The 115343-nt window shown below is 34.5% G+C and carries 116 protein-coding genes, 1 pseudogene, 1 riboswitch and 1 other annotated feature (1 of these 119 cut by a window edge); of the genes and pseudogenes, 17 read left to right on the top strand and 100 right to left on the bottom strand.

All coding sequences use genetic code 11. The features are described 5' to 3' along the window. Positions 1 to 345: 345 nt before the first annotated feature. Complete coding sequence (locus tag JRC48_RS11060; RefSeq protein ID WP_235069559.1) at positions 346 to 900, top strand: thermonuclease family protein; 555 nt, start codon at positions 346 to 348, stop codon at positions 898 to 900. Between the two features lie 32 nt (positions 901 to 932). Here the strand turns inward: JRC48_RS11060 and JRC48_RS11055 are convergent, their stop codons facing one another. Continuing rightward, a complete protein-coding gene (locus JRC48_RS11055; protein WP_235069558.1) occupies positions 933 to 1886 on the bottom strand; it encodes a patatin-like phospholipase family protein in 954 nt (317 codons plus the stop codon). A 109-nt stretch (positions 1887 to 1995) separates the two neighbouring features. Further along, positions 1996 to 2655, bottom strand: coding sequence for a TIGR01906 family membrane protein (locus tag JRC48_RS11050; protein ID WP_235069557.1), 660 nt, complete (start codon positions 2653 to 2655; stop codon positions 1996 to 1998). A 523-nt stretch (positions 2656 to 3178) separates the two neighbouring features. Here JRC48_RS11050 and JRC48_RS11045 point away from each other — a divergent pair. Both JRC48_RS11045 and JRC48_RS11040 read left to right on the top strand, forming a co-directional pair. After that, the gene (locus JRC48_RS11045; RefSeq protein WP_235069556.1) at positions 3179 to 3784 is read left to right on the top strand and encodes a class I SAM-dependent methyltransferase; all 606 of its coding nucleotides are present in this window, start codon (positions 3179 to 3181) and stop codon (positions 3782 to 3784) included. A 153-nt stretch (positions 3785 to 3937) separates the two neighbouring features. After that, complete coding sequence (locus JRC48_RS11040) at positions 3938 to 5224, top strand: ISL3 family transposase (protein ID WP_235069555.1); 1287 nt, start codon at positions 3938 to 3940, stop codon at positions 5222 to 5224. Between the two features lie 93 nt (positions 5225 to 5317). Here JRC48_RS11040 and JRC48_RS11035 read toward each other — a convergent pair whose 3' ends face one another. The 6 genes and pseudogenes from JRC48_RS11035 to JRC48_RS11010 all read right to left on the bottom strand — a co-directional run bounded on the left by JRC48_RS11035 (position 5318) and on the right by JRC48_RS11010 (position 11724). Next, positions 5318 to 6091 (bottom strand): carboxylesterase, encoded by a 774-nt coding sequence (locus tag JRC48_RS11035; protein ID WP_235069554.1) that lies wholly within the window; start codon positions 6089 to 6091, stop codon positions 5318 to 5320. A 223-nt stretch (positions 6092 to 6314) separates the two neighbouring features. Continuing rightward, complete coding sequence (locus JRC48_RS11030) at positions 6315 to 7283, bottom strand: D-alanyl-D-alanine carboxypeptidase family protein (RefSeq protein WP_235069553.1); 969 nt, start codon at positions 7281 to 7283, stop codon at positions 6315 to 6317. 99 nt (positions 7284 to 7382) lie between these two features. Further along, positions 7383 to 7829 carry a MarR family winged helix-turn-helix transcriptional regulator gene (locus JRC48_RS11025; protein WP_235069552.1) on the bottom strand — a complete coding sequence of 149 codons (447 nt, stop codon included), beginning with the start codon at positions 7827 to 7829 and terminating at the stop codon, positions 7383 to 7385. A gap of 168 nt (positions 7830 to 7997) precedes the next feature. Further along, the gene (acpP, locus tag JRC48_RS11020) at positions 7998 to 8222 is read right to left on the bottom strand and encodes an acyl carrier protein (protein WP_370630370.1); all 225 of its coding nucleotides are present in this window, start codon (positions 8220 to 8222) and stop codon (positions 7998 to 8000) included. Between the two features lie 225 nt (positions 8223 to 8447). Next, positions 8448 to 8720: pseudogene (locus JRC48_RS11015) on the bottom strand (peptidylprolyl isomerase); the annotation flags it as partial. Positions 8721 to 9534: 814 nt separating this feature from the next. Next, entirely contained in the window at positions 9535 to 11724 is a 2190-nt protein-coding gene (locus JRC48_RS11010) for a Tex family protein (protein ID WP_304941320.1), read from the bottom strand. A gap of 339 nt (positions 11725 to 12063) precedes the next feature. On the opposite strand from JRC48_RS11010, the gene JRC48_RS11005 reads away from it, so the two are divergent. Beyond that, positions 12064 to 12705, top strand: a complete 642-nt coding sequence (locus JRC48_RS11005) for an HAD family phosphatase (RefSeq protein ID WP_235069550.1) — start codon at positions 12064 to 12066, stop codon at positions 12703 to 12705. A 256-nt stretch (positions 12706 to 12961) separates the two neighbouring features. Here the strand turns inward: JRC48_RS11005 and JRC48_RS11000 are convergent, their stop codons facing one another. Further along, complete coding sequence (locus tag JRC48_RS11000; RefSeq protein ID WP_235069549.1) at positions 12962 to 13762, bottom strand: Cof-type HAD-IIB family hydrolase; 801 nt, start codon at positions 13760 to 13762, stop codon at positions 12962 to 12964. 208 nt (positions 13763 to 13970) lie between these two features. On the opposite strand from JRC48_RS11000, the gene JRC48_RS10995 reads away from it, so the two are divergent. Continuing rightward, the gene (locus tag JRC48_RS10995; protein ID WP_235069548.1) at positions 13971 to 14117 is read left to right on the top strand and encodes a hypothetical protein; all 147 of its coding nucleotides are present in this window, start codon (positions 13971 to 13973) and stop codon (positions 14115 to 14117) included. Between the two features lie 70 nt (positions 14118 to 14187). Here JRC48_RS10995 and JRC48_RS10990 read toward each other — a convergent pair whose 3' ends face one another. The 7 genes from JRC48_RS10990 to JRC48_RS10960 form a co-directional block, all read right to left on the bottom strand. Continuing rightward, positions 14188 to 14538 carry an SdpI family protein gene (locus JRC48_RS10990; RefSeq protein ID WP_235069547.1) on the bottom strand — a complete coding sequence of 117 codons (351 nt, stop codon included), beginning with the start codon at positions 14536 to 14538 and terminating at the stop codon, positions 14188 to 14190. A gap of 120 nt (positions 14539 to 14658) precedes the next feature. Then, a complete protein-coding gene (gene thiT / locus JRC48_RS10985; protein WP_235069546.1) occupies positions 14659 to 15246 on the bottom strand; it encodes an energy-coupled thiamine transporter ThiT in 588 nt (195 codons plus the stop codon). Between the two features lie 75 nt (positions 15247 to 15321). Further along, positions 15322 to 15421, bottom strand: a riboswitch (TPP riboswitch). 43 nt (positions 15422 to 15464) lie between these two features. After that, the gene (gene mutY, locus JRC48_RS10980; RefSeq protein WP_235069545.1) at positions 15465 to 16544 is read right to left on the bottom strand and encodes an A/G-specific adenine glycosylase; all 1080 of its coding nucleotides are present in this window, start codon (positions 16542 to 16544) and stop codon (positions 15465 to 15467) included. A gap of 243 nt (positions 16545 to 16787) precedes the next feature. Then, positions 16788 to 17162: a PH domain-containing protein gene (locus JRC48_RS10975; RefSeq protein WP_235069544.1), complete on the bottom strand. Its 375-nt coding sequence runs from the start codon at positions 17160 to 17162 to the stop codon at positions 16788 to 16790. Positions 17163 to 17267: 105 nt separating this feature from the next. Then, on the bottom strand, positions 17268 to 17795 hold the full coding sequence (pyrR, locus tag JRC48_RS10970) for a bifunctional pyr operon transcriptional regulator/uracil phosphoribosyltransferase PyrR (RefSeq protein WP_235069543.1): 528 nt from the start codon (positions 17793 to 17795) through the stop codon (positions 17268 to 17270). Positions 17796 to 17943: 148 nt separating this feature from the next. Further along, complete coding sequence (locus tag JRC48_RS10965) at positions 17944 to 20298, bottom strand: FtsX-like permease family protein (RefSeq protein ID WP_235069542.1); 2355 nt, start codon at positions 20296 to 20298, stop codon at positions 17944 to 17946. Then, positions 20298 to 20999, bottom strand: coding sequence for an ABC transporter ATP-binding protein (locus JRC48_RS10960; protein ID WP_235069541.1), 702 nt, complete (start codon positions 20997 to 20999; stop codon positions 20298 to 20300). The genes JRC48_RS10965 and JRC48_RS10960 overlap by 1 nt, the downstream gene beginning before the upstream one ends. Positions 21000 to 21199: 200 nt before the next feature. Here JRC48_RS10960 and JRC48_RS10955 point away from each other — a divergent pair, with 200 nt between their 5' ends. The 4 genes from JRC48_RS10955 to JRC48_RS10940 all read left to right on the top strand — a co-directional run bounded on the left by JRC48_RS10955 (position 21200) and on the right by JRC48_RS10940 (position 27450). After that, the gene (locus tag JRC48_RS10955) at positions 21200 to 22927 is read left to right on the top strand and encodes a B12-binding domain-containing radical SAM protein (protein ID WP_235069540.1); all 1728 of its coding nucleotides are present in this window, start codon (positions 21200 to 21202) and stop codon (positions 22925 to 22927) included. A gap of 133 nt (positions 22928 to 23060) precedes the next feature. Beyond that, complete coding sequence (locus JRC48_RS10950; RefSeq protein WP_235069539.1) at positions 23061 to 24425, top strand: TrkH family potassium uptake protein; 1365 nt, start codon at positions 23061 to 23063, stop codon at positions 24423 to 24425. Between the two features lie 429 nt (positions 24426 to 24854). After that, entirely contained in the window at positions 24855 to 25583 is a 729-nt protein-coding gene (locus JRC48_RS10945; RefSeq protein WP_235069538.1) for a GntR family transcriptional regulator, read from the top strand. Between the two features lie 193 nt (positions 25584 to 25776). Continuing rightward, positions 25777 to 27450 carry a ribonuclease J gene (locus JRC48_RS10940; protein WP_370630369.1) on the top strand — a complete coding sequence of 558 codons (1674 nt, stop codon included), beginning with the start codon at positions 25777 to 25779 and terminating at the stop codon, positions 27448 to 27450. A 23-nt stretch (positions 27451 to 27473) separates the two neighbouring features. On the opposite strand, the gene JRC48_RS10935 is transcribed toward JRC48_RS10940, so the two are convergent. Continuing rightward, complete coding sequence (locus JRC48_RS10935) at positions 27474 to 28265, bottom strand: hypothetical protein (RefSeq protein ID WP_235069536.1); 792 nt, start codon at positions 28263 to 28265, stop codon at positions 27474 to 27476. Between the two features lie 228 nt (positions 28266 to 28493). On the opposite strand from JRC48_RS10935, the gene JRC48_RS10930 reads away from it, so the two are divergent. Then, positions 28494 to 30200, top strand: a complete 1707-nt coding sequence (locus JRC48_RS10930) for an IS1182 family transposase (RefSeq protein WP_235069535.1) — start codon at positions 28494 to 28496, stop codon at positions 30198 to 30200. On the opposite strand, the gene JRC48_RS10925 is transcribed toward JRC48_RS10930, so the two are convergent. From JRC48_RS10925 to gap, 5 genes are all read right to left on the bottom strand, one after another. Next, positions 30092 to 32926 (bottom strand): hypothetical protein, encoded by a 2835-nt coding sequence (locus JRC48_RS10925; RefSeq protein ID WP_235069534.1) that lies wholly within the window; start codon positions 32924 to 32926, stop codon positions 30092 to 30094. The genes JRC48_RS10930 and JRC48_RS10925 overlap by 109 nt on opposite strands. Positions 32927 to 33123: 197 nt before the next feature. Beyond that, a complete protein-coding gene (gene tpiA / locus JRC48_RS10920; protein WP_235069533.1) occupies positions 33124 to 33870 on the bottom strand; it encodes a triose-phosphate isomerase in 747 nt (248 codons plus the stop codon). 104 nt (positions 33871 to 33974) lie between these two features. Continuing rightward, positions 33975 to 35186, bottom strand: a complete 1212-nt coding sequence (gene pgk, locus JRC48_RS10915; RefSeq protein WP_235069532.1) for a phosphoglycerate kinase — start codon at positions 35184 to 35186, stop codon at positions 33975 to 33977. A gap of 78 nt (positions 35187 to 35264) precedes the next feature. After that, complete coding sequence (locus tag JRC48_RS10910; protein WP_235069531.1) at positions 35265 to 36488, bottom strand: competence/damage-inducible protein A; 1224 nt, start codon at positions 36486 to 36488, stop codon at positions 35265 to 35267. Between the two features lie 133 nt (positions 36489 to 36621). Then, positions 36622 to 37629: a type I glyceraldehyde-3-phosphate dehydrogenase gene (gap, locus tag JRC48_RS10905; protein ID WP_235069530.1), complete on the bottom strand. Its 1008-nt coding sequence runs from the start codon at positions 37627 to 37629 to the stop codon at positions 36622 to 36624. Between the two features lie 311 nt (positions 37630 to 37940). Between gap and clpP the strand changes: the two genes are divergently transcribed. Beyond that, positions 37941 to 38555 (top strand): ATP-dependent Clp endopeptidase proteolytic subunit ClpP, encoded by a 615-nt coding sequence (gene clpP, locus JRC48_RS10900; protein ID WP_235069529.1) that lies wholly within the window; start codon positions 37941 to 37943, stop codon positions 38553 to 38555. A 195-nt stretch (positions 38556 to 38750) separates the two neighbouring features. Here clpP and JRC48_RS10895 read toward each other — a convergent pair whose 3' ends face one another. From JRC48_RS10895 to JRC48_RS10870, 6 genes are all read right to left on the bottom strand, one after another. Beyond that, positions 38751 to 39962 carry a D-alanine--D-alanine ligase family protein gene (locus JRC48_RS10895; RefSeq protein ID WP_235069528.1) on the bottom strand — a complete coding sequence of 404 codons (1212 nt, stop codon included), beginning with the start codon at positions 39960 to 39962 and terminating at the stop codon, positions 38751 to 38753. A gap of 119 nt (positions 39963 to 40081) precedes the next feature. Then, positions 40082 to 40684, bottom strand: a complete 603-nt coding sequence (locus JRC48_RS10890; RefSeq protein WP_235069527.1) for an NUDIX hydrolase — start codon at positions 40682 to 40684, stop codon at positions 40082 to 40084. 52 nt (positions 40685 to 40736) lie between these two features. Beyond that, positions 40737 to 42371: a Mur ligase family protein gene (locus tag JRC48_RS10885; RefSeq protein WP_235069526.1), complete on the bottom strand. Its 1635-nt coding sequence runs from the start codon at positions 42369 to 42371 to the stop codon at positions 40737 to 40739. 3 nt (positions 42372 to 42374) lie between these two features. Then, a complete protein-coding gene (locus JRC48_RS10880; RefSeq protein WP_235069525.1) occupies positions 42375 to 43133 on the bottom strand; it encodes an alpha/beta fold hydrolase in 759 nt (252 codons plus the stop codon). A gap of 205 nt (positions 43134 to 43338) precedes the next feature. Then, entirely contained in the window at positions 43339 to 43998 is a 660-nt protein-coding gene (locus JRC48_RS10875) for a hypothetical protein (protein ID WP_235069524.1), read from the bottom strand. A gap of 64 nt (positions 43999 to 44062) precedes the next feature. Next, positions 44063 to 46432 carry a YfhO family protein gene (locus tag JRC48_RS10870; RefSeq protein WP_235069523.1) on the bottom strand — a complete coding sequence of 790 codons (2370 nt, stop codon included), beginning with the start codon at positions 46430 to 46432 and terminating at the stop codon, positions 44063 to 44065. 139 nt (positions 46433 to 46571) lie between these two features. On the opposite strand from JRC48_RS10870, the gene JRC48_RS10865 reads away from it, so the two are divergent. Then, the gene (locus tag JRC48_RS10865) at positions 46572 to 47261 is read left to right on the top strand and encodes a radical SAM protein (protein WP_235069522.1); all 690 of its coding nucleotides are present in this window, start codon (positions 46572 to 46574) and stop codon (positions 47259 to 47261) included. Positions 47262 to 47654: 393 nt separating this feature from the next. Here JRC48_RS10865 and JRC48_RS10860 read toward each other — a convergent pair whose 3' ends face one another. The 3 genes from JRC48_RS10860 to JRC48_RS10850 form a co-directional block, all read right to left on the bottom strand. Beyond that, positions 47655 to 48341: a queuosine precursor transporter gene (locus JRC48_RS10860; protein ID WP_235069521.1), complete on the bottom strand. Its 687-nt coding sequence runs from the start codon at positions 48339 to 48341 to the stop codon at positions 47655 to 47657. A gap of 316 nt (positions 48342 to 48657) precedes the next feature. Continuing rightward, positions 48658 to 49857, bottom strand: coding sequence for an IS66 family transposase (locus tag JRC48_RS10855; RefSeq protein ID WP_235069520.1), 1200 nt, complete (start codon positions 49855 to 49857; stop codon positions 48658 to 48660). A gap of 64 nt (positions 49858 to 49921) precedes the next feature. Continuing rightward, a complete protein-coding gene (locus JRC48_RS10850; RefSeq protein ID WP_235069519.1) occupies positions 49922 to 50134 on the bottom strand; it encodes a hypothetical protein in 213 nt (70 codons plus the stop codon). Between the two features lie 245 nt (positions 50135 to 50379). Between JRC48_RS10850 and JRC48_RS10845 the strand changes: the two genes are divergently transcribed. Further along, complete coding sequence (locus tag JRC48_RS10845; RefSeq protein WP_235069518.1) at positions 50380 to 51357, top strand: helix-turn-helix domain-containing protein; 978 nt, start codon at positions 50380 to 50382, stop codon at positions 51355 to 51357. A gap of 131 nt (positions 51358 to 51488) precedes the next feature. Here the strand turns inward: JRC48_RS10845 and JRC48_RS10840 are convergent, their stop codons facing one another. The 56 genes from JRC48_RS10840 to ilvA all read right to left on the bottom strand — a co-directional run bounded on the left by JRC48_RS10840 (position 51489) and on the right by ilvA (position 96036). After that, a complete protein-coding gene (locus JRC48_RS10840) occupies positions 51489 to 51698 on the bottom strand; it encodes a copper ion binding protein (RefSeq protein WP_235069517.1) in 210 nt (69 codons plus the stop codon). Between the two features lie 17 nt (positions 51699 to 51715). Then, positions 51716 to 53113 carry an MATE family efflux transporter gene (locus tag JRC48_RS10835; RefSeq protein ID WP_235069516.1) on the bottom strand — a complete coding sequence of 466 codons (1398 nt, stop codon included), beginning with the start codon at positions 53111 to 53113 and terminating at the stop codon, positions 51716 to 51718. Positions 53114 to 53183: 70 nt separating this feature from the next. Then, the gene (locus tag JRC48_RS10830; RefSeq protein WP_235069515.1) at positions 53184 to 53627 is read right to left on the bottom strand and encodes a MarR family winged helix-turn-helix transcriptional regulator; all 444 of its coding nucleotides are present in this window, start codon (positions 53625 to 53627) and stop codon (positions 53184 to 53186) included. A 115-nt stretch (positions 53628 to 53742) separates the two neighbouring features. Further along, positions 53743 to 55560 carry a glutamine--fructose-6-phosphate transaminase (isomerizing) gene (glmS, locus tag JRC48_RS10825; RefSeq protein ID WP_235069514.1) on the bottom strand — a complete coding sequence of 606 codons (1818 nt, stop codon included), beginning with the start codon at positions 55558 to 55560 and terminating at the stop codon, positions 53743 to 53745. 342 nt (positions 55561 to 55902) lie between these two features. Then, a complete protein-coding gene (glmM, locus tag JRC48_RS10820) occupies positions 55903 to 57240 on the bottom strand; it encodes a phosphoglucosamine mutase (RefSeq protein ID WP_235069513.1) in 1338 nt (445 codons plus the stop codon). Between the two features lie 17 nt (positions 57241 to 57257). Then, entirely contained in the window at positions 57258 to 58664 is a 1407-nt protein-coding gene (locus tag JRC48_RS10815; protein ID WP_235069512.1) for a YbbR-like domain-containing protein, read from the bottom strand. Positions 58665 to 58694: 30 nt separating this feature from the next. Next, complete coding sequence (cdaA, locus tag JRC48_RS10810; RefSeq protein ID WP_235069511.1) at positions 58695 to 59474, bottom strand: diadenylate cyclase CdaA; 780 nt, start codon at positions 59472 to 59474, stop codon at positions 58695 to 58697. A 383-nt stretch (positions 59475 to 59857) separates the two neighbouring features. After that, complete coding sequence (gene rplQ / locus JRC48_RS10805; RefSeq protein WP_055242982.1) at positions 59858 to 60220, bottom strand: 50S ribosomal protein L17; 363 nt, start codon at positions 60218 to 60220, stop codon at positions 59858 to 59860. Positions 60221 to 60270: 50 nt separating this feature from the next. After that, entirely contained in the window at positions 60271 to 61215 is a 945-nt protein-coding gene (locus JRC48_RS10800; RefSeq protein WP_055242984.1) for a DNA-directed RNA polymerase subunit alpha, read from the bottom strand. Positions 61216 to 61273: 58 nt separating this feature from the next. Continuing rightward, the gene (rpsK, locus tag JRC48_RS10795; protein WP_055242986.1) at positions 61274 to 61663 is read right to left on the bottom strand and encodes a 30S ribosomal protein S11; all 390 of its coding nucleotides are present in this window, start codon (positions 61661 to 61663) and stop codon (positions 61274 to 61276) included. A gap of 16 nt (positions 61664 to 61679) precedes the next feature. Further along, positions 61680 to 62045: a 30S ribosomal protein S13 gene (gene rpsM, locus JRC48_RS10790; protein ID WP_055242988.1), complete on the bottom strand. Its 366-nt coding sequence runs from the start codon at positions 62043 to 62045 to the stop codon at positions 61680 to 61682. Positions 62046 to 62064: 19 nt separating this feature from the next. Further along, on the bottom strand, positions 62065 to 62178 hold the full coding sequence (gene rpmJ, locus JRC48_RS10785) for a 50S ribosomal protein L36 (RefSeq protein ID WP_006784454.1): 114 nt from the start codon (positions 62176 to 62178) through the stop codon (positions 62065 to 62067). 36 nt (positions 62179 to 62214) lie between these two features. Then, complete coding sequence (gene infA / locus JRC48_RS10780; RefSeq protein WP_006784453.1) at positions 62215 to 62433, bottom strand: translation initiation factor IF-1; 219 nt, start codon at positions 62431 to 62433, stop codon at positions 62215 to 62217. 19 nt (positions 62434 to 62452) lie between these two features. Next, entirely contained in the window at positions 62453 to 63199 is a 747-nt protein-coding gene (gene map, locus JRC48_RS10775) for a type I methionyl aminopeptidase (protein WP_235069510.1), read from the bottom strand. Then, positions 63199 to 63849 (bottom strand): adenylate kinase, encoded by a 651-nt coding sequence (locus JRC48_RS10770; protein WP_235069509.1) that lies wholly within the window; start codon positions 63847 to 63849, stop codon positions 63199 to 63201. The genes map and JRC48_RS10770 overlap by 1 nt, the downstream gene beginning before the upstream one ends. Positions 63850 to 63862: 13 nt before the next feature. After that, positions 63863 to 65143, bottom strand: a complete 1281-nt coding sequence (gene secY, locus JRC48_RS10765) for a preprotein translocase subunit SecY (protein ID WP_235069508.1) — start codon at positions 65141 to 65143, stop codon at positions 63863 to 63865. Continuing rightward, positions 65143 to 65583 carry a 50S ribosomal protein L15 gene (gene rplO / locus JRC48_RS10760; protein WP_055242995.1) on the bottom strand — a complete coding sequence of 147 codons (441 nt, stop codon included), beginning with the start codon at positions 65581 to 65583 and terminating at the stop codon, positions 65143 to 65145. Before rplO ends, secY begins: the two co-directional genes overlap by 1 nt. Before the next feature lie 19 nt (positions 65584 to 65602). Then, complete coding sequence (gene rpmD / locus JRC48_RS10755; protein ID WP_235069507.1) at positions 65603 to 65785, bottom strand: 50S ribosomal protein L30; 183 nt, start codon at positions 65783 to 65785, stop codon at positions 65603 to 65605. Between the two features lie 13 nt (positions 65786 to 65798). Then, entirely contained in the window at positions 65799 to 66302 is a 504-nt protein-coding gene (gene rpsE, locus JRC48_RS10750; RefSeq protein WP_161831746.1) for a 30S ribosomal protein S5, read from the bottom strand. Between the two features lie 20 nt (positions 66303 to 66322). Then, positions 66323 to 66685 (bottom strand): 50S ribosomal protein L18, encoded by a 363-nt coding sequence (rplR, locus tag JRC48_RS10745; protein ID WP_212724568.1) that lies wholly within the window; start codon positions 66683 to 66685, stop codon positions 66323 to 66325. 19 nt (positions 66686 to 66704) lie between these two features. Continuing rightward, positions 66705 to 67247 carry a 50S ribosomal protein L6 gene (gene rplF, locus JRC48_RS10740; protein ID WP_235069506.1) on the bottom strand — a complete coding sequence of 181 codons (543 nt, stop codon included), beginning with the start codon at positions 67245 to 67247 and terminating at the stop codon, positions 66705 to 66707. A 27-nt stretch (positions 67248 to 67274) separates the two neighbouring features. After that, positions 67275 to 67673 carry a 30S ribosomal protein S8 gene (gene rpsH, locus JRC48_RS10735; RefSeq protein WP_055243004.1) on the bottom strand — a complete coding sequence of 133 codons (399 nt, stop codon included), beginning with the start codon at positions 67671 to 67673 and terminating at the stop codon, positions 67275 to 67277. 39 nt (positions 67674 to 67712) lie between these two features. Beyond that, complete coding sequence (locus JRC48_RS10730) at positions 67713 to 67898, bottom strand: type Z 30S ribosomal protein S14 (protein WP_055243006.1); 186 nt, start codon at positions 67896 to 67898, stop codon at positions 67713 to 67715. Positions 67899 to 67920: 22 nt separating this feature from the next. Beyond that, positions 67921 to 68460, bottom strand: coding sequence for a 50S ribosomal protein L5 (gene rplE, locus JRC48_RS10725; RefSeq protein ID WP_055275538.1), 540 nt, complete (start codon positions 68458 to 68460; stop codon positions 67921 to 67923). Between the two features lie 32 nt (positions 68461 to 68492). Further along, positions 68493 to 68798 (bottom strand): 50S ribosomal protein L24, encoded by a 306-nt coding sequence (gene rplX / locus JRC48_RS10720; RefSeq protein WP_235069505.1) that lies wholly within the window; start codon positions 68796 to 68798, stop codon positions 68493 to 68495. Between the two features lie 36 nt (positions 68799 to 68834). Continuing rightward, on the bottom strand, positions 68835 to 69203 hold the full coding sequence (gene rplN / locus JRC48_RS10715) for a 50S ribosomal protein L14 (protein ID WP_055243011.1): 369 nt from the start codon (positions 69201 to 69203) through the stop codon (positions 68835 to 68837). A 43-nt stretch (positions 69204 to 69246) separates the two neighbouring features. Beyond that, on the bottom strand, positions 69247 to 69504 hold the full coding sequence (rpsQ, locus tag JRC48_RS10710) for a 30S ribosomal protein S17 (protein WP_068759272.1): 258 nt from the start codon (positions 69502 to 69504) through the stop codon (positions 69247 to 69249). A 23-nt stretch (positions 69505 to 69527) separates the two neighbouring features. Next, the gene (gene rpmC, locus JRC48_RS10705; RefSeq protein WP_055243015.1) at positions 69528 to 69722 is read right to left on the bottom strand and encodes a 50S ribosomal protein L29; all 195 of its coding nucleotides are present in this window, start codon (positions 69720 to 69722) and stop codon (positions 69528 to 69530) included. After that, on the bottom strand, positions 69712 to 70143 hold the full coding sequence (gene rplP / locus JRC48_RS10700) for a 50S ribosomal protein L16 (RefSeq protein WP_055243016.1): 432 nt from the start codon (positions 70141 to 70143) through the stop codon (positions 69712 to 69714). Before rplP ends, rpmC begins: the two co-directional genes overlap by 11 nt. 1 nt (position 70144) lies before the next feature. Further along, a complete protein-coding gene (gene rpsC / locus JRC48_RS10695) occupies positions 70145 to 70804 on the bottom strand; it encodes a 30S ribosomal protein S3 (RefSeq protein WP_235069504.1) in 660 nt (219 codons plus the stop codon). 18 nt (positions 70805 to 70822) lie between these two features. Next, positions 70823 to 71158, bottom strand: a complete 336-nt coding sequence (rplV, locus tag JRC48_RS10690) for a 50S ribosomal protein L22 (protein WP_235069503.1) — start codon at positions 71156 to 71158, stop codon at positions 70823 to 70825. A 21-nt stretch (positions 71159 to 71179) separates the two neighbouring features. Further along, positions 71180 to 71458, bottom strand: a complete 279-nt coding sequence (gene rpsS, locus JRC48_RS10685; RefSeq protein ID WP_055243022.1) for a 30S ribosomal protein S19 — start codon at positions 71456 to 71458, stop codon at positions 71180 to 71182. 40 nt (positions 71459 to 71498) lie between these two features. Continuing rightward, positions 71499 to 72329 (bottom strand): 50S ribosomal protein L2, encoded by an 831-nt coding sequence (rplB, locus tag JRC48_RS10680; RefSeq protein ID WP_235069502.1) that lies wholly within the window; start codon positions 72327 to 72329, stop codon positions 71499 to 71501. Positions 72330 to 72357: 28 nt separating this feature from the next. After that, positions 72358 to 72642, bottom strand: a complete 285-nt coding sequence (gene rplW, locus JRC48_RS10675) for a 50S ribosomal protein L23 (protein WP_235069501.1) — start codon at positions 72640 to 72642, stop codon at positions 72358 to 72360. Then, positions 72642 to 73265: a 50S ribosomal protein L4 gene (gene rplD / locus JRC48_RS10670; protein ID WP_235069500.1), complete on the bottom strand. Its 624-nt coding sequence runs from the start codon at positions 73263 to 73265 to the stop codon at positions 72642 to 72644. Before rplD ends, rplW begins: the two co-directional genes overlap by 1 nt. A 29-nt stretch (positions 73266 to 73294) precedes the next feature. Continuing rightward, positions 73295 to 73924 carry a 50S ribosomal protein L3 gene (rplC, locus tag JRC48_RS10665; RefSeq protein ID WP_235069499.1) on the bottom strand — a complete coding sequence of 210 codons (630 nt, stop codon included), beginning with the start codon at positions 73922 to 73924 and terminating at the stop codon, positions 73295 to 73297. Between the two features lie 26 nt (positions 73925 to 73950). Then, entirely contained in the window at positions 73951 to 74259 is a 309-nt protein-coding gene (rpsJ, locus tag JRC48_RS10660) for a 30S ribosomal protein S10 (RefSeq protein WP_055243029.1), read from the bottom strand. Between the two features lie 713 nt (positions 74260 to 74972). Continuing rightward, positions 74973 to 76157: an elongation factor Tu gene (gene tuf / locus JRC48_RS10655; protein ID WP_235069498.1), complete on the bottom strand. Its 1185-nt coding sequence runs from the start codon at positions 76155 to 76157 to the stop codon at positions 74973 to 74975. A 125-nt stretch (positions 76158 to 76282) separates the two neighbouring features. Then, positions 76283 to 78355, bottom strand: coding sequence for an elongation factor G (fusA, locus tag JRC48_RS10650; RefSeq protein WP_235069497.1), 2073 nt, complete (start codon positions 78353 to 78355; stop codon positions 76283 to 76285). A gap of 80 nt (positions 78356 to 78435) precedes the next feature. Continuing rightward, positions 78436 to 78906 carry a 30S ribosomal protein S7 gene (rpsG, locus tag JRC48_RS10645; protein ID WP_235069496.1) on the bottom strand — a complete coding sequence of 157 codons (471 nt, stop codon included), beginning with the start codon at positions 78904 to 78906 and terminating at the stop codon, positions 78436 to 78438. A gap of 37 nt (positions 78907 to 78943) precedes the next feature. Further along, a complete protein-coding gene (gene rpsL / locus JRC48_RS10640; RefSeq protein ID WP_055243034.1) occupies positions 78944 to 79366 on the bottom strand; it encodes a 30S ribosomal protein S12 in 423 nt (140 codons plus the stop codon). A 198-nt stretch (positions 79367 to 79564) separates the two neighbouring features. Beyond that, positions 79565 to 83293: a DNA-directed RNA polymerase subunit beta' gene (gene rpoC, locus JRC48_RS10635; protein WP_235069495.1), complete on the bottom strand. Its 3729-nt coding sequence runs from the start codon at positions 83291 to 83293 to the stop codon at positions 79565 to 79567. Positions 83294 to 83316: 23 nt separating this feature from the next. Further along, a complete protein-coding gene (rpoB, locus tag JRC48_RS10630; RefSeq protein WP_255703597.1) occupies positions 83317 to 86859 on the bottom strand; it encodes a DNA-directed RNA polymerase subunit beta in 3543 nt (1180 codons plus the stop codon). A 126-nt stretch (positions 86860 to 86985) separates the two neighbouring features. Then, the gene (locus tag JRC48_RS10625; RefSeq protein ID WP_235069493.1) at positions 86986 to 87579 is read right to left on the bottom strand and encodes a class I SAM-dependent methyltransferase; all 594 of its coding nucleotides are present in this window, start codon (positions 87577 to 87579) and stop codon (positions 86986 to 86988) included. Between the two features lie 174 nt (positions 87580 to 87753). Continuing rightward, on the bottom strand, positions 87754 to 88119 hold the full coding sequence (gene rplL, locus JRC48_RS10620) for a 50S ribosomal protein L7/L12 (RefSeq protein WP_055243042.1): 366 nt from the start codon (positions 88117 to 88119) through the stop codon (positions 87754 to 87756). A gap of 59 nt (positions 88120 to 88178) precedes the next feature. After that, positions 88179 to 88742, bottom strand: a complete 564-nt coding sequence (rplJ, locus tag JRC48_RS10615; RefSeq protein WP_235069492.1) for a 50S ribosomal protein L10 — start codon at positions 88740 to 88742, stop codon at positions 88179 to 88181. A gap of 25 nt (positions 88743 to 88767) precedes the next feature. Further along, positions 88768 to 88922: a sequence feature (ribosomal protein L10 leader region), on the bottom strand. A 10-nt stretch (positions 88923 to 88932) separates the two neighbouring features. Continuing rightward, on the bottom strand, positions 88933 to 89628 hold the full coding sequence (gene rplA, locus JRC48_RS10610; protein ID WP_235069491.1) for a 50S ribosomal protein L1: 696 nt from the start codon (positions 89626 to 89628) through the stop codon (positions 88933 to 88935). Positions 89629 to 89707: 79 nt separating this feature from the next. Next, positions 89708 to 90133, bottom strand: coding sequence for a 50S ribosomal protein L11 (gene rplK, locus JRC48_RS10605; protein ID WP_235069490.1), 426 nt, complete (start codon positions 90131 to 90133; stop codon positions 89708 to 89710). Between the two features lie 122 nt (positions 90134 to 90255). Continuing rightward, positions 90256 to 90792: a transcription termination/antitermination protein NusG gene (gene nusG, locus JRC48_RS10600; RefSeq protein WP_304941318.1), complete on the bottom strand. Its 537-nt coding sequence runs from the start codon at positions 90790 to 90792 to the stop codon at positions 90256 to 90258. A 12-nt stretch (positions 90793 to 90804) separates the two neighbouring features. Continuing rightward, positions 90805 to 90984: a preprotein translocase subunit SecE gene (secE, locus tag JRC48_RS10595; protein ID WP_235069488.1), complete on the bottom strand. Its 180-nt coding sequence runs from the start codon at positions 90982 to 90984 to the stop codon at positions 90805 to 90807. A gap of 20 nt (positions 90985 to 91004) precedes the next feature. Continuing rightward, positions 91005 to 91154 carry a 50S ribosomal protein L33 gene (gene rpmG / locus JRC48_RS10590; protein ID WP_081448230.1) on the bottom strand — a complete coding sequence of 50 codons (150 nt, stop codon included), beginning with the start codon at positions 91152 to 91154 and terminating at the stop codon, positions 91005 to 91007. A gap of 72 nt (positions 91155 to 91226) precedes the next feature. Further along, positions 91227 to 91829 (bottom strand): sigma-70 family RNA polymerase sigma factor, encoded by a 603-nt coding sequence (locus JRC48_RS10585; protein WP_235069487.1) that lies wholly within the window; start codon positions 91827 to 91829, stop codon positions 91227 to 91229. Positions 91830 to 91846: 17 nt separating this feature from the next. Further along, positions 91847 to 92701, bottom strand: a complete 855-nt coding sequence (rlmB, locus tag JRC48_RS10580; RefSeq protein WP_235069486.1) for a 23S rRNA (guanosine(2251)-2'-O)-methyltransferase RlmB — start codon at positions 92699 to 92701, stop codon at positions 91847 to 91849. Beyond that, a complete protein-coding gene (locus tag JRC48_RS10575) occupies positions 92701 to 93123 on the bottom strand; it encodes a Mini-ribonuclease 3 (protein ID WP_235069485.1) in 423 nt (140 codons plus the stop codon). The genes rlmB and JRC48_RS10575 overlap by 1 nt, the downstream gene beginning before the upstream one ends. A gap of 190 nt (positions 93124 to 93313) precedes the next feature. Further along, complete coding sequence (cysS, locus tag JRC48_RS10570; protein ID WP_235069484.1) at positions 93314 to 94654, bottom strand: cysteine--tRNA ligase; 1341 nt, start codon at positions 94652 to 94654, stop codon at positions 93314 to 93316. Positions 94655 to 94821: 167 nt separating this feature from the next. Beyond that, a complete protein-coding gene (ilvA, locus tag JRC48_RS10565) occupies positions 94822 to 96036 on the bottom strand; it encodes a threonine ammonia-lyase (protein WP_235069483.1) in 1215 nt (404 codons plus the stop codon). 307 nt (positions 96037 to 96343) lie between these two features. Here ilvA and JRC48_RS10560 point away from each other — a divergent pair, with 307 nt between their 5' ends. After that, entirely contained in the window at positions 96344 to 96721 is a 378-nt protein-coding gene (locus tag JRC48_RS10560) for a RidA family protein (protein WP_235069482.1), read from the top strand. Positions 96722 to 97065: 344 nt separating this feature from the next. Then, complete coding sequence (locus tag JRC48_RS10555) at positions 97066 to 98253, top strand: MFS transporter (protein ID WP_235069481.1); 1188 nt, start codon at positions 97066 to 97068, stop codon at positions 98251 to 98253. Positions 98254 to 98270: 17 nt separating this feature from the next. Here the strand turns inward: JRC48_RS10555 and gltX are convergent, their stop codons facing one another. From gltX to JRC48_RS10530, 5 genes are all read right to left on the bottom strand, one after another. Then, positions 98271 to 99707, bottom strand: coding sequence for a glutamate--tRNA ligase (gene gltX / locus JRC48_RS10550; RefSeq protein WP_235069480.1), 1437 nt, complete (start codon positions 99705 to 99707; stop codon positions 98271 to 98273). A 177-nt stretch (positions 99708 to 99884) separates the two neighbouring features. Beyond that, complete coding sequence (gene ispF, locus JRC48_RS10545; protein WP_235069479.1) at positions 99885 to 100367, bottom strand: 2-C-methyl-D-erythritol 2,4-cyclodiphosphate synthase; 483 nt, start codon at positions 100365 to 100367, stop codon at positions 99885 to 99887. Between the two features lie 62 nt (positions 100368 to 100429). Further along, positions 100430 to 101110 carry a 2-C-methyl-D-erythritol 4-phosphate cytidylyltransferase gene (ispD, locus tag JRC48_RS10540; RefSeq protein WP_235069478.1) on the bottom strand — a complete coding sequence of 227 codons (681 nt, stop codon included), beginning with the start codon at positions 101108 to 101110 and terminating at the stop codon, positions 100430 to 100432. Between the two features lie 60 nt (positions 101111 to 101170). Further along, a complete protein-coding gene (gene glpX, locus JRC48_RS10535) occupies positions 101171 to 102181 on the bottom strand; it encodes a class II fructose-bisphosphatase (protein ID WP_055243076.1) in 1011 nt (336 codons plus the stop codon). A gap of 470 nt (positions 102182 to 102651) precedes the next feature. Further along, on the bottom strand, positions 102652 to 104232 hold the full coding sequence (locus JRC48_RS10530) for an FUSC family protein (RefSeq protein WP_055275515.1): 1581 nt from the start codon (positions 104230 to 104232) through the stop codon (positions 102652 to 102654). 280 nt (positions 104233 to 104512) lie between these two features. On the opposite strand from JRC48_RS10530, the gene JRC48_RS10525 reads away from it, so the two are divergent. Next, positions 104513 to 105733, top strand: a complete 1221-nt coding sequence (locus tag JRC48_RS10525) for a cation:proton antiporter (RefSeq protein ID WP_055275513.1) — start codon at positions 104513 to 104515, stop codon at positions 105731 to 105733. 17 nt (positions 105734 to 105750) lie between these two features. On the opposite strand, the gene JRC48_RS10520 is transcribed toward JRC48_RS10525, so the two are convergent. The 4 genes from JRC48_RS10520 to radA all read right to left on the bottom strand — a co-directional run bounded on the left by JRC48_RS10520 (position 105751) and on the right by radA (position 110755). Further along, positions 105751 to 107331 carry an IS1182 family transposase gene (locus JRC48_RS10520; RefSeq protein WP_235069477.1) on the bottom strand — a complete coding sequence of 527 codons (1581 nt, stop codon included), beginning with the start codon at positions 107329 to 107331 and terminating at the stop codon, positions 105751 to 105753. 135 nt (positions 107332 to 107466) lie between these two features. Beyond that, on the bottom strand, positions 107467 to 108486 hold the full coding sequence (locus JRC48_RS10515) for a YobA family protein (RefSeq protein ID WP_235069476.1): 1020 nt from the start codon (positions 108484 to 108486) through the stop codon (positions 107467 to 107469). A 14-nt stretch (positions 108487 to 108500) separates the two neighbouring features. After that, positions 108501 to 109334: a DUF4349 domain-containing protein gene (locus tag JRC48_RS10510; protein WP_235069475.1), complete on the bottom strand. Its 834-nt coding sequence runs from the start codon at positions 109332 to 109334 to the stop codon at positions 108501 to 108503. Between the two features lie 32 nt (positions 109335 to 109366). Further along, positions 109367 to 110755, bottom strand: a complete 1389-nt coding sequence (gene radA, locus JRC48_RS10505) for a DNA repair protein RadA (RefSeq protein WP_068759265.1) — start codon at positions 110753 to 110755, stop codon at positions 109367 to 109369. A gap of 232 nt (positions 110756 to 110987) precedes the next feature. Here radA and hflX point away from each other — a divergent pair, with 232 nt between their 5' ends. Then, entirely contained in the window at positions 110988 to 112253 is a 1266-nt protein-coding gene (gene hflX / locus JRC48_RS10500; RefSeq protein WP_235069474.1) for a GTPase HflX, read from the top strand. A gap of 33 nt (positions 112254 to 112286) precedes the next feature. Here hflX and JRC48_RS10495 read toward each other — a convergent pair whose 3' ends face one another. From JRC48_RS10495 to JRC48_RS10480, 4 genes are all read right to left on the bottom strand, one after another. Beyond that, positions 112287 to 112841, bottom strand: a complete 555-nt coding sequence (locus JRC48_RS10495) for a hypothetical protein (protein WP_235069473.1) — start codon at positions 112839 to 112841, stop codon at positions 112287 to 112289. Positions 112842 to 112845: 4 nt separating this feature from the next. Next, a complete protein-coding gene (locus tag JRC48_RS10490) occupies positions 112846 to 113367 on the bottom strand; it encodes an RNA polymerase sigma factor (RefSeq protein ID WP_235069472.1) in 522 nt (173 codons plus the stop codon). A 156-nt stretch (positions 113368 to 113523) separates the two neighbouring features. Next, positions 113524 to 113853, bottom strand: a complete 330-nt coding sequence (locus JRC48_RS10485) for a hypothetical protein (RefSeq protein ID WP_235069471.1) — start codon at positions 113851 to 113853, stop codon at positions 113524 to 113526. A gap of 95 nt (positions 113854 to 113948) precedes the next feature. Beyond that, positions 113949 to 115343: the 3' portion of an EAL domain-containing protein gene (locus tag JRC48_RS10480; RefSeq protein WP_235069470.1), read on the bottom strand. The gene runs 837 nt beyond the window's last position; the window shows 1395 of its 2232 coding nt (coding positions 838-2232); its start codon lies off the right edge, out of view; its stop codon occupies positions 113949 to 113951.

Below are 115343 nucleotides of genomic sequence, written 5' to 3'. Positions count from 1 at the left end.
AATAACAACAATAAAAAATGAAAGTTTAAAAACAAAAACTAAAAACATAATAAAGCTAATAACTAAGCTAATTAAAGCACTCATCATTGAGCCCTCCCATAGTGATTTTACATCCTATCTATCATATGCAACGACTTATCTTTTTAGCATCTTTTTATCTAAATGATCATAAACTTTTTATCTCATAAACCTATCTCCTCATGATAAAACTAAAACCGACATAAACTACCAAAATTCACGTGTTTATATTAAATAAAAACTAGCCGTTTCAACTGTTCTCCTGTTAAAATAGTCATTAGATTTATTTAGATACTAATCGACAAATTGATGTTATAAGGAGGATTCATGAAACGAAATACATTTAATCAATGGTTAAAAAAGCAACCTAAATTTATTAAATTTCTCGTTACCATTTTATTAATCGGTGGATGTATCTTTTTTGGAGAAGACTTCTATGATTTTTTAATTTCCAATACAAACAATATCTCAACTGAACAGGTTACTTTAAAACGAGTTGTGGATGGAGATACCATTATTGTGACGACTCAAACCAATGAAGACATTCGAGTTCGACTAATTGGAATTGATGCGCCTGAAAGTGTTCATCCAGATACTGATAAAAATACTGTTGAAGGTGAAATCGCTAGTAACTATACAAAACAACAATTAAAAAAAGGACAAACACTGTATCTAGAGTTTGATGAAGAACGTCAAGATCAGTATGGTCGAACACTTGCTTATGTTTGGTTAACTAATGACTTTGATTCGACTTCTGTAGAAGATATTTCTAATCACATGTATAATGCTAAACTCATTGTTAATGGATATGCTATCGCTAAAAGATTTCCACCTAACACGAAGTATGCAGACATCTTTGACGAACTTGAACAAAATGAATAGTAAATAAAACCTGCTAAACAATTAAGCGGGTTTTATTTTTTAGTTTTTTTCAAAAACTGTTCATTCCATCGATAATGACTTTTAATATATGGCATCATACTTTTTCCTTTTAAATGGGCCATTAACATAGGAGTCAGAGCAACTAAAGCATCTCGATATCCCATTTGAATTTTTTCAATAATCGCTGACTGATTAAAATTGATGGTCCCCGATCCATTAATTAATTCTAATGAAGCGGATGGATAAATTTCAATAATATTAGATTGTGGATAAAGTTTTCGATCAATTTTATCTGAGTAATTTAAATGAACCACGATAATTAAATCACAATCATGCTTCATTAAAGGATAAATAGGAACGTTATCTGCATTAGGTTTTGGATATAATGGATTATTAATTCCACCATCTGCATATTGTTTGCCTTTAAATGAAACAGGAGAAAAGAGATAAGGAACTGCACAAGAAGCGACTGTAATATCGATAATTTCTTCTTTTGAATAATTATTTAATCTAAAATACTGAGGATATCCTTCTGTTACATTATAGACGCAACTATAAACATGAGTGCTAATATCGTTTAAAACAGAAACATCAACAAATTGTTGAATATAATCTCGAATTCCTTTTTGAGAAATAACGCCTAGTGTACTAAAGTCAATATTGTCAGTCATTGACTGCCCCTTATGTAGCGTGAAATTTTTAATTAGTTCCCCAATCTCACTAATTTTGATGCCTTCTCCTTTTGTCATAATTTTAGAATAAGATAATGACTTCCAACCTTTCTCAATTAAATCTCGGTCTTTCATACATAAACATAGTGCATTAAGTGTTCCAATCGAAACACCTGATACAACTTTTACATTATCGATTAAATCTAAATCCCATAGTGCACGAATGACTCCCGCCTGATAGGCTCCTTTTGCTCCCCCACCAGCTAAAACTAATCCCACATTAAAATCAAAAAGTTGCCGTCCTCTAAAAATCATAACTTCACCTCTTCTGTTGTTTTATTATAGTGTATGTGAGTTTTTAAAAGTAATCGATAAATTTAACAAAAAAAGCCTAGATTAAATCACTAGGCTTCTGTTACAATCATTATTTTTTTCGATTTGACTTGTAGTAAGTAAACTTAATAATGAAACAAGCAATAAATAATAAACCAATAATCAGTACACTTAAAATCATAAATAACTCTTCAGGTAAGGCTAAAATGACAGGATCTGTTCGGTAATCAAACATCCAGTAATCGTTTCTAAAAAAAAGTTTATGAAACATCGTAAAGGTGTTTGAAAAATTAAATGTAATCATCGCGATTAAAGCAGTAAAAACAATAAATACCAAATTAGCTCCTTTATTAAAAATGGATAAAATACATTTATCCTTATCACGATGCTTAATGACTAAATAAATGATCATCGCGATAATAAATAATAAAATAATTGTATATAAAACCATAAAGATACTTTTAACATCTTTAAAATGAATGATTCCCGCTTCACTCATGATAAAATCAGGTAGTTTTAGTGGTTCTTTCCTTGGTCTTTGTAAATAAGAAATCATTGTTTTATAATTTACCATTAATTCATGTTCAGATAATCCAGTGATCATTGTTAAACCGTATTTATGAATAACGTAGTTATAAACGGATGTACAATTTAAGACGATTAATACACTAGTTGCGACCAGTGTCAGGAAAAACCAAATAGCACCTATTCCTTCAATCATCCATTGTTTAATATTCATCTTTTTTAACATATTTTATATCTCCCTTTTCCTAACGTCTCATCATCCACTAAGTCGTTATCATTAATAAATGCCCTGTTCATTCTATTGCAACACCAATAACCCAATCGTATAGTATGACAATAGATTATAAATAATAAAAATGATAAATCACTTCAACTCGTCATATAATGAATTGATGAGCTATCATTCTTTTCTTATTATAAAATCATATGAAGGAGATGACAATAACTAATAGGAAAATATACCCTATTATCGTCATCATAAGTCATTAAACGGTGACTTGAAATTCTTAAGTATTTTTTAATAGTTAACTTAACTCGTGTTAAAATTCTCCGACTTTCTAAATCAATTGATCAACGATAAGGATATTCTATTTGTCTTCATAACCAGTTTCAAAGTAGTTCAATTCCAAAAATATTGTCATTTAATGTAGATTGGTATTACACGATAAAAACTGAAAAATCATTTAAAATATGATAGAATAATAATATTATTAATAAATTCTAAATGCTTTTGAAAGGGAGTGATGAGTTTGGATTTCAACCAATTAATCTTAACAGAGGATGAAGACATCCGTGTAAAACGCGCTCATGCGGTAAGTATTGAAATTGAAAGTTACATGGGTCATGGTCCACTTGAAGTGATGGAATTTGGATGCAAAACGGGTCTAATCTCCTTAAACCTAAAGAACAAAATATCAGAAGGATTACTTGTGGATAGCTCCGCAGAGAATATTAAAGAGCTTGAACAAAAACTTCGTGATCGCCATCTCTCTCATCTTCAAACGTATACGGGTGATATTTTAGAGTCAGATATTGATCGTCAATTTGATGTCATTTACAGTTCAATGGTCATGCATCATATTAAGGACTTCAAAGCAGTCATCAAAAAACTAGTTAGCTATTTAAAAAATAATGGGAAACTAATCATTGTTGATTTATTACCTGATAGTGGAGAATTTCATCGTCATCATTTAGAATTTGATGGACACCATGGATTTACAATTAACGAAATGGTAGCAGCCTTAAAGGAAGCCGGTTTAAAAGAAGTGACTGGTCGTAAGTTTTACTCAAGTTATAAACCAATCGAAAATAAAAACCATCCTTATAGCTTATTTAGCGTAATAGGAATGAAATAAAAACGTAGTCTAACCGACTACGTTTTTTTGGTTCTATAATATTTGGTGTTGCTGATGAAACAACGCCTCTTTTTATGGCATAAAAAAAGAGACATCCCGTCTCCGTCCTGTTACAATGTTATCGGCTAAAAAACAATAGAAAGGATGGATTGGATGTCTCACTCCTATTTTACTAGAAAACTCTTAAATATTAAAGACAAACAGATCACCTTTGAAGAAGATTATTTTGAAGAGGTGAAGATTCATGGTGTGACTAGCTTCATTTTTAAAGGCATTTTATCTTATCAACCCACTCATTGCGAACACTGTGGGACACTATTTGATTCAAAGTTCAAAAAACATGGGTTTAAAACCTCTCGAATTGTCATTCCTAAAGTTTCACTCCATGATACTTATTTAGATTTAAAGAAACAACGTTACTACTGTGGGCATTGCCAATCTACCTTCACTCTAAAAACATCGATTGTTGAAAAGAACTGCTTCATTTCTTACAACACCAAACATGCCATTGCGTTAGAAGCACAAAATAAAATCTCGGAGTCAGATATTGCCCGTCGTCATCAAGTCTCTCATTCAACTGTGAATCGCATCATCCATAGCTTTTATGAGTCACAAAACTTAAACTTTAATTTTTTGCCTGAAAACCTTTGTTTTGATGAGTTTAAATCCGTTAAATCTGCCCAGGGGCATATGTCCTTTATCTTTTGCGATGCCGATACGAAACAAATCATTGATATCATTGAAGATCGACGTTTAAGTTCCCTTCAAACCTATTTTAAACGATATACCCAAGAAGCACGTTCTCGTGTCAAACATATTGTCATTGATATGTACGCCCCTTATATCAGCTTAATTAAGGAGCTTTTTCCTCAGGCCAAAATTGTCCTCGATCCATTCCATCTCGTTCAACATATTTCTCGTGCGTTAAATAAAACAAGAATTCGATTCATGAAACAGTTTAAGAAACACAGTCGCAAATTTAAACGTTACTGGCGATTATTTTTAAAGTCTCACACCTTACTTAACACCACGACTTATCGTTCCGTTTACTGTTTTAAACAACCGATGCGTGAGATCGATATCCTAAACTTTTTACTTAATTTATCTCCTGAATTAAAAGCAACCTATGATCTCTATCAAGACTTACTTTTCGCTCTTCAAACCAAAAACTTAGAGCGATTCCATCACTTACTTCAAGCCAAACACCCTCTGATTTCTCCTGAATTCCAAACCGCTTTTCAAACCTTTAAAACGTATCAATCTTATATTGAAAACACACTGACCACTTCGTACACCAATGGTCCCATTGAAGGCATTAACAATAAAATTAAAGTCATTAAACGAATCGCCTTTGGCTATCGAAGCTTTTACCATTTTAAATCAAGAATTCTTATCACTCAAAACCTAACCAAACCCAAAGTAAAAATCCTAGCATCATAACCACTAGGATTTCAATTTAAGTCACTCATTGTAATAGATAAAAAGTTAATCAGCAACACTATTTGACAAAGAGCCGTTTTTTTCATAAAGATTTTATTTTTGAAACTGATCAATAAAAGATAGAATCGTTTGTTCAACCTTTTGTTGCTCATCCCCACGATAATAGAAATGACCAGACTCACAAAGCTCTACCACTTCAAAATCAGCTCCTGATAAACTATTTTTTAAAATCTTAACAGTTTTATATCTAACAAACTCATCACATCCACCATGAATAAACAATAACTTCTTCTTCAGATGAGGCAGTCTTTTTTTAGTTTGATTCATCAAATAAAACAAATCTAAATATCTTGGAATCCAGTGAAGATAATTTCTCCATGTTCCTTTTGTAATACTCCAAGCTCGATAGCTTGCTAATACATACTCATCATTTGGACTATAGCGACCTGTCATGACTTTCAATGAACAAATAAATCCCTTCAAACTAACTTTCACTGCTAACGGGGTGGCCATCGCAACTACGCCTACGACACTGTCATGTTTCTCACTCGCTAACAATGATAATAAAGATCCCATCGAATGTCCGACTAAAATAATAGTTAAATATTTCTTAGATAATTGTTCAATTTTTTCATCTAAGAAACTCACCCACTGATCACGATTACTTTTTGAAAATCCTTCGGCAGTTGTTCCATGACCTGGAAGTAAAATTCCAAAAGCGGACATTCCGTGATCTAACACCTTAGCTGCCAATCCATGAAATTGAAATGGACCTTCTAAAATACCGTGAACAAAAATAACTGCTGTGTTTGCCCCAGCTAACTCACAGGAAAATGGCTCATGTGCAGCATGTTTTTTTATATTCATTTTATCATCCCCTGTTCACAATCTTTCTCAATCATTAGTTTTAATGCTACTTTGTTATTCAATACATCCCAATCAAAAATATCACGAGTTTAAACTATTACTTTCTAACTCACTAATTAGCCTGTTTTTATTTATCATTAAAAAGACACTCTACTTTATATTGAGCATCATGCAAAAAAGAATACCATAACTACTTATAATAGTCATGATATTCTTGTTTTAACTAATTTAAGAAATAATCATAGGCACTTAAAGCATCTAAGACATGGTACTGTGGTGTATACGGACTTCCCTTTGCATGAGTTGTTATTAACAAGTATTCATTATCACCATCTGTCGCATAACTTGCTAAACAAAGTGCAGCTTCTTCTGTATAGCCTGTTTTTCCACCTAACACCTCACCCCCATCAAAAATAGGAGACGCCATTCGATCAAACATACGACTTGTAAATGTTAAGTCATTCGCACTATCTGTCGTGTAAGACTTAGCTGAAAATATTTCTCTAAACATTTCGTTATGTAAGGCAGCTTTTTCTAACATGGCTAAATCCCAAGCCGTTGAATAATGCTCATCATCATGAAGTCCGACTACATTAGTAAAATGAGTATCTTTCATTCCTAACTGTTTTGCTTTTTCATTCATGAGCGCCACAAATCCTTCTTCAGAACCAGCCACTACTTTAGCTAACATTAAAGCTGCATCAGCACCCGATGGTAGCATCGTTCCATACAATAGATCTTTGTAAGAGACGACTTCTCCATTAGAGAACCCTGCAATCGCAGCCCCCTCTGCTGCCAATGCCTGATAATCTACATCGATAATAATCTCTTCATCTTTCATATGTTCTATTCCAACTAATACGGTCATCATTTTAGTTAATGAAGCAGGATAAGTTCGTTCATACGCATTCTTTTCATAAATGACTTCATTTGTTGTTAAATTAACTAAAAGCGCATAATCACTCATCAGATCTAAATCAACATCAGATTCAGTTAACACTTGATTCGTTTTAAAACCATAACCGTAAAAAAGAGTAAATGATAATTCTTCACGATGACAACTATAAAATTGATCGTAATGATTAGAAAATGATTCATTATTGACAGTCGCTTGTACGTTTATAGGCATTAAAAAACTTAGCATTAATAAAGCACTCATCATTACTTGTTTTGATGTTTTTAATTTAAACATAAAAAAATCAACTCCTCTTATATGAATATTAAACCATATAATTGAAATTGATTCTTTATTAATTTTATGTAATTATTTACCTTAAACTGACTTTTATGTTTATTGATGCTTTTCTTGTAACTTTTTAAAGAAACGACAAATACTCTCTAACGCTAGAACTAGATCTTCACGAAACTCTAAATCTTTAAGAGCAGCGTTGACTAATTCTTCATGGAATTGCTCATGGATTTCAAAAACTTTTTGTCCTTTTTCTGTTAAATCAAGTAGAACGACACGTCGATCGTTAACATCTCGTTTACGAGTCACATATCCCTTCTCAACTAAACGATTCACAGAAGTTGTTAATGTTCCCATTGTAATCATTAAACGTTTAGATACCGTCCCCATCGTTGCGGGCTCACATTTGCGAATTGCCTCAATCACATGAATTTCTGTCATTGTCACATCCACAGCATCATTTTCTGTTAAATTACGTTCTTCTAAAATCAAAATTTGATTAAAAACATCTGTTAATAAATCATTAATCACTTTTCTCGAACGATCCATCCACACTTCACCTCCGAATTTTAATTTCTCTATTCCATTAATAGGTTGTTAATCTCGCACCTAATTATAACATTTATCCACAGGAATTTAAATTTTTTATGACCGCATTCTAAAAGATTAAAAAAACTAGGAGAACGATATGATCACTCTCCTAGTTAATAGCTCAAATTATTGTTGGGCTTCAATATATTCAACGATATTTTTTACGCTTTTCATTGATTTTGCATCTTCTTCAGCGATTTCTAAATCGTATTCTTCCTCTAATGCCATGATTAATTCTACAGCGTCTAATGAGTCAGCTCCTAAATCTTCTAACGTTGATTCAATTGTTACTTTTTCCTCATCTACACCTAATTCATCTACAATAATTTCTTTAACGCGATCAAATACCATTTTGACTTCCTCCTTCATCTAACTATACTATTATTATAAATACTTTGAATAGCAAAGTAAACAGTTTTTTGTCTTTTTCATTTGAAAAGCAAACTATTTTTATTAAGCTTTTTCGACAGTATATTTAGACTTTAACCCTTGTGTGAAGTTAGAGTACATTTCGTTTTGTTTTTTAGATGTTAAGTATTGTTGAATTTGTCCTTTTACATCTGCAAATGGAAGAACATCTTTTTTATCTAATAACTTAATTAAGTGATATCCGAATTGTGTTTTAACAACTCCTGAAATTTCACCGATATTTAAAGCAAATGCTGCTTGTTCGAATTCAGGAACCATTTGTCCACGACCGAAATCTCCTAAATCTCCACCACGTGATCCAGATGGACATTTTGAATTAACACTTGCTAACTCGTGGAAGTCTGCTCCATTTTCAATCGCTGCTAATAACTCTTTAGCTTGCTCTTCTTCATCTACTAAAATGTGTGCCGCACGAATCATTTCTTCTTTGAATTGATCTTTATTTTCATTGTAATACGCTTCACACTCTTCATCTGTTACAGTAATTGTTTTAAACATTTGTCCGATACTGTGTTGGAAAACAAATTCGCGATATAATTTTTGGAATTCTTCTGTTTGTGTTAATCCTGATTCAATCGCATCTTCAACGACTAATTGGCGTGCAATTAACTCATCTAATAAATCTTGTTTTTGCTCATCTGTTGTAATATTGATATGTTGTTGAGTACGTAATGCTTCAACTGTTTCATTTAACATTTCTTCAGTGATAGCATAATCTTTAACTTTTGCTAATACTTTTGACATGATCGTAACATCCTTTCGGGTTCTTTTTATAGACCTATTGTATTATTTATTTCAATTTTAGTAAATATATATACCAAATTATTCATCGGTATTTCTGTATTATCCACATCTGGCATTTCATAATCTGAAGCAATGAAGTTAAAATAACTCATCAAACTCTCCTCTCATGATTAAAAAATACCTTACCGCTACATCGATATTATAACATTTTTTACCATTTACATGATATACTATCACTAAAGAAAGGAGAAGGATAACATGGAACTATTAGGTGAAACAAACGTTGTGGTAAGCTTTTTTTCTTACATCTTATTTAGATTACCTAATCTATTAAACTTGATGATTTACTTCTTAGTTATTTACTCACTCATTCTATTAATTAAATGTTTAAAAATTTATATCAAAACTCATTCGAATGAATCTAAAACTAAGGTGCAGTAAATAAACAAAGAGGGATTACGTCTAGTTAGACATAGTCCCTCTTTGTTTGTTATTTTGCTTCTGGAGCAATCATAGTTAGAGCTAATCGTTTACGTTGTAAATCAACTGAGTCTACCCACACTTTAACGATATCCCCAACTGAGACAACATCCATTGGATGTTTAACGAATTGCTTGCGCATTTTTGATAAGTGAACAAGTCCATCTTCTTTCACTCCACAGTCAACAAAGACTCCAAAGTCTACAACGTTACGAACTGTTCCTTGTAATTCCATTCCTGGTTTTAAATCTTCTAGTTTTAAAACATCTGAACGTAAAAGGGGGGCTTCAATATCATCACGAGGATCGCGATTTGGAGCAATGAAGGCATCTAAAATATCATTTAACGTATGTTCCCCTACTCCTAAACTTTGAACTAAATTCTCACGATTTACTTTTTCAATCGCGGACTTTAATTCAGGTGTTCCTAAATCATCTTTATTAAATCCTAGTGTTTCAAGCACTTGTTCTGCAACTTGATAACTTTCTGGGTGAATCCCTGTTTTATCAAGTGGATTCACTCCATCAATGATACGTAAGAACCCAATTGCTTGCTCATATGTTTTAGCTCCTAAACGAGCTACTTTCTTTAATTCTTCACGTTTAGTAAACTTTCCAACTTCATCACGATGTTTAACAATGTTATTCGCAATGGTTGTTGAAAGTCCCGCTACATACTTTAATAACGCAGGTGATGCCGTATTAACATTAACCCCTACCTGGTTCACCGTTGTTTCAACAACAAAGTTTAATGAATCATTTAACTTAGATTGCGTCACATCATGCTGATACTGCCCAACTCCAATCGACTTTGGATCAATCTTAACTAATTCAGCTAATGGATCTTGTAAGCGACGTGCGATAGATACTGCTGAGCGTTCTTCTACTTGTAAATCAGGAAATTCTTTTCGAGCTAATTCTGAAGCAGAATAAACGGATGCCCCTGCCTCATTTGTAATAATATAATAAATCGGATGTTTAATTTCTTTTAAAACATCAACGATAAAGCTTTCTGTCTCGCGTGAAGCCGTTCCATTTCCGATAGAAACAATCTCAACTTGATACTGATTAATTTTATCAATCACCTTTGCACGAGCTGCCGCCACTAACTTAGGATCAGCCGTTGAACCTTTAGATTTTTCATGTGGATAGATTACATCGATATCTAAAACTTTCCCTGTTTCATCAACAACAGCTAACTTACATCCCGTACGAAACGCTGGGTCTACCCCTAATACTACTTTTCCTTTCATCGGTGGCTGTAATAATAACTGACGCACATTTTCTGAGAAAATATGAATGGCTTGATTTTCAGCGATTTCTTTTAAATGAGCACGAATTTCACGTTCAATCGATGGTTTAATTAAACGTTTATAAGCATCTTCAATCGCTAATTTCACTTGTTTTGTCGCTTCTGTTACTTCATGAACACAAATTACCTGTTTAATTAAGTAACGATGCACCCCTTCTGCATCATCTAAAATAGAAATACGTAAAATTTTCTCTGATTCTCCACGATTCATCGCAAGCACTCGGTGAGGAACAATGCGTGAAATAGGTTCACTATATTCATAATACTGTTCATAAACTTTACGCTCATCTAATGATTCATCACGAACTTTAGATTGAATCTCACCTTTTTTCGTCATATATTCACGAATCCATTTACGATAATCAGCGTTATCGGCAATCGTTTCAGCGATAATATCACGCGCCCCTTGTAAAGCCTCATCAACACTTAAAACTTCATCATTGATATATTTAGAAACTTCGCTTTCAAGGCTTTCAGTTGGATATGTCAATAAATACTGCGCTAACGGTTCTAACCCCTTCGCCTTTGCCATGGTGGCACGTGTTTTCTTCTTCTCTTTGAATGGACGGTATAAATCTTCAATCTCTGTTAATTTTTCAGCTTTTAAAATTTGATTTTTTAACTCAGGTGTTAACATTCCCTTTTCATCAATTAAACGAATAACATCGTCTTTACGTTGTTGTAAGTTTACACCATACTCATACGTTTTCGAGATCTCTCGAATTTGTTCTTCGTCTAATGCTCCTGTTACCTCTTTACGATAACGAGCAATGAATGGAACTGTTGATCCTTCTTCAAGTAACTTTAAAACCGCATTAATTTGATTAGTCGTAATATTTAATTGCTTAGCAATCTGTTGGTATAACTTATTCATAAATTGTTGTTCCATCAAAAGGTCCTCCTCATGTATGCAAGCATCAGTAACTTTTTGTAAAAAACTACTGACTTGATTATCTGTCACTCATCATTAATCTTATAAAACGTATATTGTTCATTTGTTTCGCTAAACAACGACGTAAAATATTGTATCACAAATCAAAAAATAAATAAGCAAATATCTAAAATTTCCCACAAACTGTTGATTTAAGGTCTTTTAGAAATTTATTTAGAGCAAATTTAAAAATAAGCTATTCATAGATGAAAATAACATGATTGCCTAGATCATTGCATACTATCAGTTAGGTTGTTATAATGCAAACATAACTTAGATAAAAAAAGAGGGATGAGAATGAAAAAAGCTATAATTTTTGACATGGATGGATTATTAATTGATAGTGAACGCGTCACATTTGAAGAATACTGCCTTAAATTGAAGCAATTAAATTATGAATTTAATGAAGATATTTACCGTCGTTGTCTTGGAAAAAATAAAACTGGGATTTATCAAGTATTGTTAGATCATTTTGGAGACAGCTTTCCAATCGATTCTGTTTGGGATGACGTTCATGTTTCTTTAGATCATCGACTGCAACAAGAAGTTCCGTTAAAAAAAGGAATCATCGAACTACTAACTTTCTTAAAGGAACGTGGGTATAAAACAATTGTTGCTACAAGTAGTTCTCGTCAGCGAGCAGATATGATTTTAAAAGCTGCTAATCTTCATCACTACTTTGATGATACGATTTGTGGTGATGAAGTGACTTGTGGAAAACCTAATCCAGAAATTTTCTTAACGGCTTGCGAGAAATTAGGGGTTGATCCTTGTGAGGCTTTAGTTTTAGAAGATAGTGAAGCTGGAATTATGGCTGCACATGCTGGAAATATCGATGTCATTTGTGTTCCTGATATGAAATATCCAGAAGAAGAATTTGTTTTAAAAACAACTAAAGTCGTGGATTCATTACTTGATGTCATCGACCATTTAAAATAAAAAAGAAAAAACTGTTATCTGATTAGATAACAGTTTTTTAGTGATGGTTTTAAACATACTCTCCCAATATAAATAAAGGCAACGAGTTCTTGCCTATTCTTAAACTTAATCCTTATCTATCATACAGCAATAATATGTAGAATTCATGGGGATACCGTCAAATTATTGTAGAAACTTCTTTAAAAGTTAGGATGACTTGATTCTTTATCTAATTGTAAAATGATCTTAATCAGTTATCTACATTAGCATTCATTCGCTAAATTAATCCTAATTCTTTGCATGCTTTATAAATTCCATCTTCATAAACTGGCTTAGCTACATAATTGGCATGTTTTTTTAATTCTTCATGAGCATTTCCCATCGCAACGCCACATCCTACTTTTTGTAACATTTCAATGTCATTTAAGCCATCTCCAAAAGCAATCGCATTTTCCGGTTTTAATCCTAGTTTGTTTAAAATAACCTCAATTGCCGTTGCTTTTGATCCGACTTTAGGTAATAAGTCAATTCCATTGGGTTGCCAACGAACCACTCGTACCTCTTCAATAGACTCAAAAATATGCTCCTCTTCTTTTGTTACTCCCGCTACCATTTGATAAATTTTATAGTCTGGTTTTTCTAAATCTGTTTCAATGATTGGATAAGGAAGATTCATATTATCAAGAGCCTCTAATAAAACCTCTTGATTTTCTCCTGATAACACATAATGATGAGTAGGCATCCATAACAGGGGAACATGATACTTTTTAGCTACCGTCACAATTTTATCAAGCAATTCACTACTATAAGGTGCTTCATACATCACTTCACGATTCATTACTGCATATTGTCCATTCGTACAAATATAACTGTCAATTCCAAGCCCATCTAATAGATCTTCAATCATAAAAGGTGAACGTCCTGTCGCAATAAAGGGTGTAATCCCATTTTCTTTTAATAAACGAATCGCCTCAATTGTTGAAGCTGGAACTAAATCCATATCGGATAGCTGATCACGTGTTGAATGATTATCCACAATCGTCCCATCGACATCAAAAAACGCAACCTTAATCTCCATTTTCAAACCTCCTGCTTATAAAAAAAATCAAAACTCAATATTCATAGAATACTACAAAAACATATTGAAATCTACCAAATCAAATAGAGAAACAACATAATTCTTTCTAATTTTTAGGATATTTGAGGCTAAAAAATCAAAATCATCTATCAAAAATGTATGAATAATCATCTGTTTACTTATACTGAATTATAAAGGAGGAGACGATATGCCAGTAGAATCAATAACTACACCTATTCAAGCAATGACTTATATTGCTAGCAATCTTGTACTCTTACTTGCGGTAATCTCAGTTTTAACTTATCTCTTCTTAAAAGGTTATGATTTCGTCATGAAAAACAATTTACCTAAATAGAGAAAGGGCCTACGTTTAATTAAACACTAATTAAGCGTAGGCCTTATATTTTTTATTTTTGCATTCATGATTACTTACGATTACCCTCTTTATCAAATGAAATCTTAACACGCCATTCAGTTAGACCAACCACTAATAATCCCATGATCACAATTTCAACGAGATTAATAATAACTAACTCCCAAGTAGCTAACATTCTAAAATAAGAATTTAAAAACACGCCAACTACTAATAAAATTCCACCTACAATTAATAATAATTTAGCCGCAAACTTGTTAGCCACTTTCCACGTTTCGATCGTTTGTTTCACAGATAACAGGTGATACCCTAATCTTCGATGCGGTAAGTCTGATTCTAAATAAGTTACAATCCCTAAAAACATAAATAATAAAGGTGCAATAAATATACTAAATTCCTGCATCTTTTAATTCCTCCCTTTTATATCCATCTACTATATTGTATATTATACCATATTTATGGTGCGTTTAAAAAAAGCAACAAAATACACAAAAAGCCGACAAAGTTGTCGGCCTTTTATTTGTTAAGTTATCTTTAATACTTTTTTATTCGACTCTTTTAAAATCAAATGTGTAGAATACCTTTGATATAAGATCGTTAAAACTATCGTACTTATTATATATGAAGCAATAACATAAGGAGCGTTATACACAAGGGAGTAAATCCATGGATTTTGAGCACCTGCATACTCCGAGAAAAAAACAACTCCTGAAATGACATGACATAAAAGTCGAAAACTTGAAGCGATTGCGGTAGCTATCCAAAGATAAATCATACGTTTTGTTCCCGTTGTAGTATTTACTTTTGTAGCCAAAATTCCAGCTAAACCAAGGACGGCAAATGGTAAGGGATAGTCAAATAACAATTGTACAGGATGAATAATATAAGCACCTGTTAACAACTGCATTAATCCCATGACAAATCCTCCAATAAATCCAGAGATCAGACCGTAACGAAACGTAAGAATCGCTAATGGGACTAACGATAAAGAGATCGATCCACCAAATGGCCAAAACCACCCCGAATAAATACTAGCCACATAGTCTAAAACAAAAGCTAACGCAACTAAAATACTAATTTCTACTAACTTCTTTGTTTTGGAATTGTTCATAAAAAATCCTCCCCATCATTAGGAGGCTTTACGGCATTATGTAAAGTATAAGAATTTCCTTTTATCAATAAGATAAAAAAGGCTCGTCTACTTCCCTCCGCTAGTCCTAACTAGTTCAGGTTCAAAGGGTTATGCAATATGCACTCTCAGCCGTAAGGCACCCCTAGTACTATCTTTCATACTTAACTTAACACATTTTTCCTAAACAATCAAATCAATTACTGATTAAATTCTTTTAAAATCTTTTGATGTGCTGCTACTAGCGGATAATCTTTTAGTTGCTCGTTGTTAATCCACATCGTTGAATCCTCTGCAACCTCATCCGTATATCTAGTTTTTACATCGATAAAATAACTTTCCATCTCCCAAATACGATGCGAAAAGACATGTGTAAACATTCCAACTAACTCAATATTTTTAACTTCTTCACAAATTGGGGATAACTTTTCGATCAATAATTCTTTTGGTTCTTTTTCACCTGCGTATTCAAAACTTAAAAATTCATAAAAGTTTGCTAATAAGCCTGTTTCAGGACGTTTGTTAACTAAATATTCACCGTATTGATTTTTAACCATGGCAACGACGAGCTTCGTTTTCACTTGATTATTCGCCTTTGTTTTAACCGGTAATAAATCATCAATTCCTTCCTTAAACGCTTGGCAATGTTTTTGAACCGGGCATTCTAAGCACTTAGGCGATTTAGGTGTACAAATTGTTGCACCTAGTTCCATTAATCCTTGATTAAAAGCACTTGGATCCTCATGAGAGATAACTTCTGAAACAACCGCCTCAAATACTTTTCTTGTTTTGGCTTTTGCGATGTCTTCAAAAATACAACAAACGCGACTCATCACTCGAAAAACATTTCCATCCACTGCTGGTGCTGGAATGCCAAAAGCAATACTACTGACAGCTCCTGCAGTATACGGACCTACCCCTTTTAATTTCAAAATTTCTTCATGTGTTGTTGGAAATCCTCCCATCTCTTCAATCATTCGTGCACTTTCACGTAGATTGCGAGCTCGAGAATAATAACCAAGCCCTTCCCAAGCTTTCAGTAATGTTTGATCATCAGCTTCTGCTAATTCCTTTGTCGTTGGAAATAGCTTCATAAAACGCTCATAGTATGGGATGACTGTAACGACCTGGGTTTGTTGTAACATAATTTCCGATACTAAAATACGATAAGGATCTCGATTAATTCGCCAAGGTAAATCACGTTTAACTTCGTAATACCATTTAATCAGATCATTTTGAAATGCTTGTATATCTAAATGCTCCGTATAGTTTTGTGTCAACTTCTTCACCTACTTTTTATTCATACTATTAGTCTATCAGAACTAAACTTTAATTAAACGCAAGATACTACATTTTTTTACATGAACTAAAAATAAAAAGCACCTGCAGGACATATAGTACATTACGGTGCTTTTTATTCAAAACTAACGTTTATTCGGTGAGATTATAGTTTTTAAACCCCTTCTATAATCTCATCTTACTATGATTATACTCATCTTTTTTGAAAAATACTAGTGGTATTATCACCCACACAAATGTTCGTTTAAAATTTTAACAAGTGGACGAATATCTGTTCCTTTCAAGAATTGAAATTCCATTTGATTAATAGCTGAACCCCATACTTTTAATTCAGCATCTAAATCAAATGTTCCAGAACTTTCACATGAAAAAGCAGTTAATTTAGATAGTGGTAAAATCATATACTCTTTTTTGCGGCCAGTAATCCCTTGAACATCAATAACCAATAACTTTTTATTCGTAACGATTAGACGATCTCGAACTGATTTATAAGATAGTAAAACCTCTTCTTGATTGCTGATTAAAAAGTCAAATAAATCTCGACCATCTTCAAGATTGGTATTCATTAAACCAATGATTTTAGGTTGTATTTCAGCCATTTATTCATCTCCTTATTCAACGTAAACTCAACTCATTATACGAAATTTTATTAAAATTTATTCACAGGAGTAAGAAAAATTAAAAAAGGTGCCTAAGGCACCTTTTTATTTAGATAAGACAACTGCATCCTGTTTATCTAATTCTGTTAAATAAACCTTTACTACCTCTTTGTGTGAAGTCGGAATATTTTTCCCAACATAATCGGCACGAATAGGTAGTTCTCGATGTCCACGATCGATTAATGTCGCTAATTGAATGTTTTTAGGACGACCATACTCAAGTACAGCCTCTAATGCCGCACGAACCGTACGCCCTGTGTATAAAACATCATCTACTAAAATCACAGTTTTTCCATTTAAAGTCATCGGAACAGTACTTTGGTTTACAATGATTTCTTTCATTTCGCGTGTTAGATCATCGCGATATTTTGTAATATCTAACTCTCCTAATGGAACAGTAACACCTTCAAAAACTTCAATTAAACGGACTAAACGCTCAGCTAAATAAGAACCGCGTGTTCGAATACCGATAATAACAACATCATTTAAGTTATCATTTTTTTCTAAAATCTCATGTGCAATTCTTTTTAATGAACGCGTAATTGTGTCCTGGTCAAATAATACTTTCTCCATTAAATTAAGAGACCCCTTTCCTTTTAGCATAGGTTGATTTTAGAATATCATAAAAAGTCTTAATTTTGAATATAAAACGAAGCCTTTCATCAGTGAAAATAAATTCAAAAGCTATACTGAAGAAAATTCTCTTATCTACAGATCAAACTTAATATTTCAAAATTTCATTCAATGAAATTTTATCAAGCCTTATCTTTGAACACTTCATTGCCACTTGATAAGTCACTAAAACAATCATAATTCCAACCATTGCTTGAACGAATGTAAAATCTGTTGGGATTGCCATCGGTAACTCAGAAGCAATTAACACCATGATGTAGTTCACTAATTCCTTTGTGACAGGAATACTTAATAAATAAGCAAAAATAACAAAAGGAAAATAAATAGTTAGAACCATTTTTGAAATTTCTTTTTCTTTATAGCCCATCACTTTTAAAATTGAAATCTGTTTTTGATTTTCATCAATAATAAACATCGTAATTAAAATCATCATCAAACTACCTAAAATTGAAGCAATCACAACCATCATCATTAAAGAAAGCCGAATCATCTCCATCCCAACTTCAATGTTTTTTTGTAAATCATCAACAGAAAAGATATAGGAGATATTTTTATCGCTTGTCGGACGTTCATGACTCCATTTACCATTATAAGCAGTTGGTTCAACACCTAATCTTTGACCTAAAGAAGCTAAACTTGTATAAGCCATTGGGCCGTTATAATGATCAACAATCCCCACAATAGGAAACGATAAAGTTTTTCCTTTAACTTCAAGCGTCAGTTCATCTCCAACAGATAGCGAGTAGGCAGTTGCGATAAATTGATTAATAATTAATCCCTCTGCCGTTAGTGACGTAATATCTGTTCCATTTGCATCATAAAGAGGATTCATGAAATTATATGGTTCAATTCCATAAAGACAAAAAACAGTACTCTTTCCATCTAAAAGTGGCTGTACAGTATATTCTAAAAAAGGAGTTTCAAAATTATCTAAAGGCTCTTGGATTAACTTATTATATTTGACTTGATAACTATAATTCACATATCTAAAAGCTTTATCCACAATATTTTCCACTGATTTAAAGGCGATAGATGCAAATACAAGAAAAATACTTGCGATAAAAACGACACTAAACAATGATAAAATCTTTCCGATATTTCGAAAAGCTAATGAATATTTAAAACGAGTCTCAAATTTAAATGGTTTTAAGCCCTTCATTAGCCACTTTGAAAAAGGTGAGATCTTTAAATGACTATTTTCTTTCATTAACTTTAACGGCTCATCTCTTAATAAAACGAATAAAATCATTAAACTCGATACCCCTACAATAATGATTGGATAAACAATTCCACCAAGAATTAGATCTTTTGTAAAATAAAACTGAATCATCGGAACAATGTAGTTTGTCATATAGGTATTAGCCATCATAGCAGCTGCCCCTATCCCTAATAAAAAACCAACGAGACTACCAATTATGGAAGCTAATAAGGGGTACGACACATAACTAATGGCGATTTGATATCGATGATATCCCATCGATTTTAATATTCCAATTTGTACGCGTTCAGCGTTAATTCTTTTTTTCACAATCAAGACAATGACAACAAGCGACATGAATAATAAAAGTCCCGTAAACGTCATCGACAAAACTTGATTGCTATTTAAATGTGCGTGTACCGTGCTGATACGAACATTAATATCTTTACTCATCGCATACGCAACACCATCTGTCGCTGAAATTTGTGATATTTTTGACTCTAGATGATCAACTTCATGATTAAAAGACCCACTATATAAAACCCACTGCTTTTGGTTAAATTGTTGATAAGCCGTATCTGTGACAATAGCTATGGTCTCAGTCGCTGGTTCATATAACGGACGGTCGTAATTAAAAATAGGATAGATATAATCCGGTACCGCAATAAAAGCTGAAATAATAAATGTTTTATCATCTAGTAAAATCGAATCACCGATGGTTAGTCCATTAGCCTCCGCGTACGTTTTAAATACAGCGACCTCATAATCTTCAACGGGAAGGGAACCATCAATAACATAAGTTAAGTTTACAGATTCCGTTTGTTTAATAAGACGGTAGTTATACGTCTTTCCACTTATTTCAGTGATAACATCTCGATAAAATCGCCCCTCAAAGGTCGCATCATATTCTTCACTTAAAACATCAATTTGATCATTGTAGTAATCAATTAACGTATATTCATATTCTTGCATTAACTGGGTTTTAGATTGATTAGCAAGCGCAGAAATACTCACACCTTTTCTTGCAATCATTTGACGAATATCATCTGTGCTTGGAACGGAGAGAACAACAAAGAAATCTTCTTGATTCGTAGCTTGTGTATAATCTGTTAAAAAGTAACTAACGGAAGCAATCGCTCCCTGTAGGGAGACATAAATAAACGATGCCATTGTCACTAAAATGACAATCGATAAAAATTGAAATGGTTTTTGGCGAATTGTTCGTAATATATTTTTTGATAACATTAGGTCCAGCTCACTTCATGTGCACGTTTTTTATATAAATTTTGCTTCACTTCAATAATTTCTCCTGATTTCATTCGAACAACTTTATCGGCCATCTCTGCAATTCCTAAATTATGTGTAATTAAAAAAATGGTTGTTTGAAACTCTTCGTTAATTCGTTGCAAAATATCTAGTACCGTTTTGCCTGTGTCTTCATCTAAAGCACCTGTTGGTTCATCACAAAATAAGATGGATGGATTTTTAACTATCGCTCTTGCGATTGCAACACGCTGCTGCTGACCTCCTGATAATTGATACGGAAATTGATTAAATAAATTTTCTAACATCACTTCTTTTAAAACGTTAGTGACATCTAATGGACGATCACTCAAACGGGCTCCTACTTCTACATTTTCAAATACCGTCATATTAGGCATAAGGTTATATTGTTGAAAAATAAATCCTAATTCTTTTCGACGAAAATCAGTTAGTTGAGATGATCTCATTTTTGTAATTTCTTGACCACTAACTAAAATCGTTCCATCATTGACTTCATCTAATCCACCACTCACATGAAGTAAGGTTGATTTCCCAGAACCTGAAGGACCCAAAACAACAACAAACTCCCCTTTTTTTACTTCTAAATTTACATCTTTTAAAGCAGTCGTCTTTATATCGCCGGATACATATTGCTTATGTACATTTTGAATTGAAATAACCATTGTCTCACCTACCTCCTAAAAATATCCTAATTTCAGTATTAACAAAAAATGTATTTTTATGCTTTATACAGAATGAAATGTAATATTTTTGAAATTACTTAAGTTTATGTTTAGCGAATGTCTGAATGTCTATAAAAAGATATAGGTATATAAAGTCGTATTATGCTAAAATGAAAAGATAAAAAGATGAGGTGTTCATAATGTCCATTATATTAGCTACACTAAATTCGAAATATATTCATACTAACTTAGCCATTCGTTATTTAAAAGCAAATGCTCCGGAATTTGATATTACGTTAAGAGAATATACACTAAAAGATACACTTGAAAATATGTTAGATGACTTATTATCATATCATCCAAAAATCATTGGATTTAGTGTTTATATTTGGAACGTGGAAAAGACATTACAATTAATTAATCTTTTAAAAGAAAAAGATCCAACCCTAACTATCTTTATGGGTGGACCCGAAGTTTCTTATGACTTTGATGTTTGGTTTTCAAGAAGCCCTATCGATTACATTATTTATGGTGAAGGTGAGCTTGCCTTTAAAGAATTAATGGAAGCCTTACATGGAATGCGTGAAATATCTGATGTTCGAGGGATTGTTTATCGTCATTTAATGACGAATGAACCGGTACAAAACCCTCCTGCACCTATTCTTGATCCTAAAACAATCCAATCACCTTTTTACTTTGAAGAAGATATTCCACATTTTAAAAATAGAATTCAATACATTGAAACATCTCGCGGATGTCCTTATTCGTGCCAATACTGTTTAGCTTCGGTCGATAATAAAGTCCGTTATTTTGATATTGAAAAAGTAAAAGATGAAATTAGATACTTAATGAAACACGGTGCAACAACGTTTAAATTCCTTGATCGTACGTTTAATATTAATAAAAAATATGCATTAGATATGTTTAACTTCATTATTAAAGAACACTTACCAGGAACGCAATTTCAATTTGAAATTACAGCAGATATTATGCCGACAGAATTAATTGACTATCTAAATGAACATGCTCCTGCTGGATTATTTAGATTTGAAATTGGGATTCAATCAACTTATGAATTAACCAATCAACTCGTGAAACGTCGTCAAAACTTTGATAAGTTAACAACGAATATTTTCCGTATTAAAGAAGGTGGAAAAATTATTCTTCACCTTGATTTAATTGCTGGATTACCTGAAGAACCTTATGATCGATTTGAACAATCATTTAATGATGTTTTCAGCCTTCGTCCTGAGGAATTACAACTTGGCTTTTTAAAACTGCTTCGTGGAACTGGCCTTCGTCAACAGGCTGATGAATTTGGATATGAATACGACGAATTTGCTCCTTATGAAATGAAGCGAAATAATACTTTATCCGAAGAAGATGTGCATAACATCCATTTAGCAGAAGAGATTTTAGAACGTTATTGGAATGCCCATCGAATGGATTATACAATGAACTACCTAGTCGATCAAAACTTCAGTCAGTCACCTTTTGCTTTTATGCAACAATTTGGCGCGTACTGGGAAAAGCGTTATTCTTGGATTAAGTATCAATTAAGCGATTTATTTACTCGATTATATGATTACTTAGAAACTCTTTCATTAGATAATCTCTCAATCATTCTTTCATACATGAAGCTAGATTATCTAACACAAAGCAAAATTAAGCCTAAAATTTGGTGGGAAGATCGCCTAGATAAAAAAGAACGTCGTCTAATTATTAACGAATTAACTTTAAAATCTGAAAAACTAATGGACATTTTAGCACATCATCAAATTCCGTTAACAGATGTTTTTAAATATGGCATTCTTGAACCGATCTATCTCGATTCAGACTACCAACCGACTCATAAATTACATTATCTCCTTGTCATTTATTTACCTAATCAACCAACACAACATTACATTCTTGAAGGATTAGATTAATTTATAAACTTTAATCTACAATATTTTACAAATCTTGTATCTCTTCAAACATATAAATGTTATAATCATTTTTGAATAATGATGTAGATACTAACTATCAGTATGCTTTTTAGCTATCAAAGGAAGTGCAACTATGTTTATCTTTAAGAAGATTAGAAGTTTTCTCCATTCCACCCCAACTCGTTTAATTGCGGGGTATTATTTCTTATTTACCGTCGGATTTGCTATTTTGCTTTGGCTACCATTTAGTCTTCAAGAAGGCGTATCACTATCATTTCTTGACGCCCTTTTTGTTTCAACAAGTGGATTAAGTAACACGGGACTATCGCCTATCTCTACAGTGGAGACATTCAGTATTACCGGAATAGTAATTTTAGCCTTGAATTTGCAAATTGGAGGGCTAGGACTAATGATGCTTTCAACAGCCATTTGGTTACTTGCAGGTCATAAAATTTCTACTCGAGAGCGAGCTCTTATCATGACTGATCAAAATCAAATCAATTTAAGTGGTGTGGTCAAGCTCGTTAAATCGGTTTTAATTTCATTTTTAATCATTGAGCTAAGCTTTATGCTTATTCTTGGAAATTACTATTATTTCATGGGGTATTATTCTAATTATTGGACAGCCATGCTTCAAGGATTTTTTACAACCGTATCTGCTATTACAAACTCAGGGTTTGATATTACGGGAGCCTCTTTAATCCCTTTCCAAAATGATTACTTTGTCCAAACCTTACATATGTTCTTAATGTTCTTCGGCGCAATGGGATTCCCTGTTATTCTAGATATTCAACGCTATGTCCAATGTAAGAAAGCAAATAAACGTTTCAAATTTTCAATCTATACTAAGTTAACGATGATCACAACAATTATTTTGTGGATTGTCGGTATTATTGGATTCTATATTTTTGAATATCATCATTTCTTAGTAGATAAAGGACCCATCGAAGGATTTTTCTATGCTACATTTAACTCATTAACAACACGTAATGCTGGATTTGCAACAGTTGATATGAATGCTTTCACAACCGCTACTCTTACGATGTTTTGTGGTTTAATGTTTGTAGGTTCATCTCCAAACTCATCAGGTGGAGGGATTCGTACAACAACATTTGCAATCATAGTATTAGCCATTTTATCATTCGCTCGTGGAAAAGAATATGTTAATATTTACGGACGCGAAATTGAAACCAATACCGTCTATAAATCATTTATGATTTTTATTGTAGGAATATTGATTGTTTGTTTATCCACTCTCTTGATTTGTGCAAGTGATTCATTTTCATTAATGGAAATCTTCTTTGAAGTGTCGTCAGCATTTGGTACAACGGGACTTACGATGGGGATTACCGGTGAATTAACTTCTTTCGCTAAAATCGTCTTAATTGTAACTATGTTTATCGGACGTATTGGAATCGTCACGTTCTTAATGATATTCCGTACAAATTCTCATCCAGTAAAAGTACGTTATCCAAAAGCTGACATAATAATTGGATAATTTATGAATTTGAACATTTTTATACAATGAAAGCATTTTTATATGGTAAATTAAAGGTAGGACCTCATTTTATTAAGATCCTACCTTTTTTATTTCTATCTTTTATAACATCCCATAATCATCACGTTTATTTCGTCTAATATTAAACCAACATAAATAAGATAAAGTAAATGATTAGATTTTCGTATTTTAAAGGGTTAGAATGAAATGAGACATTCATTTTAATTAATCCATTTGGTACGAACGGTAACTTTTAAGCTATTTAACCATGTTCATGTGATTGACTTAATGATAGATGATAAATTTGGTTTTAAACTAAAAAACATGCTTATGTTTTTAGTTTAAACAATTAAGAGTATTGATAAATCATATAAAAAACATTATGATATGATTTAATGATATCACTTTATGAAAATAGGAGGAGATTTTATGGTACTTGACCGCTCAAAAGACTCTAAGCCACTGTATTTACAAATTAAAGATATCTTAAAACATAAGATTATTAATAAAGAATACGCAGTAGGAAGTACGATTCCATCCGAAAATGAGCTAGAAGATATGTTTGGGGTTAGCCGTATGACGATTCGTCAGGCTGTAAATGAATTAGTAAATGAGGGTTTATTAAGAAAAGAACGTGGTCGTGGAAAGGGAACCGTTGTTTTATCAAGCGCTATTGCCGATAAGTTATCAACGGTCAAAAGCTTTACTCAAAAAATGCAAGAACAGGGATTAGTTTTAAAAAATAAACAAATTAATGTTTCACTCGTTACACCAGATGAAACGGTAGCAGCAGCATTAAATATCAATTCAAACGAACAGGTTTTAAAATTAAGTCGTATTCGCATGGTTAATAACGATATTATCATGTACACCATCTCATACGTGCCTGGATTTTTAAATCTTCCAGTTGATGCCGAACTTTACGGATCCCTTTATCAATTGTTAGCTGCACAAAACATTCAAATCACGCATGCAGAAGAATATATCGAGGCCATGTTAGCTGATCAACTGATTAGTGAGGCTTTAGAAATTTCTATTAATGATGCCGTGTTAAAGCGTACACGTATTAGTCAAGATCAGTATAATCGTAATATTGAATACACAACAACCTACTACCGTTCAGATAAATACAAATATGTTGTTGAACTAACTGTTTAAAAAGCCATTCCTAAGATGGCTTTTTTTATTCCATAAATGATTTATATAAAAATATAGTGGCTTTATCTATATTAACGTAAGTAAAATTAAGCACTTATGTGATTTTAAACATCTCTCCACCTTTCATCTCTTTAGACAAGTATATGTTTTGATAATGCAATTATAATAATACTAACAACTCTAACTAAAGAAGGTGTTAAACTTGGAAGAAACACAAAAACTTAAAGTCATTCCACTCGGTGGTTTAGGTGAAATTGGAAAAAACATGACAGCCATTGAATATGCAGATGAACTCATCGTCATTGATTGTGGAATTGCCTTCCCAGATGAAAGCATGTATGGGGTTGATTTAATTATTCCTGATATTACTTATCTAATTGAGAATGAATCAAAAATTAAAGGAATCTTTATTACTCATGGACATGAAGATCACATCGGAGCGATTCCATTCATCTTAAAACAAATTAATATTCCTATCTATGGAACGAAGCTTACGATTGGGTTAATTGAAACAAAGCTAAGAGAACATGGCCTACTTTCAACGTCGTCACTAAACATCGTAAAACCTCGTGAAATTACGTCCTTTAATCACTTAGGGATTGAATATGTTCGCAATACTCACAGTATTGCTGATTCTTGTTCATTAGCCATTCATACTCCTGCAGGAATTATCTTTCACACGGGTGACTTCAAAATTGACTTAACTCCTATTGATAATGAACCAATGGACTTTGAACGTATTTCTGAACTTGCAAAAGAAGGTATTCTTCTTTTAATGTCAGATAGTACAAATGTTGAACGTAAAGGATATACAATGTCTGAGCAAGCTATTAGCGAGACATTTACTAAATTATTTGAACATGCAACAGGACGCATTATTGTCGCCACATTTGCTTCTAATATCCATCGAATGCAGCAAATTATTGATGCGTCATCCCGCTACAATCGTAAAGTCGCTTTTAGTGGACGTAGCATGGAAAACATCTCAAGTGTTGCGACTGAACTTGGTTATCTACATATCGATGATGATCAGCTTGTTAATATTAACAACATCAATCAAGTTCCAGATGATGAACTTACTCTGATTGTTACCGGTAGTCAAGGAGAGCCAATGGGGGCTTTAGCACGTATCGCTTTTTCAAATCATCGTTATATTAAACTAAAGCCAAATGATTTATTTATTATTTCAGCCTCTCCTATTCCTGGAAATGATAAACTTATCGGGCGCGTCATCAATGAGCTTTATCGAAAAGGATGTAACGTTATCTACAAAGATTTAGAAGCTGTTCATGTCTCAGGACATGCTTGCCAAGAAGAACTGAAGCTAATTCTTAGACTAACTCATCCAAAATTCTTCATGCCTGTTCATGGTGAATATCGTCACCTCGTTCATCACAAAAATCTTGCCCAAAAAGTAGGTATTCCTAAAGATAATATTCGTGTATTATCCACAGGTCAAGTTTTAGAATTAACTAAACATAGTGCAGAAATTAACGGTCGTGTTCGTACGGGAGACATTCTAGTCGATGGAATTGGTGTTGGTGATGTTGGAAATGTTGTTTTACGTGATCGTCGAATGCTTGCTGAAGGTGGAATGCTTATTGTTGTAGCAACAATTGATAAAGAAAGCAAAACACTGATCAGTGAACCATATGTCGTAACGCGTGGTTTCGTTTATGTTAAAGAGTCAGAAGACTTAATGAATGAAGTCAAAGAAATAACTGAAACAGAGATCGAATCATTACTTTCTAATGAAACAAATGAAATCCTTGTGATGAAAAATCGAATTAAAAAGGCGCTTGAACGTTACTTATACGAAAAAACAAAGCGTCGTCCAAGTATCTTCCCTATTATCATGGAAGTCTGACATAAAAAAGGTATCTGATATAATCAGATACCTTTTTCAATAATTTCAATTAAGACATCAGGTCCTTGATCTAACAACTCTTCAAGTTTACCGCCTTGTTCACAATAAGAAATAACCGCAAACATTCCTGAAATAGAGGCATATTTATCCCAAAACGAACCGGTATTTGCTTTTAGAAACGCCTCTTGCGTGAGCGAGTTTTCTTGTGTTAAATAATATCGTAGCTTTTGATAGACAGATTCTCGTCTATTATTCATCTGCTCTGTATGCCAGTCTAATGATAAAACATCTTCTTTATAAGATAAGAAATGCGCAATCCCTTCATCAAAAACGAGTTGTTTTAAAACATCAACTTTCGGTGAATGCTTATAGTATGGATACTTTTCACTAATTAAGACATGAGCTAATTCATGTGTCAAAAAGTCAGTGGCAATATAGTCTAACTCTTCTAAACGATCAGCATACGTACATAAACGGACTAAATCTAAAATAATGCAACGCATTCCTGATTGATCTTCCCTTACAAATCCATCATAAGGTTTAGGTGCTCCTGCAATTAAATAAATAGCTGTAGTATCAGGAATACTCATGCCTTGAAATATTTTATGCCATAATCCTTCATTTAAAGGTTTGAAGTTATATAATCTATTTTGAATTGCTTCATATAAATGAACGACAAGCTCTTTATTAACATATGATGGTTCTTCAAATATATATTCACCTGGAATAATCGAATGATAGATCCAATGATCTTTAACCATGTTTAAATTACCATGCTCTAAAAAAGAATCAATGATTTCTGTTTTAATAATCATTAAGGTTCCACCCCCGCTATTATTTTACCATAATTTTAGAAATAACAGCCTTTAAGTGTCAAACCTCTACAAAATTTATCTAAATTAATATAAAAATACCGATAGGATAACTGAGAGCACTGAAAAACAACTCACAAAAAAAGGAAAACACTGAAGCCTGAAGGGTTTCAGTGTTTTCCTTTTTTTGTGATATAATGACTTGACTAATGACATTTTTGGAGGCTCATCATGATTAAAGACTTTGAACAATTATCCTTAAATCTTTCTCAAGGACATCCCTTATACGATAAAATTATTCCAAAAAATCATCCGTTACGTTTAATCCATGAACACATTGATTTTTCGTTTGTGACTCCACTACTTGGCGTGAACTATTCCATTGATTATGGACGTCCTGCCTATTCTCCTGAAGTCATGTTTAAGTTATTATTCCTTAAAATGCTTTACAATCTGTCGGATGAGCGTGTCATTCAAGAGGCTCAAGTCAATATGGCTTATAAATACTTTTTGAATTTAGACCCCGAAGATCCACTCATGCATCCGTCTTCCTTAACTAAGTTCAGAAAACTGAGATTAAATCAGGAGGACATCTTAGAGGATTTATTAGGTGAAGTGATTAACCAAGCGATTCAAAAGAACTTAATTCCATCAAAGACACTGATCATGGATGCCACACATACACGAAGTCGGTATAAAGTTAAAACTCCCATTGAGAATTTAAGAGAGGTTTCTAAAAATATCCGAAAACAACTTTATCGTTACGTTCCTGAGGTGAAGGATCATGTTCCTCCAAAGCTTCATTCCACTGCTTCACTTGAAGAAGAGGTCATTTATACTCAAGAATTAATAGAGTTTTCTCATCGCTATCAAGATAAAAATAGACAGATTCAAGAAGCGAGAGAAAAAGCGTTAGATATCCTAAAAAATCGAACCTACCAAGCCATTCTTTCTGTCTCAGATCCAGAAGCTAAAATGGGTTATAAATCTAAAACTGAGGCGTTTGCCGGATATAAGACACATCTAGCCATCACGGAGGAGCGTCTCATGACAGCGATTGAAGTGACCACGGGTGAAGTCAGTGATGGAAAGTATTTGAAAACATTGGTTGAAAAATCAAAAAAGAACGGGATAGAAGTGAAAGAAGTCTTAGCGGATGCCGCCTATTCAAGTAAAGAGAACTTAGGGTACATGGAGCAAGAAAATATAACGGCTGTTACGCCGTTAAATCCCATCGTCTTAAATGGTGGAAAAAGAGAAGTTGAAGGTTTTGAATATAATAAAGATGCGGGTCAAATGAGATGTCCAGCTGGACATTTAAGTGTCAGAAAAGCCCGTACAGGAAAGAAAAATCAAAAAAAGAATCAAAGTTTAACTTATTACTTTGAGATAGAAAAATGTAAGCATTGTCCTTTAAGAGATGGATGTTATCGACCAGGGGCTAAGTCGAAAACCTATTCTATGACCCTTAAATCGGACATTAATCAAAAAGCCATCGACTATCAGAAGACAAATGAATTTAAGAATAGGAAAAAACAACGTTATAAAATTGAGGCGAAAAATGCCGAGTTAAAACAGTCTCACGGATTTCAAACATGTAAATTCGCGAGACTTTTCGGCATGAAAATTCAAGCTTATTTAACAGCTTTTGTCGTTAATACGAAGAGAATAGTGAAGTTAGTGACAGAAAAACAAGCTATCTTTCAGATAGGTTTATTGGATCTCATACAAAAAATGGATATGATAGAGAATAAAGAAAAAGGAGCTTATTATTTTATAAATAATAAGCTCCTTTTTCAGTGGCCTCGGATAACTATCGGTATTTTTTATTATCTATCTTTATTTAAGTTAACACAAATTCCTATCACACTCAGTAAAGCAATTCCTCCAATAGCTAGGATTTCAAGCCAATTTTTCGAATATTCCATTCGTAAATAATCTAACTTGACTTCTGAACCGTACTGACCATTTGAAACGACCCAAAACTGAAGATTCAAATGATTGTCTAGCTCTTCTTTAGGTATCGCCTTTTCTAAAACTTTATCAATGTCATAAGTAAATGTTCCAGTCTTATCAGTTGGATATTGTAAATAATAACCTCGATCACTACTCTCTACATAAACAAGTAATGACCAAAGTTCATCAACTTCTTGAACTTTAATCTTAAATTGAGGATTTTTAGTTAAATCAACTTCAAAATACCCCGTTTGCATCCCACCATTTCCATCAGGATTTAAATTAAGAACATTAGCCGTTCCATGATAGTAATTAATTTTAGCTAATGCATTTAAACGAGACTGCCAGTGAGTAATTTTTTGAGTGGTAAAGGATTGTTTCCACTGACGTTCTTCTAATGGCTGTAATCCTTGATTAAAAATACGAACATTTTGTAAAACAACTTCCTGATCATCTTCATCAGTTACAATTGCTAGTTGAATCTCATGTTTTCCTAATAAATGAAACGTGCTTGGATTTAACTTGTTTAAATTATAGTTAATAGGGACAATAATATGGCCTGATTCCGTACAATTATGTAGTAAATAAAAATGTTGATTATTCGTTGCATCTTTAACAATCAAAGACCATGGACCTGTGAAACCACCCACTTGTAAATCAAGCATAGGAACTTGACTAAAATCAATCTCAAATGGCTGACTAATCACACCACTACCAGTTGCTCCTCCAATTCGAATCTCTTTATTTTCCTCAATGAGGTTGGCATATCCATTTTGATAAGAACTCCAATTAGCAATATCATGAGCATGATCATTAATGATATATGGATCATCCTCTTTTTGAATAAAGATTCGAGCATACGAATGATCTTTCGCTCCCGTATTTGTTGTGATTTCAGCCTCTAAAATATGGTAACCATTAGCTAATTTCTCAACTTCAACAGTATACGGCTTTGTATAAGTGACGTTTTTAAATACAGGCTTTCCATCAACATAAATCGTAATGTTAGAAACAGCTGTATCATCGGTTGATTTAATCTCTAAATCAATCGGATAGTTATCAGCAATCGGTTCATATTCTGAGATACCGATAATATTTACGGATGCCTTAACATTTGCTGTGACACTACGTTCTACTTTTCGGTCAATTTTAAATTGATTATCTCCCGCTTCGATTGGAATTTCTAAAATAATAACCGCATCAGTAGATTTAATATTAATCTCTGTTTTATTCATTACATTTTGTGCGATAAAACTATGACTGACCATATCATATAAATCGACTTTACCCTCACTTTGAATCTCATATTTTACAGTCTTTTCATCTTTATGTGGATTAAACATTAAGAAGCTAGGATATTGTCTGGCTTCATCAATATAGTACTCATTCGTATTTAAATCTACTTTCAAAATTCCATCGATATTAGTTGGCTCAATCATCGCACCTAATAATCCTAAATAAGTACCACTTAATACTGATAACTTTTGATCACTAGTTTCACGATTCTTCTCTACTTTTTCAGTCGGAATTAAATCTTGATAAGTCGGATCATTAATCTCATAAAAGAGATTTAAATTTTGAGTCAGATTTAATAAATATTTTCCCACCTCAACCGCATAACGTTGATCATATTTTAACATAGGAACTAAAGCAGTTGCCCCTACTATACTTTGAAAAGAATAAGGTGAACCTCCATATTGTGTACGTTCTCCAATTAAACCTGCTCCATAGCCCTCTTTTAAGACACCATATTCATGTCGATAATCACTTTGTGTAAAGAAAAACTCCATATACTTAGCTGTATTAAAGTTATAATCTTCAACCGCATTTAATCTTGCTGATAAGTAAGGTAAATACAGATACAGTAACTCATAACCTGGATTACGTTGAAATTCATCTAGATAGTTCATGCATAAGCTTGCTGCTTTCATATATTTTCGATCATTGAACTTTTGAAATGCATAATACTCAAGCAACGCTACCCCTGCAGCTGCATCTGGTTCAGTCCACTCACCATTATCAAATGGTTTTTTATTTTGAAAATCGTAACCTGTATATCCAAAATCAACAATTCCATCACTGCCACCTAAATCCATCGTTACCTCATACCAAGTATCAGCAATGTTTCGAAGCATAGCATCCGAGTCAATCGTGGCTTCATAACGATCCATTAACATAAAATACATTAAGGCTGGATAAATTTGTTGCCAAAAACTTAGTTCGGTACTATCTATATCTTGATAGTTCAAAAGTGTTCCTTCACCATTTTGAATATTGTAATACGCTTCAACAAACTGAACAAGTTCTTGTAATTTATCTTGTCCAATGCTTTCTTTATTTAACTTTTCAGCAGATAATAAAGCACTCATTAAAGTTAAAGCTTGAGTTGTTTTTGTATCTCTTTTCTCGTCAGTATATGTCACGATTCCAAGTGTTTCCCGCCCAGTATTTTCAGAAACTGCCTCACCAAACATTAAATCATGATTATTCATATCAAATAACAGATCATTAAACTTGGTTGCTTTATCTTTCCAATCAACATATTGATAATTAGCTGGAAGATAAGGCATCTCACGTATGGCTTGAATATATTTATAAATCGATTTTGATTTAGCTACTTCTGCGTTTACTGTTTGGGTTCCAAAAGCAACGGTTGCAATAAAAAATATAAAAGATAATCCAAATAAAAAGAGTTGCTTCAACTTCATCCCAATCACCTCAAAAATTCATAGTTTACCTTTGTTAGTATTTACGACTATGAACTAATTATGTAGAAATTTGGCGATTATACAACTAAGAAGAAGTATGAGATATGAACTACTTAAATCGTCATCAAAGTTATTATTAAAAAATATAAAAAAAGCCATCTTCAAAAGAAGATGACTTTTTAATTATTGAGTTAATATTAGAATTCTAATAATCCTAAGAATGATTCAACATCTAAAGAAGCTCCACCAACTAAAGCTCCATCGATTTCTGGTTGAGCCATTAAACCAGCAACTGTGCTAGGTTTAACTGATCCACCGTATTGGATACGGATTGCATCAGCAGCTTCTTGACCATGTTCGCGAGCGACAACTGAACGGATGTATCCGATTGTTTCGTTAGCTTGTTCGTTAGTTGCAGTTAAACCAGTTCCGATTGCCCAGATTGGTTCATATGCGATAACTGTTTCTTTAACTTGCTCTAATGATAATCCTTTTAAAGCACGTGTGATTTGAGAATCAACGATTTGATTAGTTGTTCCATTTTCACGTTCTTGTAAAGTTTCTCCACAGCAAACGATTGGAACTAATCCATTAGCAAATGCTGCATGAGTTTTTTTGTTAACTGTTTCATCAGTTTCGTTGAACATTTCACGACGCTCACTGTGTCCTAAGATAACATAAGTTACTCCTAAGTCTTTTAACATACCTGGAGCGATTTCTCCAGTGAATGCACCGTTAGCTTCGAAGTGCATATTTTGAGCACCAATACGTAAGTTTTCTCCTTGATGTTCAACTAATGAACGTAAGTATAATGCTGGCGCACAAATAGCAGTTTCTACTTTATCTGAGCTTGGCACTTTGTCTGCTACAGCTTTGATGAATTCTACAGCTTCATCATAATTTTTGTTCATTTTCCAGTTTCCTGCGATGATTGGTTTTCTCATGAAACTCACCTCTAATTCATATTTTATGTAACTTTTGATCACGTACTTTGCTTTAAAAAAGGAATCCACAAAAAGGTGAATTCCTTTTAGTTTAATTTAAAAAATTATTTGCATCCACATCCACAGCATTTTTCGCTTAATGAAGCAACACCTGGTAATTCTTTACCTTCTAAATATTCTAAAGAAGCTCCTCCACCTGTTGAGATGTGAGAGAATTTATCAGCGTATCCTAATTGCATTGCAGCAGCAGCTGAATCTCCACCACCGATGATTGTGATAGCACCTTCTAAGTTAGCGATTGCTTCACATACACCGATTGTTCCTTTAGCGAAGTTAGACATTTCGAATACACCCATTGGTCCATTCCATACAACTGTTTTAGCATCTTTTAATACGTTAGAGAATAACTCAACAGTAGCAGGTCCAACATCTAATCCCATTTCGTCATCAGCTAATTCATCAACTGAAACAACACGGAATTCAGTGTCATTAGAGAATTCTTTAGCAGCAACTGTATCGATTGGTAAAACTAATTTGTCTCCACCTTTTTCTAATAAAGCTTTTGCTAAATCTAATTTATCTTCTTCACATAAAGATTTACCAATGTTTTTACCTTGAGCTTTAAGGAATGTAAACATCATTCCTCCACCAACTAATACTTTGTCAGCTTTATCTAATAAGTTTTCGATAACTCCGATTTTATCAGATACTTTTGCTCCACCTAAGATAGCAACCATTGGACGTTGAGGTGCATCAACAGCTCCACCGATGAATTCGATTTCTTTTTCTAATAAGAATCCAGCTACAGCTTCTAAGTTAGCAGATATTCCAACGTTTGATGCATGAGCACGGTGTGCAGTACCGAATGCGTCGTTTACGAAGATATCTCCTAAAGAAGCCCAATATTTTCCTAACTCAGGATCGTTTTTAGATTCTTTTTTACCATCTAAATCTTCGAAACGAGTGTTTTCAAACATTAAAACTTCTCCGTCTTTTAACTCAGCGATAGCAGCTTCTAATTCAGCTCCACGAGTTTCAGGGATAAATTTAACATCTTTTCCTAATAATTCAGCTAAACGCTCTGCAGCTGGACGTAATGATTTAGATGCTTTATCTTCTTCAGTTTTCACTTTTCCTAAGTGAGAGAATAAGATAGCACGTCCACCATTTTCTAAGATGTATTTGATTGTAGGTAATGCCGCTACGATACGATTGTCATTTGTAATTTTTCCGTCTTTCATTGGTACGTTAAAATCAACACGTACAAGGACTTTCTTTCCATTTAACTCAACATCTTTAACAGTTTTTTTGTTCATGTGATGAGTCCTCCTTAAATTATTTTTCACAATATTATTTTAACGCTTTTTAACATATAATTCAAACATTACCTTTTGTTAAAGCGCTTTTATATAGTAATGAAGCCAATATAATCCTTCAGCTACAGTACGCTGTCTTATTTTTTCACGATTTCCATTAAAAATGTATGATTTTAAATGAATTTGCCCACACACATAGATCGCGATGTAAACTAATCCAACTGGTTTCGTTTCACTTCCACCATTGGGCCCTGCAATTTCAGTGATTCCGATCGTAATATCAGCGCCTGTTAGTTTAGCTAAATTAACTGCCATATCAGAAGCAATTTCTTCTGAAACCGCACCAAACTCCATTAAACGCTTTTTATCAATGTTTAAGCGATTTAGCTTCGATTCATAACTATATGTTACAACTCCTTCTAAAAACACGCTAGAGGCTCCAGAAACGTTCACAAGAGCAGATGAAAGCAAACCTCCGGTACTACTTTCAGCCGTTGCTATTTTTAGCCGCTTTTCTTGAAGAAGAGTAACAATCACTTCTGCCAAATCCGTCTCTTGATTACCTATGTAGTAATCTTTCATTAGTTCTTTAAATTCTTGATCAAAGTTTTCTAACTCTGATTCATAACCATCCATCGTTGAGACAATGTAATCGACTTTATCTGGAGCACAATATGGGGCTATGTTTAAGTGTGGATAACGGTCATACAAATGTAAAATCATTTCCTCAGCATAAGACTCACCAATCCCACATAGGCGATAACTTTTACTAATTTTACGCTCTCCTATTTTTTCAACCAAATAGGGTTTGACACTCTCTAAAAACATTAATTCAAGTTCCGCAGGAGGTCCAGGTAGTAAGAAAACGGATTGGTTATCTTGGCTTAAAAATAATCCCGGTGCTGTTCCATTATGATTTGGTAAGACTAAACCTTCTTTAAATCGAAACGCCTGACGTTGATTATTAAACGGAATGTTTTTTTTACTACGTTTGAAGTAATCACAAATCCCTTCGTAAATACCTTCATCAAAAACTAGCTCTGTTTTAAAATATCTAGCCACTCCATCTCTTGATAAATCATCGACTGTTGGACCTAATCCACCAATGGTAATGACCATCTCAGCATATTCATATGCCGTCTGTAATCCACGTACGATTTCATCTTCATTATCAGGAACAACTTGTTGATGTGTGACCTTTCCACCTAATTGCTCGATTTGTTTTGCGATAAATGCACTATTTGTATTAATTGTCTTCCCACTAAGAACCTCATTTCCAATCGCTAAAATAGCAACATTCATACCACTCACCTCTTTGTTTAACATGACCTAATTTATTATTTTTATTCTAATCTTTCATCGACCCATTGTCACTTGAAAAATAAAAAAAAGCTATCCCGAGTGGGATAGCTTCTAATATATCGCTTAACTAAAATTATTTAATTAAAGAAGCGAAGTATCCTAAAGTACGGATTAATTGGTTAGTGTAAGACATTTCGTTGTCATACCAAGCAGCAACTTTAACTAATTGCTCTCCGTTAACTTCCATAACTTTTGTTTGAGTTGCATCGAATAATGATCCGTAAGAAATTCCGATGATGTCTGCAGATACTAATTCTTCTTCAGTGTATCCGAATGATTCGTTAGCAGCAGCTTTCATTGCTTCGTTAATTTCAGCAGCAGATACTTTAGTGTTTAAAGTACATACTAACTCAGTTAATGAACCAGTGATAACTGGAACACGTTGAGCTCCACCATCTAATTTTCCGTTTAACTCAGGGATTACTAAACCGATAGCTTTAGCAGCTCCTGTTGAGTTAGGAACGATTGATGCAGCAGCAGCACGAGCACGACGTAAGTCACCTTTAGCGTGTGGTGCATCTAATGTATTTTGATCGTTAGTGTAAGCGTGGATTGTAGTCATGAATCCTTTTTGTACACCGAATTTATCGTTTAATACTTTAGCCATTGGAGCTAAACAGTTAGTTGTACAAGAAGCTCCTGAGATAACTGTTTCAGATCCGTCTAAGATATCTTGGTTTACATTGTAAACTACAGTTTTGATATCTCCTGTAGCTGGTGCAGAGATAACAACTTTTTTAGCTCCTGCTTTTAAGTGTAATCCAGCTTTTTCTTGTGAAGTGAAGAATCCAGTACATTCTAATACTACGTCTACTCCTAATTCTCCCCAAGGTAATAATTCTGGGTTACGTTCAGCAGTAACTTTGATTTCTTTTCCGTTTACTACGAAAGCACCTTCTTTAACTTCGATGTCTCCGTTGAAACGTCCTTGAGCTGAATCGTATTTGAATAAGTGAGCTAATGTTTTAGCATCAGTTAAGTCGTTGATTGCAACTACTTCGAAGTTATTGTTTTCGATCATTAAACGTAAAGCTAAGCGTCCGATACGCCCGAATCCATTAATCGCTACTTTAACAGCCATGTGTAGATTCCTCCTAAGATATTATAAAATTGGTTACTTTTCACATCTACGTGTTTATTAGACACATATTATATTGTGAAAAATTACTACATTTTTATTCTAACAATTTGTACCATGATAATCAAGTTATAAACCAATGTAAGCGTTTATAATAACAAATTGTTAACAAAAATGTTAAACTTTTTTCATTGAAAAATGAATATATTACCACTCACAACATTAAAATAGAGTATGGCCCACGCAATGCTATATTTTTTTGTCCAATTGTGGTAAAATGTGCTATAGAATTTTTATACAAAGAGGGGTGTCCTATGAGTAGTTATTTAGTACCAACAGTCATTGAACAAACAGCTCACGGTGAGCGTGCATACGATATTTATTCTCGATTATTAAAAGATCGTATTATTATGTTAAGTGGTGAAATTAATGATTATACAGCTAACATCGTTGTAGCTCAGCTTCTATTCTTAGCTGCTGAGGATCCAGATAAAGATATTAACCTTTATATTAATAGCCCTGGTGGATCAGTAACAGCAGGATTTGCTATCTTTGATACAATGAATTATATCAAATGTGATGTATCAACTATCTGTGTTGGGATGGCAGCTTCAATGGGTGCATTCTTACTTTCAGCTGGTGCTAAAGGTAAACGATTTGCCTTGCCTAATAGCGAAGTGATGATCCATCAACCATTAGGTGGAGCACAAGGACAAGCCACTGAGATTGCCATTGCTGCAAAACATATTTTAAAAACTCGTGATAAATTAAATCACATTTTATCTGCTCAAACAGGTCAACCACTTGAAAAAATTGAACAAGATACTGAACGTGACAACTTCATGTCAGCTGAAGAAGCAGTAGCTTACGGATTAGTTGATCAAGTTGTCACTCGTCCAGTTGATGTTTCTATTGAGCATAAAGGATAAAAAGTAGAGATTAAATCTCTACTTTTTATTTTGCTCTTAATTCATTAATTATCTCTTAAAACTTAAAAATAAATTATATTTTTTAATTTTACGATTCATTGTAAAGCTACACTTTAATCTAAATTACAATCTTTACTTCATTTAACGAATGAAAAAGGAACTGACTCTTGTTAGTCAGTTCCTTTTGATTAACGCTTAGGCTTTTGTGCCTTTAGCACCTTTTGTTCCTCCACCTTGTAATGCAAGAACGTTAGACTCAAATGAGAATGTTAAGCTTTCACGTTCACGTTGACGTTTTAATGCTAATTCAACAAGACTTGTCATTAACTCAGTAAAGTTTCGATCTGTTTTTTCCCATAAATAAAATGATAATGATCCTGGAATGGTATTAATTTCATTCACATACACGTTATTATCTTCTGCATTGATTAAGAAGTCAATACGAGCAACTCCTGCACTACCTAATACACGGAATGTTTGTAAAGCAAGATCTTGAACGTATTTTGTTCCTTCTTCTGTTAAACGGGCTGGGATAATACGGTTTGTACTTGCCATCCCTTGTGATTTAGTTCCAGAAGATTTGGCTCCTTTAGAACCTCCTCCACCTTCATACTTATCTTTAAAGCTTAAGAATTCGTCTGATCCCATCACTTCTTCTAAAACTGATGCTTTTGCACTTGAGAAATCTCCAATAACCGAGCAGTTAACTTCTACTAATTGAGTGACCATTTCTTCAACAATAAATTTATTGTCGTAACTAATCGCTTCTGTAATTCCTTCTTCTAATGATGCGCGATCAGTTGCTTTAGAAATCCCAACACTTGATCCTAAGCTAGCAGGCTTGATCATAACTGGGTACATTAATTTTTCTTCAATTGTATCTAAACAAGATTCTTGATTTGCATACCAATCTGATGAGTAATACCAAACATATTTTGTAATTGGTAATCCTGAATCACGTAAAATGTTTTTCATAAACACTTTATCTTGCCCTACTGCTGCAGCAGCGACTTCACATCCTGAATAAGGAATTCCATTTAATTCGAAGAATCCTTGTAATGCCCCGTCTTCACCATTTGTTCCATGAATAACTGGAATAGCAACATCGATTGTATTAACCACATTGCTTCCAAACTTTTTAGCTGGATAACGTTCGATTTGAATTTTACCGTTATTAGGTACAATAATAATACGTTGACATTTTTTTAATAACGCATCTAAATTTTTATATTCTTTGACATCGAATAATGCCTCACCTGTGTACCATTCACGTTTTTTAGACAAATAAACTGGCACAACATCATATTTTGTTCGATCGATGGCATGCATCGCCTGATTAGCAGAAATAATTGAAATTTCGTGTTCTACAGACTCACCACCAAAAAACACACCAACTTTTAACTTCATGAGGAAGCCCCCTTTAATTTAAGTTTAGTATCCTTCTTCAAGTATACCTTATCTGAACGTAAAAACATATGTTTATTTTATCAAGAAATAGCTCTCTTAAGAAACATTTTTTGTATCAATTATTCAAAATATGTCTCTAAATTTTTTTGATAAACTTCATAGGCCTTTTGAATCTCTTCAATTGAATTTTTACGAGAAAGCGGCGGTAAAGATGAAATGTTAAACCAACCAATATCCTCAGTTTCATGATTACATTTCGGTTCTCCCGCTACGACATTCCCTAGGAAATATAGACAATACACATCGTATACTGACTTTTTAATATAGTTTCTTCTATCAAAAACTGCTAATAACTTCGTACAATCGATGACATATCCTGATTCTTCAAATGTTTCTTTGATTGCAGTTTCTTTAGGTGAGCAATCAATATCACACCAACCACCTGGTAAAGACCAAAGTCCGCTATCTTTCTCTTTAACTAGCAACACTTGATCTTCGTTAATAACTAGTGAACGTACAGCAGGTTGAGGGGTTGGATAAGTAAAATCTTTATACAAGTCACATTCATTCAAAGGTAACGATGTATAATCATGTAACATCTTAATACTTATCTCTTTTAATTCTTTGTAATTATCAACCGCATATGGATCGGTTGAAAATGATAAGCCAATCTGTGAAATTGATTGAACCTTTTTAATAAAGTCTAAAACTTGATCATCCATCCCACTTCCCTACTTTCTATAAAGTTTAATTTGTCATCTACAGCTACAGCAATTATTCAGCAAATAATTCAGGTAAGTCATTTTCAATTAAAACAAACGCTCCTGGTTCTACCACTTCATACATCACTTTAAACGCTTCAGTTAAGTTTTCAGCAACGGTAATTTTGTCTTCATCAAATCCGACTTCTTTTAATCCCTCTTGAATTGGCTCTGTTTGTTTTTTACCGACTAAGATGACATAGTCACATGTATCTTTCATGTAAGTTCCAAAGGCTTTATTTAATTCAAATTGAGCTGTCCCTAAATCAACCATTCCAGGTGTTAAAACGATACGTTTTCCATTCATTTGTCCTAAAACTTCTAACGCCATTTTTGATCCGACTGGATTTGAGTTGAAAGCATCATCAATAATCGTAAAGTTTCCATTTCGACGTAATTCTAATCGATGCGTGACTGGCTTCATCTTACGAACAGCCACTTGCATTTTTTCTACTGGAATTCCTAGTTCGTTTCCTAAAGCAATACTAGCAACCGTATTATAAATATTATGAAGTCCTAATAACTTCGTTTGGAATTGATGAACACTTCCATCTCGGAATGTCACATTAAACGTTGTACCTTTTTCGCTCACCACAATATCACTTGCTCGATAGTCTGCTTCACGTTCAATTCCATACGTATAAACGGTACATTTTCCAGTAAACTTTGTTTCATAGTAATCACGAATATTTTCATCATCGATGTTAATAAAACCAATTCCATCTTGCGGTAAATATTCAATTAACTCAAATTTTGTTCGTTTAACGTTATCAATTGTTTTATATGTTTCTAAATGTTGTGGCCCAACTGATGTTAATACTCCGTATTTTGGATAAGCAATCTCACATAACTCCTTGATTTCTCCAACTTTATAGGCACCCATTTCCGCAATAAATTTACTGTGGATGGGTTTTAAATAATTACGAATCGTGATCGTAATTCCCATTGGCGTATTATAACTTTCAGGTGTCATTAACGTATTAAACTGTTCTGATAAAATAGCATTTAACGCGTGTTTGGTACTCGTTTTTCCATAGCTTCCAGTTACACCAATTACATCTAATGATGGCGATCCTTTGATGATACGACGCGCATCATTAATAAACCCTAATCGAATACTATTTTCCATCGGTTTATTTAACTGATTGGCAAGTAACATTAATAAATAAGCAAATAGGTTAAAGGTTAATAACCAACCTGTAATCTGTGAAAGTAGAATACTACCACTTGCATTTAAAAATAATGAACTTAATCCAGCAATTAATAACATGATAATGCTTCCTGTTGCAACGATACGCCACACACGAGCCGTCATTTTTAGTGGTTTTTTCGATTCCTTTGAAACTCCACTACTAATCTTAATCATTCCTAACCCTAATATACCGATAACGATTGTTCCAACACTTAAAACTGACGATGGAAGTGGAAATAAGAAACTAATCACTAATAACGCCCAGTAGGCAATCACTAAGACTGACAGTGGTGCAGGTAACGCAACTAAACGATGCCCAGCAATCCATGTCGTAAAGCGATCATTCATATAATGACATTGCTGTAGCATTTGAAGGGCATGACTCATACGTCCCCACAGTGTCCAAAGTAAAGCCAAACTTAAAATTCCTAATAAAACACCTAAAATCATACTCATCGATTATTCACCTCTTTCTTTTTCTAAGAACACATCAATAACACGGAAAAATTGTCCTAAACAATCTAAATAAGAATAATGTCCCGCTCCTTTGAAGACCACTAATCCAGATCCAGAAATTTTTTGTTCCATAATCTTCGCATCACTTAATGGAGTGGCATCATCTAATTCACCCCATACAAGTAACGTTTCTGCTTTGATGGATGGCATTAAATGCTGTAAATCTTCATTAACGACTTTACTCATAATTTGACGCATCATCGGTGAGGCATTTTTATAGTCAGACGATCCTGCATTCTCCATCATTTTTTCTTTATACGCACGTAGTCCTGGTAAGCTTAATACTTTTTTACCTAGCTTATAAGTATAAACTCGCATATAGTAATCTAATCCACGTTTCGGTTTAACTCCTGCACTATCGATTAAGACTAACTTATTTAAATCATTTTGACGACCTGCATAAATAATCCCAACACGTCCACCAAAAGAATGACCAAAAATAGTTGGGCTTTTAATCTCTAATTGTTTAACAAATTTTTCTACCATATCGGCATAATCATAAACCGACCAAATACTTTTTGGTTCTTCACTTTGTCCAAATCCCGGAAAATCTAAACTATAAACTTGAAAATTTTGCTTTAAATAATCGAATACTGGCTTAAACGCAGCAACACTTTGTCCCCACCCATGTAATAACAGAATTGGGTGCCCCTGTCCCTCTACTTCATAATAAATATTTATGTCATCTATCTTAATGAACATTGTTCACCATCTCCTAAACTATAGTCTTTACTATTATATGACAATCGTCCACAAAATTTAAGGGTCTATCAAAAAAAAACTAATATTTACATTTATTAATAAATAATAGAAAATAATTCCTCATAATAAGGACTTTTTTAACAGAAATTACTGGGTTCAAACCTATTATACGCAATAAAAAGGAAGAATGATACACTTCTTCCTTTTACTCGCTGTTTTCATCTACTTCATCTATAGAATTTAAAATCACTGTTAAAAATAACGCCTGTTCAACAGGTAAAATCGTTGAATTATAAATGGTGATTTCATAAGTGGTCGTAAATAATGACCATTTTTTCTTTACTTTATACAACATTTCACCGTTCATGTCTTCAATCATATATTCTGAAAAAATTCTAAACCAACGTTGCTTTGAAATCGCAATTTCATTAAAGCTCGTGTCATAAAAGTGAAAGGTTTTTCCCCATCTAAAAAAATCACGAATCACTTGCTCTCCAATAAATCCAACCGGATCATCCGCTCCATTATAAACTTGTGCTATTCGATTTAATCGTACATTAAAACGTTTCACCTGCTGTTCTGATCCATAAACATTTCCCTTTAAGTCTTTTAACACTAATCGTTCTCCAAAAATGTTAAAATAAAGTCCCTCCATCTCACCAACTTTTTCACCTTCAACATACACTTTATAATGTTTATTAAATGAAAACCAACTCTTTTTCACCGTAATGGTAGAGGCTTCATTTAACTGAACTAGCAAATCGGTAGGTGTAGCTATATTTTCCGCTTTACAAGATACATTCGTTTGATAAATTAAAATGATAGCAAGAAAAAGACTCATCATCCATTTAAAATTAAATTTCATAGCACTTCTCCTTATGTTAAATCTATCTTTAGTATACACATTATCAAATAAAAATTGCCTCAAACTACATTGAGGCAATTTTTTTACGACGATCATAACTGTGATAAAAGTTTGAAAGGATAATTAAACATGTAATAGCTGAAACAGAAAAGCCAAGGCCAAATCCCGGTGAGCAGTAAATAAGCTCAATCTCATATTCTCCACCCTCAGATAGACCAATTCCAATGAACCCATCATTTACTTCATAAATAGGAACTTCTTTCCCGTTTGCATAAGCTATCCATCCTTCATTATAAGGAATAGAATAAGTCAGTAATGTCTTAGATGACGTCACATAATCATGTTTAATTTTATTTGGTTCATACCTGACTTCTTTTGCCCCGAGCATTTGACGCATTTGAGCCGCCTCAAAGTATTGAATCTCACCTAGATTTTCTGGTAATAGTGTAAGGTCAAACGACTGTAAACCATAAGTTTGTGCTAAACGTTCATCTTCTAAAATAATGCATTTCAAAAATACATAGTGTTGCTGTTGACGATTTAGTTTGTTGAATTCAGATTCTAATACATAATAAAGACTGCTCGTTCCAACAGGAATAAAGTACTCATTTTCATAAATGGTAATTCCTGAAATACGGTCATAGTATTGATAGCCAGGAAGCGGGACTTCATAATCCGCGGTAAAGTAATACTTCGCCGATAACGCGGTTGTTAGCATATAATCCATTGCTGAAATAGACAGACTTTTTTTAACGCGTTCATCTAACATCCACGAAACATCATGTGAAGATGAGACAAGATATGGATTAGCAATCGAAAACCCGTTATACCCTTGATAAAGCGGCTCATTATACTGAATTTCATAACTATTAATGATGCGGTAAAACTCTGGGTCTATCGCTTGTAAGTAATTTACGACCGCGTATGTCTTATTCGTGATGGACTGCTCATCTACCATATAATTTTTAACAAAGACAGACTGCTCTTGATTGGTCGCAAAGTAAACATGAGACACGACAATGCATTCAATCATCAAAAAAGAAACAATAGTCTTCCAACTAAATGTCTGATCCCCTTCTACTATTTTACTAAGAATAACGCGGTATAATTTCATCATGAAAATAATCATTAACCCTAACATTAAATAAGGAGATAAAACAATTAACTCATCTATGATGTCATTTCCTGTTAAAGAAGATAATTTGGGGTGTTTTAAGTACAGTTGAAAGAGAAAAACACCTCCTAATACGATCAGCAGCAACTCTTTAAAGAAACTAGTCGTTTGTCTTAATAGATTGATATTAACTAATCTTAAATCATTAAAAACATAAGCCACTATTAACGTGTTAAACAAAATTAAAAAGATTGAAATCACATTCGTATTTAAAGGAGCCAGCGACGTCACATTCACTAATTCAAGTGACTGAGTCAAAAACACAACCATTAAGATAAGTATATATGAAAAAACAGTTATTCTTCTTGCCTCTTTACTTACTAACTTGATAAATTGAGGAATTATTAATACAACTAAAGCCGATTGATAAAGTGGGACAAAACTTATATTCTTAGCAAACATGATTGATCCTTTAAAGGACTCATGAAAAGGCGGAAATAATCCTTGAACAAAAAGTCCTAATAATGATCCTAAAGTGATGCCCTCCCTTAATTCTATAGACATAGCATTTAGTGCAAGACATAAAGGTAAGATAAAGATCATGTTGATTCCAGCAATTAAAATTGTTGAGATGAAAAACTTCTTCACATCATCAACAAAAATTTCTCGACTTTTTTCTCTTTCTATTTTCAAACGAATAAAGATATAGACAATGAAAAAAGGTAAGGATAACGCTGTAAAGGTGAAATGTGAAAGCAGCATGATCGTATAAGTCGCTACAAAGTACCTCTTACGACCAGAAGACAGAAGTTTCTCAATTCCATAAAGTACAAGCGGAACAAAGAAAAGTAACTCGATCGTAACAAATTCACTTAAATTACTTAAATACCACCCATTATAAAGATATAAGATACTTGCCACTAAAATGGTATGCCCCTTAAACCACTTCGTTTGCCGCATATATAATGACAAGGACCAGGTTGCTAGTAATGTTTTTAGTAGAAGTAGCGGGAAGTATAACTTAGGTAATAGACTAGTTGAAAAAGGTAGCGTCAATAAAAAAAATGGATTAAAGACCGAATATACATTTTGAGCTCCTAGAAAGTTTCCACCTAAAAAGAAATTAAACGACCACATAGGCAACGTTTTTTGAAATAACAGATCGTGCGCATTTGTATAAATGGATAAATAATTCTCAAAATACTGTCCTTTAACAGAATAAATAAAATGATTTGAAAAAATAAAACCCCAAAAAATAATAATAAACATTAAAGCAATATAACCAAATGCTTTTTTCATATATTCTAAAGTTGTCAACACAACATCCCACCTAACCACCATGAATTAGTTTCATTTTACCATAAAAACTATTTATCATTCCCAAAAAATAGCTATTAAATTAAGACACATTACGAGTCATATGTTAATGATATTTGATATACTAAAACAGGTGATAATAATGGATAGATATAATATTATAAAAGAAAAATTTCCACGTGAAATCGTTCTTCTTAAAAGTCGCCCGTGTGCCTATGGAAAATGCGCCTTTTGTGACTACATTGGTGACAACTCAACCAACGTTGAAGAAATGAACCAATTAAATAAAGAAGTGTTATCAAATGTTAAAGGGATTTATGATACGTTTGAAGTCATCAACTCAGGAAATATTTTTGATTTGCCTAAAGAAACATTAACGATGATTAAGTCAACAATCGATGAACATGAATTTAAGAAACTGTTCGCTGAGGCCCATTGGATTTATCGAAACCATCTAGATAAAATGCGTAATCGTCTAGAAATCGATATAATGTTTAAAACTGGAGTCGAGTCATTTGATTACGATTTTCGTGAAAAGTTTTTAAAAAAAGGAGCTCCTTTTCAAAGTGTTGAGGAGTTAAAAAAATATTTTGATTCTCCTTGTATCATGGTTGGAATAAAGGGCCAAACAAAAGAAATGATTAAACGTGATATTGATATTGTTTTAAATCAATTTGATCATGCAACCGTAAATGTTTATTGTGAAAATACAACGATAATTAAACCCGATCCAAAACTTAAAGAATGGTTCTATGAAGAATATAAATGGTTAGATGATGTTAATCATTTAGAAGTTTTATGGAATAACACTGACTTTGGAGTGGGTGACTAAAAAAGCAAGAACGAATAGTTCTTGCTTTTTCTATTTGACTTCTTACAGGGATGACCCCTATCAACAAAAAACTATTTAATTCATTTAAGTCTTTTACTACTATTTTCTTAACTTTGACATCACTAATTTCTAAAAAATAACGTATTTTTATCAAAATTAAGCACATTGAGTTCATTCGTCTGTACACCCTACTTTATATCTAACTTTACAGAGTTTGACTTAAATACCCAAAGATCAATTTTAATTTTCCGTCTGTATAGCCAAATGTATAAGTGAATTGATAAAACTATTAATAAGGTTAATTTAATGATTTTTAACACTTCTCTTCTTTTAATCTACTTCTAGGAAAATCATTATGAATAAAAAAACCAGCCAAAAAGGCTGGTCTATATCTTATAAATCTAACGGATCAACTTTCTTTAATAAATAAACAAATGGTGTATCCGAGATACTTAAAATCACTTTAAAGAAATATGTAATGAAGAAAATTTCAACAGCAACGTCCATGCTCCATAAACCAAACATCACAACAATTGCCGTAAAAATAAATGTATCTACAAATTGACTAATTAACGTACTACCGTTATTTCGTAACCATAACCATTTATCTTCTGGGAATCTTTCCTTAATAAGATGGAAAATAAACACATCTATATTTTGAGAAACGATGAATGAACTTAATCCCGCGATTGTGAAAACTGGTAAAGCTAAACTAAATAATCCATCCATATGAGGTTGTGCCCAATCTGACTCATGTGGCGTAAAGAATAATGAAAACTGAGTTACAATTAAAAACGATAATTGCGTGAAAAACCCGATAAATACAGCTGTCATCGCAGCTTTTTTCCCATATTTTTCACTTAATAAATCAGTCGCTAAGAAAATTCCACTAAACATCGTGTTTCCTAGAGTTGTTGCAATTCCGAAAATAGTTGTTGTTTTAGCTACTTGAATATTAGCCGCAATAACACTCATTGTAATATATGCATATAATCCTTTTCGACCAAATAGCTTGTAGCTTAGGACAACTAAGAAAAAGTTAACAATGATGAACAATACTGCAATTAATTCATTTGTCATAATAATCACCCTTATCTTCTAGTTTATAACAATAAAAAAACTCCTAAGAAAAAACAGGAGCAGATAAGATCATGATTAAACAAACGCATCACAAAATAAGTCTGCGTTCGTAAAACTAGACCTCCTATTTTTGATAAAGCTGGATTCTGCCAACAGCATGAGGATTTTATTCATGTTACAGTAAGATATTATATCACGAATTCTGTCGAAATCATACATTTTTCGACAATTGTAATATTTTATGTAACTATTCAGCCTAGTAGAAAAGAGTATCACAAAAAGGAGTGCTCGTTTAGTGAAGTACTCCTTGTGAATGTTATGAAAATTGAATCGTATTTCCCATTAAAATGGTTTCAATACTTTCGATAATATTTAATCCTTGCTTTTGACAAGTAGAGATGAAACCTCTGATTCGGGCGAAACAATGAGCCCCTTTTTCTGTTCGAAAACATCCGGATATTTTTTGTTTAGTTTTAGTCATTCGGACATCACGCTCAGCTAAATTATTATCAAACGGAACTTCAACTTGATACAGAAATTCTAATACTTCTTCTTGTCGTTTCGATAAACGATTGAGTAATCGAACGGAATCCGTATTCTTTTCATGCAGTTTTAAAGGATTCTCACGGTAACCCTCTTCGATGATTTGTTGGTATCGTTTCTCAAACTCCTGTATTTTAGATAAGGGTAAAGGATATTCCGTCTCTTCTGAATAAGTTTTAGCTTCAAGTAATAATTTCGTCATGTTTTTTGCCCACTGTTGGTTCTCAAAATCGATGATTCCTTTAAACTCTCTTAAATGATGAACGTTACATAAAGCATGCGTACAATCATCATATTTAAAATACGGGGTCCAATGGTCATGGATGACGGTTCCTTTGAAAGAGGGAAGAATGCCATTGGCTTCAATGGCTTGAGAGCCACGCTTTTCATGAACAAAGTAATGCGTGAATTTTTGATTTGAAGTCACGTGAAGCCAGTGTCTCTTTCCATTGACATAACAGCCTGTTTCATCTAAATGAAGATGATTTGATGCCAAAAGATTTTCTTTGATTGAAGCTTCAGTCGTTTCTAATAACTCATCACATCGTTTCGTCATATTCACCAGTGTTCCTTGGCTGATGGTCGCTTTGAAAATATCTTGAGTCAATTGTTTCAGACGGTTGAAAGGAATCAATTGATAGTGACTGAAATAAGTTAATACACTTGTTAAATGTGGCCCATATTGTGTCGGTTGTGTGACATGTTTCGGAAATAGTCCTTCATTTTTAAAGTGACAGTTAGGACATACTTTAATTTGAGATTGATGCTCAGTGACTTGAAGCCTTAATCTCGGTAAATCAAAAACTTGACGTCGAATCGTTTTTTGAGGTTCAACGTTTTCTAAACAACACCCACACCCTCGGCAAATTTTCGGATGATGTGTGACGACATGATCCGGATCTTTTATCATTTTTAAGGTTGAACCTTGATGTCCGACTTGACCACCCGGTTTTTTATTTGAAGGTTGACGCAAACTTTTTGTCTTTTTAAAACCATCGGTTGAGGGAGGTTATTACCCTACTAGTGGGTGATGTCTGCTATCGCAGGGCAGGGAACCCACGACTGTTTTGACTTGTTTTATTTGATTGTTTTTCAAGTTTTTTAAGGCGAGCATCTAAATCTGAAATGATTTTATTTTGTTTCTCAATCGTTTGAGATAAATCAGAGATTTGAGTGGAAAGTCCTTGAACTAAAGTAATGACGGATTGAATTCCTTCATGATAAACTTTGATGATTTCAGATTCTGACATAAGATGACACCTTCTTCTAAAGTTGGAATAGTAAGGATATTATAACGTAAATCTTATAAATAGGTAAGTTATTCACGAGAGCTACATATCATTAACAAAACCACCAATAAACGGAATTCGTTTACTTGGTGGCTGAATAGTTACTATTTTATAATAAATTATTTAGGCTTATCTAATGACTTCCTATTAACATATATTTTATAATAATAGATAGAAATCTTATCATATAAAGAAATGAGGACAACATGACAGATCACAGATTTCCAAACTTAAATGGTTATTATATTAACTTTCAGTTATTAACGCAAAAGTTAAAAGAAATAGCAACTGAAAAAGGGATGACTCAAAGTGAATTAGCAGCGGGCATTACCCCACGCGATCATTTAAATAAAATCTTAAATGGAAAACGAAATCCGAGTTTAATTCTTCTTTATCAACTATGTAATAAACTTCATGTCGATATTAAATTACTCATTGAACAGTGTTATTATCATAACTATGAACAAACCACTCACTATATTCATGAAATGAAAAAATGCACAACGACTGGAGATTATACGAAGCTCGAAGAATTAGTTAAAGAATGTGAATGTTTAACAGACTTTCAATTTGGAATAGGCAAGCAATTTCACATCTATCAAAAAGGAGTCATTCAACTTAAAAAATACAATAATCCTAAAAAAGCGTTAGAGTTGATTGAAGAATCATTAAAAACCTTTTTAATCACTGATGAAAACGGGATTGAATGCACACATATTTTTACTATCGAAGAAGTGGGAATTAACACTGATAAAGCCATCTGTCTGTTTCAGTTAGATCGAAAAAAAGAGGCTTTTGAACTCCTACATTCAACAATTGATAATCGTCTTGCCAATTATGAAAGTATCGAAACCTATCATATTTTACGTGCCCATTTTTATCTATCACAATTTTATCTTCAAGAAAAACAATACAATAAAAGCATTGAAATAGCATCTAAAGGAATTAATCTGGCACATTGTAAATTTGTCTATATTTATTTAGGGGATCTCACGGCAACAAAAGGAACTGCACTTTATCATCTTGGTGATGAAAAGGAAGCATTCTTACACTTCAAACGTACCTATGAAATTTACACCCTTCTTGGTTCTGATCGACTTATTCAACAGCTAGATAGCTATTTAACTCGTTTAGGAGTTGATATTGATTCAATTAAACAGGACATTAGTTCATTTACAAAATAAAAAAACATCTTTAAAAAGAAAGATGTTTTTTTATTCCCCTGTTTTATAAGATAAGTCATCCCGAATAACCTTATCTCAATTAAATTATAACTTTTTTTGAAAAAAACAAAAGTGCGCAATTGCACACTTTTTTATAATTTAACATCAAAGCCTTGATCTTCAATACACTCAATCATTAACAATTCGTTAGTAAAAGCTTCATCATATTCTACCTCTACTAACTTTGCTTTTAAATCAACCTTTACTTCTTTGACACCAACAATCGATGTAACTGCATCATGAATAGAACTGACACAATGATGACAACTCATTCCATTAACTTTTAAAATAACTGTTTTCATTTCAACTCCTCCTTACTTTAAGCTCTTAGTGACTTCTCTGTATGAAAAGTTTGTGTTTCATTTTCTTCTGCCTTATTTAATTGACGAACAGAATGAAAGAAAACAATCCCAGTAATAATCGAAGCTAATCCATCCGCTACAGGACCTGCTAACCAGACTCCCATTAATCCTAAACCACCGATACGCGGTAAAATAATTAAACACGGAATTAATAAAATAACTTGTCGTAATAAACTTAAAAACATGGAGATTTTCGCTTTACCGATTGATTGAAAATAATTTGAGCTAATCGATTGAAAACCTAATGCTGGTAACATAAATAAAAAGATACGTAACCCCGTTTTAGCTATTTCTAGAAGTGACTGATTGGCACCGAATACACCAATCAATAATTGCGGTGCAAATTGGATTAAAACCCATCCAACTGAAACAATCATTGTCGCTACGATAACTAGAATTTTCATCGCTTCTTTAACACGATGATATTGTTTAGCACCGTAGTTATAGCCGATAACAGGCTGCGACCCTTGGTTCAAACCAAATATGGGCATCATAAAAATCATTGAAATACTACTAATAATCGTCATCGCACCAATTGCTAAATCTCCTCCGTAAATTTTTAATGAATTATTAGCTAAAACCTGTACGATACTTTGAGCAAGCTGCATCGCAAACGGACTCATTCCAATTGAAAAAATACTAATCACAATTGATTTTTTAAGTTTCATCGTTTGACGTGTAATTTTAATCGACCCTTTACCTTTTGTAAAATAATATAAAATCCAAGTCATTGAGGCCATTTGAGAAATAACTGTAGCAATCGCCCCCCCACGTACACCTAGTCCTAATAAAAAAATAAAAATAGGATCTAAAATAATATTGGTTCCCGCTCCAATTAGCATTGAGAACATCGCGATTTTAGGATTTCCATCACTACGAATAGAGTGATTTAATCCGAAGCTTAACATATTAAAAATCGTTCCTAAGAAAATAATTTGCATATATTGTGCCGCATAAATTTCCGTTTCAGGGCTAGCACCAAATAATCTTAAAATTGGATTCATAAAAGTTAAGCCCATAACTGTAATAATAACACTTGTTATTAAAATTAAGACAAAGGCATTTCCAAGATGGTGTTCTGCTTCCTCTCTCTTATGCTCTCCAAGCTTTAATGAAATACGAGCACTGGTTCCAACACCGATTAACATTCCAAACGCCATAATAATCGTCATAATGGGCATTGTAATTCCTACACCTGTTAATGCCAATCCTCCTATATCTGGAATATTACCAATATACATTCGATCGACGATATTATATAACGTATTAACAACCATCCCAATAATAGCTGGCACTGAAAATTGAATTAATAACTTTGAAATTTTTTCTTCTCCTAAAAGCTTTTGCCGATTCATTAACTATAATCCCCCTTCTATACAAGTATTTGCAACGACTCTGTTATCAAATACTCATCAAATTCATTATCTATTTCTCATTTCTTAACTGATCAACGACATGAAGCGCGTTATCTAGCATTGTATCTAAACACTTTGAGAAATAATTCTGCTCTTCTTCTGTTAATCCTTCAATCAAGCTATCTGTAATCTCTCCTAAAGTAGATACAATAATCGGCATCATTTCATGCCCTTTTGTTGTTAAAAAAAGTTGATTGTATCGGCGATCCCCTTCATCGCATTGACGATAAATATAACCACTGTCTTCTAGTTTCTTTAAAGCCTTTGCTGTTGTCGCCTTATCAATTTTTACTAAATGAGTTAAATCCTTTTGATTGATTCCTTCATGTCTAGCAATGTTAATTAAAAAGATATGCTGCCCACTCCCAAGTCCATAAGGCCTTAATTTATGATTAATAATCATCTGACGATATCGATATAAAATAGACATTGTTTTTCCAATTACCTCGTTCATGAAATCACCACTCATTATTAAACAAATTAATAACCATATATTACCATATATAGGGTGTATTGGCAACTATACGAGGTAAAATAAAAACACTCTCAATATTGAGAGTGTTTTTATTTTATTCTACTGTTACTGATTTAGCTAAGTTACGTGGTTTATCAATATCGAATCCACGTTGTAAAGCTGCATAATATGAAATTAATTGTGTTGGAACAACCGTCACTAATGGTGTTAATAACGGATGAACATCATCAATCACAATTTGATCCGTCTCAGAACTTAACGAACGTAATGAAATAATCACAGCATTCGCTCCGCGAGCTTTTACTTCTTTTACATTTGAACGTGTATTTAAATTAACTGATTCTTGAGAAACAATTGCAATAACTGGTGTTCCTTTTTCAATTAAAGCGATCGTTCCGTGCTTTAATTCACCAGCTGCAAATCCTTCTGTTTGAATATAAGAAATCTCTTTTAATTTTAAAGCAGCTTCTAATGCCACATAATAGTCCACATGACGACCAATATAAAAGCAATTACGTTCAGTTAAATAATCTTTTGCAATTCTTTCATATTGCTCTTTATCATCTGTAATACTTTCCATGACATTAGCCACAATCGCTAATTCACGAGATAAATCTAAGTCTGTGTTACCCGCTACTTTTGCCGCTAAAACAGCTTGAACTGCCACTTGTGCTGTATATGCTTTTGTTGAAGCAACGGCAATTTCAGGTCCTGCGTATAATAATAACGTGTGATCTGCTTCACGAGACAACGTTGATCCTGGAACATTTGTAATCGTTAATGATGGATAACCTAATTGCTTAATTTTTACTAAAACCGCACGGCTATCTGCTGTCTCTCCTGATTGAGAAATAAAGATGAATAATGGTTTTTTGCTAATGACTGGTGTATTGTAAACAAATTCTGATGAAATATGAACTTCTGTTGGAATTCCTGCTAATTGCTCAAATAATTGTTTTCCAACAAATCCAGCATGCATACTTGTTCCCGCTGCAATAATGTATAAACGATCAGCGTCTTTAACCGCATTAACGATTTCTGGATTGATTTTAATTTGTCCATCTTCAAAATATTGCTCAACGATACGACGAATAACATAAGGTTGTTCCTCAATTTCTTTTAACATATAGTGAGGATATGTTCCTTTTTCAATATCAGAAGCATCTAATTCTGCCGTGAATGGATCGCGCTTAATCGTTACACCTAATAAATTGTGAATCGTTACGCCTTCACGTGTTAACTTAATAAACTCTTCATCTTCGATTTCAACAAATTGATTCGTACATTGTAACATAGCCATTGCGTCTGAACCAATCATATTAAATCCTTCACCTAATCCAATTAACATCGGTGATTTGTTTTTAGCCGCATATAACACGTCTGGATTATTGACATCAATGACACCTAACGCATAAGATCCATGTAATAAACTCATTACGTGACGAATCGCTAATTCAACATCTTCTTTTTCTAATACAAAGTGCTCAATTAACGCAGCAATGACTTCTGTATCTGTATCTGAAATAAAATTATAATTTGGTAAAAACTCTTGGCGTAATTCTAATTCGTTTTCGATTACTCCATTGTGAACAATCGTAAAACGTCCCGTACTTGATTGATGAGGATGTGAGTTACGTTGATTAGGTGCACCATGAGTCGCCCAACGTGTATGTCCAATTCCTACTGTTGATGAAACTGTTTCATCAACCACTGTACGTAAGTGAGCAATACGCCCTTTATCTTTAAAAATATGAACTCCTGCTTCATTAACGACAGCAATTCCTGCTGAATCATATCCACGATATTCTAACTTTTCTAATCCGTTTAATAAAATATCTTTAACATCTTGCTGACCAATATATCCAACAATTCCACACATAAGTGTCACAACTCCTTTTTTATTATCATCCATTTAATAGAGCTGCTTTCTTATTTACCTTTTTCTCCAATTTTGTCATAAGAGTTACCTCTTAGTTTTGTTTGGAGACTACGACTGAGGTATACAGCCGGAAGGCATCCGCCGAAAGATCGATTAACCTTCACCTCGTCAGCTGTTACTAACTTAACAGCTCTGGCGCTTATCATTGAATAGAAAACTCTCTCTACCCTTGCTATCCTCCTTCCCCATCTAGAAAGCAACAAATACATTATATCATATGCTAATTATATTGAAATGATATTTTTATCATATATTGGAGGAAAAAGTCTTTATTTATTTTCCTATGAAAAAAGAGGTGAAATTCACCTCTTTTTATTATTTTAATTCCTGTTCAACAACGTTTAAAATACGATTTACGTATTGTTCACATAACTCTTCTGTTTTAGCCTCTACCATTACACGAACTAATGGCTCAGTTCCTGAAGGACGAACTAACACACGTCCTTCTCCGTTCATTTCACCTTCAACTTCTTTAATGACTTCTAAAATACGTTCATTAGTCATCATCGCCTGCTTATCTTCCACACGAAGATTTTTTAATAACTGTGGATACTTAGGCATTTCCTTTGCTAAGTCAGCTAATGATTGTTCCTTTTCAACAATGATTTTAGCTAACTGAACGGCGCTTAACATTCCATCTCCAGTTGTTCCATAGTCTAAGAAAATTAAGTGCCCTGATTGTTCTCCACCAAAGTTGTAATCATTTTTTAACATCTCTTCTAATACGTAACGATCACCAACTTTAGTTTGAACACTTTGTAAGCCATTCGCTTCAATCGCATTATAAAACCCTAAGTTACTCATAACTGTTGAAACAACAGTTCCTTGTTTTAATAATCCTTTTTCATTTAAATAACGTCCGACAATGAACATAATATAATCCCCATCAATCACTGTTCCAGTATGATCAACAGCAATTAAGCGATCGCAATCACCATCAAAAGCAAATCCTAAGTCAGCTTCATGTTTAACAACTTCTTTTGCTAATGCTTCTGGATGTGTTGATCCACAGTCATGATTAATATTAATTCCATCAGGATTTGATGAGACAGTAATAATATCTGCATCTAAATCAGCAAACAATTGAGGAGCTAAAGCTGAACTTGCACCATTTGCACAATCTAAAACAATCTTTAATCCTGTTAACTTATGACCGACAGTTCCCTTAATAAAATTTACATACTTTTGTGATCCCATTTGGAAATCTTCAACACGTCCAATTTCTCCTGCGATTGGGCGAGGTAATTCATCTTCCGTATCAATTAAAGCTTCAATTTCTTCTTCTTCTCGATCACTTAATTTATAACCACTATGACTAAAGATTTTAATTCCATTATCCTGAACTGGATTATGAGAAGCCGAAATCATGATTCCTGCATCTACATCTAAATTTTTTGTTAAATAAGCGACACCTGGTGTTGTAATCACCCCAAGAGTTAATACATCAGCTCCTGACGAGATTAAACCAGCAATTAAGGCACTTTCTAATAGTTCTCCTGAAATACGAGTATCGCGCCCAATTAAAACTTTAGGTCGTGTATTTTTAGACTTTAAATGATGCCCTAAAATACGTCCTAATTTTAAAGTAAACTCTGGAGTTAGTTCAGTATTAGCAACTCCTCTAATTCCATCTGTTCCAAAGTATTTTCCCATATATACTAACCTCACTTTTATTTTGTAATAATTACATTTACTTTTGATTGACTTGGCTGAATAATCACACCTGTAATAGCTTCCACTGCAACAGGAACTTCGTATTCTCCTGCCTTATATCCAAATAAATCAATCGATACTTTAACATCATCATTAGAAATAGAATCCAATATTGTCATCGATCCTTTTAATGTTACATTCATCATTGAGTCAACTAAATCTTTTACTTTAACTCGATAACTATCATCTAAATTTTTAAAATCAACAGCAACATTTTCTAAGACTTTTGTTTGTGTTTGTTCAAATATCACTTTTACTTTAACTGTGTCTGTATCCATCTTATGAACATTCTCTGGCTTTTCTAATTTTACAATAAGTTCATTATTATCGTCTAGTTGATATAAATCAACTTGAATTTGTAATTTTTCGTAATCTTCTAGGGCATTTGTTTCTCCATATAATTTAACCTCAGATGGTGTTAGTACAACACTTTCTACACTATATCCATCAGGAGCATTTCCTGTCACCACCGCTTCAATTGGAACAACTTTACTTGGAGTTGTGACTTGTACACTAGCAGTTAATTTATCTGGTTTAATTTCCACATCTAATTTATTTCCTAGTTTATCGTAGGCAAACACAGGAGCCTCATAATCAGAGAGTTTTGATAAATCAGAAACATCAATAATTGCTTTCACACTTGCAACCTGATCAACCGTTGTTTGAGGACCTTTAATTTTAACAGTGTCTAGTGCTAATTGTGGTTCACTCAACACATACATGTCATCAATTTGATCTAAATTAACAAAGTCAGCCTGAACCTGCTTATCAATTTCTGTTAAAGGCATAATCGTAACAACAATTGTACTAGGATCAATCTTAACATCTAACTTACTACCTAGTTTACTATACTCTAAATTGACCTTATGTGTCCCTGGCGGTAAATCTCTTAAGTCAGCAAATATTTCAAAATTAGCTTTTGTTTTAGCAATATCCACTTGGCTTTTATCACCTACTAAAGTGATATCTACCGTGTCAGGAAGTCCCTCAACGACGGTACGTTCCTTATCATAATAAGATACTAGTGGATAACTATTAATGTCTACAGAATATCTCTCTTTCATTGTAAAAGAATATCGAACATTTAATGCAAATCCGATTGCCACAATTAATGCTAGAATTTTCATTAATCGTTCATTTCGAAGAAAACTTTCGTATACGTGATCTAATTTCTGAAATTTAAAAACTCCTAAAAGCATACTCGGAGTCGTTAAGAACTTCCAAATATTTTTCAAAAAACTTGAAATCTTTTGAAAAAATTTTTCTGTATCTTTAATCGTTTCAACAGCAATTTGTTTTGCTACTTCGCCTGAATCTTTCGTTTCGTTTCGTTCATTAGTCTCAAATCTTTTACTTTTTTTCATACGACACCACCTTCATCATCCGTTATCCATTTAACCAAGGTACTGCTTTAAATCATTCTTAAAAGCATCAATACGATCATAAACTTTCAATTCACCTTTATAGGCAATTGAATAACGTCCAGTCTCTTCGGAAACTACCAATGTCACACTATCAGAAATCTCACTAATTCCAATAGCTGCACGATGTCGTGTTCCAAAAGATTTATTAATATCTTCCCGTCTAGTTGATGGAAGGTAGGCACCCGCACAATAAAGTTTTTCTTCACGAATCATAATGGCTCCATCATGTAATGGAGTTGTTGGAACAAATATAGTTGTTAATAACTCCTGTGAAATTTCCCCATCAATAATTGTCGATGGTGTAATAAATTCATCTAGTTTAACCCCTCGCTCAATAACAATTAAAGCTCCAATACGTCGTTTAGCAAGGAATTCAACTGAATTAGCTAAAATACTAATCACATCATGTTCTACAAATTTATTTTGTTCACGATTTAAAGTACTATTACGTCCAATTTGCTCAAGCCCACTACGAATTTCTGGTTGAAAAATAATAATAATGGCCAGTAATCCCCAATCAATAATATTTCCAATCAAAGAATTCAAAGTGTACAAATCAAAAATTTGGCTTACTAAATCAATGATATAAATCAAGATAACACCTTTTAAAATTTGAACGGCACGAACATTTGACTTAATCAGTTTTAAAATATAGTAAATAATTAACCAAACAAAATAAATATCTAAACCTACTAATAGCAGATCAAAAAACTTAAAGCTATCTACTGAGTTAATCACTGTATTAATCAAAGTGCTGGCCTCCTTTTGAACATAAATATTATATCATAACTAAAAAAAATATAAATAAACATAGGTAAAATTAAGCAATTATAACATAATATTTTCCATAAGATTTGAATTTGCTAAGATTTATTATATTTATAGATTTCCAACTCAAAAATAAAACATTATAAACATCATTAGTATATGTTAGACCTTTCATTATATCATTGTATTTTTTAATTATTATTCATCAATAGGCTTTTAATATTAAAAAAGTCATAATTAAATGCACAAAATTACATTATCTATCCAAGTATTACTGTAATGTATTAGCTAGGAATGATCATTCGTATTTTTATCTAAAAAATAAAAAAAACCATAGAAGATAAACTCTTCTATGGTTTGAAAAATTATACTAACTCGATAACAACCATATCAGCTGCATCCCCACGACGAGGACCAACTTTTAAGATACGAGTATATCCACCATTACGCTCAGCGTAACGAGGTGCGATGTCAGAGAATAATTTTTGAACAGCTGTTGCTCCAGTTTCATCGTTAGCAACTTCTGCACGTACGTATGCAGCTGCTTGACGACGAGCGTGTAAGTCTCCACGTTTACCTAAAGTAATTAATTTCTCAACTACTGAACGTAATTCTTTTGCACGAGCTTCAGTTGTTACAATGCGTTCGTTGATGATTAAATCTGTTGATAAATCACGTAACATTGCTTTACGTTGATGACTAAGACGTCCTAATTTTCTGTAAGCCACTTAAAATTCCTCCTTCCATGTGAAAATGGAATTATAAATATATATATAAATTATTTAGTGCAACCTAAGCTTAATCCTAATTCGTCAAGTTTATCCTTAACTTCTTTTAATGATTTTTTACCTAAGTTACGAACTTTCATCATATCTTCTTCAGAATGACGAGCTAATTCTTCAACTGTATTGATTCCAGCACGACGTAAACAGTTGTAAGAACGAACAGATAAATCTAACTCTTCGATTGGCATTTCTAATACCTTGTTTTTCTCTTCATCTTCACGTTCAACAATAAATGATGCAAGTTGTCCTGCTTCATTTAAGTTAACAAGAATACTGAAGTGTTCAACTAAGATTTTTGATGCTAAAGAGATAGCTTCTTGTGGATTAACACTTCCGTTTGTCCAAACTTCTAATGTTAACTTATCATATGATGCATCTTGACCCACACGAGTTTTTTCAACATCATATGATACGCGAGTTACTGGTGTGTAGATAGAGTCGATCGCGATCTCTCCTGCACTCTCAAGTAATTTTTTATTATCGTCTGCTCCTACATATCCATTACCACGACGAGCTTTCATTGTCATTCGTAAACGACCTGTAGCTGATAAAGTAGCAATGTGTAAGTCAGGGTTGATAATTTCTACTTGTTCGTCACATTCGATATCTGCAGCTGTAACTGCACCTTCTCTAGCCACATCAATACGTAATTCCTTAACTTCCTCTGAATCAATAGATAAAATTAAGTTTTTTAAATTTAAAATAATTTGTGTTACATCTTCAACTACACCATCGATAGATGTGAATTCGTGTTGAACTCCCTCTATTGAGATAGATGTTACTGCAGCTCCAGGAAGAGATGATAGTAATACTCGACGTAAGGAATTCCCTAACGTAGTACCATATCCACGTTTTAGAGGCTCAATAACAAATTTCCCATAGAATTCATCTTTGATGTATTCTTCAACTTCAATTCTTGGTTTTTCGATTTCTAACATCGATTTCCCTCCTCAGGATCGCTTAATAGTAGGGTACTACTTTCAAATAACTTCCTGATTAACCACGTGGGTGTTTTGGTGGACGGCATCCGTTATGAGGAACTGGAGTAACGTCTTTGATAGCTGTTACATCTAATCCTGCAGCTTGTAAAGCACGAATAGCTGCTTCACGACCAGGACCAGGACCTTTAACTGATACGTCTACACTTTTCATTCCGTGATCCATTGCAGCTTTAGCAGCAGCTTCTGATGCCATTTGAGCAGCGAATGGAGTTGATTTACGAGATCCTTTGAATCCTAATGCACCTGCACTTGACCATGAGATTGCATTACCATGAGGATCAGTAATCGTAACAATTGTATTATTGAAAGTCGAGTGGATATGTGCTACACCTGTAGCAATATTCTTTTTAACACGACGTTTACGACTAACTTGTTTACGTGCCATATGATGACCCTCCTAACTATTTTTTCTTATTAGCAACTGTTTTACGTGGACCTTTACGAGTACGGGCATTGTTTTTAGTGTTTTGTCCGCGTACTGGTAAACTTCTACGATGACGGATTCCACGGAATGAAGCGATCTCCATTAAACGTTTGATGTTTAATGAAACTTCACGACGTAAGTCTCCTTCTACTTTTAATTTATCTACTTCTGCACGGATACGGTTTAACTCATCTTCAGTTAAATCACGTACACGTGTATCTTCTGATACACCAGCAGCTGCTAAGATTTGTTGAGCTGTTGGTTTACCAATACCATAGATATATGTTAATGAAATTACAACGCGTTTATCGCGAGGAATATCTACACCAGCAATACGTGCCATACATTGCACCTCCTAAAGCTTATCCTTGTTTTTGTTTATGTTTTGGATTTTCACAAATTACCATTACTTTTCCTTTACGGCGAATAACTTTACATTTATCGCAGATAGGTTTTACAGATGGTCTTACTTTCATGAATAAAAACCTCCTCATTTTTCAGTATATCGGAGTCTATTTGTGACGATATGTAATGCGCCCACGTGTTAAATCATAAGGAGATAATTCTACTGTTACTTTATCACCTGGTAAAATACGAATGAAGTTCATACGGATTTTACCAGAAACGTGAGCAATTAATTGATGACCATTTTCTAATTCTACTTTAAACATAGCGTTTGGCAAATTATCGATAACGGTAGCTTCTACTTCAATAACGTCTTGCTTAGCCATTGATTATGCCTCCTTATCTTTATAACTTAGTTAATATTTCATATCCATCGTCAGTAATGACAACAGTATGTTCGAAATGAGCACAGAGACCTTTATCACGAGTAACTACAGTCCAATTATCAGCTAAAGTACGAACGTATCTTTCACCATAATTAACCATAGGCTCAATTGCTAAAGTCATTCCTGTTTTCAATCTTGGTCCTCGTCCAGGAGGTCCATAGTGTGGAATTGAAGGATCTTCATGTAGATCTTGACCGACACCATGCCCAGCGTACTCACGGACAATCGAGAAGTTATGAGATTCTACATATACTTGAATAGCATGTGAGATATCTGATAAACGATTTCCCGCTTTAGCTTGTTCTAAACCGACAAATAATGATTGCTTCGTAACATCAAGTAATCTTTGAGCTTCATCAGAAATTTTACCAACTGGATAAGTCCAAGCTGAATCTCCGTGATATCCATTATATTTCGCACCTATATCAATAGAGATAATATCTCCATCTTTTAAAACACGATTTCCTGGAATACCATGAACAAGTTCATCGTTTACTGATGCACATATACTTGCAGGGAATCCATGATAACCTTTAAAAGAAGGTATTGCGCCTTGACTACGAATTACATCTTCTACAATTTGATCTAATTGTTTCGTTGTAACACCAGGTTTAATGTGCTTTTGTACCTCTTGATGAGCTAAAGCAACAATACGCCCAGCTTCTCGCATAATTTCAACTTCGCGCGGAGTCTTACAAATAATCATTATTTATTGCCTCCAAGTACATCTTGGATTTCTGCAAATACAAGATCAATTGATTGCTGACCATTAATATTAACAAGATTTCCGGCTAAAGAGTAATAATCTAATAAAGGTTTAGTCTGACTAACGTAAACATCTAAGCGATTACCAACCGTTTCTTCATTATCATCTTTACGTTGATATAATTCTCCACCACACTTGTCACAAACACCAGCTACAGCAGGTGGATTGAAGACCATGTGATAAGTTGCCCCACATGAACGACAAATACGACGTCCTGTTAAGCGCTCTTTAAGAATGTCTAAATCAACATCAATATTAATTACATAATCAATCTTTGAATCAAGAGAAGTCAGTATTTCATCTAAGGCTTTTGCCTGATCTACTGTTCGTGGAAAACCATCTAACAGGAATCCCGACTTGCAATCTGATTCAGACAAGCGATCCTTTACAATACCAATTGTAACATGGTCAGGTACTAATGCACCTTGATCCATGTAACGCTTAGCTTCCATACCTAATTCAGTTTGGTCTTTTATCGCTTTCCTAAACATGTCCCCAGTTGAGATATGTGGAATTTGATATTTTTCAATAATTTTTTCAGCCTGAGTACCTTTTCCAGCACCCGGAGGCCCCATAAATACGATTTTCATCATATCACCTCAATTATTTGATGAATCCTCTATATTTTTGATCCATTGTTTTTGTTTGGATTTGCTTAGCAGTTTCCATCGCTACACCTACAACAATTAATAAGCTTGTACCACCAATTTCAACACTACTTGGTAAATCAGTGATTGCGCCAAATAAAATTGGTAAGCCCGCAATGACTACTAAATAAATAGCTCCAATAAAAGTGATACGAGATAAAACTTTTGATAAATACTCTTCAGTATCTACACCTGGTCTTACGCCCGGAATGTATGATCCTTGTTTTTTAAGGTTTTCTGCTACTTTTTCTGGACTTACTTGTACAAAAGCATAGAAGTAAGTGAAAGCAACGATTAATACAACATATAAAATAAACCCAATTGGTTGTGAGTAATCAAAGATAGCTTTAATTACATTAGTTACACTTGATTCAGGTAGAAAATTTACTACTGTTAACGGTAAGCTTACAAGTGAAGCAGCAAAGATTACAGGAATTACTCCAGCTGAATTCAGCTTTAATGGAATAAATGAATCCTTACGTCCCGATAACTGAGCAGAATTATGTCTATTTGCATATTGAATTGGTAACTTTCTAGTTGCGCTCTGTAAGAATATAACAGCAATAATTGTCAGAGCTAATAATGCTAACACTGAAATAAATGCTAACACATTAGATACTGTTATATTTACCAAGTATTTCGTGTATAAATCGTTTAGCATATATGGAACACGAGATAAAATACCTGCTACGATAATCATTGATGTACCATTACCAATTCCCTTGCTAGTAATTTGATCAGCAAGGAAAATCATAACAGCTGTACCTGCTGTCATAGTTAATGCAATGTATAAATAAGTAACTATTGAATGACTTTCTAATAAAACACCATTCATTGAGATGTCAAATCCGATTGACATTGCAATAGCTTGAACAAATGCAAGAACTAAAGTGACATAACGAGTTAATTGGTTTAACTTACGTTTACCAGTTTCACCTTCTTTTGCCCATTCAGACAAAATTGGTACGACATCCATCTGAAGCAATTGGATAACAATTGATGCAGTAATATAAGGAGAGATAGACATCGCAAACAATGAAAATCGTTTCAATGCCCCTCCACTTAATGTATCAAAGAATCCTAGCATCGGAGTTTGTGCATATGCTTCTAAAACAGATGTGTTGATGGTTGGCACAGGAATGTAAGATCCAATACGATAGACAACAAAGATCATCAGCGTAAATAGGATCTTCTTACGTAAATCAGCGTTCTTCCATACTTTACTGAAAGTAGCCATTATACCACCTCGATTGATCCACCTTGAGCTGCAATTTGTTCTTCTGCTGTTTTTGAGAATTTAGCTGCTTTAACAGTTAATTTCTTTTCTAGTTGTCCTTGTCCTAAAACTTTAAGCCCAGAGTGTAATTTTTTAATTACTCCAGTTTCTAATAAAAGTTCTGCAGTAACAACTGTTCCATCTTCGAATTTATTTAATTGATCTAAATTAACGATAGCGTATTCTTTACGGTTGATGTTAGTAAATCCACGTTTTGGTAAACGACGGAATAAAGGAGTTTGACCACCTTCGAATCCTAAACGAACTCCACCACCAGAACGTGCGTTTTGTCCTTTGTGTCCTTTACCTGCAGTTTTACCTTGACCTGAACCGTGTCCACGTCCGATACGTTTTCTATCTTTACGAGACCCTTCAGTATATGTTAACTCATGTAATTTCACCGAAAGTCACCTCCTTTGATTATTTCTCTTCTACAGTCACTAAATGAGATACTTTATTAATCATACCGCGAACAGCTACATTGTCAGCTTTAACAACTGTTTGATTTAATTTTTTTAAACCTAAAGCTTGAACTGTTGCACGTTGAGATTCATTTTGACCGATTACACTACGTGTTAAAGTAATGTGTAATTCTTTAGCCATTGGAGTTCCCTCCTTATCCTAAGATTTCTTCAACAGTTTTCCCACGTAATTCAGCTACGCGTTCAACTGTTTTTAAATTTTCTAAACCATTGATTGTTGCACGAACCATGTTAATTGGTGTGTTTGATCCTAAAGATTTTGATAAGATATCTTGTACTCCAGCTAACTCTAATACGGCACGTACTGGTCCACCTGCGATAACTCCTGTCCCGGCAGAAGCAGGTTTTAATAATACGTTACCTGAACCGAATTCTCCAATGATTTGGTGAGGAATTGTAGTTCCAACTGTAGGTACATAGATTAAGTTCTTTTTAGCACTTTCAACTGCTTTTTTGATTGCTTCAGGTACCTCTTGAGCTTTACCAGTACCGAAACCAACGTGACCATTTTTGTCACCGACAACAACTAATGCAGCAAAACGGAAACGACGTCCACCTTTTACTACCTTCGTTACACGATTAATAGTAACAACACGTTCTTCAAGTGTTAAGTTACTAGGGTCAATGATTTGACGCATCTTTGTCCCTCCTTCTTTAATTAGAATTGTAATCCATTTTCACGAGCTGCTTCAGCTAATGCTGCAACGCGTCCATGATAGATATATCCTCCACGGTCGAAAACAACTGCTGTGATATTTTTTTCTAAAGCACGTTTAGCAACTGCTGCTCCTACTGCTTTAGCTGCTTCAACGTTACCTGTAGAAGCGATGTTTAAGTCTTTATCTAAAGTTGATGCACTAACTAATGTAGTACCAGTTACATCGTCAATGATTTGCGCATAAATGTGTTTGCTAGAGCGGAATACATTTAAGCGTGGGCGCTCTGCAGTTCCTGTAACTTTAGCACGTACACGATAATGTCTTTGTTTACGTAACTCATTACGTGATACTTTCTTAATCATTCAGGCCACCCCTTTCGAATTATTTTTTAGCTTTTTTACCTTCTTTACGACGAACATGTTCACCTTTGTAACGGATTCCTTTTCCTTTGTATGGTTCAGGAGCACGTACAGCGCGAATGTTAGCAGCGAATTCTCCAACTACTTGTTTGTCGATCCCTTTTACTACTACAGTAGTATTGTTAGGTACTTCGATAGTTACACCAGCTGGTGCATCCATCTCAACTGGGTGAGAATATCCAGCGTTTAATACAAGTTTTTCTCCTTGTTTTTGTGCACGGTATCCAACCCCGATAATTTCTAACTCACGAGTGAATCCTTCAGATACACCAACAACCATGTTATTTAATAATGCACGTGTTGTTCCGTGTAACATTTTGTTTTCCTTGTTATCGTTAGGACGAACTACAGTTAATTCGTTTCCTTCAACTGTAATTTGCATATTTGAATTAAATGTACGAGAAAGTTCCCCTTTAGGTCCCTTCACAGTAACTAAGTTATTTTCAGCAACAATCACTTCAACACCAGAAGGTAATGCTACTGGTTTATTACCAATACGAGACATTTATGTGACACCTCCTGTCCTTTTTTATTACCAAACGTAAGCTAATACTTCTCCACCAACTTGTTGTTGACGAGCTTCTTTATCAGCCATGATTCCTTTAGAAGTAGATAAGATAGCGATACCTAATCCATTTAATACTTTAGGAACTTCTGTATTTTTAACGTATACACGTAAACCTGGTTTAGAGATACGTTTTAAACCTGTGATAACACGTTCGTTGTTTTTACCGTATTTTAAAGCAACACGTAAAACACCTTGTTTGTTATCTTCAATATATTCTACATCGCGAATGAAACCTTCACGTTTTAATAATTCTAATACTTCACGTTTCATTTTAGAAGCTGGCATTTCAACCACTTCATGACGCATTTGGTTTGCGTTACGAATACGTGTTAACATATCTGCAATAGGATCTGTCATTACCATTTATTTTTCCTCCTTCCCGTTTAAAGAGAATTAAGTTTATTACCAGCTTGCTTTTTTAACACCTGGGATTTGTCCTTTATATGCTAATTCACGGAAGCAAATACGGCATAATTTGAATTTGCGTAAGACAGAGTGTGGACGACCACAACGCTCGCAACGTGTATATTCACGAACTGCGAATTTTTGTTTACGCTGTTGTTTAATAATCATAGATTTTTTAGCCATGAGTGACGCCTCCTTTCATTAATTATTTTTGAAATGGCATCCCTAATTGAGTTAACAACTCACGAGCTTCTTCATCTGTGTTAGCAGTTGTAACTACAACGATATCCATTCCTCGAACTTTATTTACTTTATCGAAGTCGATTTCTGGGAAAATTAATTGTTCTTTAACACCTAAAGTGTAGTTTCCACGTCCATCGAATGATTTTTTAGAAACTCCGCGGAAGTCGCGCACACGTGGTAAAGAAATTGATACTAATTTATCTAAGAAATCATACATGCGCTCTCCACGTAATGTAACTTTACATCCGATTGGCATTCCCTCACGAAGACGGAAACCAGCGATAGATTTCTTAGCACGTGTGATAACTGGTTTTTGTCCAGTGATTAATGCTAATTCAGCTACTGCCTCATCTAAAACTTTAGAGTTGCTAACTGCATCTCCAATACCCATGTTGATAACGATTTTATCAATAGTTGGGATTTGCATTACAGATTTATATCCGAATTTTTCAACCATTTGGTTTTTTACTTCATTTTCGTATTTTTGACGTAAACGATTCATGCAGGTTTACCTCCCTTCGTTGTTAAACTATATTATAATACTTCACCTGATTTTTTAGCGAAGCGTACTTTTTTACCGTCAACGAATTTATATCCTACGCGTGTTGGTTTACCACTCTTTGGATCTACAATCATAACGTTTGATGCGTGGATCGGTGCTTCAAATTCAACGATTCCACCATCTGGATTCATTTGAGAAGGGCGTACGTGTTTTTTAACAACGTTTACTCCTTCAACAACAACCTTGTTTTTAGTAGGTTGTGCTGAAAGAACAACACCTTCTTTACCTTTATCTTTACCTGAAATGATAACTACTTTATCTCCAGTTTTAATTTGCATATCGTGCACCTCCTAATCTTAAGGATTAAGTGTTAATTAAAGTACTTCTGGAGCTAATGAAACAATACGCATAAAATCTTTATCGCGTAATTCACGAGCTACTGGTCCGAAGATACGAGTACCACGTGGAGATTTATCGTCTTTAATAATAACTGCTGCGTTTTCATCAAATTTAATGTATGATCCATCAGCACGACGAGCTCCAGTTTTCGTACGGACGATTACTGCTTTAACAACATCACCTTTTTTAACAACTCCACCTGGCGCTGCTGACTTAACTGTAGCAACAATAACATCACCGATGTTACCAGTTTTTTTGTGAGAACCACCTAAAATTTTAATTGCTAATAATTCTTTTGCACCAGAGTTATCAGCAACTCTTAAACGTGTTTCTTGTTGAATCATGATTGGACCTCCTTTCAAGACTCCAGTATTTCAATAAAATTAATTAAATAATAACTGCTTTTTCAACAATTTCAACTAAACGGAATTTTTTTGTTTTTGACATAGGACGGCATTCTTCAATGCGAACTAAATCTCCAACTTTTGCTTCATTTAACTCATCGTGAGCTGCATATTTTTTTGAATATTTAACTCGTTTACCGTATAGAGGATGTACTTTGTAAGATTCGATAAGTACAGTAATTGTTTTATCTGTTTTATCTGAAACTACACGTCCAGTAAAAGTTTTTTTAGTACGTTCCATAAGTGAACCTCCTCTCAAGCTCATTATTTATTGTTTTCGCGTTCGCTAATGATCGTTTTCATACGTGCAATACCTTTACGTACTTCACGAATACGACCTGTGTTTTCTAATTGCCCTGTAGCTAATTGGAAACGAAGGTTGAATAACTCATCTTTTAATTCGTTAATTTTAGCTTCGATTTCTGTAGTGGTTAAATTACGGATTTCATTAGCTTTCATTACTATCACCACCGTCTACACGTTTTACAAACTTAGTTTGAACTGGTAATTTGTGAGAAGCTAAACGTAATGCTTCACGAGCGATCTCTTCAGATACACCACCAATTTCAAACATAACTTTTCCAGGTTTTACTACTGCAACCCATCCGTCTGGAGCCCCTTTACCTGATCCCATGCGGACTTCTAAAGGTTTAGCAGTTTTAGCTTGATGAGGGAAGATTTTAATCCATACACGTCCGCTACGTTTCATATAACGAGTCATAGCGATACGAGCTGCTTCGATTTGACGGTTAGTTACCCAAGCACCAGTTGTTGCTTGTAAACCATACTCACCAAATACTACAGTTGTTCCACCTTTTGCACGTCCTTCATAAGACAAGCGGTGAGGGCGACGATATTTTGTACGTTTAGGTACTAACATATTATTTACCCTCCTTTACTTGACGGTTTTTAGTAGGTAATACTTCACCTTTGTAGATCCATACTTTAATACCTAATTTACCGTAAGTTGTATCTGCTTCTGCTGTAGCGTAATCGATATCAGCACGTAATGTATGTAAAGGTACATTTCCTTCACTATATCCTTCAGCACGAGCCATATCTGCTCCACCTAAGCGTCCTGATACTTGAGTTTTAATCCCTTTAGCACCGAATTTGATAGCACGTTGGATTGCAACTTTTTGTACACGACGGAAAGAAGCACGATTTTCTAATTGTTCAGCGATTGAGTTAGCAACTAATTGTGCATCAACTTCAGGACGTTTGATTTCAACGATACGGATGAAAACACGTTTACCTGTCATTTTTTCTAATTGAGCAACAGCTGCATCCTTCTCAGATCCACCACGACCGATTACCATACCTGGTTTAGCCGTATGAATGATAATATTAACACGGTTTTTTGCACGTTCAATTTCAACGCGTGATACCGAAGCTCTTTTGAATTTGTTATTAATGAAATCACGGATTTTTAAATCCTCGTGTAATAAAGTAGCAAAATCTTTATCATTTGCGTACCAACGAGCATCCCAATCACGGATTACACCAACACGTAAACCAATTGGACTAACTTTTTGACCCACTTCGTATCCCTCCTTTAATTATTTTTTCTCTGCTACCACGATTGTGATATGAGATGTTCTTTTATTGATTTGTGATGCACGACCTTGTGCACGTGGACGGAATCGTTTTAATGTTGTACCTTCATTCACATATGCTTCCTTAACATATAATGAATTGATATCTAAGTTTAAATTGTGTTCAGCATTTGCGATAGCTGATTTTAAAACTTTCTCAACAACAGGAGATGCCGCTTTAGGAGTGTGTTTTAAAATTGCGTATGCTTCGCCAACTTGTTTTCCTCGAATTAAGTCGATCACTAAGCGTGCTTTACGAGGAGCAATGCGAACTGTTCTAGCCATAGCTTTAGCTTCCATAGCCATGTCCTCCTCTCAATATTAACGTCTAGTTTTTTTGTCTTCTTTGATGTGTCCTTTGTATGTACGAGTTGGTGCGAATTCACCTAATTTGTGTCCTACCATATCTTCAGTAACATATACAGGAACATGCTTGCGTCCATCATAAACAGCAATTGTATGTCCTACAAACTGTGGGAAAATTGTTGAACGACGTGACCAAGTTTGAATGATTTTTTTGTCTCCGCTTTCGTTAGCAGCTACAACTTTTTTCATTAAATGATCGTCACAGAAAGGTCCCTTTTTTAAACTACGTCCCATTCTAAATTTCCTCCTTTCGAACATTTAGCATATATCTTTATTATTTGTTGCGTCCGCGAACAATTAATTTGCTTGATGCTTTTTTCTTGTTACGAGTTTTTAAACCAAGTGCTGGTTTACCCCATGGTGTAACTGGAGATTTACGTCCGATTGGAGTACGTCCTTCCCCACCACCGTGTGGATGGTCATTAGGGTTCATTACAGAACCGCGAACAGTTGGACGAGTACCTAACCAACGTGTACGACCTGCTTTACCGATGTTTACTAATTCGTGATCAGCATTACCAACTTCACCGATTGTTGCACGGCAAGTTCCTAATACTTTACGAACTTCACCTGAAGCTAAACGAACTAATACGTAACGCTCTTCACGCCCTAAGATTTGAGCAGAAGTTCCTGCTGAACGTACTAATTGTCCACCTTTACCAGGTTTTAATTCGATGTTGTGAATTAATGTACCAACTGGGATATTCATGATTGGTAATGCGTTACCAACTTTAATATCTGCATTAGCACCTGATTCGATTTGCATTCCAACTTTTAATCCTTTAGGAGCGATAATATATCGTTTTTCTCCATCAGCGTAGTTGATTAATGCGATGTTTGCTGAACGGTTTGGATCGTATTCGATTGTAGCAACACGTCCTGGAATACCGTCTTTTGTACGTTTAAAGTCGATGATACGGTATTTACGTTTGTGTCCACCACCGTGATGACGTACTGTGATTTGACCATGATTATTACGCCCTGCTTTTTTGCTTAAAGGAGCTAATAATGATTTCTCTGGTTTATTAGTCGTAATTTCGTCAAATGATAAAACTGACATGTTACGACGACCATTTGTGGTAGGTTTATACTTTTTAATAGCCATCTTGTTCCCTCCTTTTACGACTTATTGATTATACTTCAAACTTTTCGATTGTTTGTCCTTCAGCTAATGTTACGATAGCTTTTTTCATTGAAGGTTTGAATCCTTCATAGCGTCCAACACGACGTTTTTTAGGACGAACGTTAACGATGTTTACTTTCTCAACTTTTACATTGAATAAAGCTTGGCAAGCTTGTTTAACTTCGATTTTGTTTGCTTTTTTATCAACTTCGAAAGTGAATTTACCTTCGTTCATTAAATCGTAAGATTTTTCAGTGATAATTGGGCGCTTAATGATATCTCTAGCATCTTTCATTATGCAAGCACCTCCTCAATCTTTTTAACTGCATCTTGAGTAATAACTAACTTAGTTGCATCTAAAAGATCTAATACATTTAATTGCTCAACTGATAATACTTTAACACCTGGGATGTTACGAGTTGATAATTCAACTGTTGTATTTTCTTCAGCAGTAACAACTAATGCTTTAGATGTAATATTTAAAGCACCTAAAACTGAAATCATTTCTTTAGTTTTTGGAGCTTCGAACGCTAATGCATCTAAAACTACGATATCATTTTCAACTACTTTAGTTGATAACGCAGATTTTAAAGCTAAGCGACGAACTTTTTTGTTTAATTTGTATGCATAGCTACGTGGAACTGGTCCGAATACAATTCCTCCACCACGCCATTGAGGTGCACGAATAGATCCTTGACGAGCACGTCCAGTACCTTTTTGTTTCCAAGGTTTACGTCCACCACCACGTACCTCAGTACGAGTTTTAGTTTTGTGCGTTCCTTGACGCATAGATGCACGTTGCATAATTACAGCATCGAACATTGCTTGTTTATGAGGCTCAATACCGAAGATTGTTTCGTTTAATGCGATTTCTCCAACTTGAGCACCTTGTTGGTTGTATAATGCTACTTGTGGCATTATGAATCCTCCTTTCCTACTGTACTAAACTATTTTGCTTTAACAGCAGAACGAACCATTACTAAAGATTTTTTAGCTCCTGGTACATTTCCTTTGATTAATAAAACGTTACGTTCTGTATCAACTTTAACTACTTCAAGGTTTTGAACAGTTACGATGTTTCCACCAGTTTGTCCAGGTAATTTTTTACCTTTTAAAACGCGGTTAGCAGCAATCGATCCCATTGAACCTGGGCGACGATGGTAACGAGAACCGTGAGCCATTGGTCCACGAGATTGTCCATGACGTTTAATAACACCTTGGAATCCTTTACCTTTAGTCTTACCAGTTACGTCAACAACTTCTCCTTCTGCAAAAGTGTCAACTTTGATCTCTTGACCAACTTGATATTCCGTTACATTTACATTACGGAATTCACGAACGAAGCGCTTAGGCGCTGTTTCAGCTTTAGCAACATGCCCCATTTCTGGTTTGTTAGCTAATTTTTCGCGTTTATCTTCAAATCCAACTTGGATAGCTTCATATCCATCAGTTTCATTTGTTTTAACTTGTAAAACAACGTTAGGTGTTGCTTGCACAACAGTTACAGGAATTAATTTTCCTTCTTCAGTGAAAATTTGAGTCATACCAATTTTTCTACCTAAGATTCCTTTGGCCATGAGTTACACCTCCTATTTCGTATATATTATAATTTAATTTCGATGTCTACACCAGATGGTAAGTCTAAGCGCATTAATGAATCAACAGTTTGAGCAGTTGGTTCAACAATGTCAATCAGACGTTTGTGAGTGCGCATTTCGAATTGCTCACGAGAATCTTTGTATTTATGTACCGCACGTAAGATCGTGTAAACTTGCTTTTCAGTTGGTAGTGGGATTGGCCCTGCTACTTTAGCTCCTGTTTTTTTAGCACTTTCAACGATTTTTTCTGCAGATTGATCTAAAATTCTGTGATCATAAGCTTTTAAACGGATTCTGATTTTTTGTTTTGCCATTTTATTTCCTCCCTTCGCCTATTTTAGGAATAGACTAGCTCCACGAAAATTACCTGTCACACTGCCATGGCAAATCGGCCGGGTGTGTCAGCAACCTTTCGTTTCAACGCTCAAGTCAACATATCTATTATACATAAAAAAGATACAGAAATCAAACATTTTTTATATTTTTTTATTGATTCATGTATATTTAGACAGTGACTCATCTCTTCGCAGTTTTCGGATTATTTTTTACATAAATAAATTTAACATATCTAAAAAAAACAATCAAACATTTATGACAAGTAAATATTGTATTTTAATGAAATATTATTAATTCATATAAAAAAAGCGTTATTTTAGATCTGAAGTATTTTATAGAACAAATAATATTTTGATATCATCTCTCACTCTAAATCAATATGAATCTACCACTAATCTAGCCTATATGTTTTATTTAAAAATTTATTTAATGTCATATAGTCATAAAACTTATTTTTAAGAATATTTTTATTAGTATACTGTTTTTTATTTAGATATATTAATTACAACAATAGTATTCCAAAATCTTATCTTTTTAAATTAGAATTCCTATTTTTATTTTTAACATGAAAGATAGAATATTTTTTTATATTTATGGTACTTATCACATTAAATACTCGGATTTCTTAAAACAAAAAAAGTCCTAGAGAGTAACCCTCTAGGACTAAAAAGTTCAACTATTAGATTATCGATTACTCGATGATGTCTACTACTGAACCAGCACCTACTGTACGTCCACCTTCACGGATAGAGAACTTAGTTCCTTTTTCAACAGCGATTGGCGCGATTAATTCTACAGTCATAGCAACGTTGTCACCTGGCATAACCATTTCAACACCTTCTGGTAATTGGATTACTCCAGTTACGTCAGTTGTACGGAAGTAGAATTGAGGACGGTAGTTTCCGAAGAATGGAGTATGACGTCCACCTTCTTCTTTAGATAATACGTAAACCTCTGAAGTGAATTTTGTATGAGGTTTTACTGATCCTGGTTTAGCTAAAACTTGTCCACGTTGGATTTCTTCACGAGAAATACCACGTAATAAAGCTCCGATGTTATCTCCAGCTTCAGCTTGGTCTAATAATTTACGGAACATTTCAACACCTGTTACAGTTGTTGTTTTTGTTTCATGGTAACCGATGATTTCTACAGAGTCACCAACTTTAACAACCCCACGCTCAACGCGTCCAGTTGCTACAGTACCACGTCCAGTGATTGAGAATACGTCCTCTACTGGCATTAAGAATGGTAAATCAGTTTGACGAGCTGGAGTTGGGATGTACTCATCTACAGCAGCCATTAATTCGTTGATTTTTGCTTCCCATTCAGGTTGTCCTTGTAATGCTAATAATGCAGATCCGTGGATTACTGGAACTTCATCACCTGGGAAATCGTACTCAGATAATAAGTCACGAACTTCCATTTCTACTAATTCTAATAACTCTTCGTCGTCTACCATGTCACATTTGTTTAAGAAAACAACTAAACGAGGTACACCAACTTGGCGAGATAATAAGATGTGCTCACGAGTTTGAGGCATTGGTCCATCAGCAGCAGATACTACTAAGATTCCACCGTCCATTTGAGCAGCACCAGTGATCATGTTTTTAACGTAGTCAGCATGTCCTGGGCAGTCAACGTGTGCATAGTGACGGTTGTCAGTTTCATACTCAACGTGTGCAGTTGAGATAGTGATTCCACGTTCACGCTCTTCTGGTGCACCATCGATTTGATCGTAAGCGCGAGCTTCTGCTTTACCTGATTTAGATAATACAGTTGTGATAGCAGCTGTTAATGTAGTTTTTCCGTGGTCAACGTGACCGATTGTACCGATGTTAACATGCGGTTTAGTACGTTCGAATTTAGCTTTTGCCATGCTAATATCCTCCTCTAAGTTACATTTTTTGTATTTAACATTTTTATTTTACAATACTGCTAATAAGAATGCAAGTATTACATTTTTATTAGCAGTGGATATATGAATACATCAATTAACAACGATTATCCACGATGTTTTTTGATGACTTCATCAGCGATTGATTTTGGAACTTGCTCATAGTGATCCATTTCCATTGAGTAGTTTCCGCGTCCTTGTGTATTAGAACGTAATGCAGTTGCATATCCGAACATTTCAGATAATGGAACATATGCACGGATAACTTGCGCATTACCACGAGCTTCCATTCCGTCTAAACGTCCACGACGAGAAGTGATATCTCCCATTACGTCTCCTAAGTACTCATCTGGGATAACAACTTCAACTTTCATTACTGGTTCTAAAAGAACTGGTTTACATTTGTCATAAGCATTTTTTAATGCCATAGACGCTGCAATTTTGTATGCCATCTCACTTGAGTCGACATCATGGTAAGAACCATCGAATAATGTACATTTAACGTCAACTACAGGGAATCCTGATAATTGTCCATTTTGTAATGCATCTTTTAATCCTGCATCAACAGATCCGATGTATTCACGAGGTACAACCCCACCAACAACAGCATCTACGAATTCATATCCAGCACCTGCTTCTTGTGGTTCGAATTTGATCCACACGTGTCCGTATTGTCCACGTCCACCAGACTGACGTACAAATTTACCTTCTACATCAGCAGCTTGAGTGAATGTTTCACGGTAAGCTACTTGAGGCGCACCGATGTTAGCTTCAACTTTGAATTCACGACGCATACGGTCAACGATGATATCTAAGTGTAACTCACCCATACCTGAGATGATAGTTTCACCAGTTTCTTCGTCTGTATGAGTACGGAAAGTTGGATCTTCTTCAGCTAATTTTTGTAAAGCGATACCCATTTTATCTTGGTCTGCTTTTGATTTAGGTTCAACTGATAAAGAGATTACTGGCTCAGGGAATACCATTGATTCTAAGATAACTTCGTTATCTGGATCACATAAAGTATCTCCTGTTGTAGTATCTTTTAAACCTACAGCTGCAGCGATATCTCCTGCGTATACTTCAGAGATTTCTTGACGGCTGTTAGCGTGCATTTGTAATAAACGTCCAACACGCTCACGTTTACCTTTAGTTGAGTTTAATACGTAAGTTCCTGATTGGATTGTTCCTGAATAAACACGGAAGAATGTTAACTTACCTACGAATGGGTCAGTCATAACTTTGAATGCTAATGCTGCGAATGGTTCTTCATCAGAAGCATGACGCTCAACTTCAGTTCCATCTTCTAATGTTCCTTTGATTGCAGGAATATCAGTTGGAGCTGGTAAGTAGTCAATAACAGCATCTAACATTAACTGAACACCTTTGTTTTTGAAGGCTGATCCACATAATACAGGGAATAATTCAACGTTGATTGTAGCACGACGAATCGCAGCTTTTAATTCTTCGATTGAAATTTCTTCACCTTCTAAGTATTTCATCATTAACTCTTCATCTAAGTTAGATACCGATTCAATTAATTGATCACGGTACATTTCAGCATCTTCTAAGTGAGCTGCATCGATTTCTCCAACTTGGATGTCAGTTCCTAAATCATTTGTATACATGTATTGTTTCATTTCAACTAAGTCAATGATACCTTCGAAATCATCTTCAGCACCGATTGGTAATTGAATTGGAAGAGCGTTAGCTCCTAAACGATCATGTAAAGTTTTTACAGAGTATAAGAAATCCGCACCTGTTTTATCCATTTTGTTAACGAATACGATACGTGGTACTCCGTATGTAGTAGCTTGGCGCCAAACTGTTTCAGTTTGAGGCTCAACTCCTGATTGTGCATCTAATACTGCTACTGCACCATCTAATACACGTAATGAACGTTCAACTTCTACTGTGAAGTCTACGTGACCTGGTGTATCGATGATGTTTACGCGATGACCATTCCAAGCAGCTGTTGTTGCAGCAGATGTGATTGTGATACCACGCTCTTGCTCTTGAGCCATCCAGTCCATTTGAGAAGCACCATCGTGAGTTTCTCCGATTTTATGGATACGACCAGTGTAGTATAAGATACGTTCTGTAGTAGTCGTTTTACCAGCATCGATGTGTGCCATGATCCCGATATTACGAGTGTGATTTAAAGAGAATTCTCTTGCCATGTTCCGTTACTCCTCTCATAGTGAAATACTAAACTTTAAGGATTACTAGAGACCCAGTAATCCTAAAGTTATTTAAAATATTACCAACGGTAATGAGCGAATGCTTTGTTAGCTTCAGCCATTTTGTGAGTATCCTCACGTTTTTTAACAGATGCACCTGTGTTGTTAGCTGCATCGATAATTTCGTTAGCTAAGCGTTGCTCCATAGTTTTTTCTCCGCGAGAGCGAGAGTATTGAACTAACCAACGTAATCCTAAAGTGATTCGGCGCTCTGGACGAACCTCAACTGGTACTTGGTAGTTAGCTCCACCAATACGGCGAGCTTTAACTTCTAATACTGGCATGATGTTTTCGATTGCTTCTTCGAATACTTCCATTGGTTCGCGACCAGTTTTCTCAGAAATGATATCGAATGCATTATATAAGATTGTTTGTGCAGTACCTTTTTTACCATCTTGCATGATGTTGTTGATTAAACGAGATACTAATTTAGAGTTATAAATTGGATCTGGCAAAACATCGCGTTTTGCTACATGTCCTTTACGTGGCATAATTTAGCCTCCCTTCCATTTTATCGAAAAAAGTTAATTATTTTTTAGCTGCTTTTGGTTTTTTTGTTCCGTATTTAGAACGACCTTGCATACGTCCATCTACACCTGTAGCATCTAAAGTACCACGAACGATATGATAACGTACCCCTGGTAAGTCTTTTACACGTCCACCGCGAATTAAAACAACGCTGTGCTCTTGTAATTTGTGTCCAATACCAGGAATGTATGCTGTTACTTCTAAACCGTTTGTTAAACGTACACGGGCATATTTACGTAAAGCCGAGTTTGGTTTTTTAGGTGTCATTGTAGCAACACGAGTACATACCCCACGTTTTTGTGGAGAGTATAAGTTAGTTTGTTCTTTCTTTAAACTATTGTACCCTACATTTAAATGACGAGATTTAGATTTTGTTTCTTTACTTTGACGTCCTTTACGAACTAATTGGTTAATAGTTGGCATATTAGTCCTCCTCTCATAAACTTAGTCCACTTATCCAGGTGGTTCATTTTAGTTAGAAAAAGTAAGCTTTGCCTAAAGGCAAAACTCACTTTATTTTTTTAAAAGCCTTTATTAATCTAACATTTTTTTAGAATAATGTCAACAGTTCGAAAAAGTTTTTCATATTTTTCAACTGTATTATTGGCTTTTTTTTCAATCTTATTCGTCTTCAGCTTCAAATAAATCAGTTTCATCGAAATCTAGCTCGATATCTAACTCATCTAAATCATCTTCTAACGAAAAATCTACTGAATCAGTTGGTAGTTTTAAATCTGTAGTTACTGTATCAAATGGTAAGATTTCTTCTTCCATATCATCTTCGTTTTTATGAACTGGTTGAATATGATCTTCACGTAATACACCTGTTCCGGCTGGGATTAACTTACCGATGATAACATTTTCTTTTAATCCGATTAACTCATCTACTTTACCTTTGATTGCAGCATCAGTAAGAACGCGTGTTGTTTCCTGGAATGATGCAGCAGATAAGAATGATTCAGTTTCTAACGAAGCTTTAGTGATACCTAGAATCGTTGGAATACCTACAGCTGGGCGTTTTCCGCGCATAATTGCAGCGGCATTAACACGTGTGTATTGAGTTGTATCAATTAATGATCCTGGTAAGATATCTGTGTCTCCACCATCGATAACTTTAACCTTTTTCATCATTTGATGAACCATGATCTCAATATGTTTATCTGATAATTCTACCCCTTGTGCGCGGTATACGTTTTGTACTTCTTTTAAGATATATGCTTGTACAGCGGCAACATCCTTAACGCGTAATAATTCTTTAGGATCGATTGAACCTTCTGTTAACATATCACCTGCAAATACTTCATCACCCTCAGATACTAATGGTTGTACCCCGTATGGTAATAAGTAATTACGGCTTTCTAATTTATTCGTTAATGTAATTTCATAACGGTTTTTAGTGTTTGCTTTAATTGTAGTGATAACACCGTCAATTTCAGCGATAATTGCACGTCCTTTTGGATTACGCGCCTCAAATAGCTCTTGGATACGAGGTAACCCTTGTGTGATATCCGCTCCGGCTACCCCTCCTGTATGGAATGTACGCATCGTTAACTGAGTACCTGGTTCACCGATTGACTGAGCAGCCATAATACCTACAGCTTCCCCAACTTCAACCTCTTTACCAGTTGCTAAGTTTTGACCATAACATTTCTTACATACACCTTTTTGAGCATTACATGAGTAAATTGTACGAATATCTATTCCTTCAATTCCTGCATCAACAATTGTTTTAGCTAATTCGTCCGAAATATAGACATTACGTTCAGCAATTTTTTCTTTTGTTACTGGATGATACACAGGTTTCGCTGTATAGCGTCCCACGATACGATCAAATAATGTCTCCACTGTTTGACCACGTTGTTTGATTTCTGTAATATATTGTCCTTTATCTGTACCACAGTCTTCTTCGCGTACAATGACATCTTGTGCAACGTCAACTAAACGACGAGTTAAATAACCTGAATCGGCTGTTTTTAAGGCTGTATCGGCTAACCCTTTACGAGCACCATGGGTAGAGATGAAGAACTCAGTTACTGTTAAACCTTCACGGAATGAAGATTTGATTGGTAACTCAATTGTTTTACCAGATGGGTTGGCCATTAATCCACGCATACCGGCTAACTGAGTAAAGTTTGATGCGTTACCACGGGCTCCAGAGTCACTCATCATGTAAATGTGGTTATCTGCTGGTAACTCATTCATTAAGACATGTTGAATTTCATCTTTTACTTTTGCCCAAACATCGATAACTAAACGATAACGCTCATCGTCTGTTAATAATCCACGATTATAGAATTCTTGAATTTGAGCGACTTTATCGTCACCTTCTTTTAATAACTCTTTTTTCTTAGAAGATACGACTACGTCAGCAACCCCTACCGAGATACCAGCAACAGTTGAATACTTAAATCCTAAATCTTTTAATCGGTCTAACATACGTGATGTTTCAGTTGTTTTATAAATACGGAATACTTCAGAGATGATATCTCCTAAGAATTTTTTCTTAAATGGAGAAACAATCTTTACATCCGATAAATATTCTTTAATATTTGTTCCTTTTTCAACGAAATACTTAGCAGGTGTTGCACCTTGTAAGTTTACCATCGTTGGTTCATTTAAATAAGGGAATGTTTTAGGTAAGATCGCATTGAAAATAACTTTCCCTAAAGTTGTAATAATGTATTTATTATTTTGTTCTTCAGTGAATGTCATATTATTTAATGCATTTGCATCAATAGCAATACGAGAGTGTAACGTAACATATCCATTTGCATACGCCATCATTAACTCATTTGTATCTTTATAAATGTTACCTTCACCTTTTGCCCCGGCTTCTTCCATTGTTAAGTAGTAGTTACCTAATACCATATCCTGAGATGGAGTAACAACTGGTTTACCGTCTTTCGGGTTTAAGATGTTATTTGCAGCTAACATTAATAAACGTGCTTCTGCTTGTGCTTCTTGTGATAATGGTACGTGAACCGCCATCTGGTCACCGTCAAAGTCGGCATTAAATGCTGTCGTTACAAGTGGGTGAAGACGGATAGCACGTCCTTCTACGATTTTAGGTTCGAAAGCTTGAATTCCTAAACGGTGTAACGTAGGGGCACGGTTTAATAAGACCGGATGCTCACGAATGACGTCTTCAACAACATCCCATAATGCATCATCCATACGTTCAATCATTTTTTTAGCACTCTTAATATTTTGAGCTAAATCACGTTCTACTAACTCTTTCATAACAAACGGCTTGAATAACTCAAGTGCCATTTCTTTTGGTAATCCACATTGATACATCTTTAAGTCTGGTCCTACTACGATTACCGAACGTCCAGAGTAGTCAACACGTTTACCTAATAAGTTTTGACGGAAACGACCTTGTTTACCTTTTAACATATGAGAAAGTGATTTTAATGGACGGTTTCCTGGTCCAGTTACTGGACGTCCACGACGACCGTTATCAATTAAAGCATCAACTGCTTCTTGAATCATACGCTTTTCATTGTTAATGATGATATTAGGTGCTCCGATTTCTAAGTAGCGAATTAAACGGTTATTACGGTTAATAACACGACGATATAAGTCATTTAAGTCAGATGTTGCAAAGCGTCCACCGTCTAATTGAACCATTGGACGTAATTCAGGTGGAATAACCGGTAATACGTCTAAAATCATCCAATCAGGACGGTTTCCTGAGTTACGGAATGATTCTACTACTTCTAAACGTTTAATAACTTTACCACGTTTTTGACCTTGTGCAACTTTTAATTCTGAGCGTAATTCTTTCGCTAATTGATCTAAATCTAATGATTCTAATAAACTCTTAATGGCTTCGGCACCCATCCCTACTTGGAATGTGTTCCCCCATTTTTCATATGCTTCACGATATTCTTTTTCTGTTAATACTTTTTGTTTAATTAAATCAGTTTTACCTGGATCAATAACAACATAGTTTACAAAGTAAATAACTTCTTCAAGTTCGCGTGGGGACATATTTAATAATAGCCCCATACGACTTGGAATACCTTTTACATACCAGATATGTGCAACAGGTGCAGCAAGTTCGATGTGCCCCATACGTTCACGACGAACTTTTGCTACTGTTACTTCTACACCACAACGATCACAAACGATTCCTTCGTGGCGTATACGTTTATATTTACCACAAGCACACTCGCAGTCTTTTTGAGGACCGAAGATACGCTCACAGAATAATCCATCTTTTTCAGGTTTTAATGTACGATAGTTAATTGTCTCAGATTTTTTTACTTCACCATAAGACCATTTACGGATTGTATCTGAAGATGCTAATCCAATCTTCATATACTTAAACTTATTAACATCTACCAAGGCGATTCCCTCCTTGCGTCTAATTATTCTTCAACAGTTTCTGGAACAACGATTTGATGAGTTTTTACATTCTCAAGATCGCGAATTTCAATTTCATCTTTTTCATCAGATAAGATTTTAACGTCCATACCTAATGATTGTAACTCTTTGACTAATACTCGGAATGACTCAGGGATACCTGGTTCAGGAACATTCTCTCCACGTACGATAGCTTCATATGTTTTAACACGTCCTGTAATATCATCTGATTTCACGGTTAAGATTTCTTGTAATGTGTATGCCGCACCATATGCTTCAAGTGCCCATACCTCCATCTCTCCGAAACGTTGTCCACCAAATTGAGCTTTACCTCCAAGTGGTTGTTGAGTTACTAATGAGTAAGGTCCAATTGAACGAGCATGTAACTTGTCATCAACCATGTGAGCAAGTTTGATCATGTACATGACTCCAACTGAAATTCTATTATCGAATTTTTCACCTGTACGTCCATCGTATAATACAGTTTTTGCATCTGGATCCATACCAGCTTCTGCAATAATTGCTTCTAAGTCTTCAGTTTTAACACCATCGAACACCGGTGTTGCTACGTGAATTCCTAATTTTTTAGCGGCCATTCCTAAGTGAATTTCTAGAATCTGACCAATGTTCATACGTGATGGTACCCCTAATGGGTTTAACATGATGTCCACTGGTGTTCCATCTGGCATATATGGCATATCTTCTTGAGGTAAGATTTTAGAGATAACCCCTTTGTTTCCATGGCGTCCGGCCATTTTATCTCCCTCAGAGATTTTACGTTTTTGAACAATGTAAATACGAATTACTTCGTTGACACCTGGTGATAAATCATCACCATTGCGACGAGAGAAATATTTAACATCGTGTACAATTCCGTCTCCACCATGTGGTACACGTAATGATGTATCACGAACTTCACGTGCTTTTTCACCAAAGATAGCGTGTAATAAACGTTCTTCTGCTGTTAATTCTGTTTGACCTTTAGCAGTTACTTTACCTACTAAGATATCATCTTCTTTAACTTCCGCACCGATACGAATAATTCCACGATCGTCTAAGTTTTTAAGTGCTTCTTCACCAACACCTGGAATATCACGTGTGATTTCTTCTGGTCCTAACTTAGTATCACGAGCTTCTAATTCATATTCTTCAATGTGAATTGATGTATACACATCATCTTTTACTAAGCGTTCACTCATGATGATGGCATCCTCATAGTTATATCCATTCCATGTCATGAATGCTACAACTACGTTACGTCCTAATGCTAATTCTCCACTTTCCATTGATGAACTATCTGCTAATACTTCACCAGCATTAATGTAGTCACCTAAGCGTACAATTGGACGTTGATTTAATACAGTACTTGAGTTCGAACGAACAAATTTAATTAATGGATAACGATCTAATCCACCATCAGCTTCACGACGAATACGGATTTGTTTTGAGTCAACGTATTCTACTGTTCCGCTGTTTTGAGCAACAACTGCTTGTCCAGAGTCTTTTGCTGCTACATATTCCATACCTGTCCCAACAAATGGTGCTTCAGGAATTAATAAAGGAATTGCCTGACGTTGCATGTTGGCACCCATTAACGCACGGTTGGCATCATCGTGCTCTAAGAATGGAATACATGCTGTCGCAACAGATACGATCTGTTTTGGAGATACGTCTACGAAATCAACACGTTCAGCAGGAACGATTAAGTTTTCACCGCGATGACGAACGATTACTTTTTCAGGTAGGCAATCATTTGCATCTAAATCTAAACCAGCTTGTGCAACAACATAACGATCTTCTTCATCAGCTGTTAAATAACGGATTTCTCCAGTTACTTGCATTTTTGTTTCGCCAGTTGCTTCATCTACAATTGGAACAACACGGCGATATGGTGTTTCAATAAATCCAAATTCATTGACTTTTGCATATGATGATAAAGAGTTAATTAACCCGATGTTTGGTCCCTCTGGTGTTTCGATAGGACACATACGTCCGTAATGAGAGTAGTGAACGTCACGTACTTCCATTCCAGCTCGTTCACGTGTTAAACCACCTGGCCCTAACGCAGATAAACGACGTTTATGCGTTAACTCTGATAATGGGTTTGTTTGATCCATGAACTGTGATAACTGTGAACTACCAAAGAACTCTTTAATAGCTGCTGTTACAGGACGAATGTTAATTAAGCTTGATGGAGTGATTCCTTCGCTTTCTTGAATTGACATTCTCTCTTTAACAACACGTTCCATACGAGATAATCCGATACGGAACTGATTTTGTAATAACTCACCTACTAGGCGTAAACGACGATTTCCTAAATGATCAATATCATCTAAGTAACCAACTGAATCTAATAAGTTAAAGAAGTAACTTACAGATGCAAAAATATCTGAAGTTGTAATGTATTTACATTCATCTTCTACATTACCGATAATTTTTACAACTTGATCTCCTTCGTTTACTCTTGGTGAATAAACTTCGAATTCTTGAACATAAGTTTCAGTTTCCTCTAAAGGATTTACTAATTCGACTTTTTTAATATTTAAACGATCAATTTTATCTGCTAAAACCTCTTCGAAAATACGACGTGTAATAACAGTACCTTCTTCAACAAGCACTTCACCTGTCTCTGAATCAAAGATGTCGCTAGCTAATTTTTGATTTAATAAGCGCTCTTGTGCACTTAATTTTTTGTTAAATTTATAACGTCCAACATGAGCTAAGTCGTATCGTTTAGGATCAAAGAAACGAGAAACGAATAAAGTTCGCGCACCATCGATCGTTGCATGTTCACCTTGACGAAGTTTTTGGAAGATTTCCATTAAAGCTTCATCAGAATTAACTGTTTGGTCTTTTTCTAATGTATTTAAGATATATTGATTTTCACCAAACATCTCGATGATTTGTTCTTTTGTTGAAAGTCCTAATGCACGTAATAAAACTGTAATTGGAATTTTACGTGTTCTATCGACACGAACATAAACAATGTCTTTTGCATCAAGTTCATATTCTAACCACGCACCACGGTTAGGGATAACTTGTGCAGCATATTTTTCTTTACCGCTCTTTTTATCAGTTTCTTTATTGTAATAAACACCTGATGAACGGACTAATTGTGATACGATTACACGTTCAGAACCGTTAATAACGAACGTTCCTGTTGGGGTCATTAAAGGGAAATCCCCCATGTATACTTCGCTTTCCTTCACTTCCTTAATTGCGTGTGTTTCTTCGTCTTTAATGTGTAGACGAACTTTAACACGTAAAGGGGCAGCATAGTTAGCATCGCGTTCTTTAGCTTCTAAAACAGAATATTTTGGTTCTCCTAAGCTATACCCAACGAATTCAAGCGCTAAATTACCATTATTGTCTTCAATTGGAGAAATGTCTTTAAACATTTCACGAATACCTTCATCAAGGAACCACTGATAAGAAGCAGTTTGAATTTCAATTAAGTTAGGGAGTTCGAGTGCAACATCAATTCTTGAGTAGTTACGACGTTGTCTCTTTTTACCATATTGAACAATTTTCCCTGCCACGCGTTTCACCTCTTTGTATGTTTATGTAAACTTTTGTTGTTTTTTTTATTCAACACCTAATGTATTTGACTTAGCACATGTAAAATACAAGCAGTATTAGGCATTTTATAATAATATCAAATTTTTTCAATAGTGTCAACGTTTGATAGACTTTAAAATAAAATATCCTTTATCTTTTTCCACTACCTCACAATTTCCGTAAATTTCTTCCATCTTCGTTTTAGCTGACGGAGCACCTTGCTTCTTCTGTATTACAATCCAAAGTTCACCATTCTCAACCAAATATTCTTTAGCTTCTTCAATAATAGCGTGAACGACTTTTTTTCCTGCGCGAATAGGTGGATTAGATAAAATAGCAGCGAATTCACCTTTTACTTCTTGATAACAAAAACTTTCATATAATTTCACGTTTGAAATCCCGTTATCTTGCGCATTTTTTTTAGACAGCTCCAACGCTCGTTGATTGACATCTACCATATGAACATTTCGATTTACATAACTTTTAGCTAAACTCAAGCCGATAGGTCCGTAACCACAACCAACATCTAAAATATCTCCATCTACTTCTGGAGCAGTAAAGCTTTCTACTAAAAGTCTTGAACCAAAGTCGACATCCTTCTTTGAAAAGACTCCAATATCTGTTGTGAATTTGAGTTTATGCCCTCTAAGTGTGTAAGCAAAGTCTTTTTCATCCGAACGAGCATCAACATTGTTAGTATAATAATGCATGATCACAACCCCTTTTGATTTTACCTAAAAATTAGAGAATATGAACATTTTTACATGCTCTATTATTGCCATGTTAAATGAATTTATTACATTATTTGTTTATGAAATAAAAACCTGAGCGATAAACACACTCAGGTTTTTTATATATTTAAGCGAAACTTATGATAAAGTTAATTATTTAACTTCTACAGTAGCTCCAGCTTCTTCTAATTTAGCTTTTAATTCTTCAGCTTCTTCTGGAGAAACTTTTTCTTTGATTGGAGCAGGAGTTCCGTCTACTAATTCTTTAGCTTCTTTTAATCCTAATCCAGTGATTTCACGAACTACTTTGATAACACCGATTTTTTTAGCTCCAGCGTTTGTTAAGATAACATCTACTTCAGATGGTCCAGCAGCAGCTTCAGCTCCACCAACAACAGCTACAGGAGCAGCAGCAGTTACACCAAATTCTTCTTCGATAGCTTTAACTAATTCGTTTAATTCTAAAACTGACATTTCTTTGATCGCTTCGATCATTTCAGCAGCAGTTAATTTTGCCATTTTATTTTCCTCCTTCAAAGTGGGTTTTTCCCTTTAGGTTAATTGTTATGTTTTAAAAATTACTCAGCAGTAGCTTCTTCAGCCACTTCAGTTGTTTCAGCAGCAGCCTCAGCTACAGGTGCTTCAACACCAGCTTCTTTTTGTTCAGAAACAGCTTTAACAACACATGCCATATTGCGCATTGGAGCTTGTAATACAGAAAGTAACATAGATAATAAACCTTCGCGGTTTGGTAACTTAGCTAATTCCATAACTTGCTCTAATGAAGCAACAGATCCTTCGATTAAACCAGCTTTTAATTCTAAAGCATCGTGTTCTTTAGCGAAGTTGTATAATACGCGTGCAGGTGCCACAACGTCTTCTTTAGAGTATGCAACAGCAGTTGGACCAACGAAAGCTTCAGATAAACCTTCGAATCCAGCAGCGGTTACGGCACGACGAGAGATGTTGTTTTTTAATACTTTAAATTCAACACCTTCAGCACGTAATTGTTGACGTAATTCAGTCACTTCAGCAACAGTTAATCCACGGTAATCAACAACTACTAAAGAAGCTGATTCTTTGAATTGTGCTGTGTACTCAGCAACTAATTGAGATTTCATTTCGATTGCAGTAGCGCTCATTATTCACACCTCCTATGTTCGTTCTAAGTCCGTAGAAAAACCCTTTTGCCGCTTACTAAGTGTAATGCGGACAGAAGGGTGTAACTAAGGCATGAAAATAAATAATATATATATCCAAAACCTCGGTAGGATCATTAAGCCAAAGGCCCCTACTGTCTACGGTAATTCTATTTAATTATCAATAAGAAAATTATTTTTCTAATGATTCAGATGCAACTTTGATACCAGGTCCCATAGTTGAAGAAACAGCGATATTTTTCACATATGTTCCTTTAGCTGCAGATGGTTTAGCTTTTAAGATAGTATCATAGATAGCTTTGAAGTTTTCAACTAATTTTTGGTCTTCGAAAGATACTTTTCCGATTGGAACATGTACGTTACCAGCTTTATCAACGCGGTATTCAACTTTACCAGCTTTGATTTCGTTAATAGCTTTAGTAACATCCATTGTTACAGTACCAGTTTTAGGGTTTGGCATTAATCCACGTGGTCCTAAAACGCGTCCTAATTTACCAACTTCAGCCATCATATCTGGAGTAGCTACAACTACGTCGAACTCCATCCAACCTTGTTGGATTTTGTTGATCATATCGCTATCTCCTACGAAATCTGCTCCAGCTGCTTCAGCTTCTTTAGCTTTTTCACCTTTAGCGAATACTAATACTGAGCGAACTTTACCAGTTCCGTGTGGTAATACCATAGCTCCACGAATTTGTTGATCCGCTTTACGTGGGTCAACTCCTAAACGGAAAGCTACATCTACAGTTGCATCAAATTTTGCAACATTAGTTTTCTTAACTAATTCAACAGCTTCTTCTACAGAGTATAAAGTAGTAGAGTCAACTAATTTTTTGGCTTCGATGAATTTTTTACCTTTTTTAGCCATTTTAAATACCTCCTAAATTGTGGTTAACGGAATCTCCTCCCACAGATCTAGGTTGTAATCTACAACCTAAAACGGTAGATTAGTCTTCTACAACGATTCCCATTTGTCTTGCAGAACCTTCAATAATACGCATTGCAGCTTCTACTGTATTCGCGTTTAAGTCTGGCATTTTTTGCTCAGCGATTGCACGAATTTGATCTTTAGTTAAAGTAGCAACTTTTTCCTTATGAGGTAAAGAAGATCCTTTTTGTAATCCAGCAGCTTTCTTTAATAAGTCTGATGCTGGTGGAGTTTTTGTTACGAATGTGAATGAACGATCTTCGTAAACTGTGATGATTACAGGAATGATACTTCCCATTTGTTCACGTGTACGTTCATTGAATTCTTGACAGAATCCTTGAATGTTCGCACCTGCTTGTCCTAATGCTGGACCTACTGGTGGAGCTGGATTTGCTTTTCCTGCAGGAATTTGTAATTTAACAATACTTTTTACTGCTTTTGCCACGCGACACACCTCCTCTAAGTCCGTGATGTGGTTATTTGGGTGTTTCACCCTCCCACTTGATATGCCTCACATATCAACTACGATAGTTTATCACCTTTTTTTATATTAGGCAAGATTTTTTTTTATTCGACTTCACAAATTTGAGAAAAATCTAATTCTACTGGCGTTTCACGTCCAAATAAATCCACTAACACACTAACTTTACCATGTTCTTTGTCAATTGATTCGATTTTTCCAACTTGTCCTGAGAATGGACCAGCAGCAACTAATACTTGTTGTCCAACTTCAATATCTAATGAAACTTCTACACTTGTAATTCCCATCTTTTTAAGGATTGGCATAATTTCTTCAGTTGGAAGTGGAACTGGACGTGTCCCTTTACCACTTGATCCTAAGAATCCTGTTACACCTGGTGTGTTACGTACCATGTACCAAGAATCATCTGTATCAATCATTTCAACTAAGACATAACCAGGGAAAGTTTTCTTTACTTTCTCTTTACGTACACCGTCTTTAATTTTTACTTCTTTTTCTTCCGGAATTAATACTCGGAAGATTTTTTCTTGCATATTCATTGTTTCAATACGTTTTAATAAGTTAGTCATTACTTTATTTTCATAACCAGCATACGTTTGAACAACATACCAACGTTTTTCCACTATCATGACCTCCTACCCTAGTAAATTTATTACTTGGGAAATCACTAGGTCAACAGCAAAGAAGAAGATTGTTAATAAAGCAACAAAAATTAAAACTTGTGCTGTATAACTTTTCATTTCTTTATCTGTTGGCCAAGTAATCTTCTTTAATTCAGCAGACACACCTTTAAAAAAACCTTTTACTTGACTCATCACAAAACCCCCTAAAGATTTTACTTCGTTTCCTTATGCATTGTATGTTTTCCACAACGCTTGCAGAATTTTTTCACTACAAGGCGCTCGCTGTGTGTTTGTTTATTTTTAACCGTTGAATAGTTACGACTTAAACACTCGTCGCAAGCTAAAATTACTTTTGTGCGCATTATTTGACCTCACAATTTTTTATCTATTAACTTCATCTACTGTATCAAAAAGAGCCTTCATTGTCAATAAAGCTAACAACTTTGCAAAGAAGATGAGTTTATTTTATTTAGATTCTTTAATTTGTTTTTACAACGACTCAAGGCATTGTCTACTTTTTTAGGGGGAATTCCTAAAATCGCTGCAATCTCAATATAATTATTATCTAAGAGATAGTATTTCAAACATATTTTTTCAAATTCGGATAAAATCCCCTCTTCTTTTAAGGCGGATTCGAGAATTAAACGTTCATTTAATGTATTATGAACGCGATCAAGATAGTAATAAACGGGAGTTTCACAGGCAAAGCTAAGTCCAGGTTCACTATAATCGGTTAACTGATCAAGACCTGCACTTCTTTTCGCTTTACGATAAGCAGTCGTAATCGCATTTCTAACGCAGGTCATTGAATAAGAATAAAAACTAGCTGCTGATGTTTCATCAAATGTATCAATTGATTTGATAAATGCCATCCGCCCTTCTTGAAAAAAGTCCTCGTAATCAACGCCAACACCATAATATGAAGAGGCAATTTTTCCAATTAGCGGTGAATATTTCTGGATGAGGATATCTAAAGCTGCTTCATTTTGTTCACGAACTAAATATACCAACTCATAATCATTATATTCAACCTTCACTATGTTCCTCCAATCAACTATTTAATAGGATTTCGTTTGTTATAAATCTCATACATTAATAACGCTGCTGCCACTGATGCATTTAATGAAGTCACGTGCCCTCGCATTGGAAGAAACACTTTAAAGTCACACGCTTCTCTCACTAAGCGACTCATTCCCTTTCCTTCACTACCGATAACTAATCCTAAAGGAAGTGTCGCATCTAATGTTCGATAATCTTGTGCTTCACTCGCATCTGTTCCGGCAATCCAAAGTCCCGCTTCTTTTAATTGATTAATTGCAACTGTTAAGTTAGCCACACACGCAACAGGAACATGTTCAATCGCACCTGTTGATAATTTAGCGACGGTGCTTGTTAATCCAACTGAGCGATCTTTTCGAATAATAATTCCATCGACTCCGGATGCATCTGCTGTACGTAAAATAGCACCCAAATTGTGTGGATCTTCTAAGCCATCTAAAATTAGAATGAATGCTGGCTCCTCTTTTTGTGTAGCCTTTTTAATTAACTCATTTAAAGGCATATAAGCATAAGGTTCAACAATCGCTAAGACACCTTGATGATTTCCTTTAACATCATACTTGTCTTTAACCATTTGCTCAAACTTCTGCTTTGGTAACACCTTGCAAGAAATGTTTTGTTTTTCAACTAACTTCATTAGTCCTAACTCGTGTTGAGCAACCGTATCTGTGATGATTACCTCAAATACTTTACGTTTAGATTGCAACACTTCATTTACAGTGTTTTTTCCATAAATGACTTCGCGCGTACTATCTTTTTTAGAAGTGTCTCTTCTTTCTTTTTTAGGTGCTTGTCTTTGATTTTGTTTTAAAGCTTTCTCTTTTTTAGCACCTTTGACTACTTTCGCCATTAGTTTGTCACCCCATCTTTAAATTCGATACTATAAGACACGATTTGATCGAGTCTTTCGTTTTGTTCTGTTAAGTATAGATAACCAATTAACGCTTCAAAAGCGGTTGAATGGGTATAAGTTAATACATCCGTATTTTTAGGGACAGAGCGACTTTTAGTATTACGTCCCTTTTTTACAACTTCTAATTCTTTCTCGTTTAGGAGATTCTCTTGAATTAAATAAGCTAACGTCGTGGCCTGTGCATGAGCAGAAACATATTTCACTGCTAACTGATGTAAACGATGCGGTTTATTAATTCCACGTCTACAAAGCATCTCACGAACTTTTAAATCATAATAAGAGTCACCCACAAAGGCTAACATCGTACTATTCATTTGACTGACTTCCATCTTCTCACACGCCTTTTCTAATATCGTCATTATTATACACTAAATCATTCTTATTTAACGAAAAAGCTCCTTTAAACTGTCACTTTCGCAGATTCGAGCTGTTTTTACGAAAATCTTCAATCTTCTACCACTGAAAAGTTCTTTAAAATGTTGCTTTTTTCTTAAATTCAATAAAAAAGACCCCATCGCTTAGATGGAATCTTTATTATCATATCTTATTTTATAAAACATTTAAAGCCTGTAATTGTGCTCTTAGTTCATCAGCTTTAGCAAAGTCTTTTGCTTTACGCGCTTCTTCCCAAGCTTTCATTAGTTCACGTTCTTCAGCAGTTAAACGTTTCTTATTTAAATCAAATCCAAAAATATAAGCCATGTTTTGTAATGTCATTAAGGCATATTTACATGCAGCATCACTTGCTTTAGCACGTGTCATCTTATTAATCTCTTTAATAACGCCATATAAACTTGTAATCGCATTAGATGTATTAAAGTCATCATCAAGTGCTTCGGTGAATTGTTTCATTAAAGCTTCAATTTCTAAAACTTCTTCACCTGCAATATCTAAAGCCTCAGCTAAGTCAAGTTTTAAGTGTAATTGATCAAAGGTTGACTTGATTTTTTGCCATTCTTTCACGGCTAATTGAATGGTTTCATCTGTATAGTTAATCGGTTGACGATAATGAACTGATAACATAAACAAACGAAAAGCATTTGGATCAATGGTTTCGATTAACTCTTTAACGTTGATGACATTCCCTAATGACTTACTCATTTTTTCATTGTTTAATCCTAAGCGTCCAACATGCATCCAGTAATTAGCTAAGCGATGGTTATTTAAGCAAAGAGATTGAGCAATTTCATTTTCGTGATGAGGAAATTGAAGATCCGTTCCACCACCATGAATATCAATCTTACCGTTAAATTCTTTATTAATCATGACCACACATTCCGTATGCCAACCTGGGCGTCCCGCACCCCAAGGTGAATCCCATGTAATCCCTTTATCAGTTTTTTTCCATAAAACGAAGTCCAATGGATTTTCTTTTTTAGAGTCTTCAGCAATTCGAGCTCCAACTTCTAACTCTTCAATCTTTTTACCTGATAACTGACCATACTCGCGAACTTTATCAATACGGAAATAAACATCTCCATCCACAGCATAAGCAAATCCATGCTCCACTAATTCATTAATAAATTGAATCATGTTATCCATGTTTTCAGTAACCTTTGGCATCGATGTAAATGGTAAAGCATTTAATAATTGATTACACTCTAAAAAATAATTTAAATATTTATTAGCAATTTCAGCCTCTGTGACTTCTTCTTCAATGGCACGATTAATAATTTTATCATCAACATCTGTTACATTTGATACAAATTCCACTTCATACCCTAAATACTTAAAATAACGATGAACTAAATCGAAAAATAATACAGGACGTGCATTACCAATATGAATGTAGTTATACACCGTTGGTCCACAAATATACATCTTCACTTTATTCTCTTCAATTGGTTTAAATTCTTCTTTCTCACGTGTATACGTATTATAAATTAACATTGTGAGTCCAACTCCTATCTCTCTATGTTGCAGTGACTATCAGACGTTAAAGCTTTCACTAACGAACTCCTTTATTTACGCGAGTAGTCACTAAGTTCTAGCATCTTAACACAAGCTACTTTTTAAATAATAGTTATCTTCATTTTAATATATTTCAATCAAAATGGCTAGTTTGTATACTCAATCTCATAACCACTTTCAATAAGTTTTTTGATTAGGCGTTGTTTATGATGAGCATCTAATGTCTCAACTACAACAGTTACCTCTAGGTGATACATAGATAATCCTTCACGCGATCGACTTTGATGAATAATTAAAATATTTCCAAGTTCTTTGGCGATTGTTTCTAAAAAAGCACTCAATTCTCCTGGTTTATGATTCACCATCACTTTAATTTCAGTTCGCCGACCTGTTGTGATCATAGCATGATTAATAATACTTTCAATCATATTAATATCTATGTTTCCACCTGAAAGAATAGCGCCTACCTTTTTATCTTTTAAGTCTAGCTTTTTAGACATCATTGCGGCAACTGATACAGCTCCTGCTCCTTCGCAAACTAGATTACAATTTTCTAGTAATAGTAAAACGGCTTGTGAAATTTCAGTTTCTGAAACTGTGATAATTTCATCAACGTAGTCTTTAATGATAGAAAAAGTTAACTCTCCTGGCTCTCCAACCGCAATTCCATCAGCAATCGTTTTGTTTACTGGCATAACTTCAACATGTCCACATCTTAATGATTCATACATAGACGGTGCATTTTTAGTTTGAACCCCGATTACTTTGACATTTGGATTAATCGTTTTAGCAGCTAGAGCGACTCCAGCTGCGATTCCACCCCCACCAATTGGAACAAGAATCACATCTAAATCGGGTTGTTCTGCCATGATTTCCACACCGATTGTTCCCTGACCTGCAATCACATATGGATCATTAAATGGATGAACAAATGTCGCTCCAGTTGCTTTTTGGATTTCAATCGCTTTTTGATACGCCTCATCATAAACCTCACCATGTAAGACGACTTCGCCTCCATATTTACGAGTGGCATAAATCTTCGCAAAAGGCGCACTTTTAGGCATGACAATCGTTGATTTAATACCTAGTTTACTCGCACTAATGGCAACACCTTGTGCATGATTCCCTGCACTTGACGCTACAACTCCACCATTTTTCTCTTCATCAGATAAATGAATCATTTTATTGTACGCGCCTCGAATTTTAAATGATCCTGATTGCTGAAGATTTTCAAGTTTTAAATAAACGTCTCCTTCTGTTAACTCACTCAATGTTTCTGAATAACAAAAATCAGTTTCTTTAATGACACCTTTTAAATGTTTTGCTGCCTCTAAAATCATTTGAAATGTGACAGTTTCCAATTTAATTCCCTCCGCTAATCGTTAATTATTGTTTCATCCTTTAATTTCCACCATTTATTCTTTTTTATTCTATCACATAATATATTGAGGGATAACTATTAAAACCATTATATGGATATGTTATAATCTTGATGATGAAGCGTTAAAGAAAATCATCTAGTTAAATCTTAAAATCAACATCTTTCTTATCATTATTCATTAGTCTGATGATCTCATGACTTCTGTCTTAAAAAGAAAGAATCGTTAAAGTCACGCTTAACTTTTTTAGAACTACAATATAAAAACTTATGTCTGAGGAGGAATTTAAATGAACATTATTTCAACAAAAGATGCTCCACAAGCGATTGGGCCTTATTCACAAGCCATTGAAGCCAACAATACTTTATATATCTCAGGGCAAATCCCACTAGATCCGGTCACAATGGAATTTGTATCAGATGAGATTGAGGCTCAAACGCATCAATGTTTAAAAAATATTCAAGCGATCTTAACAGAAGCGGGATATTCTTTAAATCATGTCGTGAAATGCGGTATTTTCTTAGCTGATATGAACGATTTCGCTAAAGTTAATGAAGTTTATGGACAATACTTCAATGAACATAAGCCAGCTCGTGCCTGTGTTCAAGTTGTACGATTACCACGTGATGCTAAAGTTGAAATTGAAGCAATTGCCGTTAAAGCATAAACTTTATCAATGAAATGAATAGTCTTTAAAGTTTAAAATTACAGATATCAACTCAAAGCGAGTGATTTAACAAAAAAGGAATTCTTTAAAGGATTCCTTTTTTGTTTTTGTGGATAACTTTTTTAGTCTATTATTTTATTTACTTATTAGTGTTTAAATAGGATACATGCTCATCAAACATAGATATAGGGTTCTTAAAACTTATTGTTCTAATCTTTTATACCTAACAACTCAATTTTAAAAAATAAATGACGATTTATGTCTATTCATCTTAACGATTAGCTTACATAATCTGATGTCAATAACCTAATCCTAATCAGGAAACTGAATTGGGAGGTTCATCTATGTTAAAGAATTTCAAACTCCGTAAGTGGCTTGTTTTAGCGGCAAGTTTTATTATTATGTCAGTGTCATTTAGTATTGTAAATAACATCACCTCTTTATTTTTGAATCCTGTTACTCAAAAATTAGGTGTATCCATTTCATCGTTCTCTCTTATTTTCACCATCGGAGCCATTACGACCGCTCTTATGTCTCCAATTATCGGTCAATTAATCGCCAAGTTTCCTTTAGGGCTCATCATGTCTTTAGGTGCCATTTTAGCTGGAGGTGGATTTTTTTGTTACGCATTAGCAACAAAAATTTGGATGTTTTATTTAATTGCTGCTATTGTCGGGATTGGAATGACATGTCTAACAACGATTCCAATCTCAACCGCACTGACACATTGGTTTGAAGATAAAAAGGGAACAGCATTAGGAATAGCGATGGCTGGGTCTGGAACAGGATCATTTATTTGGATGCAAGTCGTTTCTAGAATGTTAGTTAAATTTAGTTATCAAACGACCTATGCGATATTAGGAATCATCATCTTAGTTGTCTGTCTTCCACTTACTATGTTCATTATGAGAATGCCACCGGATGCAACCATTAAAACTCAAAAGAAAGATAAAATTTCATATCACGATATTCATTGGAGCTTGCAATTAATTTTATTTGCAGCAGGTTTATTTTTACTTGGAATGAGTATTTCAGGAACAAAAATGCACATTCAACCTTACTTAACGACTCTCGGTCATTCTTTAACATTTAATGCTAACGTCGGTTCAACCCAAGCGATCTTTGCTTTGTTAGGAAGTTTAGTTGGTGGTTATATTTTTGATAAATTAAGCTTAAAAACTTCGATTAGCATTTTTATTTTGATGGCTTTAATTAGTTATATTTGTTTAATCTATGGCGCTTACCCACCTTTATTATTTATATTTGCCACCTTATTTGGTTTGTGTCTTTGCTTACCTTCACTGCTTCCGGCATATGGAACAAGTGCTTTATTCGGAAAAGAACATTATGCGATGCATTTAGGATTCATTAGTATGATTTTTACGTTGGGCAGTGCTTTAGGTCCAGTTATTTCAGGATTTATTGCTGATTATTTATCTTATACACTCGTTTGGATTATTTACTTCATCCTCACGGTTATTTATTTCACCTGTTTACTTATTTCCTTAAAATCAAAAAAACCTCAGAATTAACTCTGAGGTTTTTATTATTAAATGAATTTTTCAATACGAGAAACAACTGTCTCTTTTCCTAATAAAGATAAGGCCTTTGGTAAATCTGGACCATGCATTTGTCCTGTTGTTGCAATACGACAAGGCATGAATAACATTTTCCCTTTAGCTCCACTTGCTTTCCCTGCCGCTTTAACTGCTGCTTGAATTCCTTCTGCACTAAACTCTTCTAATGCTTCTAATTGATCTTTAAATGCTTTTAACGTTTCAGTAACACCTTCTTGAGCGATGAATGCTTGTGCTTCTTCATCTAATGTTAATTCTTCTGAGAAGAACTCATCGTATAAATCAACGATTTCAGCACCATATGATAAACGATCATGGAATAATGAGACTAATTCAACTGCCCATTGATGTGTGCGCCCTTCTAAAATTCCCGCTTCAACTAAGTGAGGCATACATAATTCTAATAATTCTTCTGCTTCTAAAGCTTTGATGTAACGGTTATTGATGTAAGCTAATTTAGCTTTATCAAACGTTGAAGGTGATTTAGATAAACGTTTTTCGTCAAATAATTCGATTAATTGTTCATGAGATAAAATTTCTTCTTCGATTCCTGGAGACCATCCAAGTAACGCAATGAAGTTAAATAACGCTTCAGGTAAGTATCCCATATTTGCATATTGTTCAATGAATTGAACCGTATCTTTATCACGTTTTGATAATTTTTTACCATTTTCGTTAACGATTAATGTCATATGAGCAAACGTTGGAACATCCCATCCAAACGCACGATAAACCATCATTTGTTTTGGTGTATTTGTGATGTGCTCTTCTCCACGGAAAACGTGAGTAATTTTCATTAAATAATCGTCGATAACAACCGCAAAGTTGTACGTTGGAATTCCGTTACTTTTCATGATGACCCAATCACCAAAGTCTTCAGAGTTAAATGAAATTTCCCCACGCACAATATCGTTGAATGTATAAACTTCATTAGCAGGAACTTTAATACGAACCACATACTCTCCGCGTTCTTCTAATTTTGCTAACTCTTCTTTTGATGCATTTAAGCAACGACGAGAATAATGAATATTATCATGGCCATGAGTTGACATCGCTTCGCGTTCTGCTTCAAGCTCCTCACTTGTACAATAACATTTATAAGCTAATCCCTTTTCAATTAATTCATCTACATATTTACGATAGATCTCTAAACGTTCTAATTGACGATATGGTCCATACTCTCCACCAACATCGAATGATTCATCCCATTCAATTCCTAACCAACGTAAGTAGTTCATCTGAGATTCTTCTCCACCTTCTACATTACGTTCAATGTCAGTATCCTCAATACGTAAAATAAAATCTCCACCGTGGTGCTTAGCAAATAAATAATTGTATAATGCTGTTCTAGCATTTCCGATATGTAAAAATCCTGTTGGACTTGGTGCATAACGAACACGAACTGTCATAATTTTGCCTCCTAATTAAAAATACTACTTTTATTCTTTTCATATTATATACGATTGAAACAAAATATTAAATATTTTCAAAGAAAAAAAGCTAAAGAGCATGCCTTAGCTTTTGATCTATCAGTTAAAAGATGACTCTTACGTAAAAAACGCAATAAGCTTAATCAGTAATGTACCTTAACAAGGCTTTTTCACTAATAAAACGACACATTCTGCGGCAATTCCTTCTTCGCGTCCAATGAATCCTAATTTTTCACCACGAGTGGCTTTAATATTCACCTGATCTAAATTGGCATTTAAGTCTTGTGCTAAATTTGCACGCATCGCATCAATATGCGGACGCATTTTAGGACGCTCTGCGTAAACGGTAGCATCTAAGTTTCCTAACGTGTATCCCGCTTCATCCATCATGGCTTTAGCTCCACGTAATAAAACACGCGAATCAGCACCTTTATATTTTGGATCAGTATCGGGAAAATGAGTGCCAATATCTCCTTTAGCTAAAGCCCCGATGATGGCTTCTGTTACAGCATGGCAAAGGGCATCTGCATCACTATGTCCTAAAAGTCCTTTCGTATGCTCGATTTCTACGCCACCTAAAATTAATTTTCGTCCTTCAACTAATTGGTGAATGTCTGTTGAATGTCCAATTCGAATCATGGTTTGTTCTCCTTCCTAGTGATTAATCACTTATATCGTCATATTTGTTTAAAAACTTACGCTTATGAGCGAGATGCTAGTAACTGATTCGCGAGTATTAAATCTTCTGGTGTCGTTAACTTAATATTTGTATAAGCACCTTTAACGACACAAACTGGTATATCCGTATACTTTTCGATTAAACTCGCTTCATCTGTTCCTAAGAAATGTGTTTTTTTTGCAGCTTCATGAGCCTTTTTTAGTAACTCAGTCGGTGCGGCTTGAGGCGTTTGAACACTGTACATCTCATCACGATTTGGCGTTTCAACAACTACTCCATTTACGACACGCTTCATCGTATCTTTTACTGGAACAGCAACAATTGAAGGATGACCCTTTTTCGCTAATTCAAAGCATTCTGAAATCATTTGTTGTGTCACAAATGGACGTGCTCCATCATGAACTAACACCACTTCTTCACGAACAACCTGTAATCCATGATAGACACTATATTGTCGTTCTGACCCACCTGATACGATTTCAATACGAGGGTTCTTTACCCCGGCATCACTTAAAAGTTGTTGCATCGTTTCAATTTCTAATTCATTGACAACTAAAACAACTTGTCCACATGTTACATCATTTAAAAACTTTTTTATCGTATGAACAACAACTGGTTGTCCTTTGATTTGATGTAACATTTTATTATATCCAAGTCCCATACGACTTCCAATTCCCGCTGCTAAGACTATTGCACTATACATCTTTACACCTCTGATAATAAATAAGCCCCCATTTCAGTGGGGGCTCTTTCATTTTAAAAATTATAAAATAATCTCTTTAATTTGATCATCTTTACGATCTAAATAGTGAACTGATTGAATACGACGAACAGTACGAGATTTCCCACGAATTAATAATGTTTCTGTTGTTGCCATTCCATCTTCACAAATAATTCCTTCTAATAAATCACCTTTTGTGATTCCTGTTGCTGAGAACATCACGTTATCGCTCTTTGCCATATCTTCTAATTTTAAAATTTGACCTGGTTTAACACCCATTTCATCGCAACGACGTGCTTCATCTTTACTCATACGAATATTTTCTTCTGTTTCACCTTTAACATCTTTACGTAAAACTAAACGTCCTTGCATATCTCCATCTAAAGCACGAATAACAGCAGCTGAAACAACACCTTCTGGTGCTCCACCAATTCCATAAACCATATCAACTTCACTAAATGGCATACAAGTTAAGATTGAAGCAGCAACATCTCCATCTGGAATCGCAAACACACGTACACCTAAAGCTTGCATTTGTTTAATTTGCTCATCATGACGTGGTTTAGCAAGTGTCATCACTGTCAAAGCTGATAATGGCTTGTTTACTGCCTCTGCTACACGACGAATATTTTCTTCTAATGATAAATTTAAATCAATAACACCTTTTGCTTTTGGACCAACAATGAGTTTTTCCATGTACATATCTGGTGCTTTTAAGAATGACCCTTTCTCTCCAACGGCTAACGTTGTCATCGCATTTGCTTGTCCCATTGCTGTCATACGTGTTCCTTCAATTGGGTCTACTGCGATATCGACATCATCACCAAATCCAGTTCCAACACGCTCTCCGATATATAACATTGGCGCTTCATCGATTTCACCTTCACCAATGACAATCTCACCGCGAATATTAATCTCATTTAATACGTGACGCATCGCAAGTACGGCAGCTCCATCTGCTGCGTTCTTATCTCCGCGTCCTAACCATTTATACCCTGCTAAAGCAGCTGCCTCAGTGGCACGAGAAAACTCAATTGCTAATTCACGTCTCATGTTGAAACCCTCCTAAATGATAAATTTCCTCTCTCATTATATCAAAAAATGTTAATTATTGCTGAACTTTCGATGATTTCTGAAACAATTTTCACTATCTTACCGCAGTCATCTTATCCATCAAAAACACTAAACTGTCTTACAAATGGCTGACCTTCGCAACTACTTAAAATTTCCTCATTTTATAGAAGCCTAATTAATTTTCGCTTCCTAAAACATTTAGCAAAACTTTAATCTATCAGATGTAGCCATAGAGAATATCTTTTTAACAAACTAGTAGAACACTATTTATCTAGTTTTTAACGAATCAAAGATATCTGTTACGGCATATAGAACCTCTTTTAAAAAATTCAGACAATTAAAATTTATGCTAAAAAGGTGAAAAAATGATCAGTTTCTATATAACTTTTACTTCTTCCCTATCTTTCATACAAAAAAATCACCTCTAATAAATTAAGAGGTGATTTTTTTTAAATAGCTTTAGCTAATGCATCAAAACTAATCGTTAACCATTCTTGGTATTTTTCTTTTTCTATTTGTCCCACTTGTAGAAAATGATAAGCTTCAACAATCATTGAATGAGGATAATCTTTTGGATCAAGTAATAAATGCTTTTTATCTTTTTCATATAAGTCCAAATAATGTTGACTAACTTCCTGTTCACGAATAGTAAACAAGAATTTATTTCCGATATATGCCACAAAAGCCCCAATGATAAGATAAAAAACACGATTTCCAATCACAATAGATCCTGTTGTTCCAATAATAGCAGCCCCTAAAGCTTGAACGGTTATAAAAATCATCTTCAAATCATAACGATTCATATACGTCCCAATATAAGAAGCAACCAAAACAATCATTGCTAGCTGGGAATCATTTTTAAATACGCTAATTAAAATAATAAATAAAATAACACCAACAAAGGTCCCAAGGAATCGATAAATTGTTTTCTGACGACTCTCCTCGAATCCTGGCTGAACAAGGGCAAGAATAGTAAAACAAAACCAACGTCCATAAGTCAGATTAAATAATTGAACAATAAATAACGAAAGTCCAACTAAAATAGCTAATCGAAGTGAAAATTTATAAGCATATGACTCTTTATCAATTCCCTTTACAAATTGTTTTAATAATCCCTGCTTATAAAGAGGATATTCTTGCTTTTTGGCACCCTGTAACACTTGAACTGCTTTTTTAAAATTAATGATTGAAACGGGCATTGCGTCCTTTTCCCACTTACTAATTAATTTGTTGGCATCTGATAAATCTCCTTCTTGTAGGTCTTTAATAAAGGTATAAAGTTCATTAAGTACTGTTTTATCAATATGCCCTGCTTTATAATCTTGGGCTACATCGTCTAATAAATAATACATTTTTTCAAATGCAATTATTTCAGTTATGCGATACATACTTTCTGGCGTTAACGGCCCTTTAAAACTTCGTCTATCGTATGTTACTTTCATAAATTGACTGACTCCATCTTGAAGCGACATCGCCTCTTCTGGATAGCTACGATTATCTCCTGCAATGATTCGTTCCATTCGCTGATGCAAACAGGTTAGTACCCTATCTAATTGTGTATTTAAAATGTTAGTGTAAGTATTTCGATTAAATACCCATTGTAATCCAACAATCATAAACGTCCCGCCAGTTAATGCAACTAGACGTCCAGGTAATTCACTTAATGTTGGAGGAGAATTCAGGGTTAAAAATAAATAACCTAAAATAAAAGAAAAATGATACGGCTTTTTATTTCCTGCTACGGTACCGTAAGTCACATAAAAAATAAAGAAGAAATTAATTACTAATCCTAGAATAGGATTTAATAAGGTTAAATAACTTAAAATTCCCATCAATAAATTAATGATCAATAATTCAATAGTTAACACGCCTAAGTTTTGTGTTAAGTCTTTTTCAGTAATAGCTAATCCAATGATTAAAACAACAATTCCAACCATCTTGTTAGTCACTCCAAAAATATTTTGAAAAAACATGACAAAGACCAAATTTAAAATAAACATAATTGTCTTTGAAATAAATTTTTGTTTCACTAGACCACCTTCCCCCCAAAAATTTAATATTGAATAATTTAACAAATAAGGATTAGAAAGTCAAATCATTATTTGTTAAATTATCTTTTGAAAGTTAATGTTTGGTCTATTTTTTATTATTTTATAAATCTTATAACCATTAAATGAAAAAATAAATTATATTGAATAATTGTAAAATTTTACAAAAATGAAATCGTTTTTCATAACTTTTTCAATTGTAAATACTGGAATATGGGGGTATAATTTCTCAATGTGAAAAAATTAGGAGGGAGTAGAAACGATGTTGTCTTACGAATTTCTATTTGACATTGCTTTAATTTTAATGAGTACAAAGCTACTCGGATTACTAACTAAAAAAATTCAATTACCACAAGTTGTAGGTGCCTTGTTGGCAGGATTATTACTCGGCCCGGCTTGTTTAAACATTTTACATGAAACAGATTTTATTCTCCAAGTCGCTGAACTAGGCGTGATTGTTTTAATGTTTACGGCAGGGCTCGAAACAGATATTAAAGAATTGAAAAAGACAGGAAAAGCTTCGATTGTGATTGCTATCCTAGGGATGATTATTCCCCTAGCTGGTGGATTCGCTCTTGCTTCAATGTTTAATAAAGGCGGAATCTCAGATGCAGCTGCTGCACCGCTATTACAAAATATCTTTATCGGAATTATTCTTACTGCGACATCGGTGAGTATTACGGTTGAAACATTAAAAGAACTCGGAAAACTAAATACTCGTGCTGGTAATGCAATTTTAGGTGCCGCCATCATCGATGATATTTTAGGAGTCATCGCCTTAACGGTCGTAACAAGTGCAACAAGTACAGATGTGAGTATCGGACTTGTATTGATTAAAATCGTATTATTCTTTATTGTTGGTGGGGTTGCCGGATTCTTATTCTCTAGAGCAATGGAACACAGCATGAACCGATATAATATGGATCTCAGACGATTCGTTGTTTTATCATTCGTCTTCTGTTTATTATTATCATTCTGTGCTGAACACTTCTTCGGAGTAGCTGATATTACTGGAGCATTCATGGCAGGGTTAGTTTTATCAAACACACCTCGTAAACATTACATCATGAATCGTTTTGAAACAACGGCTTATATGTTATTATCACCTATCTTCTTCGCAAGTATCGGAATTAAAGTTGTTATTCCAGAAATGACGCCGGCTTTAGTCGCCTTCTCAGTTGCTTTAGTTATCATGGCTATCTTAACAAAAATATTAGGTTGCGGACTTGGGGCTAAGCTATGTCGCTATACTACTAAAGAAGCCATTCAAATTGGAACAGGAATGGTTTCAAGGGGAGAAGTTGCCCTCATCGTGGCTAGTAAAGGTTCAGCCTTTGGATTAATGGGAACTGTCTTCTTTGGACCAATCGTAATTATGGTTGTTGTGACAACAGTTATTACTCCTGTCCTACTTAAAATAGTCTTTTCTAAAAAATCTAGTGTTGTTAACAACGAACCCGCTTTTGAGCAAAAAATCGCTTAATCAAAAAAAGACCAAACTTATTGAGGCCACTGAAAAAGGAGCTTATTATTTATAAAATAATAGGCTCCTTTTTCCTTATTCTCTATCATATCCATTTTTTGTATGAGATCCAATAAACTTATCTGAAAGATAGCTTGTTTTTCTGTCACTAACTTCACTATTCTCTTCGTATTAACGACAAAAGCTGTTAAATAGGCCTGGATTTTCATGCCGAAAAGTCCCGCGAATTTACATGTTTGAAATCCGTGAGACTGTTTTAACTCGGCATTTTTCGCCTCAATTTTATAACGTTGTTTTTTCCTATCCTTAAATTCATTTGTCTTCTGATAGTCGATGGCTTTTTGATGAATGTCCGATTTAAGGGTCATGGAATAAGTTTTAGATTTTGCCCCAGGTTTATAGCACCCATCTCTTAAAGGACAATGCTTACATTTTTCTATTTCAAAGTAATAGGTTAAACTCTGATTTGTTTTTTGATTTTTCTTTCCCGTACGGGCTTTTCTGACACTTAAATGTCCAGCTGGACATCTCATTTGTCCCGCATCTTTATTATATTCAAATCCTTCAACTTCTCGTTTTCCACCATTTAAGACAATTGGATTTAACGGCGTTACAGCCGTTATATTTTCTTGCTCCATGTACCCTAAGTTCTCTTTACTTGAATAGGCGGCATCCGCTAAGACTTCTTTCACTTCTATCCCGTTCTTTTTTGATTTTTCAACCAATGTTTTCAAATACTTTCCATCACTGACTTCACCCGTGGTCACTTCAATCGCTGTCATGAGACGCTCCTCCGTGATGGCTAGATGTGTCTTATATCCGGCAAACGCCTCAGTTTTAGATTTATAACCCATTTTAGCTTCTGGATCTGAGACAGAAAGAATGGCTTGGTAGGTTCCATTTTTTAGGATATCTAACGCTTTTTCTCTCGCTTCTTGAATCTGTCTATTTTTATCTTGATAGCGATGAGAAAACTCTATTAATTCTTGAGTATAAATGACCTCTTCTTCAAGTGAAGCAGTGGAATGAAGCTTTGGAGGAACATGATCCTTCACCTCAGGAACGTAACGATAAAGTTGTTTTCGGATATTTTTAGAAACCTCTCTTAAATTCTCAATGGGAGTTTTAACTTTATACTGACTTCGTGTATGTGTGGCATCCATGATCAGTGTCTTTGATGGAATTAAGTTCTTTTGAATCGCTTGGTTAATCACTTCACCTAATAAATCCTCTAAGATGTCCTCCTGATTTAATCTCAGTTTTCTGAACTTAGTTAAGGAAGACGGATGCATGAGTGGATCCTCGGGGTCTAAATTCAAAAAGTATTTATAAGCCATATTGACTTGAGCCTCTTGAATGACACGCTCATCCGACAGATTGTAAAGCATTTTAAGGAATAATAACTTAAACATGACTTCAGGAGAATAGGCAGGACGTCCATAATCAATGGAATAACGATCACTTAGTAACGGTGTGACAAATGAAAAATCAATCTGTTCCTCGATTAAACGTAAGGGATGATTTTTGGGAACGATTTTATCGTATAAGGGATGTCCTTGAGAAAGATTTAAGGATAATTGTTCAAAGTCTTTAATCATGATGAGCCTCCAAAAATGTCATTAGTCAAGTCATTATATCACAAATGATAAAAAAACACTGAAACCCTTCAAGCTTCAGTGTTTTCCTTTTTTTGTGAGTTGTTTTTCAGTGCCCTCAACTTATTTGGTCTTTTTTTATTCTCTAATAATAATATTTTCAGCTGATAAAGAGTAACCAAAAAGATATAAATCATCTGACTGTTCAAAATCTTCATCATCCGTGCCTATTGATTCAAATGAAAAGAGACTGCTAAACGAGGTCATACCGCTACCCGTAGTAAATACTCGAGTTTCTTTATAACATCCATTATAATCTCCTTCTATATCTGCCACAGTTGTAAATGTTTCATATGTTCCCCTTCCATCTTTATTCGTTTCAATCCGAACAATCTCTGTCATTGCTGTATATTCTTTTTCTTGATAACTAAATGTTTGTGTCCAACTATTTCCGACTTCAAGCGGCAATTTTAATAAAACTTTATTAGGTATAATCGAATTTAATAATCTGGAGTCTTTTAATTGATTATAAGGATCTTCATTATAAATCTGTTCAATAACCATTTCATCGGTAATTTCATAGGTTAATTGGAATAACCGATCCACGCTTTCTCCATACCCATCCGTCATCATCCCATCAAATATAATCTGAAAGACAGATCCAAATTCTTGAGCTTTTTTTAACGTTTGAAAGTGGCCATATTCAGCATACCCATTAAATAATTGATTCAGACCGACGGTTTTAGGAAAAATATCAAGTAACTCTTGATTATACGGATTTTCTGGAGCCATAGTCATCTCATCCGATTCTTCTTTCGGAATTTGAAGTTGATTTAAAATCTCATATGATTTAGCTTGGGTCTGGGATGGATAACTTTCTGCAATCGTGCCTGAAATGATTACACGTAATTTCATCCCCACTTCAACACCTTCGACATTTGAAACAGAAATTAAATCATAATCCCCCTCCATCCATTCTTCATAAGTCTTCACTAAGTCATCCATGCTGATTTCCTTTTTTTGAGATAATAACACCGAAGCCTCACTAATTTGAAGAACCGTCCCCTCTATCGTCATAGCATTGTCAACTTGCCAGATTTGCGAACACCCCAATAAGATGAGAATGAGGATTCCCCCACTAATCAACCATTTCTTCATCTTCTACCATCCTTTCATCGTTTCCGTTTACGTCCCCTAAATAAACATCGCATAATGAGTATGACCACGAATAAAATGACGACATATGGAACTAGCCCGATCAATTTAACTAATAACCAACGTGTCACTTGGCTAATTCGATTCAGTTGAACGGACAGCTCATTTTGAATCATTACTCCCCATCTTGAATCATCTTGGATTTCTTGCTCTTTCAGTTCAAAAATGATTGTCACTTTATTTCTCGCAACATCATCTTGAGCTTTCAAGGCAGACCATTTATCCATCTCTACTTGAACTCGTGCTAATTCTTCTTCGATTTTGATAATTTCGCTAACGGTCTCTGCCTCTGAAAGCAGTGTCTGATATTTCGATTGTTGCATACTTAAATTCGATAACCAACTATCTATATCTTCCGTTACTAAGACTTCACTATTAGTATATGTCTCCATCTGAGTAATTTGCCCTATGAGCTCAACCTGCTGTAAAAATTCTTCCACCTCTGTTGACTCAATTTCTAAGATACATGAACCCATGTAGCTTTCCAACATTTGATCTATTGCTACTAAACTAGATGACATCACCGTCCCCGATCCCTGTTGAACTAATACATTTAATTGTGATAAACTCTCACTAATTTGTGAAACATTCATTTTAATTGAAATATTAAAATACGTCTGAGATGACTCATCATTGATTAATGACGACGAAAGCGATGGGATTACCTCATCGCTTTCGTCACTTTCTATTCTTTCCTTAAATGATAATGGAATTAAACTAACAAGAATAAGTACCATAATTGCTGTTATCATCAACCAAAAGACACGCTTTAAAAAATTCCATACTCCCAAATCCGTCGCCCCCTTCAATAAGCTGGCTACGACTAGAACTTCAAATCATCTTTAAACATTGCTTTAAGTGCATCCGAAATGGTATCAACCCCAACAATCTCCATTCCTTTTGGAGCTGTCCATCCACCTATATTTTTCTTTGGAATAATTGCGCGCGTAAACCCAAGTTTTTTCGCTTCTTTGACACGCTCTTCGATACGAGAGACACGTCGAATTTCACCGGTTAATCCAACCTCTCCCATATATACATCGCCACTTGGCGTCATTTTATCTTTATAACTTGAAACAATACTTGCCACAATTGCTAAATCGACAGCCGGTTCATCTAACTTTACACCACCAGTTACTTTCACATATGTATCTTGATTTTGTAAGAAGAATCCCATACGTTTTTCAAGCACGGCTAAAATTAAAGACACACGATTATGATCCACTCCAGATGCCATTCGTTTTGGATTTCCAAATGAAGTCGGCGTTAATAATGATTGAATCTCAACTAAGATTGGACGTGTTCCTTCAATTGAGGCCATAATCGCCGTTCCTGGTAATCCTTTCGTGCGATCTTCTAAGAAGACCTCTGAAGCATTCGTCACTTCATCAAGCCCCTCTTCTTTCATATCAAAGATTCCAATCTCATTCGTTGACCCAAATCGGTTTTTAACTGCTCGTAAAATACGATACGTATGATGACGATCTCCTTCAAAATATAAGACAGTATCCACCATATGCTCGAGTAAACGTGGCCCAGCGATATTTCCATCTTTCGTCACATGTCCGACAATAAAGACTGAAATTCCACCAATTTTAGCAATTTTCATCAATTGGGCCGTACATTCACGAACTTGCGAGACACTCCCAGGTGCCGATGTTACCTCTGGCATATGAATCGTCTGAATCGAGTCGATAATGACAAACTCTGGTTTTAACTGTTGAATTTGACGTTCAATTAAAGTTAAATCTGTTTCTGCGTAAATATATAAGTGCTCACTACTTACTCCTAAACGCTCAGCACGAAGTTTAATTTGACGAGCAGATTCTTCTCCTGAAACATATAATACTTGAACATTTTTATGCGCTAAATCTTGTGCCGTTTGTAAAAGTAGTGTTGATTTCCCAATCCCAGGCTCACCCCCACACAGAACAAGTGATCCACGAACAATTCCACCACCAAGAACACGGTTAAGCTCACTCATTGATGTCTGAATACGTGCTTCCTCTTTTGTTTCTATCTCTTGTAGACGTTGAGGTTTTGCCATACTTTCACTTGCTACAAAGCCACGGCGCTGTTCTGCCTTTGTGGGCTTTAATTCCTCCACCATCGTATTCCATTCGCCACAACCTGGACATCTTCCGACCCATTTTAAACTTTCTGTCCCACATTGCTGACAGAAAAATGATGTTTTTGTTCTTGCTTTCGCCATAAAATGCCCTCCTTATAAACTATATTAATTTCTATCTTTAATTATCACATAACTCAATCAGATATCCTAGCAAGAGATAAATCTTTTTCATCCAGACGCATACAATATAATAGAGCGATATCAAACTATATGAGGACTAGTAAACTCACTTAAATTTACGATAATATTTCTATTTTACCTTTTTTCTAGTAAACTTATAGTAGTTTTTGAAAATATGACCTGAGGTGATGAAATGGAAGAAATCATTCAACGCGCCATCTTAGTTGGAGTCGATTTAAATAATGATAAAAATTTCGACTATAGCGTGGAAGAATTAAAAAATCTAGCTGAAGCATGCTCCGTTCAAGTCGTTGGCGTTCTAACGCAAAAACTTGAACGTGTGAACCCAGCTTGCTATATTGGAACAGGAAAAGTTGACGAGGTTGCTTTACTTGTTGAACAAAATGATGCTAATCTTGTCATCTTTAATGATGAATTATCCCCATCGCAAATTCGTAACCTTGAGCATGGACTACAATGTAAAGTCATCGATCGTACGATTTTAATTTTAGATATCTTCGCAAGCCGTGCTAAAACGCGTGAAGCACAACTTCAAGTTGAAGTGGCCCAACTTAAATATATGATGCCTCGTTTAATTGGACTTAATGCTTCCTTATCGCGACAAGCCGGTGGAATCGGATCGAAAGGGCCAGGGGAAAAGAAATTAGAACTTGATCGTCGTCGTATTGAAGAACAAGTTCATAAACTAAACAAAGAATTAGACTCTCTCGTTCTTGCCCGTCAAAATCAACGTAAACTTCGTAAACGCAACTCAACGCCAGTCGTTGCTTTAGTTGGTTATACGAATGCCGGTAAGTCAACAACAATGAATGCTTTACTGACTGTTTCAAATGCTCAATCAGAAAAATCTGTTTTCGAGAAAAACATGCTGTTCGCGACACTTGAAACATCAACTCGACACATTCAACTACCAGATAATAAACAATTTTTATTAACAGATACGGTTGGATTCGTTAGTAAACTGCCTCACCAGTTAGTCAAAGCATTCCGTTCAACACTAGAAGAGGTAACAGAAGCTGATCTTTTACTTCACGTCGTTGATTTATCCCATCCAGAGTTTCAAACTCAAATCGAGATTACCAATAAAGTTCTTGAGGAACTAGGGGTAAAAGAAACGTCAATGGTTTATGTTTACAACAAAGCTGATTTAATAGATGACGAGTTCACACCGAGTACAAAAGAAGCTGTTCGTATTTCAGCGAAAAACTTAACGAATATTGAGACACTAATTGATTGTATCAAATCACATCTTTTCAAAAATTATCAAAAAGTAACTTTCTTAATTCCATACGATCGTGGAAATATTGTTTCTTATTTAAATGAACATGCTAATATTTTAGAAACTCAGTATTTAGATAACGGAACACTTATTACGGCAGAGTGTTCAGAACACGATATTGAACGATTTAATCAGTATAAGGAAAAACCACTCAACTAACTTGAGTGGTTTTTTGCTAAACTCGTGGATACTTTATTTACAAATTATTTTGCCTGTATGGGTTAATGTTTTTATGACGTCTTCATTTGATCCCTTATAAAAGAAGAAATTTTTTTCATCTAATTGAATCACTAAGTAAGAAGAATCGACACAAAAATCATCAGGATTCATCATTGTGGATAACTCAACATAATAGCTTTTGTCTTGTTCCATTTCAATTGGAGTCACTTGATAATCTGACTCTATTTGGATGGATTGTATTTCATAAGTTAGATTTAGTTGATTAAATAGTTGCTTTAATTGCTCAAAAGGCGTCTTGATACCACGAAGTTGTACAGCAGACTCTTCTTCTAGCATAGCAATCGGGTTTGGTGATTGCTCTAATGGTTTGAATGGATTAATTAAAACAATAGCAACTAGACACGTCATCACTAAACCGATACCACCACCTAATAAATAGTTTGTTCGAAAGCGGGATTGATTTGACTGCTGTTTGATTGATTGAATCGTCTTTTCTTTCAACTGTTGATTGAGTTCAATCGAATCGAGTTGTGACTTTATTGCTGATTTAATACGCCCATCATCCATCGTATCACACCTCTCTTTCACTTATCATTTTCTTTAATTTTGTGCGCGCACGTGCTAAACGGCTTCGAACGGTTCCTTCAGGAATGCCGAGTATTTGAGAGATTTCTTCATAGGATAGCTCTTTATAATAAAATAATAAGATGACATCCTTATATTTCGTTGGAAGTTTCTGAATCATCTGATACAACTCTTGATATTCTTCCTGTTTTTCAATATCAAAAGGAGCTTCATAATCTGATTGTGGCTCTTGCCAAGTGCTAAATGTCGTGACACGTTTTATCCAATTTGTTCTTAATAAATCTTTACACGTATTAATCGTAATTCGAGTTAACCACGTTTTTTCACTACTTTGATGTTGAAATTTATGATAGTTTTTCATCACCTTATAAAAAACTTCTTGAAATACATCTTCAGCCAATTGTCGGTCTTTAATATAAAAATAAGCAATTCTATATACTTCTTGTCCGTAGTCTTCAATAAGTCTTTCCACTACCTGCTCAATTGGTTCATGGGTGTTTGAATTCACTCATTTCACCTCTTTCATACATTAGACGTTTCGTCTTGTTATTTCACTCCCATATTACTGACTAAATTATAACTAAAAAATAGACAGATAAAATCAATTTTTAATCTTTTTATTCAAAAAAGCGACTCTTTAATGAGTCGCTTTTACTATTTAAACTTACGATAACAGAGTTGAATCCATATCAATTAATGGATCTTCCTCTTTATTTTTTTGTTTTTTATGACGTTTTCCATCCATCACCACTTGAATCACTGCTGGATTACCGTCAGTTGATAAGCCCATTTGATCTGGGCCGACTAATTGCTCAATTAACTCTTTAAAGAAATTAAATTTATGATCTTCATATTTTGAAAGAATCTGAACTAATAACTCATTCGTTAAGTGAATCCCTTCTGCTTCTAAGTGATCACATAGTTCTTCTATAAAATCAGAGTCAGGCTCTAAAAATGACTCAAGCCCCAAATCCATATTCATATCTTGCTTCATCTTATGTCTCCTCTTCAAACTAAAGATTATCATTGTATACGCATGAACTAACTGCCTAGTTGCTTATAATCTCTATTATGACCTATTTCATCTAATTAAACAACTAAATTTCTTTGATAATAGCTGCCACTTACGACATCAATTCCAAAATCACTAATTAAATGTAGACTTGATTCATTTTCAATTTCTGAGCAACAAATCTTTACGTCCTTACTTGAGCAAACACTTAATAAAGACTTCATCATATGAAGGCAATTATTTGAATTTTTTAAGTATTGAATGAGACAAGAGCTAATTCGTAAATAATCAATATTTAAATTACGAATAGATCCCGTTAAAGCACCTGCTCCATACTCATCTAAGGCAATATTAATTTCTAATTCTCGCAATCGTTTAATTCCCTTTTGAATGAGTGTATTTTGTTCAAATAAAACATCTTCATTTATACTAATAATCAATTGATTCGGTTGAATTTCATACTTTTGTAAACAATTTAAAATTCTTGAAGGTAAGAGCTTATTCAACACGGTTTCTCGAGACAGTTTAATAAATAATGATAAAGGCTCATCGGTGCTTTGATTTTTTTCATGAACATATCGACATCCAGCTTCAAATTGATAAAACTCTTTTTCCATTGTCAAAATATGTGATGCTTCTGCTCGTTCTTCTGAAGATAAACGATTCAAAATGACATGGTCATCTAGTTGATGATGACACTCCACGCCAAATAACTGTGTTCCTTCTCGATAATAAAGAGGAGTATAAGCCAAGTTAAACTCTCCAGTTTGATAAGTAGCATCTAGTAATTGACGAATTTTCAATGAAATATTATGGCTCCAAGAAAGTTCCTGACAAAAACTCACGTCATAAGGTAAACGAACATTAGACTTTAAGATTAGACTGCAAAAATCACTTTTAACGCGCATCGCTGTTTCTTCAAATGAAGTAGTCGTATATCGTGGCAATAAAAAAGAAACATAATATGTTTGTTTAATCTTTTCATACCATAGTTCAACTAAGTGATTTAATTTTTGTTTCAGTTTTACTTCTTTGTGACAAGCATTAAAGTAAAACCAAATTCCTTCGTTTTCAACTGAGAAAGTAATGCTTTCTCCCATCCATTCATTAATAGTTTCAATGACCTGATTTAAAATCTGATTATTAAACTCACCATAGAAACAGTGATCTAACTTTAAGTAGCTTAACACTGTTTTTGGAGTATACTCCTGTTGGTAATAATCCGACAATTGATTAAAGTGAACTAATTTATATTTTTGTTGAGCTTTTAGTTTATTTAAACGTTGATAATACTCTCGGTAACTGTGATAAATACTTTCAGTTCGTTGCTTTAAATGTTGTTCTTGAGAGTGTATTAAATCATAGGTTTGACTTAATAATTCTTCAAAATCACTCGCCCATTCTAAACTTGAACGAATTCGTATGTCCTGACATAAAAAATGATAACCAAATCTCATCAAATGATGAAGATT

This window comes from Turicibacter sp. TJ11 (genome assembly GCF_021497505.1).
Taxonomy (GTDB): Bacteria; Bacillota_I; Bacilli_A; order MOL361; family Turicibacteraceae; genus Turicibacter.
This window is presented reverse-complemented; position numbering and strand designations above follow the sequence as displayed.

What these genes read in the sequence shown, in the direction of transcription:
- JRC48_RS11060 (WP_235069559.1), top strand. Translation starts at nt 346, where the DNA reads ATGAAACGAAATACATTTAATCAATGGTTAAAAAAGCAACCTAAATTT.
- JRC48_RS11055 (WP_235069558.1), bottom strand. Translation starts at nt 1,886, where the DNA reads ATGATTTTTAGAGGACGGCAACTTTTTGATTTTAATGTGGGATTAGTT.
- JRC48_RS11050 (WP_235069557.1), bottom strand. Translation starts at nt 2,655, where the DNA reads ATGTTAAAAAAGATGAATATTAAACAATGGATGATTGAAGGAATAGGT.
- JRC48_RS11040 (WP_235069555.1), top strand. Translation starts at nt 3,938, where the DNA reads ATGTCTCACTCCTATTTTACTAGAAAACTCTTAAATATTAAAGACAAA.
- JRC48_RS11035 (WP_235069554.1), bottom strand. Translation starts at nt 6,091, where the DNA reads ATGAATATAAAAAAACATGCTGCACATGAGCCATTTTCCTGTGAGTTA.
- JRC48_RS11030 (WP_235069553.1), bottom strand. Translation starts at nt 7,283, where the DNA reads ATGTTTAAATTAAAAACATCAAAACAAGTAATGATGAGTGCTTTATTA.
- JRC48_RS11025 (WP_235069552.1), bottom strand. Translation starts at nt 7,829, where the DNA reads ATGGATCGTTCGAGAAAAGTGATTAATGATTTATTAACAGATGTTTTT.
- acpP (WP_370630370.1), bottom strand. Translation starts at nt 8,222, where the DNA reads ATGGTATTTGATCGCGTTAAAGAAATTATTGTAGATGAATTAGGTGTA.
- JRC48_RS11010 (WP_304941320.1), bottom strand. Translation starts at nt 11,724, where the DNA reads ATGGAACAACAATTTATGAATAAGTTATACCAACAGATTGCTAAGCAA.
- JRC48_RS11005 (WP_235069550.1), top strand. Translation starts at nt 12,064, where the DNA reads ATGAAAAAAGCTATAATTTTTGACATGGATGGATTATTAATTGATAGT.
- JRC48_RS11000 (WP_235069549.1), bottom strand. Translation starts at nt 13,762, where the DNA reads ATGGAGATTAAGGTTGCGTTTTTTGATGTCGATGGGACGATTGTGGAT.
- JRC48_RS10995 (WP_235069548.1), top strand. Translation starts at nt 13,971, where the DNA reads ATGCCAGTAGAATCAATAACTACACCTATTCAAGCAATGACTTATATT.
- JRC48_RS10990 (WP_235069547.1), bottom strand. Translation starts at nt 14,538, where the DNA reads ATGCAGGAATTTAGTATATTTATTGCACCTTTATTATTTATGTTTTTA.
- thiT (WP_235069546.1), bottom strand. Translation starts at nt 15,246, where the DNA reads ATGAACAATTCCAAAACAAAGAAGTTAGTAGAAATTAGTATTTTAGTT.
- JRC48_RS10975 (WP_235069544.1), bottom strand. Translation starts at nt 17,162, where the DNA reads ATGGCTGAAATACAACCTAAAATCATTGGTTTAATGAATACCAATCTT.
- pyrR (WP_235069543.1), bottom strand. Translation starts at nt 17,795, where the DNA reads ATGGAGAAAGTATTATTTGACCAGGACACAATTACGCGTTCATTAAAA.
- JRC48_RS10965 (WP_235069542.1), bottom strand. Translation starts at nt 20,298, where the DNA reads ATGTTATCAAAAAATATATTACGAACAATTCGCCAAAAACCATTTCAA.
- JRC48_RS10960 (WP_235069541.1), bottom strand. Translation starts at nt 20,999, where the DNA reads ATGGTTATTTCAATTCAAAATGTACATAAGCAATATGTATCCGGCGAT.
- JRC48_RS10955 (WP_235069540.1), top strand. Translation starts at nt 21,200, where the DNA reads ATGTCCATTATATTAGCTACACTAAATTCGAAATATATTCATACTAAC.
- JRC48_RS10950 (WP_235069539.1), top strand. Translation starts at nt 23,061, where the DNA reads ATGTTTATCTTTAAGAAGATTAGAAGTTTTCTCCATTCCACCCCAACT.
- JRC48_RS10945 (WP_235069538.1), top strand. Translation starts at nt 24,855, where the DNA reads ATGGTACTTGACCGCTCAAAAGACTCTAAGCCACTGTATTTACAAATT.
- JRC48_RS10935 (WP_235069536.1), bottom strand. Translation starts at nt 28,265, where the DNA reads ATGATTATTAAAACAGAAATCATTGATTCTTTTTTAGAGCATGGTAAT.
- JRC48_RS10930 (WP_235069535.1), top strand. Translation starts at nt 28,494, where the DNA reads ATGATTAAAGACTTTGAACAATTATCCTTAAATCTTTCTCAAGGACAT.
- JRC48_RS10925 (WP_235069534.1), bottom strand. Translation starts at nt 32,926, where the DNA reads ATGAAGTTGAAGCAACTCTTTTTATTTGGATTATCTTTTATATTTTTT.
- tpiA (WP_235069533.1), bottom strand. Translation starts at nt 33,870, where the DNA reads ATGAGAAAACCAATCATCGCAGGAAACTGGAAAATGAACAAAAATTAT.
- pgk (WP_235069532.1), bottom strand. Translation starts at nt 35,186, where the DNA reads ATGAACAAAAAAACTGTTAAAGATGTTGAGTTAAATGGAAAGAAAGTC.
- JRC48_RS10910 (WP_235069531.1), bottom strand. Translation starts at nt 36,488, where the DNA reads ATGAATGTTGCTATTTTAGCGATTGGAAATGAGGTTCTTAGTGGGAAG.
- gap (WP_235069530.1), bottom strand. Translation starts at nt 37,629, where the DNA reads ATGGCTGTTAAAGTAGCGATTAATGGATTCGGGCGTATCGGACGCTTA.
- clpP (WP_235069529.1), top strand. Translation starts at nt 37,941, where the DNA reads ATGAGTAGTTATTTAGTACCAACAGTCATTGAACAAACAGCTCACGGT.
- JRC48_RS10895 (WP_235069528.1), bottom strand. Translation starts at nt 39,962, where the DNA reads ATGAAGTTAAAAGTTGGTGTGTTTTTTGGTGGTGAGTCTGTAGAACAC.
- JRC48_RS10890 (WP_235069527.1), bottom strand. Translation starts at nt 40,684, where the DNA reads ATGGATGATCAAGTTTTAGACTTTATTAAAAAGGTTCAATCAATTTCA.
- JRC48_RS10885 (WP_235069526.1), bottom strand. Translation starts at nt 42,371, where the DNA reads ATGAGTATGATTTTAGGTGTTTTATTAGGAATTTTAAGTTTGGCTTTA.
- JRC48_RS10880 (WP_235069525.1), bottom strand. Translation starts at nt 43,133, where the DNA reads ATGTTCATTAAGATAGATGACATAAATATTTATTATGAAGTAGAGGGA.
- JRC48_RS10875 (WP_235069524.1), bottom strand. Translation starts at nt 43,998, where the DNA reads ATGAAATTTAATTTTAAATGGATGATGAGTCTTTTTCTTGCTATCATT.
- JRC48_RS10865 (WP_235069522.1), top strand. Translation starts at nt 46,572, where the DNA reads ATGGATAGATATAATATTATAAAAGAAAAATTTCCACGTGAAATCGTT.
- JRC48_RS10860 (WP_235069521.1), bottom strand. Translation starts at nt 48,341, where the DNA reads ATGACAAATGAATTAATTGCAGTATTGTTCATCATTGTTAACTTTTTC.
- JRC48_RS10850 (WP_235069519.1), bottom strand. Translation starts at nt 50,134, where the DNA reads ATGTCAGAATCTGAAATCATCAAAGTTTATCATGAAGGAATTCAATCC.
- JRC48_RS10845 (WP_235069518.1), top strand. Translation starts at nt 50,380, where the DNA reads ATGACAGATCACAGATTTCCAAACTTAAATGGTTATTATATTAACTTT.
- JRC48_RS10840 (WP_235069517.1), bottom strand. Translation starts at nt 51,698, where the DNA reads ATGAAAACAGTTATTTTAAAAGTTAATGGAATGAGTTGTCATCATTGT.
- JRC48_RS10835 (WP_235069516.1), bottom strand. Translation starts at nt 53,113, where the DNA reads ATGAATCGGCAAAAGCTTTTAGGAGAAGAAAAAATTTCAAAGTTATTA.
- JRC48_RS10830 (WP_235069515.1), bottom strand. Translation starts at nt 53,627, where the DNA reads ATGAACGAGGTAATTGGAAAAACAATGTCTATTTTATATCGATATCGT.
- glmS (WP_235069514.1), bottom strand. Translation starts at nt 55,560, where the DNA reads ATGGATGATAATAAAAAAGGAGTTGTGACACTTATGTGTGGAATTGTT.
- glmM (WP_235069513.1), bottom strand. Translation starts at nt 57,240, where the DNA reads ATGGGAAAATACTTTGGAACAGATGGAATTAGAGGAGTTGCTAATACT.
- JRC48_RS10815 (WP_235069512.1), bottom strand. Translation starts at nt 58,664, where the DNA reads ATGAAAAAAAGTAAAAGATTTGAGACTAATGAACGAAACGAAACGAAA.
- JRC48_RS10800 (WP_055242984.1), bottom strand. Translation starts at nt 61,215, where the DNA reads ATGTTAGAAATCGAAAAACCAAGAATTGAAGTTGAAGAATACATCAAA.
- rpsK (WP_055242986.1), bottom strand. Translation starts at nt 61,663, where the DNA reads ATGGCACGTAAACAAGTTAGTCGTAAACGTCGTGTTAAAAAGAATATT.
- rpsM (WP_055242988.1), bottom strand. Translation starts at nt 62,045, where the DNA reads ATGGCACGTATTGCTGGTGTAGATATTCCTCGCGATAAACGCGTTGTA.
- rpmJ (WP_006784454.1), bottom strand. Translation starts at nt 62,178, where the DNA reads ATGAAAGTAAGACCATCTGTAAAACCTATCTGCGATAAATGTAAAGTT.
- infA (WP_006784453.1), bottom strand. Translation starts at nt 62,433, where the DNA reads ATGGCTAAGCAAGACGTTATTGAAGTAGAAGCTACCGTTATCGATAAT.
- map (WP_235069510.1), bottom strand. Translation starts at nt 63,199, where the DNA reads ATGATTATTTGTAAGACTCCGCGCGAAGTTGAAATTATGCGAGAAGCT.
- JRC48_RS10770 (WP_235069509.1), bottom strand. Translation starts at nt 63,849, where the DNA reads ATGAAAATCGTATTTATGGGGCCTCCGGGTGCTGGAAAAGGTACTCAG.
- secY (WP_235069508.1), bottom strand. Translation starts at nt 65,143, where the DNA reads ATGGCTACTTTCAGTAAAGTATGGAAGAACGCTGATTTACGTAAGAAG.
- rpmD (WP_235069507.1), bottom strand. Translation starts at nt 65,785, where the DNA reads ATGGCTAAAGAATTACACATTACTTTAACACGTAGTGTAATCGGTCAA.
- rpsE (WP_161831746.1), bottom strand. Translation starts at nt 66,302, where the DNA reads ATGCGTCAAATCATTGACCCTAGTAACTTAACACTTGAAGAACGTGTT.
- rplR (WP_212724568.1), bottom strand. Translation starts at nt 66,685, where the DNA reads ATGATTAAGAAAGTATCACGTAATGAGTTACGTAAACAAAGACATTAT.
- rplF (WP_235069506.1), bottom strand. Translation starts at nt 67,247, where the DNA reads ATGTCTCGTATTGGTAATAAACCAGTAGCATTACCTTCTGGTGTTGAA.
- rpsH (WP_055243004.1), bottom strand. Translation starts at nt 67,673, where the DNA reads ATGGTAATGACAGATCCTATTGCAGATATGTTAACACGTATTCGTAAC.
- JRC48_RS10730 (WP_055243006.1), bottom strand. Translation starts at nt 67,898, where the DNA reads ATGGCTAAAAAATCTATGATTATTAAACAACAGCGTAAACAAAAATTC.
- rplE (WP_055275538.1), bottom strand. Translation starts at nt 68,460, where the DNA reads ATGAATCGTTTACGTCAAAAATACGAAAATGAAGTAAAAAACCAAATG.
- rplX (WP_235069505.1), bottom strand. Translation starts at nt 68,798, where the DNA reads ATGCAAATTAAAACTGGAGATAAAGTAGTTATCATTTCAGGTAAAGAT.
- rplN (WP_055243011.1), bottom strand. Translation starts at nt 69,203, where the DNA reads ATGATTCAACAAGAAACACGTTTAAGAGTTGCTGATAACTCTGGTGCA.
- rpsQ (WP_068759272.1), bottom strand. Translation starts at nt 69,504, where the DNA reads ATGGAACGTACTAAAAAAACTTTTACTGGACGTGTAGTTTCAGATAAA.
- rpmC (WP_055243015.1), bottom strand. Translation starts at nt 69,722, where the DNA reads ATGAAAGCTAATGAAATCCGTAATTTAACCACTACAGAAATCGAAGCT.
- rplP (WP_055243016.1), bottom strand. Translation starts at nt 70,143, where the DNA reads ATGTTAGTACCTAAACGTACAAAATATCGTCGCCCTCACCGCTTGTCT.
- rplV (WP_235069503.1), bottom strand. Translation starts at nt 71,158, where the DNA reads ATGGAAGCTAAAGCTATGGCTAGAACAGTTCGCATTGCTCCTCGTAAA.
- rpsS (WP_055243022.1), bottom strand. Translation starts at nt 71,458, where the DNA reads ATGGGACGTAGTTTAAAAAAGGGACCTTTCTGTGACGATCATTTAATG.
- rplB (WP_235069502.1), bottom strand. Translation starts at nt 72,329, where the DNA reads ATGGCTATTAAAAAGTATAAACCTACCACAAATGGTCGTCGTAACATG.
- rplW (WP_235069501.1), bottom strand. Translation starts at nt 72,642, where the DNA reads ATGAAAGATGCTAGAGATATCATTAAGCGCCCAATTATCACTGAAAAA.
- rplD (WP_235069500.1), bottom strand. Translation starts at nt 73,265, where the DNA reads ATGCCACAAGTAGCATTATACAACCAACAAGGTGCTCAAGTTGGAGAA.
- rplC (WP_235069499.1), bottom strand. Translation starts at nt 73,924, where the DNA reads ATGGCCAAAGGAATCTTAGGTAGAAAAATTGGTATGACTCAAATTTTC.
- rpsJ (WP_055243029.1), bottom strand. Translation starts at nt 74,259, where the DNA reads ATGGCAAAACAAAAAATCAGAATCCGTTTAAAAGCTTATGATCACAGA.
- tuf (WP_235069498.1), bottom strand. Translation starts at nt 76,157, where the DNA reads ATGGCAAAAGCTAAATTCGAACGTACTAAACCGCATGTTAACATCGGT.
- fusA (WP_235069497.1), bottom strand. Translation starts at nt 78,355, where the DNA reads ATGGCAAGAGAATTCTCTTTAAATCACACTCGTAATATCGGGATCATG.
- rpsG (WP_235069496.1), bottom strand. Translation starts at nt 78,906, where the DNA reads ATGCCACGTAAAGGACATGTAGCAAAACGCGATGTTTTGCCAGATCCA.
- rpsL (WP_055243034.1), bottom strand. Translation starts at nt 79,366, where the DNA reads ATGCCAACTATTAACCAATTAGTTCGTAAAGGACGTCAAAGTAAAGAA.
- JRC48_RS10625 (WP_235069493.1), bottom strand. Translation starts at nt 87,579, where the DNA reads ATGCATTATTATACTAACAATGTTGATGCTCGTTCGGATGAAAAAGAC.
- rplL (WP_055243042.1), bottom strand. Translation starts at nt 88,119, where the DNA reads ATGGCAAAATTAACTGCTGCTGAAATGATCGAAGCGATCAAAGAAATG.
- rplJ (WP_235069492.1), bottom strand. Translation starts at nt 88,742, where the DNA reads ATGAGCGCTACTGCAATCGAAATGAAATCTCAATTAGTTGCTGAGTAC.
- rplA (WP_235069491.1), bottom strand. Translation starts at nt 89,628, where the DNA reads ATGGCTAAAAAAGGTAAAAAATTCATCGAAGCCAAAAAATTAGTTGAC.
- secE (WP_235069488.1), bottom strand. Translation starts at nt 90,984, where the DNA reads ATGAGTCAAGTAAAAGGTTTTTTTAAAGGTGTGTCTGCTGAATTAAAG.
- rpmG (WP_081448230.1), bottom strand. Translation starts at nt 91,154, where the DNA reads ATGCGCACAAAAGTAATTTTAGCTTGCGACGAGTGTTTAAGTCGTAAC.
- rlmB (WP_235069486.1), bottom strand. Translation starts at nt 92,701, where the DNA reads ATGGCGAAAGTAGTCAAAGGTGCTAAAAAAGAGAAAGCTTTAAAACAA.
- JRC48_RS10575 (WP_235069485.1), bottom strand. Translation starts at nt 93,123, where the DNA reads ATGACGATATTAGAAAAGGCGTGTGAGAAGATGGAAGTCAGTCAAATG.
- cysS (WP_235069484.1), bottom strand. Translation starts at nt 94,654, where the DNA reads ATGTTAATTTATAATACGTATACACGTGAGAAAGAAGAATTTAAACCA.
- JRC48_RS10560 (WP_235069482.1), top strand. Translation starts at nt 96,344, where the DNA reads ATGAACATTATTTCAACAAAAGATGCTCCACAAGCGATTGGGCCTTAT.
- JRC48_RS10555 (WP_235069481.1), top strand. Translation starts at nt 97,066, where the DNA reads ATGTTAAAGAATTTCAAACTCCGTAAGTGGCTTGTTTTAGCGGCAAGT.
- gltX (WP_235069480.1), bottom strand. Translation starts at nt 99,707, where the DNA reads ATGACAGTTCGTGTTCGTTATGCACCAAGTCCAACAGGATTTTTACAT.
- ispF (WP_235069479.1), bottom strand. Translation starts at nt 100,367, where the DNA reads ATGATTCGAATTGGACATTCAACAGACATTCACCAATTAGTTGAAGGA.
- ispD (WP_235069478.1), bottom strand. Translation starts at nt 101,110, where the DNA reads ATGTATAGTGCAATAGTCTTAGCAGCGGGAATTGGAAGTCGTATGGGA.
- glpX (WP_055243076.1), bottom strand. Translation starts at nt 102,181, where the DNA reads ATGAGACGTGAATTAGCAATTGAGTTTTCTCGTGCCACTGAGGCAGCT.
- JRC48_RS10525 (WP_055275513.1), top strand. Translation starts at nt 104,513, where the DNA reads ATGTTGTCTTACGAATTTCTATTTGACATTGCTTTAATTTTAATGAGT.
- JRC48_RS10520 (WP_235069477.1), bottom strand. Translation starts at nt 107,331, where the DNA reads ATGATTAAAGACTTTGAACAATTATCCTTAAATCTTTCTCAAGGACAT.
- JRC48_RS10515 (WP_235069476.1), bottom strand. Translation starts at nt 108,486, where the DNA reads ATGAAGAAATGGTTGATTAGTGGGGGAATCCTCATTCTCATCTTATTG.
- radA (WP_068759265.1), bottom strand. Translation starts at nt 110,755, where the DNA reads ATGGCGAAAGCAAGAACAAAAACATCATTTTTCTGTCAGCAATGTGGG.
- hflX (WP_235069474.1), top strand. Translation starts at nt 110,988, where the DNA reads ATGGAAGAAATCATTCAACGCGCCATCTTAGTTGGAGTCGATTTAAAT.
- JRC48_RS10495 (WP_235069473.1), bottom strand. Translation starts at nt 112,841, where the DNA reads ATGGATGATGGGCGTATTAAATCAGCAATAAAGTCACAACTCGATTCG.
- JRC48_RS10485 (WP_235069471.1), bottom strand. Translation starts at nt 113,853, where the DNA reads ATGAAGCAAGATATGAATATGGATTTGGGGCTTGAGTCATTTTTAGAG.